Genomic DNA, 112349 nt, shown 5'->3' with positions numbered 1-112349 from the left:
CGCGGGTGCGTAGTTCGTTGGCCCAGGTGCGGGCGAAGGAGCGGATGGCGGCTTTGGAAGCGCCGTAGACGCCGAAGGCTTCGTTGCCGACGCTGGCGGCGGTGGAGCCGGTGAGGATGACGGAGGAGTGGTCGTTGAGGAGGGGCAGTGCCTTTTGGACGGTGAAGAGGACGCCCTTGACGTTGGTGTCGAAGGTGGTGTCGAAGTGTTCTTCGGTGACCTGTTCGAGGGTGGCGAATTCGCCGCCGCCGGCGTTGGCGAAGAGGACGTCGATGTGGTCTGTGTGGTCGGTGATGGTGGTGTAGAGGCGGTCGAGGTCGGTGAGGCTGGCGCTGTCGGCCTGGATGCCGATGACGTTGCCGCCGATTTCGGCGATGGCCTTGTCGAGGGTGTCCTTGCGGCGGCCGGTGATGTAGACGTGGGCGCCTTCTTCGCGGAAGCGGCGGGCTGTGGCCAGTCCGATGCCGCTGGTGCCGCCGGTGACGACCGCTGTCTTGCCGTCGAGCTGTCCCATGGTCTTCTCCTTGCTGGGGTGGTCTGGTGGGGCCACCGTTCCGTTCAATCTTCAATCACCGTAGACCCCGAAAGATGACGTGTCAACTAGTTGGATGACGGGTCATCTACCTGCGCGGCCGGGGTGGGGGGTGGTGGGGGTGTGGTGCGGCCGGACATGCCGAAGCGGTGGCAGGTGTGACCTCGTACCTGCCACCGCTCCGTTGCCGGACCGCGCCGCCGGCGCGGCTCGTGAACACGCGCTGTGTGTTCACCGCATGCGATGTGTCACTTCACGATCCGGGCGAAGTTCCTGACCTCCTGCGTGAAGAGCAGGGGTTGTTCGAAGGCCGCGAAGTGGCCGCCGTAGGGGATCCGGTCGTTGAAGTAGGCCAGGTCGCTGTAGGCGCGCTCGGCCCAGATCCTCGGGCTGCGGACCAGTTCGTGCGGGAAGACGCTGAGGCCGACCGGCAGGTCGAGCCTGGTCAGTTCGGATGCGCCGTAGTTCTGCCAGTAGAGGCGGGCGGAGGAGGCGGCGGTGTCGGTGAGCCAGTACAGCGTGATGTTGTCCAGCATGTCGTCCGGTGACAGGACGCCCTGCGGCCGGCCGGTGTTGTCGGTCCAGTCGAGGAACTTCTCGTAGATCCAGGCGGCCTGCCCCGAGGGGGAGTCGGCGAGGGCGTAGCCGAGGGTCTGGGGGCGCGTCGACTGTTCCTGGAAGTACCCGGAGTACTGGGTGGAGAAGGTCTGGATCTGGGCCAGCGCGGTCTTCTCCGCTGCCGTGGGATCGTCCGACACGGGCGGGCTGAAGGTGTACTCGGGGAAGTTCAGCTCCACCCCGATCAGTCCCTTGGGGCGCAGCTTGCCCAGCTGGGTCGTGATGCCGCCGCCCCAGTCGCCGCCCTGGGCGAGGTAGTGGTGGTAGCCCAGGCGTTCCATGAGCGTGGCCCAGGCCGCGGCGATGCGCGGGGTGGTCCAGCCGGTGCTGGTGGGCCGGTCGGAGAAGCCGAAGCCGGGTACCGAGGGGATGACGACGTGGAAGGCGTCCTGGGCGGTGCCGCCGTAGGCCGTGGGGTCCGTCAGCGGGCCGACCGCCTTGAGGAACTCCACGAACGAGCCGGGCCAGCCGTGGGTGAGGATGAGCGGGGTGGCGTCGGCGTGCCGGGAGCGGACGTGCAGGAAGTGGATGCCCAGGCCGTCGATCATCGTGCGGTACTGGCCCAGCGCGTTGATCCGCCGCTCCAGACGGCGCCAGTCGTACCGGGTGCGCCAGTACTCCAGCAGACCGGTGAGCTTGGCGAGCTGGACGCCCTGGGAGTTGTCGGCGACCGTCTCCCGCTCCGGCAGCCGGACGTGGGCCAGCCGCTGCCGCAGATCGCGCAGATGGGCCTCGGGCACATGGAGGTTCAGCCGGGTGATCTCCTCGGTGGCCGGGGGCAGAACGAGCGGACCGGGCACGCCTGGGTCGGCTGCCGCGAAGTCCGTGCCGAGCGCGACCGGAACCGCGGTGGCCAGTCCGGCGACGGTGGCGGTGCGCAGCATCGCGCGCCGGGAGAACTGGTGCGAGTCGGGCCCCGGAACGGGAGCCGGACGGTGGGACGAGCGCATGCAAATGCTCCACTTCGAAAGGTGCGCGCTACAGGAGTCGGCGGGCGCCACGCGGGCGGCCGTCGGGAGGGGCCGTTCTCGGCGTCAAGATCCGGGAACCGGCCGGGGCGGGACACTGACGTGAGCCGGGCCCCGCGGCGGGCGTGGGGAGGGGGGCCACGCCCGCCGGCGCAGGGTGAAGGCACCCCGGAGGGTGCCGGAAGTTTCTCCTCCGGGTGTTCGCACCCGGGAGGCTCTCCTCCAGGTGTTCGCACCCGGATGTTTCCCCTCCGGGTGTTCGCACGCTGGAGCGTGATCACCCGCAGACGTCACACGGCGTACAGGGCCGCCTTGAGGCTGGCGACCGCGAGCAGGACGGCGTGCTTGGCCGCCTCGGTGTCGTGCAGCGAGTTGACCATCACGAAGTCGTGGACGATGCCGCCGAACCGGGCGTTCGTGGCCGGCACGCCCGCCTGGCGCAGCTTCGCCGCGAACGCCTCGCCCTCGTCGCGCAGCACGTCCGCCTCCGCGGTGATGATCAGCGCCGGCGGAAGACCCGCCAGGTCCTCCAGGCTCGCCCGCAGCGGAGAGACGGTGATACGCCCGCGCTCCTCCTCACTGGTGGTGTACTGGTCCCAGAACCACTTCATCCCGTCCCGGGCCAGGAAGTAGCCCTCGGCGAACTCCTCGTACGAGGCCGTGTCGAAGGCGGCGTCGGTGACCGGGTAGAACTCCACCTGCTTCACGAACCGCACACCACCGCGCTGCTTGGCCAGCAGCGTCAGCGCGATCGCCATGTTGCCGCCCACGGAGTCGCCCGCCACCGCCATCCGCGCGGCGTCCAGACCCCTGCCCGAACCCTCGGCCGTCACCCACTGGGCCACCGCCCAGCTCTGCTCCAGCGCGACGGGGTACCCCGCCTCCGGCGCGTGGTCGTACTCGGGGAACACGACCGCGGCACCGACACCGACGGCCAGGTCACGCACCAGCCGGTCATGGGTGTGGGCGTTGCCGAAGACCCAGCCGGCACCGTGCACGTAGAGGATGACCGGCAACGTCGTCCCGGCCGAACCCGCGGGGCGGACGACACGCACTTTGACGGTGCCCGTCGGACCGCCCGCCACCTCCAGCCACTCCTCCTCGACCTCCGGCTTGAAGATCTCCGCGTCCTGCACCTGGTCCACCGCCTTGCGGCCCTCCTCCGGCGGGAGCTGGTACAGGAACGGCGGCTCGGACGTGGCATCAACGAAGGCCTGCGCGGCGGGTTCCAGAGCGATGCGGCGGGGGTTGCCGGCCATGGTGGTTCTCCTTGTCGATTGCGGGACGCCACCAAGACTGGCGTGCCTTTCCGGCCGATACCCCTCGGATCAGGGCAGGAACACCACGGATCGGGACGGATGTGGGAGGTGGGGCATCCGTGCTGAGCCGGTCACACGGCTCCACGGCTGAGCCGCGCAGCGGCCCACCCCCTCGGCGTGGCCGGCCGCGCCGAGGGGGACGAACGGTGACGGTATGAGCGACATGTCACCGGGAGACGGCGGCCTCCAGGTTGTTCAGCACGCCCAGCTGGCGGCCCCGGTGCGTCCCGTTCAGGGACAGCTCCACCACCACGATGTCGCCCTGCGCATAGACGTCGTAGAGCTCGCGGTGCATGTCGGGGAACGCCGCGGCGTAGTTCACCACCGGCTCGCCGACGTCCGGGCCGCGGCAGGTGATACCGACGGACTGGTCGGTGAACGTGCCGTTCTCGGTGAAGCAGTCGATCCACCCGGCGATGTCCTGCGCTTCGGCCACCTGGTAGGCGTTCCGGATGGACTTCTCGTTGTCGGACGACATCGGATCTCCTTCGTACTGACTGTTGACCGCCGGCCTCGGTATGAGCGGGCCAAGTCTAGTCAATTTGAGTGACACATCAACTGAATCGCGAGCGGAGGAGGGGCGACCCCCGGCCATGAGAGGGCGCGACCGTGCTCGGCCTCTGGTGAGGGGGAGGTGTCGGTTCGCCGTCAGGGTGCCCGATGGGAGGGCGGGGAACGGCTGCATCCATCGGGGGGCGAGGGGCATTGCGGCCTCTGTGTCAACGGTTGTCGGGAACCCAGGATGGGTGCACTTTCGGTGTGGCGTTCGGTGAGTGGAGGGATAGGTGAGAGTTGACGTGTCACCCATTTTCTTCTTGAATCAGCGTATGGACCGGTCGAGTCTCGTCGCGGACGAACTTCCCAGGATCGCCCTGCTCGTGGTGGACGGGGTGTCGCTGCTCGACATCGCTTCCGCGATCGAACCGCTCGCGGAGCGCGGTTCCTACGACGTGGTCGTCTGCTCACCCGATGGCGAAGACGTCACCACCCGCAGCGGCCTGCCGTTCCACGTGTCGTCCAGCGCCCACGGCGCGGGCCGTGTGGACACGGCGGTCGTTCTCGGTGGCGGGCCCGCACTCGACGGCAACCCCACCGCCGCCCATGCGTCCGCTGTGCGGCACATGGCCGGACGGGCCCGTCGCCTGGCCGGTGTGGACTCGGGAACGATCGTTCTGAGCGCCGCGGGACTCCTCCGCGGGCGGAGAGTCACCGCACGTCAGGAGCATGTGTGTCTGTTGCGGAACCTCCAGCCGTCGACCGAGGTCCTGCTCGGGACACGGGTCGCCACCGATGGGAACCTCATCACGACCGCCGGTGAGGACGCTGCCAAGGTCCTGGCCGCGACGCTTGTCGCCCAGGACCAGGGCGAGGAGCATGCCCGCGCCCTGGGTGCGGTGGCCCAGGACGGCGAGCAGCACGACCCCCGGACGATGCACGCCGTAGTCAACCCGATGGTCAGGAGGCTCACGCAGCAGATCGTCGCCGACCCCACCGCCCCGTACTCGCTCGCCGACCTGGCCGCCGAGGTGGCGGTCAGCCCACGGCACCTGTCCCGTCTCTTCCGGGAGGCGCTGCACACCACCCCGGCGAAATTCGTCGAACAGGTGCGTTTCGACACGGCCCGATCGCTGCTCGACGGCGGGATGTCGGTCACGGACAGCGCCTTCATGTCGGGCTTCGGCAGCCTCGAAGCACAGCGCCGTGCCTTCGTCAGCCGGCTGGGTGTGTCACCGCGCGTCTACCAGCGCCGGGTCCGGTGCTCCCCGCCCGCGGAGGCGTCCCGCCTTCTTCCCCCGCCGTGCTCCTCGCGTGACTTGGCCGTTCCCGACATGGCCGTTCCCGGCTGACCGGGCGGAACTCGGACGCCGGCGAGGGGCGGGCGCGCGGGGCCGGCTCGCCTGCCGAGGGTGACCGGAACCCGAGGGTCGAGGAGCGCGGACGTGCGCGCCAGGACCCTGCCGGGTACGACGTGCGGGCTACGGCCCCCGCCGGGCGCACGGGACCACAGGTCCGGATACGTCCCGTCGGCCCCCGGACCCCGCCCAACTGCCCCACCGGATCCCCCGCGACCGAGCCCGGCTGACGCGCCGGCCCGCTCGGACCTACCGCACCAGCGGCCCACCGGCTCCGTGGGACCACCCCCCTCACCAGACCCACCGGCCCCGCCGGACCACCCCCCTCACCAGCCCCCGCGGACCCACCGGACCCCGCTCTCCCAGAGGGCGAACCGTGTTCCGATCACACCCCCCATGACCACTGCCGAGACGGCCGAGGAGCCGATCGCGGCGCGCTCGCGCCGTGGTTTCCTGCGGTCGGCCGCCGTCGTCGGGGCGGCTTCCGCCGTGTCGGTCGGGCTGCCCCACAACGGCGGGCCTACGCCCGTCTCGTCAGGTGACCGGCGTGCGCCGAGCACGGGGCCCCGGCCGAGGACTCGGCCGGGGCCCCGCCGGGCGGTACGGTCGCCCGCCCGGCGGGCATCACCGAGTGTCCGCCGGACGCCTGGCGGAGAACGCGGTGACCGCCTCGTCGAACGCCTCGCGGGTGTGCGGGAGCCTCAGTGGCGAACGACCTGGGGAGCGATGTCCTCGGTGAAGGCCTCACCGCCGGAGCGGGCGACCTTGCTGTTCTTGACCGGGTCGACGCCGCAGAACGCGGCCTCCAGAGTGCCGGCCAGCACGGTGTTGACGGTGCCGTTGTTTGACGTGTTCGCCATCGACGTCATGCTGCGGTTGCCGTCGGCCGTCGTGAAGGCGTACGTGTAGTAGCCCTGCACGGTGCCGGTGTGACCGTAGACCGTCACGCCGCAGGACAGTTTCCTGCCCCGGAGGCCGAGTCCGTAGGACTGGGTGCCGTCCGCGTTCACCGGGACCATGCTCATCATCTCCCGCAACTGCGGCTGCGGGACGAGCTTGCCGGAGACGAGCGCGGCGAAGAACCGGTTCAGGTCCGCCGAGTTCGAGATCACCGCGCCGGCGGACTGGGCCCATGAGACGGTCTGCTCGGTGGAGTCCACCAGCGGCAGGGTTGTGTCGTCGTCGCGGACGTAACCCCGTGCGTAGGAGCCGGTGATGGTCGTCTGCGGATGCACGTAGGAGGTGTTCTTCAGGCCGAGCGGCTGGAAGATCCGCTGCTCGTACTGCGTGGCCATCGGCACACCGGTGACGTGCTCGATCAGCTGGCCCAGTACCACGAAGTTGGTGTTCGAGTAGCTGTAGGCGGCGCCTGGCTGGTTGGTGGGCTGGTGCGCGGTCGAGAGGTCGATGAGTTCCTGGAACGTGAACACCTTGTTCCGGACCGCCTCGAAGCCCGGGACGGTGTGGTAGAACATGTCGTTCGTGTAGTCCCACAAGCCGCTGCGATGGCTCAGCAAGTGGCGCACGGTGATGCGATCGTCCGGCAGCGGCTTGGGGAGGTAGTCGTTCGCCGGCGCGTCCAGGTCGACGCGTCCCTCGGCGACGAGTTGCATCAGCACCACGGTGGTGAAGGTCTTGCTGACGCTGCCGACGCGGAACCTGCGATCGGCGTCCATCGCCGTGTCGGCCGCGGTGTCCGCCTTCCCCACGGCGATCCGGTAGCTGGAGGCCCCCGAGTCGATTCGGGTGAGCGCGCCAGGCGCCCCGTTGGCCATCGCCTGCTTCTGCACCGCGAGCACACCCGTGACCGACGGGCCGGGAAGGCTGGTGGTGGCGCCGGCGGGCGTCACGGCCACAGCAGCCATCACGACGGTACCTGCGAGCACGACGCCCGCGTTCTTGATGCGCATCCGATTCTTTCTGACGTGATCGGGTGAAGACGCTGAAAGCGATCCACGGGTCGTGGGACGGTCCCTGACAAGACACGTCACTGGTCCTCACTTTGGAGGACGGTCATGGGTTGGAGATCGCCGGCCAGAACCATAACGCACACGCTGGACACAGAGGTGAAGGCAACGGCCGGAGCAGCTCGCATGGTCCAGCGGTTCCGAGTGAACCACGCCCTGCCGACCAGGATCTGCCGGGCCGGGCCTGGCCTGCCGCGGCCGTTCCGCACATCTACCGTGTGTACAACTGGAGTTCGCATGTGCACGAGCCGGTGGCGACCGCCTGCGGCGACTCGCGTGAGATCATCCGTCCATGAGCAGCGACCTGGATGTGAGTGCTCTGGCGATCAATGTCACGATCCCGCAGCCGCTCCGCTGGACGGACACTCGACGCGGTGAAGAGTTCACGCTGACCACGCTCAACGTCCGGCTTCTCCCGGACGGTCACCTCGCCGTGAAGGCCTACGGCAGGCCAGTCGGTGGTGGCCGGGGCGCATACGTCTCGTTCCCTGTCCCCGACAGACCCGAACTGGCGGCCCTGATTTCCCAAGCCGCCAGCCGTGCCGGGGAGTTGTGGGCCACCCATCGTGGTCTCGGTTGAGCCCAGTCCGACTCGACGACGGACGGTGGCGGCCCCGGACGACTTCGCCCCTCGCGCCCCTCCACGGCCGGGACCTCGCGCCCCTCCACAGCCGGGCGGACACGGTTCCGGCCTCTCCTCCGCCGATCGGCAACCGTGGCGCTGCGTCAGCGAGTTCGCCGACGCAGCGCTGGGCCCATTGCCGGGTGGGTTGGTCCCGCCGTCCGCCCGGCGAGCATCTTCGCCGCCCGGATGACGAATTCCCACCCGTCGAGGCCGTGTGCGCGGACGCGCGCCGGTGCTCAGCGGGAGGCGGTCCGGCCACGTGCCGGGCGGGGCGCCGGGGGCTGTGGGCGGTGGCGCACCCGACTGGAACGCAGATGGGTGGCCATCGCCTCGGCCGCCTTCTCAGGGTTGCGCTGCACGAGAGCGTCCAGGATGTGCTCGTGCTCGGCGACGGTGGCGTCGACGGATCCGGGCGCGCTGTTCAGCCGCAGCATGTGCAGATGGGCGTGGAGGCGGTTCACCGCGTCCGCGAGCAGCGGCCGACCCGCGGTCCGGGCCAGCAGATCGTGGAACTCCTGGTCGAGCGAGGCGAACCGGCGGTAGTCCGAGTACCTCTCGCCCAGGTCGGGCTGGCGGCGCATCTCCTCGACGATGGAGCGCAGTCGGCGCAGTTCCTCGTCGCTCGCGTTCTCCGCGGCCAGTGAAGCGGCCCGGGGTTCGAGCAGCAGCCGCATCTCGAACAGGTCGAGCAGGGCCTCGGGGTCGAGCAGGTCGGTGGCGCGATAGCCGGCGTTGGCCCGCTTGACCACGAGTCGCTCCGATTCGAGCCGGGCGAGGGCCTCGCGTACCGGGGTCGCCGACACGTCGAGCTGACGGGCCAGTCCCTCGATGCTCAGGCGGGCGCCGGGGGCGATCTCGTGGTCCATGATCATCGCCTTGACGCTTTCGTACGCGCGATCGGTCAGCGCATCCTGTCGAGTCCCGTCCGTCATGGCATGAATCATAGAGAATCCCTGCTCATAGGGGTCCGCGCACGAGCCCGTTCTCGGTCGATGCTCACCCTGTCCGTCGATCTCCCGTGCCGCAGTCCCCTCAGCCATTGCCACAGCTAAATTCCTATAGCATCCTTCCCTCTGTCGCCGTTTCCTATAGGAAAGTGGGGCGGGAGAGGATGCTGAGCACCCCGGGGACCGACCCCGTCGCCGTGGTCGGTCCGGGAGCCGTCGGCCTTGCGCTCGCGGCCCGGCTGGCCGAGCGCGGGCACCCGGTGACGCTGTGCGGACGGCCCGGCACGGTGCCACTGTCCGCGGTGACGTCGAGCGATGAGCACGGGATGCGGACCGTCGACGTGGAGTGGCACAGCGAACCAGCCCGCGTGCACCCCTTCCGCTGGGTGCTGGTGGCGACCAAGCTGCATCAGCGGAACGCGGCACGCGCCTGGCTGGAGCGGCTGGTCGACAGCCACAGCCTGGTCATCGTGGCGCAGAACGGCATCGAGCACCGGGAGCTGGTGCCGCCCCACGTCACACCCCGCCACGTCGTGCCCGCCCTGGTCCACTTCAATGCCGAACGGCACGGCAGGGACCGCGTGGAGGTGCGACAGGACGGCCCGGGCCTGGTCATCGGTGACGACGCGCCGGGGCGCCGCGCCCGCCCGCTCCTCGACCGGACCGGGCTGGGCGTGTGCCAGGTCTCGGACTTCACCACCGCCGCCTGGCGCAAGCTCATGGTCAACGCCGTCGCCAACCCCCTCACGACGCTCACCTGCCGCCGGGTCGAGGTCTTCGGCGACCCGGCCGTCCGGGACCTGGCGGCCACGATGCTCGCGGAAGTCGCCGCGGTGGGCCGGGCGGAGGGCGCCCGGCTTCCGGCCGCGGCCGTCGACGACGTCCTCGCCTGGATCGACGCCCGGCCGGCCGGCGCCGGCTCGTCGATGCTCGCCGACCGCCTCGCCGGCCGCCGCCTTGAGTACGACGGGCTGCTCGGCGCGGTCGTCCGCAGGGCACACCGGCACGGGCTCGCCGTGCCGGTGTGCACGGCGGTGCTGGCGCTCATCGCCGCTCTCGACGCCGCGCCGGCAGCGACACACGACACCTTCGAGAACCAGGAGCAGCAGTGGCACGAGTGATCAAGGCGGAGGCCTACCTCGCGGACATCGAGGTGGAGACGGTGCGCACGGACGCCACACAGACGTTCCTCAAGCAGGAGACCCTCTTCGTCGAGGTCACGACGGACGACGGCCTGACCGGCACCGGATATTCGTACACGATCGGCACCGGTGGCCGGGCCGTCCTTGCGATGCTGCGCGACCACCTGCTGCCCTCGCTCGTCGGTCACGACTCCCGTGAGATCGAGAGCGCCTGGCGGACCATGTACGACAGCACCCGGGCCACGATGGTCGGCGCGATCACCGCGCTGGGCCTGGCCGCCGCTGACCTGGCGCTGTGGGATCTGCGCTGCCTGCGGGCGGGGGAGCCGCTGTGGCGTGTCGCCGGCGGACACCGTTCGGCCGTGCCGGTGTACGACACCGAGCACGGCTGGCTCCATCTCGGCGAGGACGAGTTGGTCGCGGGGGCGCTGGAGGCGCGTGAGAAGGGCTTCCGCGGAGTGAAGGTGAAGATCGGCAAGCCGTCCCCCGCGGAGGACGCGGCGCGCATCCGGGCCGTCCGGGAAGCGGTCGGCCCCGGCATGGACCTCATGGTCGACGCCAATCAGGCATTCACCCCCGCCGAGGCGGTACGGCGCGCTGCCCTCCTGGAACCCTACGACGTCGGCTGGTTCGAGGAGCCGCTGCCCGCCGACGACGTGGCGGGGCACGCACGGCTGGCCGCCGCGACGACCGTCCCCGTGGCGGTCGGGGAGTCCGTGTACTCCTTGGGGCACTTCCGCGAGTACCTCCAGCGCGGCGCCGCCGGCATCGTGCAGCCCGATGTCGCGCGGATCGGCGGCGTCACCCCCTGGCTGAAGGTCGCGCATCTCGCCGAGGCGTTCGGGGTCGAGGTCTGCCCGCACTTCCTGATGGAGATCCACGTCAGCCTCGCCGCCGCCGTGTCCAACGCCCGCTACGTCGAGTACATCCCCCAACTCCGCGCCGTGACCCGCGGTCAACTCCGCATCGTCGACGGTTTCGCGCACGCACCACAGGAGCCGGGGCTCGGCATCGCCTGGGACCGCGACGCCATCGACGACCGGCGCGTGGCCTGAGCCGCCGCCCGCCGCCCCTTCCCGCAACAGGAGGACGACGATGTCCACCCTCTCAACGGCGCAGCCCGCCGCCGCCACCGCGCACCGCCGCAGGGTCCTGCTGGCCTCCCTCGTCGGCTCGGCGCTCGAATGGTACGACTTCTACCTCTACGGCACGGCGGCGGCCCTTGTCTTCAACAAGATCATTTTTCCGTCGTCCGACCCCACGGCCTCGCTCCTCGTCTCCTTCGGGACCCTCGCCGTCGGCTACTTCGTCCGGCCGCTCGGCGGTCTCCTCTTCGGTCGCCTCGGCGACCTCTTCGGCCGCAAACGCGTCCTGGTCATCACCCTCGTGGTGATGGGCGCCTCCACCGTCGGCATGGCCCTGGTCCCGACGTACGGGCAGGTGGGCGTCCTCGCCCCCGTCCTGCTGGTCCTCCTGCGTGCCGTCCAGGGGCTCGGGGCCGGAGCCGAATACGGCGGGGCGGCCATCCTGGCGGCCGAATTCTCGCAGCCGCGACGACGCGGACTGTTCGGTGCGGCGCCCAGCGTCGGCGTCTACGTCGGCATCCTCCTCGCCTCCGGCGCCTTCGCACTGGTGACCCAGCTGCCGGAGGACCAGTTCCTGGCCTGGGGCTGGCGAGTCCCCTTCGCGGCCAGCGTGCTGGTCATCGCCGTGGCCCTGGTGATCCGACTGCGGCTGGCCGAGAGCCCGGCGTTCGAAGCAGCCCAGGAACGCTCGGAGACCGCCGGGGTGTCCCCCGTACGCGAGGTCGTGCGCACCGAATGGAAGGCCGGCCTGGTCGTCTTCGGCCTGCAAACCGCACAGAACGTCGTCGCCTACCTGAACCTGACGTTCCTGGCCGCCTACCTCACCGACACACTGGAACTCTCCAGTTCGACCGGCCCCGTCGCCGTCACCGTCGGCACCGCCGTGACAGCCCTCACCCTCCCCCTGTTCGCCCATCTCACCGACCGCGTCGGCCGCAGGCCGATCGCCCTGGCCGGCACCGTCTTCTCCGGCGCGTTCGTCTTCCCGTACTTCTGGATCATCGACCACGCGCACACCTCGCTCACCGTCACCCTTGCCGTCGTGGTGAGCATGGGCATCGGCGTGGGCTGCATGTTCGCCCCGCAGGCCGCCTACTACAGCGAGCTGTTCACCGCACGGTCCCGTTTCACCGGCCTCGCCCTGTACCGCGAGGTCGCCGGCGCCGTCACCGGCGGACTGACTCCGCTCATCGCCGTCGCCCTCGTCGCCGCGACGGGGGGCCGCTCCTGGAGCGTCGCGTTGTTCGTCGTCGCCTCCTGCGCCATCGGCGGTCTCGCGGTGGGCCTCGGCCCCGAGACCCGCGGCCGTGACCTCACCGCCACCACGGTCGACGCGCTCCGGGACTCGACCGGCACCTACCGCTGACCCCATGCCACCGAACGCACCCCGCGGCGCGGACAGCCCCCCGACGGAACAACCCCAGTATCCACGCAGCCAGTTCACGAACCCTGGAACCCGGTCGCAGCGAAGGACGGAACGATGCCCCGCACCACCGACCACCACCGCACCCCCCGCGCCGAGTACGAGGGTCTCGTCGCCGTAGTCACCGGCGGCGCCTCCGGCATCGGTCTGGCCACCGCCCGCGAACTGCACGCGCGAGGCGCGGAAGTCGCCGTACTCGACCTGGCCGCGACCGACGAGCCCTTCCTGCACGTCCACTGCGACGTCACCGACGACCAAGCCGTCCGTACGGCCGTCGACACGGTGACGAACGAACTCGGTGACATCCACGTACTCGTCAACAACGCGGGGATCGGAGCGCAGGGCACGGTCGAGGACAACACCCCCGACGAGTGGCACCGCGTGCTCGACGTCAACGTCATCGGCATCGCCCGCGTCACGACGGCCGCCCTGCCCGCGCTGCGCAAGGCCGCCGCAGGGGGCGCCGGGCATGCCGCGATCGTCAACATGTGCTCGATCGCAGCCACCGCCGGGCTGCCCCGGCGGGCCTTGTACTCGGCGAGCAAGGGCGCCGTTCTGGCCCTGACCCGTGCCATGGCGGCCGACCATCTGTGCGAGGGCATCCGGGTGTGCTGCGTGAACCCCGGCACGGTGGACACGCCCTGGGTGGGCCGGCTCCTCTCAGCCGCGGACGACGCCGACGCCGAGCGCGCCGCCCTCGCGGCCCGCCAGCCGAGCGGACGACTGGTCAGCGCCGAGGAAGTCGCCGCCGCCGTCGCCTACTTGGCCGGCCCCCGCTCGGGCGCCACCACGGGCACGGACCTCGCGGTCGACGGCGGGATGCAGGCACTGAGGCTGCCACCGCGGCCATGAGAGCAGCGACCGCCCGCGCCTCTGGTGGCAGGACGGGGAGGGCCGGGGCGCGTGCCGTGCGCCCCGTCGGGCCAGGCGCCGAAGGACGCCCCGGCGACCCGGTCGCGACCCGCGGTGGTGTCCTTCCCGTCACCTGTGTCGTGCGCGCGTGCTCCACTCGACCGGGCGTTCAGCGGGGGCGGCCCGAGGCGCGTCGCCCCCGCCCACGGCCGCGGTGTCCGGGACCCGAGCGGGATTCAGGACGTGTCACGTATGTCCTCCCACAGGGGTGTCAGCCGCATGAGCTGCTCGTCTCGCCAGCGAACCCGCTCCTGCCACCGGTCGAGCGGCAGGAGGCCGCGACGCTGGCGCACCGCGCTCGACACGAGGTCCGGCGTCCACGGGTCGTGCTGACCACGCTCGGCGCCCATGCGCGCATAGGCGGGTCCCATCGTCTCCGCGTGTGACGCGAGACCGCCGCGGGTGTTGAGGTCGACCGTCTCGAACGGCCCGATGAGGCTCCACCGGCGTCCGAGACCGCTGCGGACGACCTCGTCGATCTCGTCGACGGTCGCGACCCCGTCCCGGACCAGGCAGTAGGCCTCACGCAGCACGGCACCCTGAAGCCGGTTGAACACGAACCCCTCCGGTTCGTGACGGACCGTCACCGGGCGTAGCCCCGCGCCGGTGTAGAGGGTACGGGCGCGCTCCACGGCCCAGGCAGCGGTGCCGGGGGAGGGGACGACCTCGATCACCGGCAGGAGGTACGGCGGATTGCCGGGGTGGCCGACCAGGATGCGCTCCCGCAGCCCGTCGGGCAGGCCGGCAGCGAGGAGGCTGGGACGTATCGCCGAGCTGGAACTGGCGAACACCGCCCGGTCGGGCGCGCTGTGGGCCGCGCGCCGGATCACCTCCTGCTTGACGTCCAACCGCTCCGGTGCGCATTCCTGCACCAGCGCCACCCCCGCGACCGCCTCCGCCAGGTCGTGGGTGAACGCGACCCGCTCCCGCACGGCGACCGGGTCCTCGACGAGACCGTGCACGGACAACCGGCCGAGGCGGTCGGAGAGTTCCTCGTGGGCGCGTGCCAGAGCGTCCGGGAACGGATCCCACACCTGGACCGGGTGTCCGGCCCGTGCGAGGACGAGGGCGAAGGCGACTCCGATGGAGCCGGCGCCGGCGACGGCGAGCGGCTCCCTCGGGCCGGGTGCCGGGGGCACGGCTGGACCCGTCACACCGACCACCAACCACGGTCGTCGTCGTGACCCCGCCGCAGGATCTCGACGACGGCCTCGTGGGTGAGCTCGCGCGGGTTGTTCGCCGTCAGACGGGTCGCGAGCATCGCCTGGTCGGCCACGTAGGAGAAGTCCTCCGGGTCCAGCCCGAGCGTCTTCAGGTCGGTCGGGCAGCCGACGGTCTCCAGCAGTGCCTCGACGCGCAGGATGCCGGCCTTCGCCTGGTCCAAGGGGGCCGACTCCGGGTCCGCGACACCGAGCAGCGTCCCGATCTCCGCGAACTCCGCGACCCGGGACGGCAGGTTGAAGCGCATCACGTACGGCAGGAGCGCCCCGACGCCGAACCCGTGCGGGGTGTGGGTCAGCGCCCCGATCGGGGACTGGATGGCGTGCGCCGCGGCGGTACCGGCGGTGTTGATGGCCATGCCCGCGTTGTACGCGGCCAGCATGGTCGCGGAGCGTGCCGCGATGTCGGAGGGGTCGGCGACCACGTCCTCCAGGGACGAGTTCAGCAGGGTCAGGCCGCTGCGGCAGAAGATGTCGGTCAGCGGGTTCTTGCCCACGTAGAGGTGACGGGCCAGGAAGTCCGGCGTCACCTCCTTGACGCGGTCGGTGAACGTCTCGACCAGGTGGGTCAGCGCGTCGGCGGCCGTGGCCGCGGTGAGCGCCGGCGGGCAGGAGAGGGTGAGCTCGGGGTCGATGACGGCGGCGTACGCCTCCAGGTGGGGGCTGGCGACGCCGACCTTCATGCCCTTCTCCCGGTCGAAGACGACCGAGACGCAGGTGACCTCGGCGCCGGTACCGGCGGTGGTGGGCACGGTGATGACCGGCAGCCCGGGACCCGGGACGAGGAACTCGCCGTAGTAGTCCCGGACGTCGCCGCCGTGTGCGAGGACGACGGCGGACACCTTCGCCAGGTCGAGGCACGAGCCGCCCCCGACCGCCAGCAGGGCGTCCACGCCGGTGTCGCCGTACCGGCCGACGACGGTGACCACGTTCTCGCGTGGCAGGTCCGGTTCGGCCCCGGAGAACACCGAGACCGTGATCCCCTGTGCCTCGATGGCCGTCATCATGTCCGTGAACTCGGTCGCCTGTGCCATGCGGGCGTCCGTGACGACGAGGACGTGCCGTCCGATCTCGGCCAGGAGCCGGGGCAGGTGGCGCCGCTCACCGGGACCGAAGAGAACGGTCCTGGGCTGGCGCAGGACGCCGAGGGAGGCGATGCGGGACGTCACAGGCCCGCCTCCGTCTCGTTCACGGTGATGGCCAGGTACTTGGGCTCCAGGAACTCGTAGATCGCCTCGTGTCCGCCTTCGCGGCCGAGCCCGGAGGCCTTGATGCCGCCGAACGCCGCCGCGGGGTCGGCCATGATCCCGCGGTTGACGCCGACCATGCCGAAGTCGAGGCGCTCGCTCACGGCGACCGCGCGGTCCAGGTTGCGGGTGAACACGTACGCGGCGAGGCCGTAGGAGGTGTCGTTGGCGACCTGCACCGCCTCGGCGACCGAATCGACGGTGTAGATGGTCGCGATGGGGGCGAACAGCTCCCGGTGGCAGAGGTCGTCGTCGGCCTGTGTCACCGAGAAGACGGTCGGCTCGAAGAAGAATCCGTCGCCCGGCACCTCCTTGCCCCCGGTCAGCAGGGTCGCCCCGATGTCCAGGAAGCCGTTGACGAGTTCCTTGACGGTCTCGCGCTGCCGGGCCGAGATGATCGGGCCGACCTCCGCGGCCGGGTCGAACCCGTCGCCGACCTTCAGCTTCTCGGTCAACGCGACGAACTTGGCCGTGAACTCCTGTGCCACGCGGCTGTCGACGATGATCCGGTTGGCCGCCACGCAGGCCTGACCGGCATTGCGGAACTTGCACACGATCGCCTGCTCGGCCGCCAGGTCGAGGTCGGCGTCGTCGAGCACGATGAAGGGACCGTCGCCGCCGAGTTCCATCGAGGCGTTGGTGATGTGCGCAGCCGCCTGGCTCAGCAGGGTGCTGCCCACACCGGTCGAGCCGGTGAAGCTCACCTTGCGCAGGCGGCGGTCCGCCATGAGCGCTGCCGACACCTGGGACGAGGCCGTCGTGTGGACGAGGTTGACCACGCCCGCGGGGAAGCCGGCGTCGTGCAGTGCCTGCACGAACAAGGCGCAGGTCAGCGGAGTCTCCTTCGCGGACTTCACCACGACCGTGCATCCGGCGGCGAGTGCGGCACCGGCCTTGCGGGCGATCATCAGCAGCGGGAAGTTCCAGGGAGTGATCAAAAGACACGGGCCGACCGGCTGGTGGGTGGTGACGACGCGGTAGGCGCCCCGGGAGCCGTGCGCGTAGGTGCCGTGGAGGTGGGCGACCTGCTCGGCGTACCAGAGGAAGAAGTCGGCCGAGAGCTGGAACTCGCCCCGGGCCTCGCTCAACGGCTTGCCGCTCTCCAGCGTCATGGTCTCGACGATGTCGTCGGCACGCTCCAGGAGCAGTCGGTGCGCGCGGTGGAACAGGTCGGCGCGCTCGCGCGGCAGCACGTGACGCCAGGCGTCCTGAGCGGCGACGGCCGCGTCCAGCCCGGCGAGTGCCTGTGCGACGGTGCCGTCAGCGACCTCGGCGATCGTCCCGGAGGTCGCTGGGTTGAGGACCGGGAACGTCTCGGCGGCGTGTGTCCACGTGCCGTCGATGTACAGATCGACGGGGATCTGTCGTCCGCGGACCTGCGCTGTGACGGGCGCGATCGGTGTCGGCATGGAAGGCGTCCTCCTCTGTGGGCGGGAACGGATGCGGCCGGCCGGCTCGGGCGGAGCCGCCGCGGGTGCCGCACCGCGCGAACGCGCGGTGACGTATGACTGTCATCTCGTATTACGCTACGGTGCGCGGCGCCGGATCCGGCCCGGTGCATCGATTTGAGACAGTGGCCCCACGGACCCGGGAGCTGCCGGGCCCGGCGGGCGACCAGCGGAGGTTGAGAGATCCTCATGAGCACTACGAGGCTGATCCGGCATGCGGCACCGCTGCGGCAGCAGATCACACGTCTGCTCCGTGAGGACATCCTCAGCGGGGCCTTCCAGCCCGGCGACGCCCTGCGTGAAAGCAGCCTGTGCGAGGCCTACGGAGTCTCGCGCACCGTGGTCAGGGAAGCGCTGCGTCAACTGGAGACCGAGCGGCTGGTGACGGTGGTCGCCCACCACGGTCCTGTCGTGACCGTGCTGACGCCCCAGGACATCGAGAAGATCTACGAGGTGCGGCGCGCCCTTGAGGGACTGGTGGGCGAACTCTTCGCGTTGCACGCCTCGGAGCAGGTGAGAACCGGGCTGCGGGAGCTCCTGACCGAGATGGAGACGACCTATCTCAGGGGCACCGTCAAGACGCGCGAGGAGGCCAACGAGCGGTTCTACGGACTCCTGCTCGAAGGCGCCGGCAATCCGGTCCTCGCCGAGGAGGTCGCCCGTATCCACGCGCGGGTCCAGATCTTCCGTCGCTACGCCTTCGTGGACGACGAGCGGGCGCGGATCTCCTTCGGGGAGTTCCGGCGCATCGTCGAAGCCGCGGCCGTCGCCTGCGACGCCGCCGCGGCGCGAGCCGCCTGCGAGCACCATGTCAGCGGTGCGGCGGCGCTGGCCGTCGACGAGTACCGCCGCCGTCTGTCCTGAGGTGGCGAGCCGCCGGCGCGGTCGGGAACCGTCCCTTCAGCTGTCTGCTCGTATGACGAGATGACGCGGAGGGGTGGCATACCGGCCATATCGCCTTATGCTGCGGCTCTGCACGAGAAAGGGAAGGGCATGTCGACTGCGCCAGTCCACGCGTTCAAAGACGAATGGTTGACGGGGAGCACCGACGGCACAGGCGTCGCGCCCGAGCTGCTGAGGTCCTGGGAGCGTTCCCGGGAGGCGCTCGGTGCGCCGTCCAATGTCCGCGAGGTCCCGTACGTACCGGAAGACGATCTCGATCAGCATCTCCTGGATCTGTTCCAGGCGCCGATGTCGCGCTTCTCCGCGGACCTGTCGGGAACGGGTGTCGGCCTGCTGCTGGCGGACGCCCGCGGTCGTATTCTCGGGCGCTGGGCCGCGGACCGTGACGCGTCACGTCACTTCGAGACGGTGGGAACCGACCGCGGAGCCGTCCTGGACGAGTCGCTCGTGGGCACCAACGGCGTCGGCACGGTCCTGGCGACCGGGCAGAGCGTGCAGATCACGGGTGCGGAGCACTACGCGGACATATACAGCGACGCCCTTTGCACCGGAACGCCGATCAGGCACCCGCTGAGCCAGAAGATCGTCGCCGTGGTGACGTTGTCGAGTGGGCTCATCGAGGGCCGGTCGCTGCTGCGGCCCATGGTCAAGACGGTCGCCGACCAGTTGCAGCAGCACCTCCTCGATGCGGCCTCACCCAAGGCCCGAGCCGTCTTCCAGGCGTTCCTGGACGCCTCGAAGGCGAAGGACGGCGCGATGGTCGGGTTCGGTCCGCAGGGACTGATCATGCAGAACCAGGGCGCTGCCCGCCTGTCCAGCGCGGACGTCACGGCCCTCGGAGAGCTGGCGCAGCGGCGATCCGGAGGCCGGTTCGTCATCGAACTCTCCGGCGGCCTCACCGAGGTCCGGGTGGCACCGGTCGAGGCGGGCGCGGGAGCGATCGTCTCCCTCCACGGGGGCAGGACCCCGGCCACCACCGCGTCGGGCCCGGTCCGGACGCAGCTGGTCGGACGCTCGCCGGACTGGATGGCGGCCCGGCACGCGGTCGCACGGAGGCGGGAGGCGGCACGGCCGGTGGTGATCGCGGGCGAGGCCGGCGTCGGGAAGACCTCACTCGCGCTGGGTCTGCCGTTCCGGCCCGGGGAGCCCGGACCGGGCGCCCACATCGTGATCGACACGGTGGAGCGGAGCCTGATCGGCGGGAAGCGATGGCTTCGCGGCATCGCGGAACGGCTGCAAGGCGGAGCACCCGTGATCGTCAAGGGGATCGACGCCCTCGACCCCGCCGCGAGACTCGCGCTGGCCGGATTGCTGGAAAGGAGCGTTCCCAAGGGCCCGGTGCTGCTCACCGCCACGCTTCGCTCGGCCGCGGAGGCCGAGGAGACGGCGGTGGGCCTCGGGGCGACCCACGTGTGGGTCCCTCCGCTGCGGGAGCGTACCGCCGACCTGCTCGCGTTGTGGCGTCACTTCACGGACCGGGCCATGCCGGGCGTCGGTCTGGAGCCACGTTCGGAGACCCTGGACCTGCTCACCGGGTACGCGTGGCCCCGCAACCTCAAGGAGCTGCGGAACGTCGTGGAAGGGCTGGCACTCGCGGGGAAGCGCGGGTACGTCCTCCCCGGTGACCTGCCGGAGCGGATCCAGGGCGCCCGTACGCTGACCATGATCGAGCGTGCCGAACTCGACGCGATCTCACGGGCGTTGCGGGAAGCCGAGGGAAACCGCTCCCGCGCCGCGCAGATGCTGGGCCTCTCCCGAGCGACGATCTACCGCAAGATGAAGGCCTACAAGCTCACCGACTCGTGACGGGCGTCGCCGAAGCGCCCGCCGCGCGCAGCCGTCACGAGGGAACGGTGCCGGAGCGTGGTCCGGAAGCGGGGTCACCGAAGCACGCGCCTGCCCCGGCCCGGTCGTCAGCCGACCGTGAGCGACGCCCGTCCGCGTCGACACGGTGCCGGTCCGCGCGTACCGCGAGCATCGCGGTGGCATCGGGGCGCTGTTCCTGACGCGACCCGGCCGGCTCCCCCCGTTCGTCGGACTGGAACGACCCGTTTCGGCGGCGCGCAGCAGTCCGGTCCTTAGCGTGGTGGCCCCGGTCAGCACGTCGCGGACGAGGCCGGGGCGAGGGACCTCGCGGAAGGTGCGCGCCACGAAGAAGTCGCGCACGCCCAGCGGAGGGAAGACGCCTTCGCCGTGCACCCGCTACCCGCCGAAGGCGGTTCGACCCGGCGTCGGGACCATCCCGGCTGGGGCACGGACGAGTCCGTCCTGGCCATCGTCCCGCATCCCGGCCGGAGCGGACGGTCAGGGAGATGGCGTCGAAGCCGGGACCGCGGAGCCCGGTCACGACGAGTCGCTCGGCCGCGGCTGTTCGGCCTGGCTCGCCGCGGGACGGTACCGGGACGGGCCGGGCCGGTGCCCGGGGCGTTGGCGGGCCGCGGGCCCGTTACTGGGCGAGGTAGCCGCCGTCGATGACGAGTTCGGACCCGGTCACGAAGCTGGCCTCGTCGGAGACGAGGAAGACGACTCCGGCGGCGATCTCCTCGGGTCGTCCGGCGCGGCCCATCGGAGTCCGGGAGATGACGTACTCGTTCACCTCCGGGGCCTGTGCCTCTGTCAGCGGGGTCCGGATGAAACCCGGGTGGACCGAGTTCACGCGGACGCGTTCCCTGGCGTAGCTCACGGCGGCGCTCTTCGACATGTTGCGCACCGCACCCTTGGTCGCGTGGTAGGCGTGCGCACCGGCGACAGCGGCGCTGCCCCAGATCGAGGAGACGTTGACGATGCTGCCGCCGCCCTGGGCGATCATCTGTGGGATCACCTCGCGCATGCCGAGCCAGGTGCCTGTCTGGTTGACCGAGACGACCCGGTTCCACTCCTCGGTGGTGAGGTCGTGGACGGCTTCGTAGGCGATGACGCCGGCGTTGTTGACGAGGAAGTCGACGTGCCCGTGGCGGTCGACGACCTCGGCGACCACACGCCGCCAGTCGGCTTCGCCGGCCACGTCGAGGGCCGCGTAGGTGACCCCGGCGCCGAAGGAGTCGTCGGCGGCGGCGCGGCTGGTCGCGATGACGGTGGCGCCCTCGGCTGCCATGGCGACGACGATCGCACGGCCGATGCCTCGTGAGGCGCCGGTGACGATGCCGACCTTGCCCTGGAGTCGGTTCATGGATGCTCCCTTGATCTGGTCGGTGGTCGGACTGGAGGAGGGGATCGCGTCGGCCGGCGGCGAGGCGTCGTGCTTCGGCGTCAGAGTGATCGCCCGGATGAGGGGAACGGACCCCGCGATGGCCTCGGGAGAAGGCTGTCGCGCGGAGGACCGCGTGACGCGAGTCACCGTGAGACGGCGGTGCCTCATTTTGCGACAGCGTTCACCTTCGCCGCCCGGGGGTGGCGATGCTCGGCCTGCCGGGCCGGTGGTGTTCCGGCCCGAGGAACAGCCGATCGCATCAACAATGACGTTGAGGAGCACGCATGCCCCTTCCCCGTCCCTCAGATCCCCTCGGGGAGATCTACGCCGCGTGGAGCGTGGAGTTCGAGGCCAACCCGCAGATGTCGCTCCAACTGATGCGGTGGGTCTTCGAGGACTGGCAGCGAGCGACCACGGAGCCCGAAGGGGTCACCTATGCCACGACCACGATGGGTGGTGTACCGGGCGTTCTCGTGACCCCGCTCGACGCGGATCCCTCCCAGGTGATGGTGGTCATGCACGGCGGGGGGTTCGCCCTCGGATCCTCCGCCAGCCACCGCAAGCTCGCCGGGCACCTGGCCAAGGCCTGCGGAACGCATGCGTTCGTCCTCGACTTCCGGCCGGCACCCGAGTTCCCGTTCCCGGCGCAGATCGAGGACGGCCTCGCCGTCTACCAGGCCCTCCTGGACCGGGGCGTCGAGGCCGACGACGTGTGCTTCGTCGGCGACAGCGCCGGCGGGAACCTCGCGGTCGCGATGACGCTCACACTGCGCCGCGACGGACGCCCGCTGCCCGGACGTGTGCTGACGATGTCCCCGTGGCTGAACATGGAGAACAGCGGTGCCACGATCGAGACCAACAACGACACCGACTTCCTGATCACTCGCGAGGGCCTCGCCGGGAACATCGCCCGGTACCTCTCCGGGGGCGCTGACCCGACGGACCCGTACGTCAACCCGCTCTACGCCACCTACGAGGGGTTCCCGCGGCTCTACGTCTGCGCGGCCGACACCGAATCCCTCTTCGAGGACTCCGAGCGCCTGGTCGCCCTGGCCGAGAAGGCCGGCGTCGACGTGACGTTCTCCGTGGGCAAGGGCATGCAGCACGTCTTCCCCCTCCAGGCCGGGCGGCTGGCGCGCGCCGACGAGGAGATCGCCTCCATGGCCGCCTGGTACCGGTCGTGAACAAGGCCCGCCGGCGCTCCGGCGGGACGTCTGACGGCGCCCCGTCGCCTTCCCCGCGCCGCGCGCCCTTCGGGGCCCCATCCGTCATCACCCGGTGAAAGGACCGACACACACATGACCAGCAAGCCCGACTACGACGCCATCGTCATCGGCGCCGGTTTCTCCGGCCTGGCGATGCTCCACCACCTGCGCGAGATCGGTCTTTCGACCCTCGTGGTCGACGGCGAGGACGGCATCGGCGGCACCTGGTGGATCAACCGTTACCCTGGCGTCCGCACCGACAGCGAGTACAGCTACTACTCCTTCTCCTTCTCCAAGGAGGTCCGCGAGGAGTGGACCTGGACCGAGCGGTACCCGACCGGCGCGGAGGTCCTGGCGTACCTCAACTTCGTGGCCGACCGGCTCGACCTGCGCAAGGACATCCGCCTGTCCACCCGCGTGAACAAGGCCGTCTACGACGAGGACGCGAACACATGGACCGTCCACCTCGGTGACGGCGGCGTCCTGACCACCACCTACCTCGTCTCCGGCATGGGTGTCCTCTCGCAGGCGATCTTCCCCGCCATCGACGGCATCGACACGTTCAAGGGCGAGAAGTACCACTCCTCGACGTGGCCCCGCGACGGCGTGGACCTGACCGGCAAGCGTGTCGGCATCATCGGGCTGGGTGCCTCGGGCATCCAGATGGTGCCGGAGATCGCCAAGGTCGCCGGCGACTTCTACGTCTTCCAGCGCACGCCGAACTTCGTCGTCGAGACCACGAACGACCCGCTGACCGAGGAGGACATGGCCTACCTGCGCGACCACTACGACGAGATCTACGAGAAGGCGGCCAAACACCCCTTCGGCGTCGCGATGGAGCCGGCCGAGCACAGCGCCCTGGAGGTTTCCGCGGAGGAGCGCGACCGGATCTTCGAGAGCAAGTGGAACGAGGGCGGATTCCACTTCGCCAACGAGTGCTTCAACGACCTTGCCACCGACCACGAGGCCAGCGAGCTCGCCTCGGAGTTCATCCGCAGGAAGATCCACGAGATCGTCGAGGACCAGGCCGTCGCCGACCTCCTCTCGCCGACCACCTACTCGTTCAACGGCAAGCGTGTCCCGACCGGCCACCACTACTACGCCACGTTCAACAGGCCGAACGTGCACCTCGTCGACGTCGCCACGCAACCGATCAGCCGGATCTCCGAGCGCGGTGTGGTGGTGGGAGACACCGAGTACGAGCTCGACGTGCTGGTCTTCGCCACGGGCTTCGACGCCATGACCGGCACCCTCACCAACATCGACATCGTGGGTCGCGGCGGCCGCACACTGCGTGAGAAGTGGCTCGCCGACGGTCTGAAGTCGAACCTCGGCATCAGCGCCAACGGGTTCCCGAACTTCTTCATGTCCCTCGGCCCGCAGACGCCGTACTCGAACCTGCCGGTCCCCATCCAGCTCGGTGCCCAGTGGCTCCAGAGGGCCATCGCGTGGGCGCGTGAGCACGACGTTCCGTTCTTCGAGGCCACCCCCGAGTCGGAGACCTGGTGGATGCGGGAAACCGAGCGGGCCGGCAAAGCCACCGTCATGTACTCCGAGGGCAAGAAGGCCAAGGCGTGGTTCCTGGGCGACAACCTTCCCGGCAAGCCGGAGGAGTTCCAGGTCTACATGGGCGGCGGACACGTGTACCAGGAGTTCTGCCGTGCGGCTGAGGCGGACGGCTACCGCTCCTTCCTGGCCGACCAGCCGGGCGGGACCGCGGGCGGGGAATCCTGATGGGGCGTCTGGAGAACAAGGTCGCCCTGATCACCGGGGCCGCGATGGGCATGGGCCGGGCGACCGCCGAGCTGTTCGCGGCCGAGGGTGCCGAGGTCGCGGTCACGGACCTGGACGAGGTCAAGGGCCGGGAGGTCGTGGCGGGGATCCGCGCGGCGGGAGGGACCGCGGAGTTCTGGCGCCTGAACGTCGCGCAGGAGGCCGAGGCGAAGTCGGTGATCGACGCGGCGGCAGCGGCATTCGGCGGCCTCGACATCGTCGTCAACTGCGCCGGCATCATCGGCGTCGACAAGCCGACCCACGAGCTCACCGAGGCGGAGTGGGACGCCGTGTTCGCCGTCGACGTGAAGGGCGTCTTCTTCTGCACCAAGCATGCCGTGCCGCACATGATCGAGCGGGGTAAGGGCAGCATCGTCAACTACTCGTCCATCTACGGAATGATCGGGAACGACGAGTTCACGGCGTACCACGTGGCCAAGGGCGCGGTCACGATGCAGACCAGGCAGGACGCGGCCGGCTACGGCAAGTACGGCATCCGCGTGAACTCGGTGCACCCGAGCACGGTCCTGACCCCGCTGGTCGAGGGCATCGCGGCGGACTTCCCCGGTGGACTGCCGGCCTACGAGGCCCACATGACGGGAAACCAGTCGCTGCGCCGTCTGGGCCGCCCGATCGACGTCGCCTACGGGGTCCTGTACCTGGCCTCGGACGAAGCGGACTGGGTGACGGGCGTGAACCTGCCGATCGACGGCGGCTACACGGCGCGCTGATCATCCCGTCGGCGGGACCGGGGGCCTCCTGAAGTCGGGCGTGGTGGTCAGCCCACGCCCGACCCGGAAGGCCCTCACCTGTCGGGGGCGTGTTCGGGTGATCAGCCCAGTACCGCGTCCACCGTCGCGGTGAACTGGTCGGCGGCGCGTTCGATGTCGGACTCGGTGGCCTGGACGGTGACGCCGTAGCCCGCGCCGAGGTAACTGTCCGAGACGCCGATGGAGATGGCCACTGCCCTGGCGAGGATGTCATCCGTCTGGGGAAGGCTGCCCCGACGGTAGTCGTGCTTGGATTCCGTTCCCGGTGCGCGGAACGGGGCGGGCGAGGCCGTACCGTCGGTGAGGGCCGCGAGCTGCGGCATGTTCCCGTAGTAGTGGCGTCCCGAATTCAGCATGGTCTTCGTCCCGAGGGCGTCGGCGACCGATGTGGCGTCAGCCGGGTCGTCGAAGACGTGGATGAGCAGGGTTCCGCATTCGCCCTCGCGGTCGTGGAGCGTGCGTCGCCGTACTCCGTCGCGTGCCGGGATCCTCGCGGCGACAGCGTGCTTCACGGACCGCGTGGCTGCGAGTACCTCGTCGAGTTTGTCCAGTTGCGCGCAGGCGACGGCGCCCGAGAGTTCGGGCATGCGCAGGTTCAGACCGAACAGGATGTCACCGTCTCCGGTGTCGGTACGCAGGGGGAACCACCCCTGGTCCTGGAACGAGTATCCCCGCTGGTACAGATGCGCGTCCGAGGTCAGGACGAATCCTCCTTCCCCGCTGGTGATCACCTTGAACGGATTCAGCGAGAAGGCACCCACCGTGCCGTGCGTTCCCAGGCGCCGGCCGCGGTACGAGCCGCCGCACGCCTGCGCGACGTCCTCGACGATGGCCAGGTCGTGCCGCTGGGCGATCTCCCGCAGGGCGGCCAGGTCACAGGGCGCTCCCAGCATGTGCACCGCCATGATCGCCTTGGTGTGGGGGGTGATCTTGGCCTCGACGTCCCGGGGATCCAGGGTCAGGGACTCGTCGATCTCGGCCAGAACGGGTGTGGCACCGCTGTAGACGATGCTTCCGATCGAGGCGATGAAGGTGTACCCGGGCACGATGACCTCGTCGCCGGGGCCGACGCCGATCGCCGCGAGAGCGGTGATCAGGGCCGAGGTGCCGCTGTTCACCGCGACGGCGTGCGGAACGTCGAACAGTGACTGCACCGCCTGCTCGAAGCGGAGTACGAACGACGTGGTCTCAGGCTTGTCGTACGAGTACCGCGTCAACTGCCAGTCCTTGAGCACCGCTTCGACGTTCGCGGCTTCTTCGGTGCCGAGGAACGCGTATCCAGGTCCGGGCATGATGCTGTCCTCTCTCAGGCGTGGTGGAGGTGTCGGCGGATGTCGATCACGGTCATCGAGGCCCTCTCGGCGGCGGCGAACCCCGCTTCGCTGTCCTCCAGGACGAGACACCGGGCCGGTGGTACGTCGAGGGCCGCGGCAGCGGCCAGGAAGATGTCCGGCTCGGGCTTTCCCCGGCGGACGTCCTCACGGGAGACCACGACGTCGAAGAGCGCGTCGAGCGCCAGGTGTTTCATGGTCGCCACGATGCTCCGGCGGCGTCCTCCCGAGGCCACCGCCATCGGCATCCGGCCGTGTCCGGCGCGTGCGATGTCGGCCACCGCGGTGATCTCGCGGACCTTGTCGAGCTGCCCCAGGTAGGCCGCCTCGCACTGTTCGACCAGATCCGCCACGGGCAGCGTGAGTTCGACGTTCTGGTGACGGGAGAGCCACAGGACCGCCTCGTCCGTCGACATGCCCGTGGCGGTCGCGTACCAGTCCGCGTCCACGGTGAGGCCGTGGGGGGCCAGGACCGTGCTCATCGCCGTGTAGTGCGCGGTGAGTGTGTCGGCGAGTGTCCCGTCCCAGTCGAAGACGAGAGCGTCGAAGTCGTCGGCGGGCAGCTGATGGATACTCGGCATCTGGTGCCTTTCCTTGTCAGGCGGATACGGGCGGCACATCGGCGGGCACCGGCGTGGTGTCCCGGCCGGTGATCTTCGCGGCGGCTTTCTCGGCGATGGCGAAGACGGGCGCGGAGATGTTCCCCGTCGTCACCGCGGGGATGACCGAGGCGTCGACGACGCGCAGTCCGCTCAGTCCGTGCACCAGTAGTTCACTGTCCACCACGGCGTCGGTGTCCTTCCCGAGCCGGCAGCTCCCGACCGGGTGGAACTGTGTCTGGGCGTGGGTGCGGCAGAAGTCGGCGAGGTCGGCGGGCGGGGCCTGGTCCCGGCTCGCGTCGCGGAATCGCCGCAGGCTGCGGGTGTCGGCCAGACGATGGGCGAGCCGGACTCCCTCGACGAGCGTGTCGACGTCCTCCTGCCGCGAGAGGTAGTCGGGGTCGATGGCCGGGGGCTGCCACGGGTCGGCGGACCGCAGGCTCAGCCGGCCCCGGCTCACCGGGCGGGTGACGGCGGGGCCGATCGTGAAACCCTGACCGAAACCCGAGGCGTCGTTCAGGTCGATCATGGGGGCGAAGGACAGCTGGATGTCCGGAGCGGGCAGCCCGGGCCTGCTGCTGACGAACCCGCCCGCCTCGCCCAGGTTCGAGGACCCCAGGACCGGGAGGGTGCGGTTGGTGGGGTAGCTCACCGAGACCTGCACGTGGTCGTGCAGATTCGCTCCGACGCCGGGCACATCCGCGGCCACCGGGACGCCGTGGGACCTCAACTGGTCGGCGGGACCGATACCGGAGAGCAGCAGCAGGTGCGGAGTGGCGACGGCGCCGGCGCACAGGATCACTTCCCGCTCGGCGTGGAGGGTGACCGGTCGGCCCGCCCGCCACACCTGGACTCCGGTCGCGGTCGCCCTGTGCACCAGCAGCCGGCTGACCCGTGTGCCGGCGAGCACGGTGAGGTTGCTCCGGGAGAGGGCCGGTGCGAGATAGGCGTCGGCGGAACTGCACCGTCGTCCTGCCCGGCGCATCAGCCGGTACAGGCCGATCCCGTCCTGCCGGCCGCTGTTGAAGTCGGGGTTGGGGCGCAGTCCGAGTTCCTCCCCCGCGGCGACGAACGCCTCCGCCAGGGGGTGCGGCTCGGACGGGGGTTCCACGCAGAGCAGAGGCCGGTCGTCGGCGGTCCCCTCCACCCGGGCGAACCAGGGGAGGATTCCCCGGCTTCCCCATTCCGTTCCGCCGAAGGACGCCCAGGTGTCGAAGTCGCTCGCGTGGCCCCGGACGTACACCATGGCGTGCATCGAGCTCGATCCCCCGACGAGGCGTCCGCGAGGCCAGCGGATCTGCCGCCCCTTGAGGTGACGCTGGGGGACCGTGACGTAGGCCCAGTCGAGTTCGCTGCCCATGAGCTGGGGCCACCTGGACGGCTGGGTCACCCTCGGGTCCGCGCTCGCATCGGGGCCGGCCTCGATCAAGGCGACGGTGGTTCCCGGGTCGGCGGAGAGGCGGTGGGCGAGTACGCAGCCGGCCAGGCCCGCGCCCACGATGATGTAGTCGTACCGAAGTCGGTGCCGGTGGGACATGTCAGCCCTCGCAGACGATGGGTTCAAGAGGCCAGGAAGCCGCCGTCGATCCCCACGACCTGGCCGTTGACGTAGGAGGCGGCATCGGAGAGCAGGAACAGGACCACCGCGCCGACTTCCGAGGGCTCTCCCACCCTGCCCGCGGGTATCAGTCGGCTCCAGTTCGCGGCCCCTTCGTCCGCGGTGACCGAGTTCAGGTACATGTCGGTCGCTATGGGGCCCGGGGCGATGCCGTTGACGCGCACGCCGAACTCCGCGTATTCCAGCGCCGCGGATCTGGTCAGTGCCACTGCCGCGTTCTTGGACGCCGCGTAGGCGCCCACTCCAGGGAAGACGGTGCGGTACCCGTGGACCGAGATGTTGTTGACGATGGATCCGGTGCCGGCCTCGGTCATCGTGTGCAGCTCGTATTTCATGCACAGCCACAGGCCGCGGGCGTTGACCGCCATGGCGCCGTCGAAGACGTCCTCGGTGAGATCCGCCACCCGGCCGGTCGCTGACGCACCGGCGTTGTTGAACGCGCAGTCGAGCCGGCCGTAGGCGCGGACGGCGATGTCCACGGCCCGCTCCACCTGTTCCGCGCTGGTGACGTCGGCGGACACGTAGGTCGCCTCACCTCCGCGTTCCCTGATCTCGTCGACCACGGCCTGCCCCTCTTCGGCGCGGCGGGCGGCGATGACCACCTTCATCCCGCATTCGGCAGCCGCGAGGGCCGTGCTGCGACCGATTCCGGCGTTCCCGCCGGTGATCAGCACGACACGGTCCGCGAGGCGGGCGGGTATGTCGACGAGATCCCTGAGACGGGAACCGGCCTTCACCGGTTCGTCCCGTGGTGAGCGAGCTTCGGCTCCTGACGCTCGCCCAGGCGCCGCATGTGCTGTGCGGCGTCGGAGATCTCCTCGATGCTCACGTCGTTGAGGAAGGCGGCACGGCCGATCTCCCGCACGACGGGCAGGTTCTGGTTGCCGTTGCGGTGACGCATCGTGTCGGTCAGCGCCTGCATCAGGAGAGCGGTGTCGCCGAAAGCGGGATGCCAGGTGCGAAGTCCCAGTCCTGCGGCTGTCGCGGCGATCCTGTCGATCGTGTGGTGTCCGAGGTATCCGCGTCCGTGGGCGATGACCGCGGACAGCAGGCAGTCCAGGGCCACGGCCTCACCGTGCAGCAGTTCGTGGACGTGGCGCATCTCGACCAGAGGGCTGAAGGAGTGCCCGTAGTCCACCGCGCGCCGGAGTTCCTTCTCCCAGAGGTTGTTCTCCAGTTCGTCGATCATGCCGGCGATCGCCCGCCCGATCGCCTCGGCGGCCGTCGCGGACTGGAACTTCCCCGCGACCAGCGCTGGGCCGCCGCGCTCCAGGAGTTCGAAGAGGGCGGAGTCCTTGATGAGCCCCATCTTGAGGATCTCGCCCGCGCCGTTGCTGATGTGCCGTGCGGACACGGTACGCAGGAAGGTGGGGTCGATCAGGGTGAGCGGCGGCGGGTTGTACGAGCCGATGCGGTTGCGGTAGCCCTGGTAGTTCACCCCCGTTTTGGCAGCGACGCTGACATCGACCTGGGCGAGCAGAGTCGTGGGAATGCGCGTGTGCGGTATGCCGCGGCGGTACAGACTCGCCGCGAGGCCGACGACGTCCAGGACGACGCCGCCCCCGATGGCCACGGGAGCGTCGCTCACGCGCAGGGTGCCGACATCGTTGAGGGCGCTGATGATCCCCAGGACCTGGCCCATTGTCTTGCGGTTCTCGTCACCGGAGAGCTCAAGTAATCGGTGAGAGATGTTGTACTCCTTGAGGTATTGCTCGATGCGGGCGCCGTATAAGCGGGCGACCGCGTGGTCGACCAATACCAGCCTGAGACCGCCTCGTGAATCGCTGGTGAGGATGTCGGCCAGCGTGGGGTTGGCAGGGTCGAGGAGACCGGGTGTTTCGCGGATGTCGTAGCGGACGTCGAGTCGGGCACTGACCGTCCAGCGGCTGGGGGGCATGGGGTGGTTTCCTTCCGGTGCTTCCGGTACGGGCGGCCGGGCGTGACCGACCGGCACATGGCGGGAGTGGGGGACGGGAGGGCAGGGAGCGCGGAGGGGTCTTCTTCCGGCGGGCCGGTCGACTGGTCAGGTTCTGGAGCCCAGGAGCAGGCCGAGCGTCGCGCCGCAGAGGAGCACGGGGATCATCAGGAAGGCGAGGTGTATTCCCACCGAGTCGGCGAGGGAACTCAGGATGTACGGGCTTCCGGCGGCGGCGAGACCTTCGCCCACGCCGATGCGGGCCATCGCCCGGTCGGGCCGGCCGTGTGAAGCCGCGATCGCCCGGGAAGCGGTGAGCGGGAATTGCAGCGCTATTCCGAAGCCGCACAGCACGAGTCCGGACAGCGCCGTCCAGGAAGTGGTCGTCCACCAGAAGACCGCGAAGCCGAGCAGATTGACGCCGATGCTCCCTGCCAGCAGGAGCCCGCTCGACCAGCGGTTCGTCAGCCGGCTGCCCGCCAGGCGGACGGGGACCATGCCCAGGAGCATGGCCGTGACGCCCATGGTCGCGGCGCCGCTGCTCATCCCCGTACGGTCGCGCAGCTCCTGGGAAGCCCAGAACGTCATCGCCAATTCGACTCCGGCGCACAGGAGGAACACGCACCAGGAGACCCAGAAGGCGTACCCGAGTCCGCCTCCCGCAGGCGATCGGGCGCCCGGGGAGCCCGAAGCCCGCGGCGTGTCCGGCAGCCGTGTCCGCCGAGATGCCAACAGGACCACGGCGATGAACGGGATGACCGGAAGGAGTCCGGCCCGGCTGTCGAGGCCGATCGTGGCCGCGGTCCCCAGGGCGAGCGGAGCGAGCAGTCCCACGCCGAGGCTGACGCCGTTGGCTTGGCTGATCGCGGCGGGTGCGGCGCTGTCGTGGTGGTCCGACAGAGCGGCGGCGGTGGTGTTGACGACGACGTTGGCCGCGTAGCCGGCGATGAGCGCGCCGCACAGGGTGACCACGAACGTGCCGCCCACGTAGTAGACGGCCGTGCCGACGGCCAGCGTGCACAGGGCGGCCCGCTGTACGGCGTCGCGCCCCCGCCACGAGGCCAGCAGCGCGCTGCTGCTGCCGGCCGCGACGGCACCGATGCCCAGGGCCGCGCCGTGGAGGGCCGCCGCTTGCGGGGAGAACCCGAGTTCGTCGATGAGCAAGGGGATCGAGGGGCCGAAGCCGTACATGAAGTACCCGACGGCGGACAGTTCCGCGAACAGCACCCACGTCACGCGGTCCCGGTGAAAACGCCGCCCCACCCGCACAGAAGCGTCTAATCGTGGCGGCTTGGCCGCGGACTCCATCCGTACTCCCTCGCGCAGCATGTGGTAGGGGCGAGCGGCTTCGTTGCAGCGGAAGACTTTATTAAGTACCTTACCTTATATATGCACAGGGCAACGGAGTGTCAAGGGGGACCCGGTTGTGCCGGAGTTGAATAATCGCCAAAATCGAACACCGGCCGACCTTCGGCGCGCGAACGCCAAGGAGGTCCTCCGCGTCCTGCGGGACTCCGGCCCGCTGCGCATCAGTGACATATCGGACCGGACCGGGATCTCGCGCCCCACAGTCACTCAACTCGTCGCCTCCCTCGAAGCCGACGCCCTCGTGGAATACGTCGACGACCGCACCGCCGGGACGGAGGGTCCCCGCCTGGGCAGGCCGGCACGGTTGGTGCGTTTCCGCGCCGAGACGGGCTACGTGCTGGGGGCGGAGGTGGGCCCCAGTCGCCTGCTCCTCGTCGTGATGGACATGGCCGGCACCATCGTCACGGGCCGCGAAGCACGCCCTGCCTCGGCGCGGGGCATGGACGACCTGGTGACGGAACTCCAGTCAGAGATCGAGGCGTTGCTGGCGGCGGCCGAGATAGCGCACGGCATGGTCAGGAGGCTGGTGGTGGGCGTCCCCGGTCTCGTCGACCACCGGAACCGCACCCTGGCCCAGGGGTCGCGCCTGGTCCAGTGGAACAGCGACAGCCACCGCACCCGGCTGCGCGAACGGTTCGGCTTCCCGGTGTTCTTCGAGAACGACGTCAACCTCGCGGTGATCGGTGAATCGCGGCGCGGAGCCGCACGGGGACTCGGCACCGTGGCCTACGTCCACTGGGGAACCCGTGTCGGGGCGGGCATCCTGGTGTCCGGCCGCCTTCATGCGGGCGCCTCGTCGGCGGCAGGCGAGATAGGACACATGGTTCTCGATTCCCCGCACACCTCCCGCGCCCGCCACTCCTCCGACCAGGGCACCTTCGAGCAGGCGGTGGGCGCAGCGGCCATCGCGGCGCTCGGCAGAGCGGCGGCACGACGACCCGACGGCCAGGCGCTGCGCGCACTCGCCGGCGGAGACGCCGCATCCGTTCGGGCGACTACCGTCTTCGCCGCCGCACAGGCCGGGGACCCGGTGGCGCGGGCGATCGCCGACGACTTCATCACCCGCTTCGCCGTGGGACTGGCACCGCTGATTCTCGTCCTCGACCCGGACATCGTGGTGCTGGGGGGAGGCGTCGTCCAGGGCGGCACCTGGGTGCTCGACGTCCTGCGGCAGAAACTCGTCTCTCGCACCCTGCTGCCCCCGCCCCTCGCCCTGTCCTCCCTGCACAACCAGGCCGCTGCCGTCGGAGGCGCCTGTATGGCACTGGAAGCCATCGAATCGGACCTGCTGCCCGCTTCGTCCAGCCAGCCGGAACACCGCTGACCAACGCGGAGGAACTGTCGCTTGAGTGACGTGCGCCATATGCGTGCTCGGGAACTCACCGACAGCTCGGTACGACTCCTGAAGCGGTACGGCTCGATCAGGCCGGCACCGTACGGACGTGATCAGGAGACGCGGTTGATGCACGAGTCCCGGCAATCCTCTTCCGGCGCGGGCGCGGTGCTGCCGCGCAAGGTGACAGCCCCGCCCGCGCTCTGCGGGTTCCTCCTGCTGCTGGCGCTGGTGTTCACGGTGTCGTACACCGTCGGCGCCACTGCGGGGCCCGTCGCGCCCAGCACGCACGGCACCGGCACCAGCCGGAGCGGCGGCGGTGGCGATGACGGCGGGGCGGGAGGCGTGGACGACATGGGAGACATGCACGGGGGAGGCCGCTGATGGGCGCGGAACCCGAACGGGTCGAGAAGGAACTCGACGAACGGGACCGGCTCCTGATCACGGCCCTGCTCGCGCTGCCGGTGCTGGTGCTGTCGATGGCGCCGGGACTACAGTTCAGGAACTGGCAGTGGCTGTGCTTCGTACTGGCCGCGCCGGTCGCCGTGTGGAGCGCCTGGCCGTTCCACACCCGAGCCGTACGGGGCCTGCGGCACTCGGCGGCGACCATGGACACCCTGGTGTCACTGGGCGTACTGGCCTCCTTCTCCTGGTCCGCGTACGCGTTGTTCCTCGGAGGTGCCGGCCGGCCCGGGATGCGGATGCCGCTCACTCTCCTGCCGTCGGCCCCGAACGGGGTGGCGCACCTCTACCTCGGAGCGGTCGTCGGCGTACCGTTGTTCGTGCTGACGGGCCGGTTCCTGGAGACGCGGGCCCGCCGCGGGACCGGGGCGGCGCCGCGGTCGCTCGCCCAACTGGCCGGCAAGGAGGTGTCGGTACGCGACGGCCGCTCCGAACGGCTCGTTCCCGTCGCGCACTTGGCCCAGGGGGAGGTCGCGCAAGCGGGCAAGGCGCGGGCGCCGCGGCCGGCCGACTCGGTGGCCGGCGTCTTCGTACCCGTCGTGCTGGCTCTGGCCGTCACCGCGCTCGGATTCTGGCTCGGTGCCGGCGCGGATCCGCAGGCCGCCGTCACCGCGTGTGCGACGGTGCTGGTCGCGGCCTGCCCCTGCGCGCTGGGTCTTGCGACGCCGACCGCCCTGATGGCCGCGACCGGGCGGGGCGCCCAGCTCGGTGTGGTCGTCAGCGGGCCGCGGGCGCTGGAGGGCTCGCGGCACATCGACGTGGTGGTGCTGGACAAGACCGGCACGCTCACCTCGGGGCACATGACCGTCGCACGGGTCACGGCCGTACCCCAGGGCCTGGGGAAGGAGGCGGTGCTGCGGCTGGCGGGGGCGGTCGAGCGTGGATCGAAGGACCCGCTGGGGCGGGCCCTCACCGCGTACGCGCAACGAGCCGTACCGGACGAGCCGTTGCCGGAGGTGAGCGACCTCAGAGCCGTTCCCGGGCGGGGTGTGAGCGGCCGGGCCGACGGACGGCTGGTCGAAGTCCTCCCGCCGGACGGGGCGTTGCCCGCGGTGCTCGCGGACGCGGTGCGCGCGGCGGAAGCGGCCGGCCACACCTCCGTCTCGGTCCGTGTGGACGGCGTGGCCGAGGCCGTGATCGAGATGGGGGACGTCGTACGGCCCGGCAGCTACCGTGCCGTGGACCGGTTGCGGCGCCTCGGCGTCCACCCGGTGCTCGCCACGGGGGACCGGGAAGCGCCCGCGCGGGCTGTGGCCTCGGCCCTGGGCATCGACGAGGTGCACGCCCGCTGCACGCCCGAGGGCAAGGCGGATCTCGTACGGAGGCTCCAGGAACAGGGGCGCCGGGTCTCGGTCGTCGGCGACGGTGTGAACGACGCCGCCGCGCTCGCGGGCGCCGATCTCGGTATCGCCCTGGGCAGCGGCACCGACGTGGCCATCGCAGCGGCCGACGTGACGCTGGTGCGCGGCGACATCGAGGCCGTGGCCGATGCCGTCCGTCTCGCCCGGCGCACGCTGGGCACCATCCGCGCCAATCTCGTGTGGGCGTTCGGCTGCAACGTCGTCACCGTCCCGCTCGCCATGGTCGGCCTGCTCACCCCCGTGCTCGCCGCAGCCGCCGTGTCGGCCGGCTCGCTGCTGGTGGTCGGCAACAGCCTGCGGCTGCGCGCCTGGCAGCCCTCGCCCGCCCGGAGGCGTTCCGCGCGATGACCGAGCAGAACATCTGGCGGCCCTCGCGCCGGCGGCTGACGGACGCCTTGCTCACCGCGCTCGCACCCGTGGCCGCGTGCGTCTTCGCTCTCGGCGGCCTGAGCCTGTGGACCGCGTACGGCAGGGCGGGTACCCCGGCGCGGATCGCGGTCTCGTCCGGGCGGGTCCTCCTGCCCTATGGCGCCGGCACGGAGACCGCGGCGTTCTTCGACGTCTCCAACCTCGGCGGCGCGGACGACAGGCTGCTCAGGGTGACGTCCGGCGCGGCACGCGGCGAGATCACGCTCAGCGAGCACCACATGGCCGGCGGCGCAGCCGCCTACAAGACCGATGTGGACGCGGTCGTCGTCCCCGCGGGCGGCGAGCTGTCCATGTCCCCGGCCGGCGTGGACGTGACCCTGCGGGCCGGGACGGGGTGGCAGGCGGGCGACCTCGTGGCGTTCACGCTGCACTTCGAGCACAGCGCGCCGGTCAGGACGATCGCCGTGGTGGTCCGTCCGAGCGACAGCGCCCGGTCGGCGCCGCCCGCTTGAGCGGGCCGCTGTCACTCGTGGGGGGCGTGCGCGGGATCCGTCCGCAGACCCGTTCTCCTCGGGCCGGCACGGTGCCATGGGCGTCGGTCTCGGCAACGCGCCACCAGGCGGCGTCAGGAGTCGTAGGCGCTCATCAGGCGTGACCGCGAAGCCTCCAGGTGCGTGCGCATGGCGTGCGCCGCGGCCTGCGGGTCCTCGGCGCGGATGGCGTCGAGCACGGCCCGGTGCTCGTCGACGGCCTGTCCGGCGATGCTCTGCCGGAAGTAGAGGCGGTAACCGTGGGTGTGTGCGCGGAACCGGCGCAGCGTGTCGGCCATGAGCGGGCTGCGGCTCGCCTCGGCGATCGCGTTGTGGAAGGCGGCGTCGAGCTCCGCGAAGCCGCGATACGCCTCGTAGGTGTCACCGCGCAGCGGCGGTCTCATCCGTTCGAGCGTCCGGTGCATGTCGGTCAGTTCGGCCGCGATCGCGTACCGTGCCGCGCGTTCGGCGGCGGCCGGTTCGAGGAGCAGGCGGATGTCGTAGAGGTCGTTCAGTCCGGCCTGGTCGAGCAGGGGCGCGGCCAGGTAGCCGACGTTGGGCCGGCGCACGACGAGTCCCTCGGACTCGCACCGGGCGAGGGCTTCGCGAACCGGTGTCTGCGACACGCCGAGTTCGCGGGCGAGCCCGTCGATCGACAGCTTCGTACCGGGCTCCAGACCGTGGTCCATGAGCAGGGTCATCAGCGCTTGGAAGACCGACTCGCGCACGCTGGTCCTGACCGGTCCCCGGGAAGCCGAGCCGTTCGCCGTGGCGGCTCCCGTCAGCGGCACTGGGTCACCCATCACCCCTCCACATCGTCGATCACCGTAACGACGCACATCACGAGGGTCAACCGTGGCCGGGGCCTCGATCGTTTCGAGAATCCTCGTGACGACCTGTTGACGCGTGTTCGAGGTACCTGCATTCTCAAGCGGAATCGTATCGTATCCGATCTGGTCCAAGATCCACTCGATGCAGAGGGTGACCCTCGTGATCATTCCCGACTGGTTCAAGGAAGCGGCCTTCGGGCTGTTCATCCACTGGGACCATGCCAGTCAGCAGGGCGTCGAGATCGGCTGGCCGCTGGTCGGTCACTCGATCCTTCCCGGCCGTACCGAACCGGAAGCCGACATCACCGTCGCTCAGTACCAGTCGACCGCCGCGACCGTCCGGCACCACGCCGGCTACTCGATGTACCACACCGAACATTCGGACTTCTCCGTCGCGGCGTCCCCGTACGGACGCGACATCACCCGCGAGTTGTTCGACGCGCTGCGCGCCGAGGGACTGCGCGTGGGCGTCTACTACTCGCTGCTGGACTGGAACCATCCGGACTATCCGGCGTTCACCGACGCCGACCGTCCCTACCCGCACGACCACCACCGCCGGCCGACGCCGGAGCAGTGGGCGCGCTTCGTCGACTACGTCAAGGGACAGCTCACCGAGCTGCTCACCCGGTACGGCACGATCGACCTGCTCTGGTTCGACGGGGAGTGGGAACGCACCGCCGAGGAGCGGCACGCCGCCGAGCTGTGCGAGCTGATCAAGTCATGGCAGCCCGAGGTGATCATCAATGACCGGCTGCCGGGGCAGGGCGACTACGCCACCCCCGAACAGGGCATGCCGCGCCGGCCGCCGGGCGGGCCGTGGGAGCTGTGCCTCACCATGAGCGAGAGCTGGGCGTACCGGCCCGACGACCTGGACCACAAGAGCCCGCGCCCGCTCGCGGGGTACCTCAGCGAGGTCGTCTCGCGCGGCGGCAACCTCCTGCTCGACATCGGGCCGCGCGGCGACGGGTCGCTCGTGCCGACCGAGGTGGCCACCCTCAAGCAGCTCGGCTCCTGGCTCGCCGGCCACGGCGAGAGCCTCTTCGGCGCCGGGCCGGCGTCCGAACGCCTCGACTTCCACGGCCCCGCCACCCAGCGGGGCGACACCCTCTACCTGCACCTGCTGCTGCGACCGCAGGACCTCCTCGTCGTCCGCAACGTGCCCATCGGCTCGGTGACCGGGGTGCGCATGCTCGGCACCGAGCAGCCTCTGGAGTACGTCCTCAACGAGGAGGTGCACAAGGCCGACGGCGCCGACGACGAACCCCTCGGCGAGCTCTTCATCACCGTGCCGCCACCGACCGGCGCCCTCGTCGACGTCATCGCCGTCGATCTGTCCGCCCACCGAAAGGACGAGTCACGTGCGGGTCTTTGACACTTCCGGGGCGGCCAGGAGCGCCGCCGTCCTGCTCGCGGTCGCGAGCGTCCTCTCGGCGTGCGGCACCGGTCCGGGCTCTTCCTCCGGCGACGGCACGTCGCTGCGCGTACAGATTCCCGCCGGGCCGTTGGCCGACCGGATGCAACAGGTCGGCAAGGATTTCGAGAAGGCCAACCCCGGCACCGAGGTCACCTTCGAGAGCGTCGACTCCAACAGCTCCCGCGGCCCGAACGTGGCCCTGCTCAGCTCGACCGCCACCCCGGACATCGGCTACCTCCAGCGCAGCACCGGCGTCTGGTCGGCGCTGCTGAAGAACAAGCAGCTCACCCGGATCGACGACGTGTGGAAGGCCGCCCGTCTGGCGGACAAGTACTCCAAGAGCCAGACCGCCTACTACACGACCAACGGGCACCACTACGGCGTCCTCTACGAGGAACTGCTGATCGCCCCCGTCTACTACAACAAGGAGGCGTTCGCCAAGGCCGGCATACCCGACCCGGCCGATCACCAGATCTCCTCCGTCGCCGAGTTCGAGTCCATGGTGGCCAGGTTGAAGGCCGCGGGGTACCAGGGCCTCGGCGTCGGCGGTTCGAGCCCGTACGACCTGGGTCACACCCTCGACGCACTGCTGCCCACGGGCGTGTCGGAGAGCGACTACCAGGCACTGCTCACGAACTTCAAGCCGGGATCGCCGACGAACGTCAAGTACACCGACCCGGGCTTCGTGAACACGCTGAAGACCATCCAGGACTGGCAGAAGAAGGGCGTCTTCCAGCAGGGGATGCTCGGCATGGACACCACGCAGGCGCAGGCGCTGTTCACCAGCGGCAAGCTCGCGATGCTCCAGGGCGGCAACTACAGCTACGCGGACCTGAAGGCGGCCAAGCCGTCGTTCGGCATGGGATGGTTCCTGCTGCCGCCGCTCACGCAGGGCCGCACGACGCCGTTCGACGCCTTCAACGGAGACACCCTCGTCATCCCGGCCAAGGCGTCGAACCCCCAACTGGCCAAGAAGTTCCTTGAGTTCTTCATGACCGACAAGTACCAGGTCAGTGTGGTCGCCGCCAGTGGCTCCCTGCCCGTCTTCACCTCGATCCAGCCGTCGAGGCTGTCGAATCTGGGCGACCTGGTGCAGCAGCAGTTCGAGCTGTCGAGGTCCGTCGGGCTGGTCAACATCTGGGACTCGACCGTGCCGTCCACACTCGGACAGGGCTTCGCCGTACCGGTGTTGCAGAAACTCGTCGCCGGCAAGCTGACCCCGGCTCAGGCTGCCCAGCAGTTCCAGACCGGGCTGGAGAACCTGCGCTCCGGCAAGGTCTCGGGGGCGACGGACTGATGGCCGCCCGAGGAAGGGCTCCGGTCGCGGCCCAGGGGCCGCGCCGGAAGGCGCACACGTTCCCCGCCTTCATCGTCGTACCGGCGCTGGCGCTGATGGCCCTGCTCATCGCCTACCCGGTGGTGGAGTCCGTGCGCATCAGCCTCGGCTCATGGGACGGCATCGGACCGGTCGCCTACCGAGGAGTGGCCAACTACCGGCGGCTCATCGGCGACTCGCTGGTCCGGCAGTCCATCGTGACGAGCCTGGTGTTCTTCGTCGGCACCGTGCTCTTCACCGTGGTGATCGCGACCTTGCTCGCCAACGCGATCAACCGGAAGGTCCCCGGCGCCCGCTTCTTCAAGGCTGTCTGGTTCCTGCCGGTCATCGTCCCGGTCAGTGTCGCGGGTGTCTTCTGGTCCAACTCGTTCCAGCCCTCGACCGGCGTGGTGAACACGGTGCTGGGCTCCCTCGGACTCGGCGACGGACACGCATGGCTCGCGTCGCCCACGACCGCGCTGATCGTGACCGTCTTCGTCGCGGTGTGGACGCAGACCGGGTACGCGATGCTGATCCTGCTGGGCGCGATGGACACCATCTCCCCCGAGGTCCACGAGGCGGCCACGCTCGACGGCGTGTCCGAGGCCGGACGGCTGCTGCGGATCACACTGCCGAACATCGTGCCGATGCTCGGCACGGTCACGACCCTGATGTCGGTGTTCTCCTTCAACGCCTTCGGCATCATCTACGCGATGACGCGGGGCGGCCCCGGCAACGCCACGAGCATCCTGCCGGTACTCGTGTACAAACAGTCGTTCATCGACCAGGACTACGGCTACGGCTCGGCCACCGCCGTCGTGACGACGCTGATCGTCAGTGTGATCGGTGTCCTGGTCCTCCACCTGTTCCGTCAGCAGCGGCTGGAGGCGTGATGACGGCACCGACGATCACGCCTCGGCAGGCGCGGCTCCGGAAGGCCGACACGGCGGCACGCACACGCCGACACGGACGGCGCGGGCGACGCGGCCCGTTGTGGTGGCTCGGATACCTGTTGCTGCTCGTCTGGACGCTGGTCACCCTCGTCCCGTTCCTGTCGATGCTGTTGCTGTCGCTGCATCCGACGGCCGACGTCTACGCCCATCCGCTGGGACTCGACGGTCGCTGGACGCTGTCGAACTACGCCTCCGCCTGGCGCGGGACCGTCGGCGGGGCACCGCTGTCGACCTACCTCGTCAACAGCGTGCTGGTCACGGCGTTCAGCCTTGCCATCGGCGTGATCTGCGGCGGCCTCGCCGGCTACGGCATGGCCCGGGCGACGCGCAGGCTGTCGGGCGCGGTCAGCCGCGTCATGGTGCTCGCGTTGAGTATTCCGCTGGTCGTCACACTGATCCCGACGTTCGAACTCCTGGGCAGGTACCGCCTGCTCAACAGTGTGCTCGGCATCTCGCTGGTGTACGCGGCGTTCATCACACCGACCATCGCCCTGATCATGCGGTCGGTCTTCGCCGCCGTGCCGCGCGAACTGCTCGAAGCGGCCAGGATCGACGGGTGCGGGGAGTTCGCCGCGCTGATGCGCATCGTCCTGCCGGTCAGCAAGGGCGGCTTCATCTCGGTCGCGATGCTCGGACTGATCTTCGTCTGGAGTGAGGTGCAGTTCGGGGTGGTGCTGCTGACCCGCCCGCAGAGCCGCACACTGTCGGTCGGACTGCTCTCCTTCCAGGGACAGTTCGTCAGCGATCAGGGCCTTCTTCGCCGGCCTCGCCATGGCGACCTTCCCCGTCGTCATCCTCTTCCTCATCTTCCAGCGCTACGTCACGAGCGGCATCACGCTGGGCGCCCTCAAGTGAGCGCTCCCGCACCCCGACGCGGGAACCACGGCACAAGACCCGAATCGGAACCGGAATCGAACCGAGGAGCTTCGATGGAACGAGTGGCCTCCGTCATCCGGCTGCGGCCGGAGAGGGAACGAGAGTACCGGGAACTGCACGCGGCCGTGTGGCCGGACGTGCTGGCCGCGCTGCACCGCGCCCACATCGGCAACTACTCGATCTTCCTGCGGGACGGTCTGCTGTTCAGCTACTACGAGTACACCGGGAACGACCTGCGCGCCGACCTGACACGGCTCGCCGAGGACGAGGCGACGCGGCGGTGGTGGCGGCTGACCGATCCGTGCCAGCAGCCGGTCGCCTCCGCGGCGGACGGCGAGTGGTGGGCACCGATGAAGGAGGTCTTCCATGACGACGGACCCCGCTGAAGCCACCGACAGCGTGGTGAGGCCGCCCCGCGTCGACGCGCATCACCACGTCTGGGACCTGTCCGTCCGGGACCAACCCTGGACGCGTGAACTGCCCGGGCTGCGCCGTGACTTCACCTTGGCCGACCTCGAACCGGAGCTCGACGCGCACGGCATCGACGCCACCGTGGTCGTCGAGACGGTCGACTCCGCGGACGAGACCGTGGAACTGCTGCGGCTGTACGCACGCGCCGGCCGCGTCGCGGGTGTCGTCGGCTGGGCCGACCTCACGACTCCCGACCTCGCCGCCACCCTGGACCGGCTGCGCGCGGCCGAGGGCGGTACAGGACTGGTCGGCCTGCGGCACCAGGTCCAGCTCGAACCGCCCGGCGCGGCGGACGGCGACTGGCTGCTGCGCCGGGACGTCGCCGTCGGCCTGGACGTCCTGGGCGAGCGCGGCCTGGTGTTCGACCTGATCGTCACCGCCGCACAGCTCCCCTCGGCGATCGAGGCGGTGCGGCGCCACCCCGGCACGTCCTTCGTCCTCGACCATGCGGGCAAGCCACCCATCGCGGCGGGCGCGGTCGAGCCCTGGGCGGCCCGCATGCACGAGCTCGCGGCCCTGCCGAACGTCGCGGTGAAGTTCTCCGGCCTGCTCACCGAGGCCGGCGACGGGCAGCGGGACGTCGCACACCTGCTGCCGTACGCCGGGCCGCTGCTCGCGGAGTTCGGTGCCCGGCGGCTGATGTTCGGCTCGGACTGGCCGGTGTGCACCCTGGCCGCCGACTACGGGCACACCCTGTCGATCACGGCGGCGCTGCTTCGGACGCTCGACGACGCGGAACGGGCCGCCGTGTACGGAGGTACCGCGATCCACTGGTACGGGCTGGCCGTCGGGAGCGGGGCCGTGGAGTGAACCGCCGGCGGATCGGACGGACCGGCGTCCACGTGAGCGAACTCGGCTTCGGCAGCGCGCCGATCGGGAACCTGTTCACCGCCGTCGACGACGAGCGGGCACAGGCCACCGTCGACGCGGCCTGGCAGGCCGGCATCCGGTACTTCGACACGGCACCCCACTACGGGCTCGGCCTGGCCGAGCGCAGGCTCGGCCGGGCGCTGGCGTCCAGGCCCCGCGCCGAATACGTGATCTCCACGAAGGTCGGGCGACTCCTCGTCCCCAACGACGATCCGCGCGGCACGGATCTCGCATCGGGGTTCGCCGTGCCGGACACACTGCGGCGTGAGCTCGACTACTCACCCGCCGGGGTCAGACGCGGCATCGAGGACAGCTTGAACCGGCTGGGCGTCGACCACATCGACATCGCCCTCGTCCACGATCCCGACCTGCACGTCGAGCAGGTGATCGCCGAGACGGTGCCGGAACTGCTCCGGATGCGCGAGGAGGGCCTGGTCGCGGCGGTCGGAGTCGGCATGAACCATTGGCAGCCGCTCACGCGGATCGTGGACCGTTGCGACGTGGACGCCGTGATGCTCGCCGGACGCTGGACCCTGCTCGACCGCTCCGGCGAGCCGCTGCTGCGCCGCTGCGCCGAACGCGGCGTGTCGGTGCTGGCGGCGGCGCCGTTCAACTCCGGCATCCTCGCGCGCGGTGAGCCGGGCCCGGACGACACCTTCGACTACGCGCCGGTGACCGAGCCGGTACTGCACCGCGCCCGAGAACTCGCCGCACTCTGCCGGGCCGCGGGCACCGAGTTGGCGCACGCCGCGCTCCGCTTCCCACTGCGGCGGCCGGAGGTGGCGTCGGTGGTCGCCGGCATGGCCTCCGCCGATCAGGCGCGCCTGGCAGCGCGGCGGATCGACGAGCCCGTCCCCGACGCGCTGTGGCCGCGGCTGCACCCCGCGGCGCCGCTGTCCGACGGCGCGTTCAGCCGGCCGCCGTCGCCGTGAGCGCGGTCCGGGCCACCACTTTCCGACGACAGGAAAACCGCACCACCATGAACGACGACCGACCACAAGCACGCCTGGACCGGGCCGTGCGCGAGCGCATCGAGCCGTCCGCGCACCAGGACCGTGTGCCGCTCACCGTGGCGGCGCGGCCCGTGCCCGGCGAACCGGTCCCGTGGCCGGCTAACGCACGAGAACACCTCCTGGGACGAGGCGCGCTACGAGCTGTGCGCCCACCGGTGGGTCCACGCGGCCGAGCACGGCTTCTGCGTCGTCCTGGCCGACGCGACGACCGGGCCGGCCGGTCCCGCGCGGCGGCGTTGACCCTGTGATCGTCTCCTCATCTGTCACCGGCAGGCGGCACATCGGCGGGCTGCTGGGGGCCGGAGGTCCGCGGGAGCCCTGGCGTGGCCGGCGGGATCCGGCCGGTGACCTCCTGCCAGCGCAGGACGCGGTCGCACCAGCGGCGCAGGAGGGTGTGGTCGTGGCCCACGGCGAGCAGGCCGGCGCCGGTGGCGGCTCTGTAGTCTTCGACGGCCGCCACCAGTGCGGCGGTGGTGGAGGCGTCCAGCATGGCGGTCATCTCGTCGCAGACCAGCCAGCGGGGGCGCAGGACCAGGGCGCGGGCGAGGCAGGCGCGTTGCAGCTGACCGTCGCTGACTTCGTGGGGGCGGCGGTCCAGCAGGTCCCGGGTCAGGCCGACGGCCGGGGCCAGTTCCGCCACGCGCTGCGGTATTTCGTCGCGTCGACCGGTGGCGCGCAGGGGTTCGGCGATCAGGTCGGCGAGCCGCAGCCGGGGGTCGGCGGAGAGCCGGGGCTGCTGGAAGACCACGCCGACGGCGGTGCGCAGACCGCGCGGGGCGCGGTGCCGCCAGCGTCGTACCGGTTCGCCGTCGAGGAGGACGGTGCCCGACTCGGGGCGGTGCAGCAGGGCCGCGACGCGGGCGAGGGTGGACTTGCCGCAGCCACTGGGGCCGAGCAGGCCGATGGCCTCGCCGCGGGCGACGGTCAGGGAGGCGTCGCGGACGACGGGGGCTTCGCGGTCGTATCCGGCTGTGATGTCACGCAGTTCAAGCACGGAGGTCCTCCGGCACGTGCGGGTGGTGGCAGGAGATGCCGCCGGTCGACGGTGGGAGGGTGGCGCAGGCGTCGGTGGCCCGTGCGCAGCGCGGGGCGAAGGCGCAGCCGTCGGGAAGCGCGCCGAGTGCGGGCGGCATACCGGGGATCGGGGTGAAGGCGCGGTCGGGCAGGGCCTGGAGAAGGCCGCGGCCATAGGGGTGGCGGGGGCCTGCGACGCCGAAGAAGGTCTCCGCGTCGGCGAGTTCGACGATCCGGCCGGCGTACATCACGGCCACACGGTCGGCGATGCGCTCGGCGGCGGCCAGATCGTGCGTGATCATCAGCAGGGCCCGTTGGCCGTCGTCCACATGGCGTCGCAGTTCGTCCACCGTGTGGTCCACGAGGTCGCGGTCGAGTCCCGTGGTCGGTTCGTCGGCGAGCAGGAGAGGTGCCTCGCCGACGAGAGCGAGGGCCGTGGCGGCACGCTGGGCCAGGCCGCCGGAGAGCTGGTGCGGGTGGTGATCGAGGTGGTCGGCGGGGAACGCGGCGCGTTCGGCGGCCCTTTCGGCTGCGGCTCGCACGGCGGCGCGCCCTCGTGCACCGCTCACCGCACGGACGGTCTCCTCCAGGTGGGAGCGGATGGTGCGCACGGGGGTGAGATGGGCGGCCGGGCTCTGCGGGATGAGTCCGATCAGCCGGCCCCGTACCGTCCGGGCGAGGGTGCGTTCGTCGGCCGAGAGCAGGTCCAGGTCGCCGAGGCGCGCCTCGCCCGCGCCCTGGGCGTTGGCGGGCAGGAGACCCAGGAGGGCGGAGGCGAGGACCGACTTGCCACAGCCGCTCTCGCCGATCAGAGCCAGGCATTCGCCGGCGGCCACGTCGAAGTGGGCGTCGGTGACCGCGGCGATCCGGCGCCCCGCGGGCATGAGGAAGCGTACGGACAGCCCGCGTACCGAGAGGACCGGTGTTCGGTCGGTCACAGCATCAGCTCCGATCGGCGGCGGGGATCGATCCGCTCCCGCCAGGCACCGGCGAGGCCGGCGACGGCCAGTGTGGGGACGATGATGAACAGACCCGGGAAGAGGGTGGGCCACCACTGCCCGGCAAGGAGCGAGCTCCGCCCGCCCTGAACGAGGTTGCCGAGGCTGGCCATGTGGGTCGGCAGTCCCAGCCCGAGGAAGGACAGCGCCGACTCGTGCCACATGGCGTGCGGCACCATCAGCACGGCGGCCAGCGCCGCCCGGGGCAGCACGGCGGGCAGCAGGTGCCGTACCGCCACCCGCCACCGGGACGCGCCCCCGGAGACGGCGGCGTCGATGTACGGGCGCGAGCGCAGGGACAACACCTCGGCGCGCACGATCCGGGCGGTGGACAGCCAGTGGGTGAGCGCTACCGAGACCACCACCGGCCATACCCCGGGCCGGAACATGGCCACGATGAAGATGCCGAGCAGCAGGTGCGGCACGGACGCGATCGTGTCGACGACCCGCATGACACCCTGGTCGACCCAGCCGCCCAGCGCTCCGGCGGTCGCTCCGACGGCGGTGCCGATCACGGTGGCGACGAGGGCCGCGGCGACGCCGACGAGCAGGGAGATCCTGAGGCCGTAGACACAGCGCAGCAGCAGGTCCCGGCCCAGATCGTCGGTGCCGAAGGGGTGGGCCCAGCCCGGTGGCAGCAGCTTCGAGCCCAGGTCGACGGTCTGCTGGTCGAGCCGGACCAGTGGCGGCACGAGGAGGACGGCGAGAACGGTGACGGCGACCAGGGCCGCGGAGACGCGCAGTCGCACGGCAGTGGTCGAGCGGCGGCGGACACCGTACGACCGCCAGGCGGGCTCGGCCGCGGATTCACATGTCACGGAACTCCACCCTCGGATCGAAGAGGCCGTAGAGCAGGTCGGCGAGGAGGTTTCCGACGAGCACCGCGGCGGTGGCCAGGGTCGTCAGGGCGGCGAGCAGCGGGAAATCGACGGCTGCGGCGGCCTCGACGGTGGCCGCTGCGATACCCGGCCAGCTGAAGACGCTCTCCACCAGCAGGGCACCGGTGATGAGTTCGGGCACCCGGGAGCCGACCAGGGTGAGGACCGGCAGCAGTCCGGAACGCAGGGCATGACCGAGCAGGACGGTACGCTCGCTCACCCCCCTGGCCCGCGCGCCGCGTACGGGATCCTCGGCGAGCGCGTCACCGACCCCCTGGCGGACGTACAAGGTGAACCAGGGGAGCTGGGAGACCGCCAGCACCCCGGTCGGCAGCACGAGATGGCCGGCCACCTGCGAGAACGTGACCTGCTCGCTCGCGGTGTCGGTGAGCCCGCCGGCCGGGAGCACGCCCGATCGAAGGGCGAACAGCCAGACGGCCAGCAGGGCGAGCCAGAAGACGGGTGCCGCCTCCAGGGAGTACGTGAGGGAGGTGACGGCCCGGTCGAGCGCGGAACCGGGGCGGCGGGCCGCCAGCACCCCGAGCACCGTGCCCGTCAGTACCGCCACCACGAACGCGGCCCCGCACAGGAGGCTGGACCACACCAGGCGTTCGCCGATGACCTGGGCGACCGGCTGCCGCATGACGCTGGACTGGCCGAGGTCACCGCCGAGCGCGGCGGTCAGCCAGTGCCACCAGCGGGAGGTGAACGGCTGGTCCACGCCCAGGTTCTCCCGCAGCCGTTCCAGGGTCCGCGCGTCCGAGCCGAACGCCGCCGTGCCGGCGTACGCCTTGACCGGGTCGAAGGGGGAGGCGGCGGCGATCGCGAAGACGCCGAAGGTGACGATGAGCAGTACGGGGACGAAGAACAGCAGCCGGCGACCCGCCAGCCGGGCCATCGCCGCCCACGGGAGCCGGTTCACTTCTTCGGCTGCCAGGCCTCGACGTCCCACCACGGACCGCTGGCGAAGCCGTGCTCGTGCGGCTCGACCTGCGTGGTCAGCCCGTCCCACCGGTCGGCGAGAACGTAGAGGTGATCGATGTGGGTGAGGAAGGTGTAGCCGGGGTTCTTCACCAGTTCACGCTGGAGCCTGTCGTACGCGGCCTCGCGGGTCGCCGTGTCGGAGCTGTGGCGGCCGGTGTCGAGTGCCTTGTCCACGTCCCGGTCGTCGTAGCGGGCCATGTTGTTGAAGCCGTCGCCCGCGAGCGAGGAGTGCAGCAGGGTGTAGAGGCCGTAGTCGGGGTCGCCGCTGGTTCCGAAGCCGGCGAGGACCGCGTCGTTCTCCATGCGCGGTTCGATGACGTCCCAGGTGGCGCTCTCCACCTTCACCTCGATGCCGGCCCTTTCGGCGTCGGAGGCGTATGCCAGGGCATGGTCCTGACGGACCTTGTCGCCGGAGGGGTAGAGGAGGGTGAAGGAGGCCCGCTGCCCGCCCTTGGCGCGGATGCCGCCGTCACCGGTCTTCCAGCCCGCCTGGTCCAGGATGCGCTTGGCCTTGGCGAGGTCCTGCCTGCGCTCGGTTCCCTTGGCGAACCAGGGGTCGTCGACCGGCAGCGGCCCGTACGCCGGGCGACCGGCGCCGTCCAGGATCTTGTCGACCATGGCCCGGCGGTCGACGGCGGCGTCCAGGGCCTGACGGATCGCGCGGTCGCCGGTGACCTTGTTCCCGGTGGGGAGGGCGACCGCGCGGAAGTCGTAGGTCTTCGCCTCGTACGTCTTCTTCGCCTTCTCGTTGCGGAAGGTGGCGGCGAGGTTGGGCGGCAGGATCGCGCCGTCGAGGTCGCCGGAGCGCAGCCGGGTGGCACGCACGTCGTCGTCCTCGATGATCGCCATGGTCAGCTTCTTCACCTTCGGCGCACCGCCCCAGTAGCCGGGGTTGGCCCTGAACGTGAGCTTCTCGCCCTTGCGCCAGGACGCCAGGACGTACGGACCGGTACCGACCGGTTCGGTGTTGAAGGCCCCGGTGTCGGGGTCCTGTGCGCCGGCGATGTGCTCGGGGACGATGGGCAGCACCGTGCGCCCGACGAAGGCGGCGTACGGGTACTTGAGGGTGAAGACGACCCGGTCCTCGCCGTCGGCCCGCACCTTCTTGATGGCGTCCAGTTCGCTGCGGTGGGGGTTGTTGGTCTCCGCGTCGAGGATCGTCTCGTACGTGAACACCACGTCGGCGGAGGTCAGTGGCTTCCCGTCGCTGAACTTCACGCCGTCGCGCAGGGCGAAGGTGTAGGTCAGGCCGTTGTCACCGACCGTGGGGAGTGCTTTCGCCAGCGCGGGCTTCAGCTTCAGGTCGGCGTCCCGGGCGAGCAGGCCGTCGAAGATCTTCGAGGCACCGTCCTTGCCGTAGCCGAGCAGTGGGCTGAGCGTGTCCGGCTCGGAGGCCACCCCGATCACGACGGAGTCGGCCAGGTCGCCGCTGCCCGTGCCGTCGCCAGGCGCCGAGCAGGCGGCGACACCGATGAGCAGGGCCGCTGCGGCGGCTGTCCGTATCCGTCGGACCGTCATGGACCTCACACCCTTATTGCCTGTTAGTTGCTGTTGCATCTTAGTTGCAATAAGGGTTACCCGGGTCAGTCGGAAACCAGTCCATGCCCCAGGCTTTTTCACGCCCCGAGGCACATCCGCCGCCCCGGCGGGCAGCGGATGTGCCTCGGGGCGGCGGCCCGGACCGCTCCTGTGGCCCGCTTCGCCGCCGGCGCGCCGGTCCCTACACGAGCAGGACGAACATCACCGCCATGCCCAGTGCCATGGAGGCATGGCATCCGAACGCCAGAGCTCCGGCGACGCCTTCCCCGGGCGCCGCGGTTCTCGGGGCCCGCCCAGGTGCCGGGTCCCAGGCGCGCGCCAGGTCGAGAGCACGGGTCAGCCAGACCAGGCCGATGCCGGCCAGGACGGCGGCGAGCACCCCCGCCACCAGCCTCGGTCCCGTGCCCGACAGGCTCATGGAGGCGAGGCCGTCAGCGCCCGCCATGTGCATCTCGTGCATGCCGCCCCCGCCGGAGTGGCCCGCCATGGAGCCGGAGGCGTCCATCGCCGCGACCATCCAGGCCATGGCCGCTGTCATCACGACGTGCGGCCAGGCGGCGAGCACCGCCGCGATGCGCGAGCCGTCGGCGCGGAAGCGGAGAAGCGCCGCGACCGCGAACCACAGGGCTCCCGCCGAGAACAGTACGACCTGGGGCGCGGCCGACAGGTCCATGCCCCAGGGCCAGGCCATCGCCGTCATCAGCACGCCCATCGCCGCGTGCAGCGTGTGGTCCACCCGGTCAGCGGCCCGCGTCCCGGGCAGGACGGCTCGCCACACCGCGTGGACGACGGACACGGCGAACAGCAGGGTCAGGATCCAGCGCAGTCCGGCCGCCGCGATCATCCCCGCACCTCCGCCCGGCGCCGCCGCAGGGCTCCGACGGCCACGTCCACCAGGACGAACAGCAGCAGGGGCAGACCGAAGAACGGCACGTAGTAGCCGATGACGGCGGCCAGCAGCACGACCGGCGCGAGCACCCGGCCGGGCACCCTGCGCCAGGCCCCGCGCGCGGGTGCGCGCCCGACGGCGAACCCCTCCGCGCGGGTCGGCCGGCGCAGCCACCACATGCGATAGGCCCACAGGGTCATCGCGATCACGGCGATGGCGAGCAGGGCCAGGGCGATCTGGTTGGCGAGGCCGAACAGCAGCCCCATGTGCGCGTCGACGCCCCAGGACGTCAGCTTGGCGAGCAGCGGGAAGTCGTCGAACTTCAGCTTCTGCGTCACCTTGCCGGTGGCCGGGTCGACCGCGACGGAGTCCTGCCGTTCCGGCCAACTGCGGGTGTTCTCCGCCACGACATAGGCGGAGTGCTCGTCGTGGGGCGGAGTGACGACGAGTACACCGACCAGGCCGGCGTGACGGGCCGAGGCCACGGCCGCGTCGATCCCGATGTCCTTCTTGACGTCTTCCGTGCCTCCGCCGGTCCCCTCGCCGGGGGGCAGCGCCGTGGACACCGAGGGAGTGCTGCCGCCCAAGGCGTCCTGGATCCGCCCGATGTTCGCGCCGGCATGAGCGGACCAGGTCAGGCCGGTGGCGGACAGGGCGAGCAGGCCGACGGAGGCCCACAGACCGACGGCACCGTGCCAGGACAGGGTGCGTTTGCGGCTTCCGGCACCGCCGCGCGGCAGCAGCAGACGGCGCAGCCGTCGACGGTTGCGCGTGGTCCCAGCCCACAGGGCGAGGCCCCCGAGCACCTCCACCCAGAGCCAACTCGCCGCGATCTCGCTGTAGTTGCGGCCGAAGTGGCCCAGATGAAGGTTCCGGTGCAGGTCGTCGAGCCACGCCCGGGCCGGCAGCCACTGGCTGAACGTCCTCAGCTGTCCGAGCACCTTGCCGTTGTACGGGTCGACGAAGGCGGTGAGCGTATATCCCTCGGGCAAGCCGTCCTTCTCGAAGGTGACGCGGGTGGAGTCGGTGGGACCCGCGCCCTTCGTCACCGACAGCAGAGTGCCGTCGGGGACCGCCCGCCGTGCCGCGGCCACCTGATGGGCGAGCGGCTCGGCGGCTCCGCGCGGCGTCACCTTGAGTTCGTGCGCGTAGAGCGCCGACTCGATCTGCGGTGTGACGGTGTAGGCGAGTCCCGTCACAGCGGCGACGAGGATGAACGGGCCGACGAGGATTCCGGCGTAGAAGTGCAGGCGCAGCAGCAGGGGCCGCAGGTTGCTCCATGGCCCCGGCACCGCACGGGGGGCGCTGGTGGTCGGCTCGCCCGCCGGGCGCGGCGACGGTGGCACGTCCGCGCCCGGCTCCGGGCTCAGGGCCTGACTCACCGGTGCGGCCTGCGCGTCCGGCGGTATCCGGCGTTCGGGCATCTCGGACCCTCTTCTCCCTGTATCGGCGGCAACCTGGTCGGCGGTTGCAGCACAGGAGTCGGGGCGAGGGCGGGGGAAGTTCCCGGCGCATCATGTGACCTGGGTCACCGTGATGGTGGATGGTGCGGCCTTCGTGTACGGCGGGTCGTGCCCCTGGGGGAGCGCTCAACGCCGCGCGGAGGTGGCGGGACGGGGCGACATGGGGGCGCGCCGAGGTCCTTGCCGCTCTCACCGGCAGGCGGGCCGGGGACGCTCACCTGGGGCCGCCCGTCGGCGGTCCGCCGGGCGAGGAGCGGGTGGCTCGCCCGGAGAAGTGGCGTGTGCCGGGTACGAGGGCGGCGAGAGCCGGGGCGGCGAAACAGACCGCCGCGCAGGCGGCGAGGACCCGGCCGGTGCCGAAGGCGTCGATGGCGGGGGCGATCAGGGCCAGCCCGGCCGGGGCGAGACCGTAGGAGAGCAGGAAGTCCAGTGAGGAGACCCGGGCGAGTTTGTCGGGGGCGACCTCGCGTTGGGTGGCGGTGAACCAGGGCACGTTGAACCATTCGATACCGAGGCCGGCGACGGCGTAGGCGGTCATGACCGCGATCGGGTGCACATGGGTCATCAGGCTCAGCGGCGCGAACCCGTATGCGGCCAGACCCGCGAGTGCCGCCCAGCCCTGGGTGCGCGGGCGCCGGCGGGCGATGAGCAGGGCCCCGAGGAGGGCTCCGGCGGTGTACGCGGTGGTGGCGCCGGCGAGCACCGCCCCCGAGCCGTACTCGTCGCGGCTGACCAGCGGCAGAGCGACACCGGTGGCCGAGTACCCGGTGGCGATGACCGCCGTCAGGGCCGCCAGGCCGGCCAGGAACCACGGATGTCGCCGGGCTTCCCGCACCCCCTCGGCGAACTCCTTCAGCAGGCCCGTCCGCGTGGGCCGGCCAGAAGGCACGGTGCTTCCGCCGTCCGCACGTGCGCCGCCTCCCGGCAGGAGGGCGGCGGCGAGCCAGAGCAGTCCGACGCACAGCAGCAGCGCCCGGTCGCCGAGGGCCAGGGCGGCCAGCGTCGTCAGGGAGGGCCCGGCGAGGGTGGTGACACGCACCGCGAGGGTCAGTGCCGCGTTGGCGTGCTGGCGGTGGGCCTCGTCGACGACTTCGGCGGCCAGCGCCTGGAAGGCGGGCCGGCAGGCGCCTTGCCCCGCGCCGGCGACCGCGCAGGCGAGTGCGGTGAGCGGCGTGGACCGGTCGAGGGCGAGGGCCGTCACGGGCAGCGCGACCGCTCCGGCGAGACCGGACCACAGGACCACACCCCTGCGGGAGTGCCGGTCGGCGAGGACGCCGGCGACGGGCACCGCCGCGAGGAAGCCGGCGGTGCGGGCGGCGAGCAAGGCGCCCAGGTCGATGGCGGTGATCGTGCCGTGGAACACCGCCAGCCCTAGCACGAACGGCAGGGCCCACGTGGCGAGGCCGGAGGCGGTGGTACCGGACCAGAGCCTCAAGAAGCCCGGGTCCCTCAGCAGGGATCTCCGTTCCTGCCGGGAAGGACCTGCGTCGTCGGTGGTCGGTGCGGGCCGGGCAGGCACGGTGAGGCACTCCTACGGTCACTGATGTAAGGACTCTGCGCGACCTCAGGCTATTACGATCCGCTGTGGCTGTGACCCCTTCGGTGACTTCTTCTCCTGGGACGGAACGCCCGTGCCCTGGTGAAGGTTCATCAGCCGTGGGCGGCGTCGGGGGCGGGTGTCCCAGCGGTGGGTGGTCCACGCGATCGAGCAGGTCCGCGCGGAGAGCGCCCGCCCGCGACTGCCCACCCCCGCTCCTGTCAGCAGCCTGGCCGCCGCCCAGGCCCCGCTGGACGGATACTCGGTAGACGGTGACGGACACCCCGCACAGGCCGCGTGCGTCCACCGCGGCCTGCCGCCACATCCGCAGCGGACCGTCGGACCGTCCAGGACGCTCTCCTCTTCCCGGTACAGAGGGGGCTGGCCATACCATCGACCGACCCGTTGGCCGGATGGTGCGGCAGGTTCCGGGCAGCGAGGCTGAACGTGTTCGGATCCACCCAGCAAAAGGGAACCCTCTGTGTTCAGCTTCAAGCCGCCGCGCCGCCGTACCGCCCGCACCGTTGCCGTCGGCGCTCTCGTCGCCGCGTCCTGCGTCACTGTCCTGGCCGGCAGCGCCGGAGCCATTGTCAACGGGGCGGACTCCACCGAGAGTTACCCCTTCATGGCGGTCATTCCGGCGTCGGCCCCGGACCAGGGTCTGCGCGACGGGAACTGTGGGGCGTCGCTGATCGACCAGCAGTGGGTGCTGACGGCGGCTCACTGCGTGAAGGTCGAGGGGCTCAAGCTGGACGGCATCGTGCGCGTCGGCAGCGACCACCGCAAGTCCGGCGGCACCGTCCGGAAGATCGACCGGACCTTCGTCCATCCCGGTTATGCGAACGGCGACGACAAGGCCGCCAACAAGAACGACATCGCGCTGATACGCCTGGACCGCCCGGTCGCCCAGCAGCCCATCAAGATCGCCGAGCAGGCAGGGCCGCCCGGCACCCCGACCCGGCTCCTGGGCTTCGGCACCACCGTCGACACCGGGTTCAAGTTCCCGGCCCGACTGCGGGAGCTGAACACCCGCAGGGGCGCCGAGTCCGAGTGCGCGCCCGGCTACGCGGACCGGACCCGGCTGTGCACGATCTCCACCGTGCCCAAGGCCATGGCGTGCTTCGGGGACTCCGGCGGACCGCAGATCCAAAGGGGCCGGAACGGCCGCTGGGAGCTGATCGGCGTCACCTCGGGGCCCGGCGCCCCGAACGTGCCGTGCTCGCAGGGCCCCGGCCTCTACACCAACGTGCCCGTCTACGCGGGCTGGATCGACAAGACCATGAAGACCAACAGCGTCGCGCCGACTGCGGCCAAGGGCTCCGACCTCGCCGAGACCGGCACGAACGACAACACCCCGGCCGTCGTCGGCGTGGCCGCCGCGCTGATCGCCGCCGGTGGCGGCACCGCCCTCGCAGTACGCCGCCGCAAGACCCGCAACGCGCGCTGAGCGAAACCCCGGCGCAGAGCAGCGTTTCGACAGCGGCTCGGGAGGCAGCACCCCCGTCGCCCATCCACCGACCAGTGCCATGGGCGCAGCGAGGACGCCGTGCGGGGTGTCGCGGACGCGGAGGAGTCGACAGAAGGTGCAGCACACGGGCTGAGCCTGCCACAGGCAGAAGTCGAGCCAGAGCGTGCGGCGGCGGTAGCAGGTCCGCCGCCCCGGCCCGAACCGGGCAGGGAGATGCCGCCAGGGCTCGTCCCGTCAGGGCCGGGGTGTGTCATGCACGGTGATGAGCAGTCACTTCTGCCAGCCGACGGTCTCCGGCAGGGGGGTGCCGAAGATCGTCGCGCCCACGTTGGCCAGCCCCTTCTTGACACCGTAGACGGAGGGACCGCTGTACAGCGGCAGGAAGGCGTACTGCGCGAGTTCCTTGCGCTCGATCGCGTTGGCCTGGGCCGTCTGCTTCGCGGGGTCGGATATCCGGGACGCCGCGTGGATCTCCCTGTCCAGTTCGGGGGTTCCGGTGCCGGTCAGGTTGGAGTCACTGCCGGTGCCGTAGAACTGGTACAGGTAGCGAGCGCCGAAGGGGTCCGTGGAGCGGTTGCCGGAGAGGAAGAGGTCGAAGTCGCGATCGCTGAGGATCTTGGAGAAGTCGGCCTCGTCCGCCTTCTTGATGTCCACCTGGATGCCGACCGGCTTGAGCATGGCGGCGAACGCGTTGGCCGTCGCCTTCTCCAGCGGGTCGTCGCCGAGCAGGGTGTAGCCCACCCTGAGCTTGGTGCCGTTCTTCTCCCGGACGCCGTTGCCGTCGGCCTTCCAGCCGGCCGCGTCGAGCGTCTTCTTGGCGTCGTCGGGCGCGTACTTGATCACCGATGAGACGTTGTCCGAGTAGCCCTTCTGGAAGCTGTAGAGCAGCGCCGAGCCGGGAAGGGGCTCGGAGTAGTCCAGGCCCTGGAACTGGATCCTGGCGATCTGTGTCCTGTCGATGCTCTCCAGCAGTGCCTTGCGCACGTCGACGTCCTTGAGCACCGCGGACTTCGAGTTGACGTAGAGCGAGTACTCGAAGGGGCTGCCGCCGCGACGGATCTCGGTTCCCTCGACGCCGCTGATCTGCTTCAAGCCCTCGGCGCTGCCGGTGGACGCGTAGTCGACCTGCCCGTTCTTGAAGGCGTTGACGGCGGCCTCGGAGTCCAGGTTGACGTAGACCCGCTTGTCGAGCTTGCCTCTCTTGCCCCACCACTTCGGGTTACGGACGAAGGTGAGGTTGCCGCTCTTGGTGTCGAAGGTGCCGACGGTGTAGGGACCCGCGCCCCATTCGGGATGCGCCTTCTTCACGTAGGCGTCGTTGAAGTTGGCGACTGTGGCGGCCTTGGGATGCAGGAACGTCGTGAACAGGCTCGACCACCACGGGTCGACTCCCTTGAAGTCGATGACGGCCTGCCGGTCGTCGGTGCCGCGGGTGACCGAGACGATGTTCCGGTAGCCCTCGGTGTTGGTCGCGTTGTAGTCCTTGTTCGAGCCGTTGTTGGCCTGCCAGGTAGCCTTCACGGCCCGCCAGTCGATCGGGGTGCCGTCGTTGTAGACGGCCTTGGGGTTGAGTGTGAGGATCACCCGCTGGTTGCCGCCGGTCACCGTGACCTTGACGTCACTGAGGTAGTCCGGGTTGTACCGCACGTCACCTGTGGGGGAGTAGGTGATGACATCCGGGTTGTACCAGAACCACACACGGCTCGCGGTGAGCGTGGCGTTGGCGTTGAACGGGTTGCCCTGGTCGTCGAAGGTTCCGGGCGTGGTGTACGTACCCCCGTCCTTGATGTTGTCGTACGGCTGGGGGTTGTAGTCGACCTTCGCCGAGGCGACTGCGGGCGTCGAGCCGCTTCCCGTCTTCCCTGCGTCCGGAGCGCCGGCCCCGGAGGAACTGCAGGCGGTGGCCGTGAGGGCGAGGGCGAGGGCGACGGTGAGCGCGGAGGCCGGGGCGATACTCGATCGCATGGGGAGTTGATCCGTTTCTCTGTGGGGTGGGGCGGTGCCACGCGTCGCGGCACCGCTGCGGAAGGGAAGGGAACCGGTCAGCGGGCGTGGCAGGCGTGGCGGTGGTCGGTTCCGGATGCCGCCGGGCGCAGGAGGGGCCGTTCGGTGCGGCAGCGCTGTTGTGTCCCGCCGTCGAGCAGCGGGTACAGCGGACAGCGGTCGGCGAAGACGCAGCCTCGCGGGAGGCGCGACGCACTGGGCTGCTCGCCCTTGAGCACGATGTGCTCGCGAGAGCGTTCCACCTGTGGATCGGGCACCGGGATCGCCGACAGAAGGGCTTCGGTGTACGGGTGCCGGGCATGTGTGAAGAGGTCCTCGGTGTCACCGCTCTCGACGATGTGTCCCAGGTACATGACCGCGATGCGGTCGGACACCTGGCGCATCACCGCGAGGTCGTGAGCGACGATCAGGTACGCCAGGTCCAGTTCACGCTGGAGCTTCGTGAGCAGGTTGATGACGTCGGCCTGGATGGACACGTCCAGGGCGGACACGGGTTCGTCCAGGACCACGATCCGCGGTTCGGTCGCCAGGGCACGGGCGATGGCGACGCGCTGGCGCTGGCCGCCCGAGAGGGCCGCTGGAAAGCGGTCCGCCAGCGACGCGTCCAGCCCGACGAGGGAAAGCAGCTCGCTTACGCGGATCCGGACGGCGTCCCGGTCCGTGCCGACGGCCTGCAGCGGTTCCGCGAGCAGCCGGAAGACGGGGAGCCGCGGATCGAGTGATCCCATGGGGTCTTGCATGACGATCTGCACCGTGCGGCGCAGTCGCTGTGTCTGTTCGGTGGAGCGTGGGGCGGCGACGTCGGTGCCCGCGATCTCGATCAGGCCGTGCTCGGGCGGCCTCAGACGCATGATCTCCAGCAGGGTGGTGGTCTTGCCGCTGCCGGACTCGCCCACGAGCCCGAGGGTTTCACCGGCCCGCAGTGCGAAGCTGACGTCGCTGACCGCGTGCAGCGTGCCGACGCGGCGTTTGAGGAGCGCTCCCTTGGTGATCGGGAACGTCCTGGCCAGTTCGGCGACCCTCAGCACGGTCTCACCGGGGACTTGCCGGTCGGGGCGGTGCTCTTCGACGGCCGCTTCGGGCGGGGAGAACAGCGAACTCGCCGCCGGATTCCCGCCGGCTATGTCAGGGGCGCGCCAGCAGGCCACCTGGCCGTGTCCGGGTACCGCGGTCAGTGGTGGTTCCTGGCTGTGGCAGCGGTCCACGGCGGCGGGACAGCGGTCCGCGAAGGAACATCCCGCCGAGAGCCCCACCAGCGACGGCGGTTCGCCCCCGATCGGCACCAGCTGCCCGCTCGCCCGTGCCTCGGGCCGAGGCACCGCGCCGAGGAGTCCGATCGTGTAAGGCATCGTCGGCCGCCCGAACAGCTCGTTCGCGCCCGCCTGCTCCACGATCCGGCCCGCGTACATCACGGCCACGTCGTCGGCGTACCCGGCCACCACCCCCAGGTCATGAGTGATCAGCACGAGACCCGCGCCCGTCTCGGTCTGGGCGGTCCGCAGCACGTCCAGGATCTGCGCCTGCACCGTCACGTCGAGAGCGGTGGTCGGCTCGTCGGCGACGATGACCGACGGCGAGTTCGCCATCGCCAGAGCGATCACGACGCGCTGACGCATGCCGCCGGAGAACTCGTGGGGAAACGCACGCGCGTTGCGGTGCGGCTCGGCGATGCCGACCAGGTCCAGCAGCTCGACGGCGCGGTTCCACGCGGCCTGCCGTGTCAGGTCCTGGTGCACGCGCAGCGCGTCGGACAGCTGTCTGCCGATGGAGAAGATCGGGGTCAAGGCGGACAGCGGATCCTGGAAGACCATGCCGATGTCGTTGCCGCGCACCGCGGACAGTTCACGGTCGCCGAGCCCGACCAGGTCACGGCCGCCCAGCAGCACTCTGCCCGACACCTGGGCGGTCTCCGGCAGCAGCCCCATGACGCCCATCACCGTCGCGGATTTGCCCGACCCCGACTCACCGACGATGCCGAGCGTCCGTCCGGGCAGGACGTCGAAGCTCACTTCCCGCACGGCCTGTACCGGACCGGCCTCTGAGGGGAAGGCCACGCTGAGGCCGCGAACGGACAGTACCGGTGCTGTCGCGGCGGATTCGGCCGGCGGGTGCGTCCCCGGGGTCGCCACGGTCATCGCCGGCCTCCGCGCGCACCGGTGGTCGAGTGGGGGTCGAACGCGTCGCGCAGGCCGTCCCCGACGAGCGTCATGGACAGGGTCAGCAGCACCACCAGCGCTGCCGGGTAGCCGAACAGCCACGGTGCGGTGGTGATCGTGCCGGATCCGTCGGCGAGCATCGTGCCCAGTGACACGTCGGGTGTCTGCACTCCGAACCCCAGGAACGACAGGGCGGTTTCACTGAGCACGGTGGCGACGACTCCCAGGGTGAGGTTGACGATGAGCAGGGAACCGAGGTTGGGAATGATGTGCCGCAGGATGATCCGCCACGGCCGCACTCCCATGAACTCGGCGGCCAGCACGTAGTCCCTCTCGCGCAGTGAGGTGGAGACGGACCAGATGACCCGCGCCGTCGACATCCAGCCGAAGACGGTCAGCACCAGGATGAGCACCCGCCAGTCCCCGGCGAGGTGATGCGAGACCAGGGCCAGGATCAGGAACGACGGGACGACGAGCAGGAAGTGGATGACGGTCAGCGTCAGCCTTTCGACGTGGCCGCCGAAGTACGCGGCACCCGCGCCGATCACCGCGGCGAGCACGATCGTCAGTGCCGAGACGCTGACGGCGATCACGAGGGAGCGCTGAAGACCGTGGACGGCCTCGGCGTAGACGTCGTTGCCACCCTGGTTGGTGCCGAAGTAGTGCGTGCCACCGGGAGGCTGGGTCAGTGCGGTGAAGTCCACGTCGGTGTAGGAGAAGTGCGTGAGATAGCCGCCGCACACGCTGAAGAGGACCAGCAGCACGAGAAGCGCGACTCCGAACAGCGCCGACCGGTTGCGGGCGAAACGCCGCAGATACAGTCGTCCGCCGCCCGCACGGGCCGTGGGACCGGGGTTCGTCGTGCCTGGATCGAGCGGCTCGGGCAGGGAGGTCACCGTGGTCGCCACGTCACCTCACCCGCACTCGGGGGTCGAGGACGACGACGGCGATGTCGGCCAGGATCGCACCGATCGCCGTCATGCCGGCCCCGAAAGCCGCGACGGCGACGGCACCGTGCACGTCGTTCTTGGCGATGGTCTGGACGAAGTACTGGCCCATGCCGTTCCAGCCGAAGACGGTCTCGGTGATCACCGCACCAGTGAAGATCGCCGGAATGCTGAACGCCACGGATGTCGCGGTCGGGATCAGTGAGGCGCGTAGGGCGTGTCGACGGATCGCCTGGGCACGTGTCAGGCCGGTGGCGCGGGCGGTGCGTACGAAGTCCGAGTTGATGTTGTCCAACAGGAGCGAGCGCTGGGTCAGGTGGTAACCGACATAGCCGAGCAGGGTCAGGCTCAGCGTCGGCAGGACGAGGTGCTGGAATCGGTCGGCGACCGTCGGCCACAGTCCGCTGACGTCCGGGGACTTCTCACCGGCGACGTACAGGAGGCGCCAACCGAGGTGCTGGTTCAGCCAGATCCCGGCGAAGACGACGGCCAGCGCCGCGACAGCCGCCGGGACGTTGAAGAGGAACACGGAGACAAGCTGGGTCATCCGGTCCCACCACCCGTACTGCCGGGAGGCGGTGAACACGCTCAGCGCCACACCCGCCACCACGGACAGCAGTGTCGCGGCGGTGACCAACTGGCCGCTGACCACGACCCGGAAACCGATCTCCGAGTTGACCGACGCCCCGACAGGGGACTTCCCCCAGTCGAAGTGCAGGAGCACGTCGCTGAACCAGTGCCACCACCGGTCCGCCAGGGGAGCCCGCGGATCCAGGTTGTAGGGCGCCAGCGCGTGGTCGATCTGCTCCTCGGTGCGGACCGGCCGCAGCCCCCGATAGTTGGACCTCGGGTCGAGGAACCAGGCGGCCAGCAGATACGTCACGTTGGTGGCGACGACGATCATGACGAGCCATCCTGCGGCCTTGCGTGTCACGTGTCGGATCACGAGCCCGCCGTCCTGGGCGAGCGGATCTCGACGGTTGTGGCGGCGCGGGGAGCCGGCGAGAGTGTGCCGGGATATGGCATGGGCCTGACACTTTCTGAGGGCGGAGGATACGCCGCCCTGGTGGAGCGGTGAGGGGTTTGCGAGCGGCAGTCGGGCTCTGTGCATCGGGCGAGACGCCGACCGGCATTGATTGTCCGGCTGTGATCACGTTCCGCGCCAGCCCTCCCGGGAGGGCGCCATGTGATCGCAATGCCGGTGTCACAAAGGCCGGAGGCGCGAACAAGCGGAACGCGGCGACACCGACGTGCTGCGCGGAGACGGCGAGGCAGTGATCTTGGCGGGAGCTGAGCCCGGTGCCGTGGAGTGCGTCGTGCGGCTGACGGGCGCCGCCGCTCGTGCTCATCTCGCCCGTCGAGGTCGCCGTCAGGCACACGCCCGGCTGGGGCCCGTACTGGCCGGACGGACTGCTCGCCGCCGGGGCAGCGACCGGCCTGCTGCTGACGCCGTTCTCCCGGCACACCCGCCGGGGCCACCGCCCCGCCCTCGCTGTCCCGCCCCGCCCCGGCTCCCGCGCCGCAGCCGCGGCGTTTCCCCACCGGCGGCCCGCGCGGCTCCTGCCCGGCGGAAGAGCACGCCGCTGCCCAACGGGCCCAAGGCGGCAATGCGCAGAGCGCTCCGCCCCGGAAGGGCGGGGTGCGGCGGTCCGGGGCGAAGGCGACCCATTCGGCCCCGGGCTCGACAGCGGACGTACCCGGGAAGAACTCGCCGCGATCCGCACCTGGGCCCGCGCCAACGGCCACCAGATCACCGACGCGGGCACGATCCGCAAGTCCCTGAGCGAGGCCTGCGACGCCGCCCACCGGAACCCGTCCGCGAAGGGTGCCGCAAGCGGCACCTGGTCGTGGACACCAAATGATGACTGACCCAGACCGGCGGTGGGCCTTCCTGACCAACCACACCAGGGTGCTGCGGGCCATCGCGCAGGACCCGCAAGCGCGGTTGCGCCGACAGCGGGACGGACGGCGCAACCAGGACGTCCCACATGCCCCATGCCTCCGAATTTGCGTTAGCGCGCACTCCAACTCCTAGATTCCGAAGCATGCGATACACCAAACTCGGAACGACCGGACTGGAAGTCTCCGCCATCACCCTCGGCTGCATGAGCTTCGGCGAGCCGAACCGGGGCGGTGAGCCCTGGTCGCTGGGCGCGGACGCCAGCCGGGACATCATCAAGCAGGCCCTTGAGGCCGGCGTCAACTTCCTCGACACGGCCAATGGGTACAGCGCCGGAAGCAGCGAGGAGATCGTCGGTCAGGCGGTCAAGGACTTCACCCGGCGCGAGGAGGTCGTTCTCTCCACCAAGGTCTGGATGCGGATGCGCCCCGGCCCGAACGGCGCCGGGCTGTCCCGCAAGGCGATCTTCGCCGAGCTCGACGCCTCCCTGAAGCGACTGGGGACCGACTACATCGACCTCTACCAGATCCACCGCTGGGACTACGACACTCCGATCGAGGAAACCCTCGAGGCGCTGCACGACGCGGTCAAGTCCGGGAAGGTCCGCTACATCGGCGCCTCTTCCATGTACGCCTGGCAGTTCGCCAAGGCCCTGTACCTGGCTGACCTGAACGGTTGGACCCGGTTCGTGTCGATGCAGGACCACTACAACCTCATCCACCGAGAAGCAGAGCGGGAGATGCTCCCGCTCTGCGCCGACCAGGGCATCGGCGTGATCCCGTGGAGCCCGCTGGCGCGGGGCAGGCTGACGCGGGTCCGGGACACTGCCACGGCGCGTGCCGCAACAGACCCGGGCGGCAAGATCCTCTACCGCGACGGGGACCAGGCAGTGGCCGAGCGCGTCCACGAGATCGCGGGCAAGCGGGGTCTGTCCCCGGCCCAGGTCGCCCTGGCCTGGGTCATGCGCAACCCGGCGGTGACCTCGCCCATCGTCGGGGTCACCAAGCCGGTCCAACTGGCCGACGCGGTCGCCGCGGTTGACGTCGAACTCGACGAAGACGAGGCCGTCTACCTGGAGGAGCACTACCAGCCGCACGAGGCCGCCTACCTGGAGGAGTCCTTCTACAAGCGGCAGCCTGTGGCGGGCTCCCGGTAGTCCGGGCTACCGCCGGGCATTCGACGAGTCCTTGGCCCCGGCCTTCACAGTCCTGTGGTCGGCCCAGCGGTGCTTGCGGGCGGTCGCGCGCAACTGCATGAACTGAGCGCTGCCCGCCAGCGCGGTGAGCACGGCGGAACACCGGGTCGGTCACGCAATCCATCTCGCCGCTGACCCTCGCCACCAGACAGCGGCCGGAGGTCATCGCCTGAACCGACGGCCAGCCACGATGCTCTCCCAACCAGCCCCGGCACACCGCGCGGAGTCACGGCGGTCCCTGTCCCGCCCAGGACGTTCTACTCGGCCCGCCACCCCATGGGAGACACGCTCGCGTCCACGATCGGGTGGTGGGCGCCCGGGCCGCTCGTGCTCCTGTGACGCGTAGGGCGCTGATCCTACCGACGCCTGCCGACCTGTCCGGCGGTCGTCGGCGTCGCCGCAACCCCGGACACCCCTCCCCTCCATCCCGGAGATTCATTGACGAGCCGCGACCGCCTCAGGATGCGCCTGCTGTCAGGTCGTCGAGCGCAGACGGTCCAGCTCGTGCCCGATCGCCTTGCGCAGCGGATCGTGCTGCGGACCGAGTGCGTACTGCTCGTCGGTCCACCTGTCGCGGGGGTAGAGCCATACCGGCATGCGCGCCAAGTCGGTCGGCTCCCACTCGAACCGGGGCCATACGTGCGCATGCAGGAACCCGTCGGTGTTGCCCAGGATCTCCAGATTGACCCGCCGGAAGGCCGCATCCATGCGACGGGATGCTCGCTCGACTGCTTCTCCGAGTCGGTCCATGTCGGACAGGAAGGCCAGTCGCTTGTCCCTGGGCAGGTCCGACAGTCTTTCCACCTTGGGATCGTCCACCAGGAGCACCGAGTAGCCCGGGAGGAACTGCGCGTCGCCGATCGCTGCGAACCCCGCGTTCAAGCGCCGCACAACTGCGGGGTTCTCGCCTCGCAGGGCACTCCCGATCCGATCCGTCCGCCAGTCGTCAACCATGTCCGGAACCTACCCGGTCGCGATCACCACCCCGGACGAAGGGGGACTGGCGACCTGGGCGGCTTGCGCCCTCGCGCCGCTACATCCGTATGGCCGGCGCCCCCGCAGGGGGCACCGGCCATACGCAAGCCGCACCTGATCACCGACACTTCGGCCCGGTCCTGGCCGTCCGCTGCTGAGCGGCAAGCACACGTGCCCGGATCTCCGCCGGGTAGGCCTGGGCGAACGAACTCTGTACCTGTCGTCCGGCTCCGGCCGGTGCCTGCAAGGCGTCGTGCACCACTACGGGGCCCCGGCCTCGTTGGCGCTCCTCCGGCGTGTAGCACGCCACGAGGGGAAGGATCGGTCCCGTCCATTCCTCGCGGCGCAGTGTCGGATGGACTCTGGTGCCGAGTGCCCACATCAGGTCGGCGTCGTCGGTGGGGTCGATGTCGTCGTCCAGGACGAAGACATGCGACGCGAGACGTCCGGAGGGTACCTCGCTCAGTACCTCTCCGATGCGGTGGCAGAGGGCGGCGGTGTCCAGGCCGGGCAGCCGCTCGCGCCAGTCGTCCGCGACGGTGACGACGAGCCAGTGCGCGGCGGTCGACGGCGGCATCCATGCCAGGGTCACCGGCAGGTGTGCCCGGCGCAGTGCTCTGAGCACGACGGCTGCGTGTCCGACGGCCGACACGGTGTGTGTTTCGTCCACCGGCCGTCCCTCCGCCACCAGCGGCCAGATGGGGTCGTCGCGGTGGGTGATCGCCTCCACGGAGAAGACGGGTTCTTGAGAGGTCGCGGTCGGCATGTAGCCGGCGTACTCCCCAAAGGGCCCTTCCGTGGCATCGCGGGTGACGGAGACGTGTCCTTCGACGACCACCTCGGAGGTGGCCGGCACCAGCAGATCCACGCTTTCGCAGGCGACGAGCTCGACGGGGCGGCCGTGCAGTGCGCCGACGAAGTCCACCTCGTCGACCTCGTGGGGAATGGGCAGGCCCCCGGCATAACACACGGCGGGAGGTCCGCCCTGCACGAGGGCGTAGGGCATGGGTTCGCCCAGGTCGACCCACTCCTGCCAGATCTTCCCCAGGTGTGCCGTCGGCCGGACCAGTCCGGTCATCCGCTTTCCATCGAGGTACATGACACGCGTGATGGCCCAGTTCGTCCACCGTTTGTCGGGGGTGGACGTGACGACGATGCCCCAGGTGTTCGCATACCGTTCGCCGTCCTCCTCGTGGACGCGGGGTATGGGAAAACGGTCGAGCGTCGCGTCGTCGCCGAGCAGGACGTTCTGCTTGCACGCCGCCCGGTCGCGGCTCACCACGACCGGAGGTACGGCAGGCGCGTCCATCACGTGGCAGAGACGGTCGACGATGTCGGCCGCGCTTGTGTCGACGGGCATTCCCAGGGTTGCCGCCACCCTGGCCATGGGCTTGTCGGGGTGCGAACTCAGTGCCGCCACACCGCCGAGCAGCCGGAACCCCGGGGCCACCCCGGCGATGTTCTCGAACAAGGGGGCCGGGAGCCTGCGTTCGACGCTGAGCCGGGTTTCGGCGGCGGCTTCGAGGTGGGCGGAGACCTCGCGTGTCACTCGGTTGAGGTCCCCCCTCCTTTCCAGGGCGTCCAGGTAGCCACGCAGGTCGTCGTGGAAGTGGGGTGCGTCCATGGCGGAGGGTAGTCCAGTCATCCGTGATGTGGTGGAATCGGACTCTCTGTCGTGTGTGGTCATGTGTTCCGCACCCCGGCCGGCGAGTCGTATTCCATCGAGAGGGTGGGCCAGCTCCGCACCACGGGGCCGGGCATCTGCCGGGGTTCGCAGCCCTTCACGGTCCGCAGCCCGGGCAGTCGTCGGTACAGCGTGCTGATCGCCACCTGGAGTTCGAGGAGTGCGAGGTTCATACCGACGCAGTAGTGGATGCCGTGGCCGAAGGACAGGTGCGGCGGCAGCGCCGACCAGTCACGGTCGATGACGAACTCGTCCGGACGGTCGTATGCCTCAGGATCGTGGTTCGCCGCGGCGACCACGGGAAACACCTTGTCGAGTACGTTGATCCGGGTGCCCTGCACGGTGGTCGGTTTCAGGCACCTGCGCCACAGGCCGAGGACCGGGCCGTCGAAGCGCAGCCCCTCGTTGACGAGGCTCGTCGTCAGACCGTTGATGTCCGCCAGGTACGCGGTCCGCTGCTGGGGATGCGTGTCCAGCAGGTAGACGAGGTTGACGATGGCCTGCTGCGTCGTGCTGATGCCCGCTCCGGCCAGCAGTTGGATGAGGGCGGCGATCTCCTTCTCGTCGAACCGGTCGCCCTCCACCTCGGCCAGACACAGCTGGGTGATCAGGTCGTCGCCCGTGTCCTCGCCGGCGCGCCGTGAACGCACGAGCTCCGTCAGGTGCGTGATCCAGTCGTTGAGTTCAGCGCTGAATCCGTGGTTGGCGCGGTCTTCGATACTCGCCTCGAACAGCTGCGCCATCCGGGCGAAGGCGTCGCGTTCTCCGCTGGGTATGCCCAGCAGTTCCGCCACATGTCCCTCGCTCATCCGACGTGCGTAGGCGGTGACGAGGTCGAACACGGGCCCGGTCGCGATGATCTCGTCGACGAGGTCGTCGGCGAGTCTCTCGCTGAACGGACGCATGTGTTGGATGCGCGAGGCCGACAACGCCTTGACCAGCAGCCGGCGCTGCCGGGTGTGGCGCGGCGGGTCCGAGGCGCCGAGCACCTGCTTGTGCTCGGGCAGGGGCTCGTCCAGCGGCCACAGGTCGCTGTAGGTGCTCGACAGCGCGTCATGCCGGAGCAGGGCTTCCTTGACTCCCGAGTAGGAGGTGACCTGGACGGCGTCCAGCTCGGCGGAGTACGCGACGGGACAGGTCGCGCGATCGGCGGCCAGGTCCTGCCACGGCCAGGCGGCCTTGGCCGTGTAGGGCTTGAAGCGGAGGTTGTCGTCGGGGGCGTGCGGGGTGGGGGGTGTGTCGGACACGGCTGGTCACTCCAGTCCTGGGGTAGCTGGCGAGGATTCCTCGGCCGGGGCCGGGGGACGAGGCTGATAGGTGATGGCGAACCAGGGACAGCCGGCTTCGACCTCGTGGAGGTGTTGCGTGTCCACGGTGCTCAGGGCTGCTGCGTCTGCCAGCCAGGCCCGGCCATGTTCGATGGTGAACAACTGCGGGAGTCTGTCCACACAGTGTCCGGTGCCACTGCACAACGTGTGGTCGACGGACAGCACACCTGACTCTCCCGAGATCTGACGCTTACTCATACAGTGGCTCCCTCAAGCGCCTCGCGGTCGTACTCCATCTCCAGGCTGAGCCAGTTACGGACCACCGGCCCCGGGGCCTGGGGCGCGACGAAGCCCGGGCGCAGCCGCAGACCCGGCAGCCTCTTGTAGAGCGTCGACAGGGCGACCTCACATTCGAGCAGCGCCAGGTTCATACCGATGCAGTGGTGGATCCCGTAACCGAAGGCCAGGTGGGAGGGAAGCCGTGACCAGTCGCGGTCGATGACGAACTCCTCCGACTGCTCGAACACGGCCGGGTCGTGATTGGCGGCGGTGTGCACGGTGAAGACTCGCTCGCCGGCCCGGACGGGACGGTCCTGGATGGTGGTGTCCCGTTTGCACCTGCGCCACAGGCCGAGGACCGGACCGTCGTAGCGCAACCCCTCGTGCACCAGGGGCAGCGTGAGCCGGTCGATGTCGGAAAGGTAGCGGGCCTTCTGCTGTGGGTGTGCCTCCAGAGCGTGCACGGTGTTGACGATCGCCGCCGCCGTCGAGGTGTTGCCGGCCCGGATCATGGCGCGGATGAGTGATGCCACCTCGCCCTCCGCCAGCCGGTCCCCCTCGTGCTCGGCGAAACACAGCTGGGTGATCAGGTCATCGCTGTCCGGGCCGGCCTGGCGCCGCTCGCGCACCATGCGGGCGAGGGTGTCCTGCCACTCCCGCATCTCGGCTTGGTACGAATGGCTTGCGGGGTCCGCCGTGCTGAGCTCGAAGAGGCCGGACAGATAGAGGAAACGCTCGCGTTCGCTTTCGGGCAGCCCGAGGAGTTCGGCGATGTGGCCCTCGGTTATGCGGCGCGCGTACGCGGAAGCCAGGTCGAAACACTCGCCTGCGCCGATGATGTCGTCGACGAGGCGGTTCGCCAGTTCCTCACTGAACGTGCGAAGAGTACCGATACGCGAGGCCGACATCGCCTTGATGAACAGCTTGCGCTGCCGGGTGTGCCGGGGCGGATCGGCCGAGGAGAAGACCTGGTTGTCGACCGCCAGGGGTTGTTCCAGCGGCCACAGGGTGCTGTAGGTACCGGTGAACTCCTCGTGTTTCAGCAGCAGTTCTTTCACCCCGCTGTAGGAGGTGATCTGCACGGCATTCAAATGCCGCGAGTGGGCGACGGGACAGCGGGCACGGTCCACGGCCAGTTCCTGCCAGGGACTGTCCGCCTTGGCGGTGTAGGGCTGGAACACCGGCTCGAACTCTTCGTCGAGTCCGGCCCGGCCTGTCGTGGCGTCGGTCATATCGAGTCCTTCTAGTTGACGTGCCGGCTCCGGCCGGCCCAGAACGGTGCGCGCAGGGTGCGCCGGAGCACTTTGCCGATGGCACTCCGGGGGAGGTCCTCCACCACTCGGAAGGCCGTGGGGACCTTGTAGTCAGCGATCCGCTCCCTCAAGAAGGTCCTCAGCTCCCGAGGTGAGGGCGCCGCGCCCGCGCCCGGCACGACGAACGCGAGCACCGCCTCGCCCCAGCGCTCGTCGGGTATGCCGACGACGGCGCAGTCGGCGACGGCGGGATGGGCGGCCAGCGCACCCTCGATCTCCGCCGGGAATATGTTCTCGCCCGCCCTGATGATCATGTCCTTGAAGCGGTCCGAGATGTAGAGGTAGCCGTCCCCGTCGAGATACCCGGCATCGCCCGTACGGACCCAGCCGTCGACCACCGTCTCGTCGGTCGCGTCCGGCGCGCGCCAGTACTCGACCATCTGCGCGGGTGACCGCACGCAGACCTCGCCGACCTCACCCGCGGGGAGTTCCGCGCCGTCGTCGTCCACGATCCTCAGACCGACCCCCGGGTAGGGCCGCCCCGCGGCCTGGAGCAGGGCGGTGTCCCGCAGGTGATCGGCGGGCGGGAGGCACACGGCCGTGTTGCCGGTCTCGGTCAGCCCGTAGATCTGCACGAACTCGCAGTCCATCGTCTCCATGCAGCGGCGCAGCAGAACCTCGGGAATGGGGGAGCCGCCGTAGACGACCTTGCGCAGACGGCGGAAGGTGGCGTCCGACCGTTCGGGCTCCCGCAGCAGCATGGTGAGCATGGCCGGGGCGAGGCACATCGTGGTGACGCCGTACCCCTCCATGAGTTCCACGGCCTCTCGGCTGCCGAACACGCGCATCGCCAGGCTGGTGACGCCGGCGTTGACCCCCTGCACGGTCCACCACAGGCCACCGATGTGCGAAGCGGGCGCGCACACGAGACTGACGTCGTCCGGCCGCCAGTCGATCCAGTCCAGACCGGACCGGTCGAGCGCCTCCCGGACGGCGAAGAAGGAACGGTGGGCCAGTACCACCCCTTTGGGAAATCCGGTCGTGCCGCTGGTGTACATCTGCACCACGGGTGTGTCCGCGTCGGAACGGTGCGCGCGGGTACCGCCTGTCGTGTCGGGCGCGTCGCGCAGCCAGTGCCCGAGAAGGACCGCGTCCTTCGGCCGGGCACTGTCGTCGTCCTGCGGCGTGCTGGTCAGGATCACCATGGGCAGCGGCCGGTCCGCGACAGGTGTCCTGCTCTCGGCGTCGATGAACTCGTCCTCGATGAACAGCAGTTCAGCTTCCGAGTGGTTCAGCAGATAGGCCCGCTCGGCTGGTGCCAGCCGCCAGTTGACGGGGACGAGGACGATGCCTGCCTTCGCGCAGGCGTACAGCAGCACGACGAAGTCGACGGAGTCCTTGCCGAGATAGGCGACACGCGCGCCGACGCCCACACCGTACGTGTGCAGAGCCCGCGCCCACGTGTCGCTCGCCGTACGCAGTTCACCGAAGGTGACACGGCGCCCGTCACAGACGTAGGCGATCTGGTCCGGACGGCTCACAGCGTGCCGGGCCAGCACCCGGTCCAGACTGTCCATCATTTCTCCGTCGTCTCGGGATGTGAACGGGCCGGCCGGTGTGAGGCCGCTTCCACCGGTCGTCATCACTGGTCTCCCGTCCCGCGCCGCTCGGGCCAGTGGCGCCGCCGGCGGAAGACCGGATCGGGCTGCCCACCGGCGCGGGCGGCGACCTCGGGAGCCGGCTGTTCGAGGATCACGTGGGCGTTCGTACCGCTGATGCCGAACGACGACACACCCGCCCGGCGCGGGCCGTCCCGCTCGGGCCACTCGGTGGCCGCGTCGACCAGCCGGACGTTCGCCGCCTGCCAGTCGACCAGTTCGGAGGGCTTGTCCGCGTGCAGCGACCTGGGCACCACACCGTGCCGCATCGCGAGCGCCGTCTTCATGATGCCCGCGATCCCTCCCGGTGCCTGCGTGTGCCCGATGTTGGACTTGACCGAACCGAGGAGGAGCGGCCTGTCGGCAGGGCGGCGGGCGCCGTACGCCGCACCCAGCGCCCGCACCTCGACGGCATCACCCAGCGGCGTACCGGTGCCATGCCCCTCCACCACGTCGACGTCGGCGGCACGGAGACCAGCGCGGCCCAGCGCCGCCTCGATGACCTGCCGCTGCGACGCCGTGGTGGGCTGCGTCAGGGCCGGACCCCGGCCTACCTGGTTGACCGCCGAACCACGCACGATCGCGAGCCCCGGCAGCTCCGTCCGTTCGTGGTCGGAGAGGCGTTGCAGCACCAGTACCGCCACGCCCTCGCCGAGCCCCCAGCCATCGGCGTCGGCCGCGAACGACCGGCACCGTCCGTCGCTCGAAAGCAAGCCCTGGGACCGTGAGAAGTCGAAGACGACCGGCGAGGACGCCACCGAAGCGGCGGTCACCAGTGCGAGGTCGCATTCGCCGTTGCGCAGAGCCGAAATCGCCTGGTGCAGCGCCACCAGCCCGGACGAGCACGCGGTGTCCACGGTGAGGGCAGGACCGTGGAACCCGTACGAGTACGCGAGGCGACCGGCGGCGAGACTGGTCGAGCTGCCGAGCATGAGGGTGCTTCGCTCGCTGTCCGGCACTCGGTCCCGCATGCTGTGGTAGTAGTCGCCGTACATCAGGCCGGTGAACACCCCGGTGCGGCTGCGGCGCAGCGCGGGCGGGTCGAAACCCGACCTGGTGAGTGCCTCCCAGGAGGTCTCCAGCAGCAGCCGGTGCTGGGGGTCGAGCAGCGCCGCCTCCCGCTCCGTCAGGCCGAAGAACTCCGCGTCGAAGGCGGTGACGTCGGAGAGGAACGCTCCGGTCGGCTCCGCCTCGCCGCGGTCCCAGCCCCGGTCGGCGGGCGGCGTCGAGACGGCGTCACGCTCGTCGGTCACCATCGTCCACAGCGACTCGACGCTCGTGACATCTCCGGGTAACCGGCAACTGCCGCCGACGATGACGACGGGCTCGGTCCTGGCCCGGATCATCTCCCGCGCCTCATGCAGTTCGGCCACGGCCCGCCGCAGATAGTCGCGGAGCTCGTTCTCACCTGCCATCCGCTGCCTCCCGCGGCTCGCGGTCGAGGAACGCGAACAGCTCCTCGTCCGTCGAGAACTCCGGGACGGACGCGCGGACGGGTTCCGGTGCCGGCGGCACCTCGGCGAGCCCCAGCGCCTCCAGTAGTCCCTCCGCCAGCTCCGCCGGGCTCGGATGGTCGAAGACGATGGTGACGGGCAGACGCGCACCGGTCGCGGCGTTCAGCTGGTTGCGCAGCTGGATACCGGTCAGGGAGTCGACGCCCAGCTCGCGCAGGCCCCGTTCGACCGGCACCTCCTCGACGCTCTCATAACCGAGCACCTGGGCGATCGTGGTCCGGACCAGCTCAAGAGCGACGGACTGACGTCGTTCCGGTGCCACGCCGGCCAGCTCCACACGCGGTGTGGCCGGGGCGGCACCGGGCCCGGCCGTCGACCGGCGGACCAGGCCTTCGAACATCACGGGCATCGTCTGTTCCAGCACACCCGCCAGGTCCAGGCGCGCCGTGACGAGCGCGCCGCAGTCCGCGCCCAGGGCCGCGTCGAACAGGGCGAGACCGTACGGAGTGGACATCGGGACCACTCCGAGCCTGCGCATCCTCCGCACGTGACTCTCGTCGAGGTGGCCGGTCATGCCGCTCGCCTCCTCCCAGAAACCCCAGGCGAGACAGTGGGCGCTGAGGCCCTCGGCCCGGCGTCGCGCCGCCAGGGCGTCCAGGAACGTGTTGGCCGCGGCGTAGTTGGCCTGGCCGGGCGAGCCGAGCACACCCGAGGCGGACGAGAACAACACGAACAAGGGGACGTCGCCCGCGATTTCGTGCAGGTTCCAGGCACCTCGTGCCTTGGCTGCCATGACCCGTCCGAGACGCTCCTCGTCCTGGTCGCGCAGCAGCGCGTCGTCCAGTACGCCGGCGGCGTGCACGACCCCCACGAGCGGAGGGGTGACATCGGCGAGGACGGCGGCGAGGGCGTCGCGGTCGGAGACGTCGCAAGCCGCGACGGTCACCTCGGCGCCGAGCCGGGTCAGCTCCCCGACGACCGCCTGGCCGCCGTCACCGACACGCCGGCCGAGGAGCAGCAGATGACGGACGCCGTAGGTACGGACGAGGTGGGCGCCCACCAGCGAGCCCAGGGTGCCGAGCCCCCCGCTGATCACGACGGTGCCGTCCGTCAGGTCCGGGACCTCTTCTCCCGCGCCCGCGCGGGCCAGCCGTGGTGCCAGCAGGACGCCTTGGCGTGCGACCAGTTGGGGGTGGTCGGCGGTGGCGGCCGTGCCGAGCACGTCGCCGGGCGGCGTCTCGTCGTCCAGGTCGAGCAGCACCAGACCCCGGTCCGGATATTCGGCCTGGGCGCTGCGGACCAGGCCCCAGACGGGTGCCTGCGACAGCCCGGTGAGCGGATCGCCGTCCACCGCGGCGACGGCATCACGCGTCACCAACACCAGCCTTGAGCCGATGAGTTCGTCCCGCTCCAGCCACTCCTGGAGGCATGCCAGGACACTGGCGGTGACGTGTTCGCCCGCCTCGGCGGGCGGTCCGTCGGCGGCGGGACACATGACCACCACGGCTTCGGGCGCCGGGGCGCCTTCCGCGAGTGACGCGCGCAGCTCGTCCAGCCCCGTCGTGCCCAGGTCGAGGACCCGGGGCTCGCTGCGGGACGGCCGTACGGCCACCGGTTTCCAGGACACCTGGAACAGCCCCTCGCGGGCGGCATCGGTGTCCCGCATCAGCTGGTCCACGGTGACCGGCCGGACCAGCAGCCGTTCGACCGACAGCACTGTGTTCCCCTGCGGGTCGGTCGCGGTGAGCGTCACCTCGTCGTCGGCCACCCGTCGCAGCCGTACGTGGAGCTGGGCGGCACCCGGCCGGTGCACCCTGACTCCGTGCCAGAGGAAGGGAAGGCTCGGGCCCGCCGTCCCGTCGAGCGCCACGGCCATCGGGTGCAGACACGCGTCGAGGAGGGCCGGATGCAGGATGTGGTGCGCCGCCTCGTGCGCCTGGGCCGGGTCGAGCGTCACATCGGCGTAGACGCCGTCCCCGGTGCGCCAGGCGGCGGAAATCCGTCGGAAGGCCGGCCCGTACCGGTACTGCCGCCGCTCGGCGTCGGCGTAGAGGGCCGGCAGGTCCAAGGGCTCCGCCCCGGCCGGCGGCCGGCTGACCGCGGGCGCCGTGACGACGCCGGGAGTGTCCGCCAGTGTCCCGGAGGCGTGGCGGGTCCACGGCTGGTCCCACCCGGCACCGGCCGGGCGCGAGTAGATGTTCACCGCATCCGCCCGGCCCGTCCCGACGACCACTTGGAGGTCGCGGCGCACGGTGTCGGAGAGGATCAACGGCGCCTCGATGGTGAACTCGTCCACGCCACAGGCCCCTGCCGCCCGCGCCCCCTGGAGCGCCAGATCGACGAAGCCCGTACCCGGGAACAGCACCAGGTCCCCCACCGCGTGGTCGGCCAGCCAGGGGTGGCTGTCCAGGCCGACACTGCCGCTCAGCAGCGTCTCGCCCGACCCCGCGTGCGTCAGCGGAGGGCCCAGCAAGGTCCTGGGTGCGGAGGCGGCCGGCCAGTACTCCCGCCGGTCGAAGGGGTAGGTCGGCAGGTCCGTGTGCACGGACCCACCCGGCGGCAGGAGCGTTTCCCAGTCGACCTGGACGCCGCCGGCATAGGCCGCGCCCACCTGCACCAGGAAGTCGGCCAGCGACGGCCGCTCGCGGTGCAGCGAGTGCAGCACCAGCGCCTCTTCGTCGATCTGATGCAGCGCGTTGGTCAGGACGGGATGGGGGCTCATCTCGATGAACGTGCGGTGCCCCCGGGTCCGCAGGGCGCGTACCGCCGCCTCGAACCGTACGGTCTGCCGCAGGTTCCGGTACCAGTAGTCGGCGTCGAGTCCGGCCGCGTCCACGACATCACCCGACACGGTGGAGCAGAAGGGCACATCGGTGCTACGAGGGCGTATCGGCGCGAGCGCTTCGCGGACCGCCGTTTCGACGGTGTCGACGGACGCCGAGTGCGACGCGTAGTCCACCGGTACGCGGCGGGCCCAGACACCGTCGCTGTCGGCTTCCGCGAGGAAGGTGTCCAGTGCGGACGCGTCGCCGGAGACCACCATGGCGGCCGGACCGTTCACGGCGGCCAGCGACAGTGTGTCGCCGTAGGGACGCAGCCGCTCCTCGGTCTCCGTGCGGCTCGACATCACCGCCGCCATGCCGCCCCGGCCGGCGAGCGTGCTGATGGCCTTCGCGCGCAGGGTCACCGCCCGTGCCGCGTCGTCGAGAGACAGCGCACCGGCCACGTACGCCGCCGCGATCTCGCCCTGCGAGTGCCCGACCACGGCACCCGGCCGCACCCCGTGGTGCTGCCAGAGCCGGGCCAGCCCGACCAGTACGGCGAACAACGCCGGCTGCACGACGTCCACCCGGTCCAGACCGGTGCCGTCACGCAGCGCCTCGGTCAACGACCAGTCCGCGTACGGGCGGAACGCCGCCTCACACCTCTCGATCCACTCGGCGAACACGGAGGACTCCGTCAGCAGCGTCCGGCCCATCCCCGCCCACTGCGATCCCTGCCCCGGGAAGACGAACACCGGGTCCGCACCGTGCCGTGCCGTACCCACCACGGCCCGGCCCGCCGGGGCCCCGGCCGCCACCGCGGCGAGGCCCCGCACCAACTCGGCGCGGTCGGCCCCGAATACGACGGCGCGTTCCCCGAACGCGGTACGGCTTGCCCGCAGCGCCCGTCCGACCGCCGCGAGGTCGGGTGAGTCGTCCGCCAGCTCACGCAGGCGTTCGGCGTAGGCGCGCAGGGCCGACGAGGTCTTGGCGGCGAACGTCCAGACAGCCGGTCCGTCGGCGCCCGGCGAGGCCGAAGGCGCCGTACCGCGGGCGGGGGCCTGCTCCAGGATGACGTGGGCGTTGGTGCCGCTCACCCCGAAGGCCGACACGCCCACCCGGCGCGGGTGCCCGCGATCGGGCCAGGGCTGCGCCTCGTCGACCAGGTGCACGGCACCGGCCGACCAGTCGATCGCGCTGGAGGGCTGCGCGGCGTGCAGTGTCCTGGGCACCACACCGTGCCGCATCGACAGGACGGCCTTGATGACACCTGCGACACCGGCCGCCGCTTGGGTGTGGCCGATGTTGGACTTGGCGGAACCGAGCAGTACGGGCTGGTCGGCGGGCCGCTGCCCGTACGTGGCGAGCAGCGCGTGCGCCTCGATCGGGTCGCCGAGCGGGGTGCCGGTGCCGTGCGCCTCGATGACATCGACATCGGTGACGGTCAGGCCGGCGTCCTTGAGCGCCTTGCGGATCAGTCGCCGCTGGGCCGTGCCGTTGGGAGCGGACAGCCCGTTGGAGGCGCCGTCCTGGTTGACGGCCGAACCACGTATCACGGCGAGTATCCGGCGCGCCGAGCGCTTCGCGTCCGACATGCGTTGCAGGACCAGTACGCCGACGCCCTCGGACGGACCGAACCCGTCGGCGTCCTGCCCGAACGAGCGGCAGCGGCCGTCGGGGGACAACGCCTGTTCACGACAGAACTCGATGTGCGGGGTGAGTTCGGCCATGATCGTCACGCCGCCGGCCAGCGCCACGTCGCACTCACCGTTCAGCAGGGCCCGGCGGGCCAGGTGCAGGGAGACCAGCGACGACGAACAGGCCGTGTCGACGGACATCGTGGGCCCTTGCAGTCCCAGGGAGTAGGCCGTGCGGCCGGCCGCGACCCCGATGAGCGTGCCCGTGCTGTGGTGGCCCTCGACCTGGTCGAAGACAGGCGCCAGGAGAGTGGAGTACTGGGAGTCGTAGGTGCCGATGAACACGCCGGTCTCGGTGCCCGAGAGCGTGTCCGGCGCGATGCCGGCCCGTTCCACGGCTTCCCACGACGTCTCCAGCAGCAGTCGCTGCTGCGGGTCCATCGCCAGCGCTTCACGGGGTGAGATGCCGAAGAACGCGGCGTCGAACGCCTTGGCGCGGTCGAGGAACCCCCCACCGCGCACGTACATGGTGCCTGGTACCGCGGGGTCGGGGTCGTACACCCCGTCGATGTCCCAGCCACGGTCGGCGGGAAGCGGTCCGATCCCTTCCCGGCCGTCCGCGAGCATCCTCCAGTAGTCCTCGGGAGACGCGATCCCGCCAGGGAGCCGGCACGCCATACCGACGATGACCACGGGGTCGTCGTCGATGGCCGTCCGCCCCCCGTCCACCGACTGCTCCTCACCCGCCTCCGGATCCAGCAGGCGCTCCAGGTAGAGAGCCGCCGCCTGCGGAGTGGGTGCGTCGAAGACGACCGTGGAAGGCAGGGTGACACCGATCGCGTCGGAGAGGCGCTCACGCACCTCCACCCCCAGAAGCGAGCCGACGCCCTGGTCCTGGAACGGCACGTCCGGGTCGACGTCCTCCGAGGAGGCGTACCCCAGCACGTCAGCCACCGTGGACCGAACCAGCTCCAGCAGTTCGACCGACCTGGTGCTACTCCGCACGGACGCCCTCCCCTGCCGCTTCCGTCCGGCCCTCCGACCGGATCAGCCTGGTGAAGGCGAGGGTCACCTCACCCTCCGCGTATCCGCTGCCGACGTCACGGAAAGTGCATTCCGTTTCCATCCGCATGATCGCGGGCCGCCCCGGGCGCTCGGAAACGACCGGCTTGTGGAAGACGACCTCACCTTCGAACGAGCGGGGATCGATCATTCGCTTGAACCGGCTGCTCATCTGCTGGATCAGCACATCCGACAACTGGCGCTCCCAGAAATCGGCGAGCGACCATGCCGAGAACTCCGGGAAGATGCCGTCGGCTACGCACTTCGCGATCAGGTAGTAGCCGAGCTGGTTGTAGCAGATGTTGAACTCGACCGCGTTGAAGTGTCCGGTGTCGTCGATGTAACACGACTCGGGAATCTCGAACCGTCCCACCGCGACGGCCATGTCCGGCTTCTCGGCCACATGCGCCTCGATCAGGTACCGGCTGTTCGGGCGGTACGGCTTCAGTACGCGTGCCAGCAGTTCCTGGTCGGTCTGGGCCCCGTGAGTCACGTGCCGGCTCCGAAGAAGGGGTGCTGGTCGTGCACCGTGACCCGGTACGACTGGGCCGGTTCGGGCTTGGGGCTGTGCAGGGCGCGGTGCACGAGAGCGCGGTTGTCCCAGACCAGCAGGTCGCCTTCGGTGAAGGTCTGGAGGTGGATGTTCGGGTGGGTGAAGGTCTGGTCGAGCTGCCCGGTCCGTTCCAGCACCTCGTGCAGGATCTCCGGTGCCAGCCGCCGCCCGTCCTCGTCGACGAAGCCGAAAGAGGCCGCCTCGCTGACGTAGAGGACCTCCTCCCCCGTCACGGGATGCCGGAAGACGGTCGGGTGGAACACCGCCGGCGTGATCTCTTCGATCTCCGCCTGGAGCTCGTGCATGGGCCGGTACACATCAGATGGGCGGATCTTGAAATATCGCCGGGGACTATGCTCGACCCTGGTGCCGCGGAGCAGCTCCTTGAGTTTCTCCGGCAGCGCCGCGAACGCTTTCGCCATGTCGATGTAGTAGGTCCCGCGATTTCCCTTCGGAACGATCTGCGGAGAGGTCATCGTTATACCGAAGGGATTGGCCATGAAGGAGTAGTCCGCGTGCCAGAACTTGCCGGTCTGCGGTACCCCTTCGAAACTCTCACCCGGTTTTGTGCCGGACACGAATATCTCGGGGTGTTCTGGATGGTGGTACATCGGCTCGTAATACACCTCTATGGTGCCCAGAGCCCTGCCCAGTTCCACTAACTCCTTGGGGGCCAGATGCTGGTCCTTTATCAGCAAGATGCGGTTGCTGTACACCGCCTCCCTGAGCTCTGCCACCTCCGCCTCCGAGGCGCTGCCCAGGTGTAACTCCGTGACCGTCGCACCCATCAGGCGGTCGGTCCCAGCGTCGATCCTCACAAGACATCCCTTCGTCAGGCGGGTGCGTACCAGCGAGTCACCCTCGTCTCTCACTACTGACGGACCGCCAGAAGAGGTTCACGCCCTGACATGTGATCTGGGGCACAGCGTGATGTCTGCGTGAACGGCACCGTTGACAACTCACTTCGTTTGGTGTGACTTGCGGCGTTCTGGTCACGTGTCGAGCGAGTCGGCCGAGCGGATGGTGCCGCCGGCCGTCACGTCGGGCTGTCCGTGGAACCAACGTGCCAGGCATCCCACCGATCCGCTCACGCCGCGGGCCGCGACGCCCATCGCTGGGTCGTCGAACGCGCCAGCGCCTGGCTCGGCTCGCGGGATGCCGGTGCCCACGCCGTCACCACGAGCCCAAGCCCGACCATGTCCTGGCCTTCACCGCACTTGCAGCCACCTCATCTGCTACCGCGGCCCCCCCAAATGAAATGGCCTGAAATGGTCTTCTGGTAGTCGGTGAAGCAGGCGGGCACCGTCAGCACCCAGCGGACGCCATCACTTGCGGTCAGAGAAGACCCTCACGCGAATCGGCGCCGGTTCTGGAGAGGCGCGACCTGAAGAACTCGAAGGAACGACTCACGCATCGCGGCCTCGGTGCCGAATCCGGTCTCGCGCGCGATCAGCTCGGCGCTCGGGACCGGGATCACCGCCCCCCTGCGTCTCGACGGCTGCGCCCACGGCTTCCTCACCCCGGACGCCGCGGTCGCCGACACCAGTGAGTCCTTCGCGGTACGAGCCTGGGCGCGCCCCGCGGTGAGCAGCCGGGCCATGACCGTCGCCAGCCAGGACGTGGACGCGCGGCCCGGCTTCACCCTCGGGCTGCGCACCCCGGACAGCGGGCCCGCCTGCTCGTTCACGATCGGGGACGCGACGGTGTCCGGCGGCGCACCCGAGACCGGAGAGTGGGCCCATCTGCTCGGGCTGTACGACGCCGAGACGGGCCGCGCGCACCTGTACGTCAACGGTCGTGAGGTCGGCAGCCCGGCTGAGGCGACTCCCGCCGGGACGCCCGGCGCGTTCCAGATCGGACGGGCGCAGGGTGCCACCGGGGCCGGCCTGGCGGGTGGCCCGCACCGCCGCCGGGTCAGGCGGTGCGGGTGCCGTTCGCGTCGAGTGCGGCGAGTGCCTCGGCGGCCTCGACCTGCCGCGGGTTGCGCAGCGCGACCAGGGCGTCGCGGGCGGCGAGGAGCGTGGTGCGGGCCTCGGGATGCCCGGTGGCGCCGAGTACCCGCCCCAGATCGAGCCGGGCCTGCTCCGACCAGGCCGGCATCTGTGCGGCGTCGAAGGCGGCGAGGGCCTGCCGCAACGGCGCCTCGGCCTCGTGCCAGCGTCCCAGGGCCGCCAGGTCGTTGCCGATCTGCTGCCGGGCGACCGCGTGATACAGCCCGACCACCTCGATGGTGCGGCCCGGTATCCCCGCCCGGCAGATCCGCTCGCTGCGGCGGTGGATCTCCAGAGCCTCGGCCGCCCGGCCGGCCTGGCGCAGCAGGGTGCCGAGGCTGTTCAGGGTCGTCAGCTCGGCCAGCCGGCCCTGCGGGGATTCCTGGGAGGCGAGGCAGCGGGCACTGTCCCGCAAGCGCTCCTGGGCTTCCTCCGTCCGGCCCAGCCGGTGCAGGGCGCCCGCGCCGTAACCGAGTGCCCAGCCCTGCTGGAGCCCGTCCCCGCACTCGCGGGCTGCCGCCAGCGCACTGTCGGCGGCCGTCAGTCCGGCTCGCGGGTCGTGCACACAGAGGTTGTAGGCCCAGGCGAGGTAGTTGAGGTGGACGGCCTCCTCCTGCCTGCTGCCCAGCGCCCGGGCGGAGTCGGCGGACTGCCGGAAGACCTCCACCCACTGCTCCCAGTGCTGGTTGAGATCGGAGAACCAGTGCATCGCCTGCGCCGCGTCCAGGACCTGCCGGTGCCGGCCGGTGTCGTGGGCCCGGCGCAGTGCGGCGAGCCACTCGGCCCGCTCGGCCTCCAGCCAGGCCCGTGCCTCTTCCCGGCCGATGGGCGCTGTGTCCGGGTCCGGGTCGCTTCGCGACGCGGTCTGCTCGTGGTCGACGTCGAAGTGCAGCGCGGCGGCGGTGGCCCGGCGCAGCATCCAGTGCGCGGTCCGGTCCAGGGCGGCATCCCGGACCTCGGGGCCGTCCTCGGCATCGATCTGCTCGGCGGCGTAGAGCCTGAGCAGATCGTGGAAGCGGTACCGCTCCCCGGCGGGATCGCTCTGGAGCAGCCCCGCGTCGGTCAGTTCCTCCGCGTACACGGCCGCCTCGTCGCAGGTCAGGCCGGCCAGGAGGGCGCCGGTCTCGGGACTGAAGTCCGTTCCGGCGGCCAGCGCGGCGCGGCGCAGCAAGGTCTGCGAGCGGGGCGGCAGTTGCCGGTAGGACAACGCGAAGGCCGCACGCACCCGCAGGCTGCCGGCCTGGAGGCCGTCCAGCCTGCGGGCCTCGGTGGCGAGCCGGGCGACGAGCTTGCCGAGGCGTTCGTGCGGCCGGCTCAGCAGCCGTTGGCCGGCGATCCGCACGGCCAACGGCAGGTGCCCGCACAGGTCGGCGAGATCACGTGCGGCCTGTGCTTCGGCGCCGACCCGGTCCGGGCCGATGATGCGGCTCAGCAGTTCCACCGTCTCCTCGCGCCGCAGCAGCGCCAGGTCGGTACGGTGGACGGATCCCAGACCCGCCAGCGCCTGACGGCTGGTGACGATCGTCAAGGACGCACCGGTACCCGGCAGCAGCGGCTCGACCTGGAACTCGCCGGCCGCGTTGTCCAGCAGCAGGAGCAGACGCCGCTCGCCGGCCAGGGACCGCCACAGGCCGGCCCGGTCGTCGGTGCCCGAGGGGATCGCCGCGTCGGCGACCCCGACCGCGCCGAGCAGCCGGGCCAGCGCGTCCCGCGGGCTGGTCGGCTCGGCATCCATGCCGTGCAGGTCCAGGGCGAACTGCCCGTCCGGGAAGTGCGGGGCCAGGCGGTGCGCGGCGTGCACCGCGAACGCGGTCTTGCCCAGGCCGGGTTGCCCGGCGACCACGGTGACCGCCGGAAGGCCCGCGCCGGCGTCGGGTACCAGCTCCGCCAGCCGGGCCAGGGCGTCACCGCGCGCGGTGAAGTCCTGGATGTCGCGTGGCAGGGCCAGGGTGCCGGAGCCCGCCGGACCGGTGGCCGCGCGGGGACGCGGACGGCCGGCGGCGGCGGACCGCTCCAGGCGCGCCGCCCCGGCCTCGTCCACTCCCAGTGCCTGGGCCAGCGCCTGCACGGTACGGCGCTGGGGACCCCGGGTACGCCCGCGTTCCATGTCGGCCAGCGCCCTGACACTCACCCCGGCCGCATCCGACAGAGCCTCCTGGCTCATCCCCGAGCGAACCCGGAGATCCCGCAACTGCTGCCCGAATTCCCCCGCGCAAGGCGTGCCGTCCCGCACCGTCGAAGTCCCCGATCATCCGGCCCGTCCGGATGCGAGCCCCCCGGCAGAAGTATGGACGACATCACTTCTGCCGGGAGAACCGCCTGGGCGGGAGTGACCGCAAATGATCAACTGAAGGCAGACGCGGAACGCGCCGGCGGCACCGGCCAACCGCAGCGTGTACCGACCGCCCTGCGGCCACCCGCCGGGCACGGGCGACCGACCACCCGAAAAGTCCAAGCAAGCAGTCCGATACCGGCCGACGGCACCGAGCCTCGGCCCCGCACCACACGGGGGATCCCTCCATGACCACCTTCCGCCGCTCCTCCTTGCTGCTCGCCGTCGCGGGCACGGCTCTCACGCTGTCCCTCACCGCCTGCCAGAGCGACTCGGGCACCACGTCCTCGTCCGCGACGGCCCCCGCGGCCACGGCGGCGACGTCCCCGGCGGCCACCGGCACCTCCGACGTGAAGGGATCGGCCGGCTCGGCGGGATCGGCCGACTCGGCGGGGTCGAAGGAATCGGCCGGTTCCACCGATGCCTCCACAGGTTCGACCGGCGCGTCCGGCCGACAGGTGACCGCCTCGACACCGGTGTGCACCGCGGGGGACGTACGCGTCACCGCCGCCAGGCAGGACGGGCCGCCCTACACCCACATCGTCCTGACCGCGAAGAACACCTCCGGGCGCTCCTGCCGGCTGACGGGCTTCCCGCACATCCAGTTCCTGGAGAGCCACAAGCAGGACGTCCCGGCCGTGGCCAAGAGCAAGCCGGCCACCCCCGTGGTGCTGGCGGCCGGTGCCCCGGCCTACGCCCTGGTGAAGCTGTCGGACGGCGGGGTCGACGAGGCGAACGAACCCGTGTCCGCGTTCTCCGTCATGCTGGAGGGCGACTCCACGGTCATCGCCGTCACCGCGCCCGGCAGCGGCGGCATCGCCGTCGACCCGGCGAAGGCCCTCACCGGCTACTGGACCCCGGAACTCCGCAACGGCGCGGACGACTTCTGAGCCCCGACCGGCGCGGACGCGCCACCGCCTCAACGCCGGGTGGACCGGCACCCCGGGCGGGAGGCGGCCCAGAGGTTTCTCACTCGGATCGTCCGGTGAAGAAGTCCGCCAGGGAAGACGCGAGCGCCTGTGGAGCCTCTTCGGCTACGTGATGCCCGGAGTCGATGCCGTGGCCGCGTACGTCCGGTGCCCACTGACGCCAGATCCGCACCGGGTTCCCGTACAGGGCCTCAAGGTCGTCCCGGAGCGACCAGAGGATCAGCGCCGGGCACTGGATCCGTGTCCCGGCGGCGCGGTCGTCCTCCTCGTGCCGCCGGTCGATGGTGAGACCGGCCCGGTAGTCCTCCAGCATCGCCCGCACCACGTCGGGGTTCCTCGTGGCCGCGCGCCACTCGTCATGGTTCTCCTGTCCCATGCTCCGGGGGTCCCCGCGGTACCAGCTGTCCGGATCGGCGTTGATGACCCGCTCGGGGATGTCCGGCTGGGCGAAGAAGAACCAGTGCCACCACTGCGTGGCGAACTCGGCCGTGATGCGGGACAGGTGCTCGGTGAGGGGCAGACAGTCGATCAGCGCCACCCGCGAGACCGCGTCGGGATGATCGAGTGCGAGACGCAGCGCGACACCGCCTCCGCGGTCGTGCCCGGCGAGCGCGAACCGGGCGTGGCCGAGGGAGCGCATCATCTCGACCACGTCACCAGCGACGGCCCGCTTGGAGTAGCCCGCGTGGTCCGTGGTAGGCGCCGGGCCGGTGGACCGGCCGTACCCCCGGAGATCGGGACAGACCACGGTGAAACCGCGCCGGACGAGGAGCGGGGCGACGCGATGCCAGGTCGCGGATGTCCGGGGGTGGCCGTGCAGCAGCACCACTGGCGGTCCTTCCCCGCCGTAGCGAACGAGAACCGATGCTTCATCGAGCTGGACCCGCCTGGTCTCAAAGCCTTCGAACAAGGCCCGTACCTCCCACCCACGTCGACACACCGCCACGGCATGCGTCGGCCCAGGACAACCCGGGACGAGAGCTGAACCGACACAGCCTTCCTGATGCCCCCGCACATCCCGTGGAACCGCGGACCGGGCCTGTGCGGCTCATCGCCGCGACCTCTGGCGGGACCCGCTGCTCGCGCGCGGCACACCCTCGTCCTCCTCGGTGGTGATCTGCTTCAGGGCAGGGGGACGCCGCGTGCGGCGACCCACAGCGCGTACCACTCTTCGTGGGTGAGGTCCGGTTGGCGGCGTACCGCGTCCGCGCAGGCGCTGATGCGCTCGGGGCGCGTGGTGCCGACGACCGGGGCGATGCCCGCCGGATGGCGTTGCAGCCACCAGAGCAGGATGCTCTCCGGCGTGGTGCCCTTGCGCCGGGCGAGTTCGCCGACGAGCCGGTACACCCGCGTGTCCTTGTCGGACATCAGGCGCCCCCCGGCCAGGGGGCTCCACGCCTGGAGCCGGACGCCGTTGGCCGCGCACCACTCCAGCGTGCCGGGCGCGAAGCCGTTGCGCGCCGCGTCCGCCGTGTTGAACAGGACGCCCGACTCCACCCAGTCGCGCCGGTCCAGACTCATCTCCAGCTGGTTGACGACCAGCGGGACGTCCAAGTGGGCCCGCAGGGAGGCGATCTGCGGGCCGTTCATGTTGGAGACACCGAACTGCCGGACCAGTCCCTGGGCGTGCAGGGAACTCAGTGCGGCGCCGACCTCCCGCGGATCGGCGAGAGGGTCGGGCCGGTGCAGGAGGAGGACGTCCAGGAAGTCCGTGCGCAGCCGCACGAGGCTCTCCTCCACTCGCCGTACGATGCTGTCCCCCCGCAGGTCGTAGTGTCCGGGCCGGTCACCGTCGGGCAACCGGATACCGCACTTGGTCTGTACGACGATGCGCTGCCGCAGCCCGGGGCTGCGGGCGAGTACCTCGCCGAACACGGCCTCCGACTTGCCGTACCGGTAGATGTCGGCATGGTCGAAGGCCGTGATGCCGGCGGCCAGCGCGGCCTCGACCGCGGCCTCGGCCCGGTGGATGTCCTCGGGTGTGCAGGGGCTGGTGTCCCAGCCGCCGCCGAGTCCCATACAGCCGTACACCAGCTTGTGCGCGCGTATGTCCGTCTCTGCCGCCATGGTCGTCTCCGTGGTGAGTGCGGTCGGTGGAAGGCCGGTCAGGAGCGAAGGACGTCGGCGAGCATCTCGGCGGCGGCCAGGACCGGCAGTTGTGTGTTGGCGGCGGGCACGGTCGGCAGGACGGAGGCGTCGGCGACACGCAGCCCCGCCACGCCGTGCACGGCACCCTGCCCGTCGACCACCGACAGCGGATCGTCCGCCGGCCCCATGGCGCAGGTCCCCACCGGGTGCCAGTAGGTGCCCACCCGTGCCCGCAGGTCGGCGTCGGGGAGTGCGTGGACCGGTGTGCCGTCCGCAGGGTGGGCCAGCGGCTGCATGGCCGCGGCCAGTTCCCCGGCCTTCTCCAGCCCCGCCCGGACCACGGCGACGTCCCGGCCGGCCGGATCGGTCAGGAAGGCGGGGTCGATCTCGGGGGGCTCCAGAGGATCCGCCGAGCGGAGCCGGACGTGTCCGCGCGAGACCGGCTTCATCAGGAACGCGGAGATGCCCGCCTCGTACTGCCCGGGCGGAAGCTTGCCGAACAGCGGGGGTCCGGCCGTGGGCAGCAGGTGCAGGTCCCACGCCCCGTCCGGGCAGTACCGGCTGGCCGCCCGGACCAGCACGCGGCTGACGTACAGTTCCCCGGCCGACTCCTTGGCCGCCAGCTCCCGGTTCAGGCGGTCCGTGGGCACCAGGGGCACGAAGACACCGGGCTGGTCGGACAGGTTGGCGCCGACACCCGGCAGATCCACCTCGCAGCGGATGCCGTTCTCCTTCAGGTGCGCGGCGGGACCGATGCCGCTGCGCAGCAGCACCGCGGGGGAGCCGAAGGTACCGGACGCCAGTACGTACGTGTCGGCTTCCAGGATCACCGGTGCCCCGCCCAGGACGATGTGCACGCCGGTCACCCGGCCTGCCAGGACCGAGAGCCGGTCCACCAGGGCGTTGTCGAGGACCGTCAGGTTCGGCCGCGACCGGGTCGGCGGGTCCAGGTAGGCGAAGGCGGCGTTCCGGCGCGTCCCCTCGACGGCGTTGAGCAGCGGCCTGCCGTACCCGGGCGACCCGGGAGCTCCCATGTCCACTTCCCGGTACCCGAGTTCGCGCGCCGCCGCCAGGGCGGCCGAGGCCCAGACGGAGAGTTCGGCGTCGGGGACGGCGTGCAGCCCCATGCGCTCCACGGCCCGCAGCCGGTACGGTTCCAGTGCGTCCGCCGACCACCGCTCACCCCCGGCGTGTGCCCATTCCGCGTGGTCCGCGTGCGACCCCCACGTGTTCCAGGCGCCGTTGATGCAGGACGAGCCGCCCAGGATCCGGGCCCGGATGCGGTAGAACGCGGTGTGCCGCTCCCATACGTCGTCGCGGGGCAGGGCCCGGGCGTTCAGGACCTTCTCGGGCCAGTTCCGCTGCTCGGGGCCGTAGTCGGGGCCCGCCTCGACGAGGCACACGGACCGGCCGGGGTCCTCGCTGAGGCGGGCCGCCAGTACGCAACCGGCCACCCCGCCACCGAGGATGACCACGTCGTAGCCGGACGGAAGGGACGAAGTCGTCATGGTCGCTCCGTTGGGAGGTGGCCGCCGGGAATGCGGCGGGGACGGGCCGGTCGTGGGGGACGGGGCGAGTGACGGCGTCGGGGGCTCACAGGACACCGGCCCCGAGTTCGGCGAGGAGCAGGCGCCGCTCGATGTCCGCGGCCGTCACCGGATCGGCCGCCGCCTTCCAGCGCCGCAGCGCCGTGCGGAGGGCGTCGGTGTCCGCGTCGCGCAGCGCGGCGACGAACCGATCGAGTCCTCGGCCGGCGCGCGCGTCCTCCGGGGCCGCCACCGGACCCGCGGCCGGTGCCGCTGCGGGCAGCGGCTCACCGGTGAGGGCGGGGACGAACTCCGCCGAGAACAGGGACGCCAGTTCCGCGCGGCGGGCCTGGCTCGTCAGGGAGCGCAGCAGCTTGACGGTCAACGGCTCCTCCGCGTGTCCGCGCGGCGAGCCCCATGAGGCGATGTCCGCGGCGGGCAGCGTGCTGAACGAGGCCAGCAGGGCCAGCGCCGCCGCCGCGCTCCGGCCGCGGAGCACCGCTCCGGCCCGGGCGCACCAGTGCGCCAGCCGCTGTCGTGCCCCGGTCTCCGGAGTGCCGCCCCCCGATAGCAGCGCGAGCAGGACACGCCAGCAGTCCAGGTGGACGTCCAGCACGTCCGCGGTGAGCGCGGCCGTGTCCGGTCCCTGGGCGGCGAGTGCGGGCAGGATCTCGGCGTAGAGGAGCCGGACGATCCGGTGCGGGGTCCGCTGGACCCGCCAGCAGTCGTCATGGGCGTGGTCGGCCAGCAGCTCCTCCAGCGCGATCGGCTCCTGCGCGAGCCCGGTGCGTACGAGCCCGTCCACCGCCTCGAAGTGGTACAGCTCGTCGAGATGTTCCCCGGGCCGTAGCGGCGCGGACGCCCGGTCCACCTCCGCGAGCAGCTCGTCGCTCCGTTGAAGCAGCCGCGTCCGGTGCTCGGGCGTCAGGGCCGCCGCGTACGGTTTGAGCCGGTCCAGTTCCCGGGAGAATGCCTGGAGCAGGAACGGGGTGGTGAGCCGGTGGCTCATGGGCAGCCCCAGGTAGGGGAAGACCGCGCAGCCGCGGCAGCCCGGGCGCTGTCCCACCTCCTCGTCCCGCACGCGGACCAGCCCGGGGTCGCGCACCAGTTCCCGGTACGGCCGTTCCCAGGCGAGCGAGGCGTCCCACTCGTGGTAGCAGGGCAGCATGACCCGGCCGTCCGGACCGATGGTGAGGATCCGCGAGTTGGCCCCGCAGGCGGTCACGGTCGCCGGGTCGAGCGTCCGCAGATGGTGCAGGAAGGCCAGGTCCACCACCGTGTACGGCGCGTACCGCTGCTCCGCGACCCGGTGCGGCAGTGGCGACGACGGAACCCGGGCCGGCACCTCGGCCACGGCGGCCGTACCGCTGCGCCCGTTGACGGCTGCCAGCTTGAGCGTCCGGACCGCGCCGGGCGGGCGCACATCGCTCTGCGCGGCGAAGTAGCTGAACATGGGGGCCAGGTAGACCGGGACCCGGTGCCGCTGGGCGTAGGCGACGAGGCCGTCCAACTCCGCCACGTTCTGGTCGGTCACCACGCAGATCAGCTTGAGGTTGTCCGCCCCGTCGGCCCGGAGCCCCTCCACCAGGGCGAGGGTGCGGTCGAGCGTGTCCGTACCCCGGATGCGGTGGTAGCGCTCGGCGCTGAGCGTGTCCAGCGAGATGTTGAGCGTGTCCACGAGCGGTGCGACCTCGGCCGCCCGCGGGGCGAACCGGATGGCGTTCGTCGTGAGTTCCACGGTCATGCCCAGATCGCGGGCGTGCCGTACCGCCGTGACCAGTTCGCGGTGCAGGGACGGCTCGCCACCGGTGATGTCGAGGTAGGTGACGCCCAGTTCCGCGAGTTCGTCCAGGCAGCGGCGCAGCCCGTCGGACGTCAGTTCCTGGTGCCCGTCGAAGACGGGGTCCTGCCATACGTTGCAGTATCCGCAGCGGGAGTTGCAGCGGAAGGTGAGGTACATCCGGGCGTGCCGGAAACGGGTGGGCGCTGTGGCCACGGGCTCCTCGCAGACGGAATCAGACGGCCGGTGGGCCGGCGAACGCGGACGCCAGCAGGCGCGCTCCCTCGCGCACCCCCCGGACCGCGATGTCCTCGGTGGCGGGCAGGGTCGCCAGCACCTCACTGGTGAGGCAGGCGTTCACCGGGCGGGACGCGTACCGGGTGCGGGCCCGCGGTACCGGAGTCACCAGGTCCGCCGGCGCGCCCAGCGCCCGCGCGATGACGCCGGCCCATTCGGCGCGCGTGACGCGGTCGGGGCCGCCCAGGTGGAGCACCGGGGGCAGCGGGTGCCCGGCGTGCAGGAGCGCCGCCGTCACCTCCGCGGCGTCGTCCAGGAGCACCGGCGTCGTCCAGTGGTCGTCGGGGGCCTCGATCCGCTCGCCCCGCAGCAGGCGGTGGGCGCAGGCGGCGAAGAAGTTCAGCCACTTGCCCGCGTCGGCCGGCTCGTGGCCGTAGACCAGGCTGACCCGCAGGGCCACGGCCCGGGGAGCCTTGGCGAGCAGCGCTTCCTCGGCCGCCAGCTTCGCCCGGCCGTAGGCGTTCGCCGGTGACACGGCCGTGCTCTCGGTATTGTGCCCGCAGTCGCCGCGGAAGACGTTGTCGGTGGAGACCAGGACGATGCGCGCGTCCGGCGCCAGGGCGGCGAAGGCGTCCGCCACGGCGACGTGCGCGGCCCGTGCCTCGTCCGGGTGGTCCTCGCACCAGGTGACGTCGGACGGCCCGTGCACCAGGACGATCCGGCCGGGCCGCAGGTCGTCGAGCAGCCGTCGGCAGGCCCCGGCGTCGGTGGCGTCCAGGGCGCGCCAGCGGGCTCCATACGCCTCGGCGGGCACGGCGGCCGGGTGGCGCGACACGAGCGTCACCTGCTCGCCGGCCGCCGCCAGCCGCCGGGCGGTCGCGGTGCCGATCAGGCCGCTGCCCACGACGAGGGTGCCGTCGCCGGTCATGACGCCCCCCGGGCGAAGGAGACCGGTGTGCGGTCCGCCAGCAGCCGGCCGACGCCGATCAGTCCGTGGTCGTCGTCGGCGACCCCGAGTGACACCATCGCGTCGACCTGTGCGGGGCCCAGACCGAAGCAGCCCAGCCGCCGCAACTCGGCCACCAGCAGGCGCCGGTAGGGCTCGCCGACCGCCAGCGCGAAGCCGCCCATGAGGATGTAGCGGCACACCCCGATCGAGGCGAACACCCCGCTGACCGCCTGGGCCAGTGGCGTCACCGTGCCGCGCAGCACCTCCGTGGCGAAGGGATCACCCGCGCGGACCGCCTCGGCGATGGCCCGGTTGTCGATCCGCTCCGCACGGCCCTCGCACAGGGTGCCGAGCCGGGAGCCGCGGAAGGCGGCCCCGTCCGCCCGGGCGGCCCGGCGCGTGGCGGCGAGGACGCCGCGCCCGGAGGCGATGGCGCCCAGGTGCCCGCGTCCGCCGCAGTCGCACAGCGGCGCGTCGGGGGAGACGTCGCACACCCAGTGGCCCAGCTCGCCGCCGTGACCATCGGCGTCCACCAGGACCTCGCCACCGCGGAACACCTTGTTCCCGATGCCGGAGCTGACGGTGAGCAGACAGAAGTCCCCGGGTTCGCCGGCGGCGTACCGCCAGGCCGCCGCCGTCAGGTCGTTCACCACGACGGCCGGTGCGCCGGTCCGCTCCGTCAGCAGTTCGCCCAGCGGCAGGGGGTCTCCACGCCGCCCCCAGACGGTGGGGGCGGCCAGCACGAGCCCGGCGGCCGTGATGGGTCCGGCGAAGGCCACGCCCAGTGCCCGCGGCGGTCGCCCGCCCGTGTGCGCGCCCACCTCGCGCACGATCTGCTCCACCACCCGCCGTTGCAGCACCGGCACCGGTGCGCCGGGGTCGCGGTGCATGCCGTCGACCGGGATCCGGCGCACCCGGGACAGGGCGCCCGTCGCGGGGTCGTAGGTGCCCACCCGGAGTGTGGTGCCGCCCACGTCGAGCACGGTGAAGCCGTCGTCAGCCGGCATGCCGCTCACCCCGTTCCTCCTCGAAGACGAGCAGCCTCAGGTCCCGCTCACCGTCGTTGAGCAGACCGTGCTCCCCGTGCGGGTCGTTGACGACGACGTCGCCGGGGCCCACCCGGAACTCCTCGCCGTCCCGGTACATCAGGCCGCCGCCGTCGAGCACGATGTAGGTCTCGCGATCGGCACCGTGCCGGTGCCGGCCGATCGAGGTGCCCGGCGGCAGGACGGCCAGGTCGATGAAGTCGGCGCCCGGTCCGCCGGGCCGGCGGGCGAAGACGCGGTGGGCGAGGATCGTGCCGAGACCGCCGTGGTCCCGCTCCTTCCCGGCCAGCAGGTCCCGCAGGTTGACCACGGCCTCAGGCATCGTGCCGCTCCCCTTCCGCGGCGAGGTCCCGCAGCGCGGCCGTCAGGACGTCCTCGGGCACGTCCTCCAGTTCCTCCACGAAGGCCGCCTTGCCGATGTCCGTCGGCACGACGAGGTGCAGCTTGCGGCCCCGGCGCTGCCAGGAGGCACGCAGCGCCTGGGTCATCAGCTCCGGGGTGCAGGTGGCGGGGTCGAACACCGGCAGCCCGATGCGCCGCAGCAGCCGGACGATCCGGTCGCAGGTCTCCCGGTCCGCGAGGCCGAGCAGCCGGGCCAGGTGCGCGGAGAGCGCCATGTCGACGGCGACCGCCTCACCGTGCTCCAAGAGGTGTCCGCCGGCCGTCTCGACGACCGGGCTGAAGGTGTGGCCGAAGTCGACGAGCCGGGCCAGCTCGTGTTCCTGGAGGTTGGGGCACAGCTCCTCCATCATCAGACGCATCGACGTGCGCAGGATGTAGGTCTCCAGATCACCGTGGGAAGGGCCCGGCCCGTCGCCGTCCCCGGGGCGCCGGAACGCGTTCGGGTGCTGTTCCAGTGTCCGGAACAGGTCCGTGTCCAGGATCACGGCCATCTTCACGATCTCGGCGAGACCGCAGCGGATCTCCCGGTGCGGGAGGGTCGCGAGGAAGGCGGGGTCGTTCAGGGAGGCGTGCGCCGGGTGGTAGGCGCCGAACATGTTCTTCGTCTCCAGGGCGTTGACGCCTGTCTTGACGCCCACGCCGACGTCGACCTGGCCCACCAGCGTGGTGTTGACCTTGACGTAGCGGACACCCCGGGCGTAGATCGACGCGGCGAAGCCCACCACGTCGGCGACGATGCCGCCCCCGACGGCGAGCATCACACCGTGCCGGTCCAGCCCGTCCGCCTTGGCGAGGGCGCAGACGCGCTCCGCCGCGGCGAGCGTCTTGTGGTGCTCGCCCGTGGGGATGACGTGCAGGGTCCACCGGCCCCGCGCGCGGGCCTCCAGGTACGCGCGCAGCCGGTCACCGTGGAGCCGGTCGACGGTGGGGCTGACGAAGGCCGCCACCCGCCGGCCCCCCAGACGGTCGGCCAGCAGCGTGTTGTGCGGATGGAAAACCCCGGTGGTGAGATCGACCCGGTAGCGCGTGCCGTCCGGGGCTCTCAGGTCGAAACCGCCGGGATCCTCGCGGACACCGGTCGGCGGATGGTCGACCCGATCAAGAACCTGGCCTGACATCTTTCTCCTCAGTCTTTTCACGATGCCGTCGGAGGTCCGCGAACACCCGGGACAGCGCCGTCATCAGGGGCCGGCCGGGAAGGTCCTCCAGCGGTACGGGACGTCCCTGCTCGTCGCTCACGGGCAGCCGCCAGTTGGGGTGCACCGAGGACGTGCCGGGGATGTTCTGGGGTCTGCGGTCGCCGGTCGCGTCCGGCAGCCAGACGCCGAGCAGACGTGCCGGGGTGCGGCACAGGAAGCGGTGCAGCGCGACGACGTCGCCGTCGGGGTCGGGCAGCAGTCCGAGCCTGCCCAGTTCGGCCAGCCACCCGTCACGCTCGGCGGCGGCCTCGGCCTTCTCCTCCGCCGGCGAGCGGGTCAGCAATCCCAGCCTCGCCCTGAGTTCGACGTGCTCGCCGCTGAGCCAGGCGGCGGTCGTCGGCAGGTCGTGGGTGGTGAGCGTGGCGAGGCAGTCCCGCCGCCACTGCTCGGGCGGAAGCGGTCCGTGCCGGCCCTGCGAACCCCCGAGGTACTCGAAGCGCTGCACGGACGTGCCGAGGATCCCCCGCTCGTCGAGCGCGGTGCGTACGGTGGCCTCGACCGTACCGAGATCCTCGCCGATGACCGCCGCTCCGGCCCGGTGCGCTTCCAGCGTCAGCACGCCCAGCATCGCCTCGGCGTCGTAGCGGACGTACGTGCCCGCGGACGGCGGCCGACCCTCGGGCACCCACCAGAGACGGAACAGGCCCATCACATGGTCGATGCGCAGGGCGCCCGCGTGCCGCAGCCCGGCCCGCAGCAGCCCGGCGAGGGGCCGGTAACCGGACGCGGCGAGCCCGTCGGGACGCCACGGCGGCTGGCCCCAGTCCTGACCGTGCGGATTGAAGTCGTCCGGCGGCGCGCCGACGCTCATCCCCGCGGCCAGGCAGCCCTGGAGGGCCCAGGTGTCGGCACCCTCGGGCGCGACCCCGACGGCCAGGTCGTGGATCAGGCCGATGCCCATGCCCGCCTCGACGGCCGCCGACTGGGCGGAGGCGAGCTGCTCGTCGGTGACCCAGGCGAGCCAGCGGTGGAAGTCCACCTCGGCGGCCAGTTCCCGCCGGGCGCGGGCCACGGCCGGGGAGCGCGGGTCGCGCAGTTCGGCCGGCCAGGACCGCCAGGCCCCGCCGTGCACACCGGCCAGCGCGGACCAGGTGGCGAAGTCGGTCAGGTCCTCGCCCTCGCGCGCGACGAACCGTGCGAAGGCGGCGGCCCGTCCGGGCGGGAGCGGGACCCGGCGCACCGCGCGCAGCGCCTCGTGCTTGAGCGAGCGCACCGCCTCCCGGTCGATGAGCGCCCCGCCGCGCAGGACGCCCTCGTTGAGGGCCCGGGCCCGGGTGACGCACCGGTCGGCGGCATCCCGCGCCCCACCCGTGAGGTACGCGTACTCCGGTATCGCCTCGACCCTCAGGTGCAGGGGGTCCGGATACCGGCGCGAACTCGGCCGGTACGGCGACGGGTCCGGCAGCGGACCCGGCTCGACGGCGTGCAGCGGGCCGAGCTGCACGAAGTCCGCGCCCAGGGCACGCCCCGACCAGGACGCCAGTTCGGCCAGGTCGCCGAGGTCGCCCATGCCCCAGGAACGGTGCGACAGGACCGAGTACAGCTGGACGAGGAACCCCCAGTGCCGGCCGGAGGGCACGGGCAGCCGTGCCGGTACGACCAGCAGCGGGACGGACGCGTGACGCCCCGGCGCCCCGGCGTGCAGGACGTGGCGGCCGACCGGCAGCTCGCCGGACAGGACGGCCGTGCCGCCCCCCTCCAGCTCCACCTCGGTCGTGGCGCCCGCGGGGAGGGCGAGCCCCGGCACGGCGCCCCCGCGCACGACGACGCACTCGGGCAGCAGCCGGGCCGCCGCACGCTCGCGGTGGGCCGCGAGGGCGGCACGGGCCGCCGACTCGTCGGCCGCCTCCACACCGCAGGCGGCGAGCACGGCCACGAGGGTGTCCGGGGCCACCTCGACCCGGTGGCCCCGGTCGGTGGTGTAGGCGGTGGATATGCCGTGGGCGCGGGCGAGTTCGCGCAGGGTCGCGGTCACTGGGCCTGCCCCGCGGTGCCGAAGAGGCGTTCCAGGACGACGGCGACGCCGTCCTCCTCGTTGCCGGGCGCGATCTCGTCCGCCATCGCCCGCAGCGCCGGGTGGGCGTTGCCCACGGCCACCCCGTGCCCGGCCCAGGCCAGCAGCGGGATGTCGTTGGGCATGTCACCGAACGCGATGGTCCCGGCCGCCTCGCACCCGAGGAGCCGTGCCGCCCGCTCCACCCCGGCCGCCTTGGTGGTGCCGGCCGGCAGGACCTCCACCATTCCCCGCACCGAGTGCACGACGGTGACCTCGTCCCCGCACAACTCCCGTGCGGTGGCCTCCACCTCGTCCTCCGTCACGCTCGTGTGGTGCAGGACCAGCTTGTCGATGGGGTCCGTCCACAGCAGCCGGCGGTCGGTCGTGACGTCCCAGCCGTGCCGGACACGTTCACCGAACCGGGGGGTGACCTTGAACCGGCTCTCCGGCGGTGCCGTCACCACGCCCAGTTCGAGGGGACCCAGCGCGGCCTCGACGCGTGCGACCACCCGGCGCGCGAGGTCGATGTCGAGCGACGCCGAGGAGAGCAGCCGGTCGGCGCCGGCGTCGTAGAGCTGGGCACCCTGGCCGCACACGGCGAGACCGCGGTAGCCGAGGGCCGCCAGATACTGCTTGCAGGCGGCGGCGGGCCTGCCGGTGACCACCAGGTGGTGGGCTCCCGCCGCGGCCACCGCGGCGAGTGCGCGCAGGGTCCGCTCGGAGACGGTCTGGTCGCCCCGCAGCAGGGTCCCGTCGAGGTCGGTCGCCACGAGCCGGAACGCCGGGGCGCCGGCCGGCGCGCCGACCGGGACGGTGTCCCAGGCGACGCGCCCCGACGCCAGGGTCAGCATGAGGAGCAGTCGCTGCCCGACGGGCGGCCCCTCCACAACGCCCTGGAAGACGCCCTCGCCCGCCGGAGCCAGGGGCGCCAGGACGACACCGCTGCCCGTGGGCACGGCCTCGTCCGAGGCGACCGCTTCCGCGGGGGACTCCAGGTCCGTCGGGCGGCCACCGGCACCGGGCACCGCCACCTCCACGTGCCGCGCCAGCGGGTGCCGGTACTCGACGTGCAGGCGGCCCGCCGCGTCCTGATGTGTCCGGCACCGGTCGCGCACCCGCGCGGCCCAGTCCTCCCGCCCGGCCGCCCGCGCCGTCTCGGCGCACCGGACGAAGTCGGCCCGCGCGTAGGCGGCCTCGAAGAGACGCTCGTAGGCCGCGTCGTCCAGCGGTGCACAGCGACCGTAGGCCGCTGTGTCGCCCAGGGCCGCGGCGGACCGTGCGACGGCATCCCGGTGCCGGACCCAGGCGGCGGGGGGCAGGGCGTCGAACCAGCCGTACCGGATCGCGTCCTCGGCCGGGAAGGGCCGGGACCGTCCGCGCAGGACGTCCGTGAAGGCCGCGAGGCGCCGGTCCGCGCTCCGTGCCCAGGTGAATTCCCGGGCGGCGGCACGGGAGTTCGCCGACAGCCGGGCGTAGTCGTCGGGGGCCGCGCGCCGCAGGGCCGCGGCCTGGCGTATGCGCTCGGCGAGCGCGCGGGTGAGGTCGGGGTCGTCGTCGCGGAACGAGCCGGGCAGCGCGAACCCGGTGGCCCGCGGATCGTCCGCGGGAAGGGCGTGTCCGAAGTGTGCCGTGACGCTCTGCGCGGTGGCGATCGGCACCGCGCCGCACGCCATCGCCTCCGCCTGGGCTATGAGGAATCCGTCGAGTTCGAACTTGGACGGGAAGATACAGAAGTCGGCGCAGGCGGCCTGCTCGAACAGCGTGTCCTCGTCGGCCAGCCGCCAGTCGAGGTGGATCCGGCCGGGGTGGCGGTCGGCGACGCCCTGGAAGTAGGCGTTGCCGACGGGCGCGGCCTGCCCGCCGCCGCTGGTGGCGAAGCGCAGGACGAAGACCGCCTCCGTGCCGCTCGCCAGGACCTCGTCGATGGCGCGGACCAGCTCCACCTGCCCCTTGTGGTGCACCGCGTAGCGGGCGGCGTGGTAGAAGACCGGAAGGGCGGGGTCGAGGCCCAGGGAGCGCAGGACCGCCGCACGGTCGACGGTCCCCGGATCGCGGGCCAGCCAGCTGTCGGATATGCCGCAGCCGCCCATGAGCAGCTTGTGCGCCCGCTCGCGCAGCATCCGGGACACCGGCAGGGTGTGGAACAGGCTCTCGAACGGGGTGTCCCGGAAGGTGCTGTAGTAGTCCCGCTGCCCCGGCGAGACGAAGTCGACCAGGTCGGCGTGTGCCAGGACGAGCGGCAGGAACGCGATGTGGTCCGGGCCGTACTCGACGTGCATCCGGGTGCCGGCCAGGACCCGTGCCATGGTGGCCTCCGGGCTGTCCTCGGCGGGCAGTGGTTCCTCCGCGACGTCCAGGTCCGCCGACACGCCGAACATGCCGAGCAGCCGTTCCACCTGCGGGCGGTACACCTTCTGTGTGACGGGCGCGTTGGCCGCGACCGTGCTCACCGTCCGCAGGGACGGGTCACCGGCGAACAGCGGCGGCAGCAGGTAGTGGTAGTACGGCTCGAAGCCGTGCACCACCGCCTCCTCGCCCCGCAGGTACCGCTGGATGAAGTGGGCTCCCGCGACCTGGAACACCAGTGGCTTGAAGTACGCGAGGTCCCTGCCCTCGGTGCCGGGCGGCGGGTACAGCCGGTCGGGCAGCAGGTCGAGGTAGGCGTCGGAGAGGAAGTACACGTCCACGCCGTCCAGCCGCAACCGGTGGGCCCGGGTGGTCAGTTCGAGGGTGATCTCGGCCGGACGGCCCGGCCACGCCTTCGGGTCGAGCACGAGCGGAACCCGGTGTTCGTGGACGTAGGGCAGCTCCTCGACCGGGTGGTCGTGCCGCAGCGTGTCGAGGAGCCCGTGCGCGGGGGTGACCAGGGAGACGCGGTGACCGCGTGCGGCGTACTCGCGCGACAGGTTCCACACCAGCGGGGAGAGCCCGCCGCGCATCAGGCGGTTGTCGAACCCGCCGCACTCGAAGGCGAAGTGGATGATGTGCATGCCGCTCACCGGGCCGCCACGGCCCGCGCGGTGGCCGCGCGCAGTCCCGGCAGGTCGATGAACTCGGTGTGGGTGCCCACGCTGCCGCACACGAACGCCCCGGCCACCGAGCCGGCCACCACGCACTCCTGGAGCGTCCGCCCCTCGAACAGGGCGTGCAGGAACGCGGTGACGAACGCGTCACCGGCGCCGTTGCTGTCCACGACCGGCCGCTCGGGCCGTACCGCGGGGAAGTGGCGGATCCCGTCGTCACCGCGCTCCAGCAGGTGACAGCCGTCGGCGCCGTCGGTGGCGACCACGAAGCGGGCCCGGCCCTCGTCGACGATCGTCCGCATGACGGAGTGCAGCCGGTCGTGGATCGCCGCCGCGCTGAGGAAGACGTAGTCGGAGTTGAGGGCGTAGTGGCGGTGGTGGGGGTTGTGCCCGTCCCAGTCGTGCAGATCGGTGGAACTGGTCACGCCGAGGCGGTGGATGTCCTCGTACATGTCCTGGTTGTGGCCGATGATCGACAGGTGGACGTGGGCCGTCCGCTCCAGGAAGGGCAGGTAGAACGCGCGGGGCAGCCTCAGGTCGCCCGGGTGCCGGCCGTCGTAGAAGGAGAAGCGGCGGCCCTGGGGGTCGACCAGGTTCGCCGAGCGTGGCGTGCCGTGCGGCGAGACGAGGTGGCTGAAGTCGAGGCCGAGGCGGTCGTAGTGCTCCAGCACCATACGGCCCTGCGGGTCGTCGCCGAGGAAGTCGACGAACTTGGTCCGCAGGCCGAGGGCGTGCCAGCCGAGGGCCACGCCGTTGCCGGTGTGCCCGACGTAGTCCCGCAGCGGCTCCACGAAGACCGAGTCACCCGGCGGCACGCGCAGTTCGTCCACGCGCACGATGGTGTCCACGCCGACCCCGCCGACCACCAGGACGTCATGGTCGGTCGGGCGCCGGTCGTCACCTGGGAGGTGGTGTTCGGTCGGGGTCATGCGCTCACTCCTTCGGCAACGTGCTGAATGTGTCCGTCCTCCAGGACGACCGCCCCGTCGATGTCGGCGCCGGCCGGTATCACCGTGCCGGGCAGCACCACGCTGCGCCGCACCCGCGCGCCCGCGCCGACCCGGACGCCGGGGAAGAGCACGCTGTCCGCCACGAGCCCGGCGTTGACCAGGTCCGACGGGACCACCGACGCGCGTACTCCCGGTGCGTCGGCGACCCAGCGCCGCCCCACCGCCGGCCGCACGGTCCGGGGCATCCGCTCGACGGGCAGGGGCGGTCGCGGTCCCGAGGCGAGGGCCAGGTGCGCCCGGTGGTAGCGCTCGACGGTGCCGATGTCCTCCCAGTGACCGTGCACCTCGTGGCCCCGGATGTGCTCCCCGGCCGCGAGCATCGCGGGGATCACGTCACGGCTGATGTCGTGCTGCCAGTCGGTGCCGTCCAGCTCGTCCAGGTACCGGCGCAGCACGGCGGCGTCGAAGACGCAGAAGGCCGCGAACACCAGGTCGGAAGTGGGGTTCTCGGGCTTCTCCGTGAACTCGGTGAGCCGGCCGCCGCCGTCGAAGCGCACCATGCCGAACAGGTGCACCCAGCGCGGGTCGATGCGCTGGTAGGCGATCGTCAGCGCCGCCCCCGACGCCCGGTGCCCCTCGACCAGCGGACCGTAGTCGTACCGGTAGACGTGGTCGGCGTGCAGGACGAGGACCTGCTCGGTGTCCTCGGCGAAGACGTACTGCGCCTTGCGGATCAGGGCGTCGGCGGTGCCGCGCTCCAGCGGCCAGGTGCGCCGCGGCAGCCGTGCGGGCAGCTCCCGGCCGCGGTAGGCGGCGTCGTACGGCCCGAAGTGCACCCGGAAGCCCGGCTCGGTGTTCCACACCCGGTGCAGGTCGTCCATCAGCAGCCGCTCCTCGTACTGGGACAGGAGCAGCACCTCCGGCAGCCCCGAGGCGCGGGCGTTGGCCAGGCTGAAGTCGATCAGCCGGCAGGTGCCGCCGTAGGGGACCAGTGGTTTGAGCCGTCCCGTGCCGAGCGGACCCATGCGGCGTCCCTCACCGCCCGCGAGCAGCACCGCGCGTACGGCACGCAGATCAGCCATGACGCACCTCGTCCCAGGTCACCCGGCCGGAGGACAAGGTGAGCAGCAGCCGGTCGTCGGCGCCCGGAGCCTCACCCACGAAGACACCGGGCACCGTGCGTTCCAGGGTGCGTACCTCGGGCAGGGCTCTGGCCGATTCCCGCCGGGCCGACACGACTTCCACCCGTTCGGCGTGCGGCAGCCGGTACTCCAGCCGCCCGTCGGGCAGGACGCGTGAGCGTGCGCGCAGCAGGGCGGCCTCCTGTTCGGGCACCGCCCCGGGGAGGCGGTCAAGGACTCGCTCGCAGGCGGCGAAGTCGGCCCGCTGCCACGCGGCCCGGAACATCCGCACGGCGGCCCCGGAGTCGAACGGGGCACAGCGCTCGTAGGCCGCGATGTCCCCGTGCTCGATCGCGGCGGCCGGGGTGATCCGGTCGTCGGCGAGGAGGCCGAACCACCCGTGGCGCAGCGCCAGTTCGGTGGACAGGGTCGCGGGCCGGCCCTCCCACAGCCGAGTGAAGGCCGCCAGGTGCAGGTCGGCGCAGTGGTCCCAGGTGAAGACCCGGGCGACGGCGGCGGCGCGCTCCGACAGCTCCCGGTAGCGCCCGGGATCGTCCGACCACAGGGCCGCCGCCTGCCGGATGCGGTCGGCGAGCGCGGCGGTGAGCAGCTCGTCGTCCTCCGCGAAGGACCGGTTCACGGCGAACCCGGTGGTCGTCCCGGGGCCGTCGGCGTGCCGGAAGTGCTCCATGCCGCGCTGGTCCGTGGCGATCGGTACCGCGCCGACGGCCATGGCCTCGCCCTGGGCGATCAGGAAGGTGTCCATCTCGAACTTGGACGGGAACAGCGCGAAGTCCGAGGCAGCCGCGAAGGAGAAGACGCGCGCCTCCTCCACGCGCTCCCACTCGAAGTGCAGCCGGCCCGGGTGGCGGGCGGCGACCTCGTGGAAGTACGGGTCGTCGATGCCGTTGCCGGAGATGCAGCGGATCACGAAGTTGGCCTTCAGGCCCTCGCCCAGGACCCGGTCCACGGCCCGCATCAGCTCGACCTGGCCCTTGTGGTGGACGGCGTAGCGGGCGTTGTGGAAGAACGTCGGCAGCGCGGGGTCGAGACCGAGGCCGCCGAGCACCCGGGTCCGGTCCACCCCGGTGGGGTCCCAGGCCAGCCACCGGTCGGAGATGGCGCAGCCGCCGACGAACATCTTGTGGGCGTTGCGGCGCACCACGTCGGCGATCGGCAGCCGCCCGAAGAGCGTCTCGAAGGGGGTGTCGCGGAAGCCCGCGTAGAAGTCCAGCTGGCCGGGCGAGAGGAAGTCCACCAGGTCGGCGTGGTCGGCGGTCAGTTCGTAGATCGCCACGTGGTCCGGCGGATAGGTGTAGTGCAGGTGCGTGCGCTGCTGGTACTGCACGACGGCCGCCGGCACGTCCGGTTCCGGGGCGGGGCCGGGCAGCGCGACGTCCACGTCCAGGAGCTCGAACAGCCGCTCCACCTCGGGCGCGTACACCCTCTTGTCGATCGGCATGTTGCTCTGCACGTTGCTGACGACCAGTTTCGTCGGGTCGTCGCGCAGGGCCGCCGGCAGCAGGTAGTGGTAGTACGGCTCGTGGGCGTGGACGACGGCCCTCTCGTCGCCGAACCAGCCGCGCAGGAACCGCACACTGTCCACCTGGAACACCAGCGGCTTGAAGAACACCAGGTCCCGGCCCTTGGCGGAGTACGGCGGGTAGAAGGTGTCCGGCAGCCGGTCCAGGTACTCGTTGGAAAGGAAGTACAGGTCCACGCCCTCCAGACGGATGCGGTGGGCCGTGGTGCGCAGCGCCAGGTCCACCTGCTCCGGGAAGCCGTCCCAGACCCGGGGGTCGAGGACCACCGGCAGTGTGTAGGCGTCCTCGTAGGGGAGGTCCTCCACCTCGTAGCGCCGGCGCAGGTCGTCGAGCCTGCCGTGCGCGGGAGTGACGATGGAGACGGTGTGGCCGCGGGCGGCGAAGGTCCGGGACAGGTTCCACAGGTACACGGACGTGCCGCCCTGCAGGAAGGTGTGGTCGAAGCCGCAGCACTCGAAGTACGTCTCGATGATGTGCATCCGGGGCGCGTTCACGACGGTCATGTCCTCGCGGGGGTCGTCGGGGCGGGGGAGGCCAGCGCGAGCGCGTGGCGTAGGTCGATCGCGGCGTGGTAGGGGCGGGCGTGGTCGTGGTTGTAGGCCAGCTCGTGCAGGAGGCGGCGGAGGTACAGCAGCCGCCGCAGCGGGCTGTCCGGTGCCCGTCCGAGCAGCAGGCGCGCCACGTGCGCGCGCCACGCGTCGGCGGTGCGGAAGACCTGCTCCAGCACGGCCCGTCCCGTGGGCGGCAGGCCGGGTGCGCCGTCGAGGGAGCCGTTCATGGTCTCGGTCGAGTCGATACCGAGGCGGCGGGCGCTCTCGAAGGCGGCCTCGTCGGCCGCGAAGTATTCCAGTGCCCGCTGCACGGCGACGAGGTCCTGCAACGGCGACTGCGCGGCGTAGCCGGGGCCGTCCGCCGGCAGGGCGGGCGTGGACAGGTCGATGACGCTCATCCGCCAGCCGCCGTCGGTGTCCTCGGCGCACAGCAGGTGTGACAGGTGCAGGTCGCCGTGGCAGGGACCGCCCCCCGGAGCCGTGCGCCGGTCACCGAACTCCGCCCGTAGCGAGCGGAGTTCGTCCTCCAGCGCGTCGAAGGCCGCGCGCCTGGCGGTGGGCGGGAGAGAAATCCCCGCGCCGGCCAGCGCGTCCAGTCGCGCCGAGGCACCGGCCAGGGCGTCGGACACGGGGTAGCCGGTGGCGGGGGCGCCGAGGCGCGCCGCCAGGTCCCGGTGGAAGGCACCGAGGAAGCCTCCCGCGGCCCGCAGCCTCCCTTCGAGCGGACGCAGATGATCGCGTACGAGCCGGTCCGGCACGACACGTCCCGTGAGCCTCGGCCACAGCGAGCGCAGGTTCTCCCGCAGGGGCGTGTCGATGCCGTGCCCCGGTGCGTGGCGGTACAGGACGCCCAACGGGTGCCGGGTCCCGTGGACGGGGTCCGTGTACGTGCAGTCCCCCGCCCACTCGGGAGTGTGCCCGCTCCCGCTCATGAGGCGCAGCACCTCGGGCTCGTGGACCGCTTCGTCCAGCCGCCGGTAGGTCTTGAGGATGTACGGCGAGCCGCCGATCCCCACCAGGGACAACGAGTTGGACGACCAGCCCTGCTCGAAGGGCAGCCACCGCAACTCGCCATCCGGTGAGGAGGGCGCCCGGCGGAAGTCCAGGTACCCGCCGCCCCACGTACGCAGCCGTGCGCCGGCCAGCGCACGGCGCACGGCCGCGAGTCCGAAGGTGCCGTCGCCGCCGGCCTCGGTGACCGCGCCCGACGGTTCCCTGCGCGCGGGGACGAAGACCCGCTCGCCCGAGGCGGGGCCACCGACGGCCGCCACGACCAGCAGCAGGTCGTGAGGGCCCAGCTCGGCGTGGTCGACCGCTTCGTAGCGCTCGGCGGCGCGCAGGTCGCGCGGCAGCCACGACGCGGCGCGCAGCAGGGGTCGGAGATGTTCGTCTCGGATCACGGGGTTGTTCAACTCCCGGTCATTTCGTAGGCGTTGACGCCCCGCCGCCACACGGTCAGGGCCAGGACGAAGGCACCGGCCGTCACCAGCGGCAGCCAGACCACCAGCCCTGTGGCGCCGGTCAGCAGGTAGACACACGGCACGTAGGAGGTGAAGGCGAAGGGCAGCACCCAGGTCAGCAGGAAGCGCAGGGACGGGTGGTAGATGTCCAGCGGATAGGCGGCGAACTCGGACACCTGGCTCGCCGCGTACATGGACGGCAGGCTGGTCACGGTCCAGAAGGACAGCGAGGCGAACAGCAGCTTCACCGAGGTGTGGATCAGGGCGCCGCACAGCACCAGCAACGGGACGACGGCCCACTGCAACGGGGTGGGACGCAGGCCGAGTTCGTTGCCCGACCAGCCGACCAGCACCGCCCCGACGGCCAGTTCGCCGAGCCCGTCCGGGTGGAAGAAGCGCTCCGACAGCAGCGAGAACAGCGGGTTCACGGGGCGGACCAGATAACGGTAGAACTCGCCGCGCTGGACCAGCTTGCGGCCCAGCTCCCACAGCTGGTCGGTGAACAGGTGGTCCAGACCGCGCGGCAGCAGGGAGAAGCCGAGCAGGAACAGCACCTCGTGGTAGGTCCAGCCGCCCACGGCCGGAACCTGGCGGAAGACCAGCCCCACGACCGCGGTCTGCAATCCCACGCGCACCAGGAACGCCCCCGCCCCCAGGACGAAGTCCACGCGGTACGCGCTCAGCCGGTGCAGCCCGACCCCGCCGAGGAAGAAGGCCAGCCGCACATGGCGCCACACCGTGCGGGTCATCCGCCGAGCACCTCCAGACGGCTCAGCGAGGCCCGCCACAGGACGGCACCCAGCAGGGTGAGACCGGCCGCCCAGCCGATCTGCCGGGCGAGCACGTCGGCCGCGCCGGCCACCCCGTCGTAGCGGCCGAGCAGCAGGGTGAGCGGACCGTCGACCATGCCCCGGAAGGGCAGCGCGGAAGCGACGGCCGCGAGCGGGCCGGGCATCAGGGCGAGGGGCACCAGCTGACCGGCGAAGAACGCGACCACGCTCTGCTTCACCATCCGCACCCCCCAGGTGTTGGTGGTGACGAAACCCGTCATCCCGGTCAGCAGGTTCACCAGGAAGGCGAGCAGGACGGAGAGCGCGGTGGACACCAGGAACAGCGCGACGTCGACGGGCCGGGGCACCGTGAGCGGCACGATCAGCGCGAAGAGCGCCAGCACGGGCACGCCGACCAGGACGGCGTTGGCCGCCACCACCGGCAGGCAGGCGAAGAACCGCACCACCGGGTAGCTGACGGGCCGGACCAGCATGACGGCGACGTCGCCGCGGTAGACCTCCGCCGCGACCTCGTCGTCCACCCGGTTGGCGTGCAGGACCTGCAACACCTGCGCCATGAGCAGGTAGGTGGTGATGCCCTCGGGGGTGAAGCCGCCCGGACCGCCGCCGGGCGGGGAACCCGCGTACACGGCACGCCACAGGAAGACGGTGACCGCCGCGCCGGCCGCGGCGGTGACCCCGGTCGTCACGAACGTCGAACGGTACCGCAGCAGGGACTGGAGGCCGCCGGTCGCGAAGGGCAGGTAGTGCCGGACGCGCGCGGCCGGCGATGGACGCGGGGTCCCCTCCCGCTCGGGCACGTCGACGCCGCTCATGCCGCGCCCCCCTGGCCCGGACCCGCGACCCCGGCCGCGAGGGGACTCCTGCTCCCGCCGGCGTAGATCCGCCGCAGGACGTCCTCCAGATCGGGTTCGGGCGCGTAGCAGTCCGCCAGGTCGAAGCGTTCGAGCAGGAAGGCGAGCACCTGCCGCGAGGTGAACCGGTCGACCGGGTAGTCGACCTTGATCCGGCCGTCCTCGGCGGGGGAGGCGCTCACCCCGGGCAGTTCCTGTTCGATCCGGGCACAGGCGTGCCCGGGGTCCGGACCGCCCCGGTGGTCGAACACGACGGACCGCCGCTCGGCGGTGCGCAGCAGGTCCCGGATGCTCCCCTGGTGCACCACCCGGCCCCGGTCCACCACCAGGGCGCTGTCGCAGATCGCGGCGATGTCCGCGATGTCGTGGCTGGTGAGGACGACGGTCGTGCCCAGTTCCCGGTGGACGTGGTTGACCAGGTGCCGTACCGCGTCCTTGAGCACCATGTCGAGACCGATGGTCGGCTCGTCCCAGAAGACGACCGCCGGATCGTGCAGCAGGCTGGCCGCGATCTCGGCCCGCATCCGCTGCCCCAGGCTGAGCTGGCGCACGGGCGTGGTGCCGAGGGCGTCGATGTCCAGCAGGTCCCGGTACAGGGCGAGGTTGCGCCGGTACACCGGGTCGGGGACGTCGTAGATCCTCCGCAGGATGCGGAAGGAGTCCGGCACCGACAGGTCCCACCACAGCTGACTGCGCTGGCCGAAGACGACCCCGATGCTCCGGGCGTTGGCCTGCCGGTGCCGGTAGGGCTCGATGCCGCGGACCAGGCAGCGTCCGCCGGTGGGCGTCATGATGCCGGTGAGCATCTTGATGGTGGTCGACTTGCCCGCCCCGTTGGCACCGATGTACGCCGTCTTCGAGCCGGCCGGGATCGTGAAGGACACGCCGTCGACCGCCCGTACGATCCGGTGCTCGCGGGTGAACAGGGTGGACAGACTGCCGACCAGGCCGGGCTTGCGCTCGGTGAGCCGGAACTCCTTGACGAGGTTCTCCGCGACGATCACGTCAGCACTCGCTCCAGGGCCTGTTCCAGGAGGCCGACACCCTCGTCGAGCAGGGGCTCGTCGATGGTGAACGGCGGTGCCAGGCGCAGGATGTGGCCGCCCAGCGCCACGCGGAGACCCAGGTCGAGGGCGGTGGCGTACACGGCCCGCGCGATGTGCGGCGCCGGCGTGCGGCTCTGGCGGTCCGACACGAACTCCAGTCCGTACAGCAGCCCCAGGCCGCGTACGTCACCGAGGTTGTCGAAGCGGGCCGGGAGCGCGGACAGCCGGTCGTGGAGCAGTTCGCCGAGCACCCGGACGCGTTCGAGGAGACGGTCGCGCTCGATGACCTCCAGCGTGGCCCGCGCGGCAGCGATCCCGAGCGGATTGCCCGCGTACGTCGACGCGTAGGCACCGGAGCTCGAGGCCGCCGGGTGGCGCAGCAGGTCCGCCCGCCCGGCCAGGACGGCGAAGGGGAACCCGCTGGCCAGGCCCTTCGACAGGGTGACCAGGTCGGGTTCGATGCCGAACTGCTCGCTCGCCAGGAAGGTACCCGTGCGGCCTCCGCCGGTCAGCACCTCGTCGGCGACGAGGAGCACACCGTTGGTGTGGCAGGCGTCGGCGATCTGCTCCCAGTAGCCCGGGGGCGGCACGATGACGCCGGCGGCGCCGAGCACCGGCTCGAAGACGAGTGCCGATGTGTTCGGCTTGTCGGTGATGTGTCTGCGCACCAGGGAGGCGCAGCGCAGCCCGCACGACGGGCGGGTCAGCTCCAGCGGACAGCGGTAGCAGTACGCCGAGTACCCGAGTACGGAGTTGCCGGCGAAGGACTGGTGACCGAGGTCCCAGTGCACGAGCATCCGGGCCCCCATGGTCTTGCCGTGGAAGCCCCCGCGCAGGGCGCCGATCCGGTTGCGGCCCGGCTCGGCGGTCGCCTGCACCACGCGCAGCGCGGCCTCGACGACCTCCGCCCCGGTGGAGAACAGGGCGTACGTGTCGAGGTGTTCGGGCAGCAGCCGGGCCAGCAGCTCCAGCAGCGCGGCCCGGTCGGGCGTGGCCGAGTCGTGCACGTTCCACAGCCGCCGGGCCTGGGCGGTCAGTGCCTCGACCACCTCGGGGTGCCCGTGCCCCAGGGACTGGGTCAGGGTGCCCGCGGCGAAGTCCAGGTACTGGTTCCCGTCGAGATCGGTGAGGACCGGGCCTCGGCCCTCGGCGAAGACCCGGCGCCCCACGGCCGCTTCCTCCGAAGCACCGGGTGCCAGATGTCCGGCCTCGCGCTCCAGCCGTTCCAGCTGGTGCCGACCTGTCACTGCTGCTCCCCACGCTTGGTGTGAACTGCCGGGACGAGTCCCGCCGGTTGAGCGGGACGGAAGTGAGTCAAACATCAACCGGACGCACTCTGCAAGGAGTTGCTGAAAGTTTCAGTCTGGCCTTGCGGTTCCGGCATCCCCTCTGCTTGAGTCGAAAACAGCTCAACCGGTGTCACCGCGACTTCCGTTCGAGGAGAGATCCGTGAGACCTCAGCCCCCCTTCCCTCCGCGACGCCGGTGGCCGGCGTGAAAGCCCTGGTCCTCGCGGGCGGTACCGGCAGCAGACTGCGGCCGTTCACCCACACCCGCGCCAAACAGCTCCTGCCCATCGCCAACAGGCCGGTGGTGCACTACGCCCTCCAGGCGATAGCCGACGCCGGCATCGAGGAGGTGGGCGTGGTGGTCGGCTCGCACGCCGACGAGATCCGCCGGGCGGTGGGAGACGGGTCCGCCTTCGGGCTGTGCCTCACCTACCTCCACCAGGCGGAGCCCCTGGGCCTGGCGCACGCGGTGCTGATCGCCCGCGACTTCCTGGCCGACGACGACTTCCTGCTGTACCTCGGGGACAACTACCTGGAGGACGGCGTGGCCGGATTCGTCCGGCGCGCCGAGGCGGGCCGGGACGCCGCGCGGCTGCTGCTCACCCCGGTGCCCGACCCCACCGCCTTCGGGGTCGCGGAGGTCGACGGCGACGGACTGGTGCGGCGGCTGGAGGAGAAACCGGACCGGCCCCGCAGCGACCTCGCCCTGATCGGCGTCTACGCCTTCACCCCCGCCGTGCACGAAGCGGTGCGCGCCATCCGCCCCTCCGGGCGAGGCGAACTGGAGATCACCCACGCGGTGCAGTGGATGGTCGACCACGGCCTCGCCGTCCGCGCGGAGACCACCACCCGGCCCTGGCGCGACACCGGCAGCGTGGACGACCTGCTGGAGGCCAACCGGCACGTCCTGGACCGGATGGAGGGCCGCGTCGACGGCAAGGTCGATCCGGACAGTGTCCTGGTCGGCCGGGTCCGGATCGAGGAGGGCGCCGTGGTCAGGGGATCGCGGATCGTCGGCCCCGTCGTCGTCGGAGCGGGCGCCGTCATCAGCAACTCCAGCGTCGGCCCCTACACCGCCATCGGCGAGGACTGCCGGATCGACGACAGCACGATCGGATCCTCGGTGCTCCTGCGGGGTGCGTGCGTCGACGGTGCCTCCCGTATCGAGGAGTCGCTCATCGGCCGCGAAGCGGTCGTCGCCACGGCCCCCCGTCCTGCCCACGTCCACCGTCTCGTCCTCGGCGACCACAGCAAGGTGCAGCTCATCCCATGACTTCCCGCATCCTCGTCACCGGCGGAGCCGGCTTCATCGGCTCCGCCTACGTCCGCGCGCTCCTCGGCCCGTCAGGGCCGCCCGGAGTGACGGTCACCGTTCTGGACAAGCTCACCTACGCGGGCAGCCTCACCCGTCTCGACCAGGTGCGCGGCCACCCCCGTCTGACCTTCGTGCGCGGTGACGTCTGCGACGCCGTGACGGTGCGGCGGCTGGCCGCCGGACACGATGAGATCGTCCACTTCGCGGCGGAGTCGCACGTGGACCGCTCCATCCAGGACGGCTCGGCGTTCGCCCGCACCAACGTGCTCGGCACCCAGCTCCTGCTGGACGCGGCGCTGCGGCACGGGGTGCGCACGTTCGTCCACATCTCCACCGACGAGGTCTACGGCTCGCTGCCCGAGGGTGCCGCGCGCGAGGAGGACCAGCTCAGGCCCAGCTCGCCGTACGCCGCTTCCAAGGCCGCGGCCGATCTCATCGCCCTCGCCCATCACCGCACCCATGGCCTGGACGTCAGGGTGACCCGCTGCTCCAACAACTTCGGCCCCTTCCAGCATCCGGAGAAGGTCATCCCGCGCTTCCTGGGCGCTCTGCTGAGCGGAACCGATCTGCCGGTGTACGGCGACGGAGGGCAGGTGCGCGACTGGCTGCACGTGGACGACCACGTCAGGGCCGTCGAGCTGGTGCGGACGGCGGGGCGGCCGGGGGAGACCTACAACATCGGCGGGGGCACCTCGCTGACCAACCTCGACCTCGCGCACCGCCTGATCGGTCTGTGCGGCGCCGACCCCGCCCGCATCACGCACGTCACGGACCGCAAGGGACACGACCGGCGTTACGCGGTGGACCACGGCAAGATCAGCGCCGAACTCGGGTACAGGCCAGGCGTCGACTTCCAGCAGGCGCTGGCCGCCACGGTGGACTGGTACCGGCACCACCGGTCCTGGTGGCAGCCGTTGCTGACTGCGGTGTGACGGGAGGCGGGACGTGACGGGGATGGCCCTGGCGTCCCGCGGAAGTGGAGCGGACACTCCGGCCCGGACGACCGGGCGCGTCGGGATACGGCATGCGAACCCCGCGGCCGTGGGCCGGAGTTCGTTGAAGGTAACACCGCTGAAACGCTTGCGAAAGAGATTTCGCAACTCCTCCCTCCAATTACTCGTCTCAACCAGTCTTACCGCGCGATGGGTTGACCTTCGGTAAGCGGCGCCGTACGGTCTCGACCGAAAATTCTTGCAGCAAGAATCAACGAACGGCTGTCTCTGGCACGGCGCGTTGTCAATGAGGCTGTTCTCCGGATCACCCCACTTCCGAACTGGAGACACCATGCCCAGAAAGACCGTGGCCGCTGCACTCGCCGCCCTGGCGGGAGCCGCTGTGGCCGTCACGGCACCGACGCCGGCGCAGGCGAGCGCGCCCGGCGGCAAGGACGTCACCGCGGTGATGTTCGAATGGAACTTCGCGTCCGTCGCGAAGGCCTGCACCGACGAGCTGGGCCCCGACGGGTACGGCTACGTCCAGGTCTCCCCGCCCAACGAACACATCCAGGGCTCCTCCTGGTGGACCGCCTACCAGCCCGTCGGCTACAAGATCGGCACCAAGCTGGGCGACCGCTCGGCCTTCAAGAACATGGTCGACACCTGCCACGCGGCGGGCGTCAAAGTGGTCGCCGACACCGTGATCAACCACATGGCGAACGCCTCCGGCACCGGTACCGCGGGCTCGGCCTTCAGCAAGTACGACTACCCCGGCACCTACTCCGCCGCCGACATGGACGACTGCACCAAGTCCATCACCGACTACACGGACCGCTGGCAGGTCCAGCACTGCGAGATGGGCGGTCTGCCCGACCTCGACACGGGAGAGGAGTACGTCCGCAAGACCATCGCGGGCTACATGAACGACCTGCTCTCCCTCGGCGTCGACGGCTTCCGCATCGACGCGGCCAAGCACATCCCCGAGGACGACCTCGCCAACATCAAGTCGCGCCTGTCCAACCCGGGCGTGTACTGGAAGCAGGAGACCATCGGAGCCTCCGGCGAGGCGGTCCAGCCGCCCGAGTACTACAACACGGGCGACGTCCAGGAGTTCCACTACGCCTACGACCTCAAGCGGGTCTTCAACAACGAGAAGCTCGCCGAGCTGAAGAACTTCGGCGAAGCCTGGGGATACGTCTCCGGCGACAAGGCGTCCGTCTTCGTCACCAACCACGACACCGAGCGCAACGGAGGCACCCTCACCTACAAGGACGGCGCCAACTACACCCTCGCGCACGTCTTCATGCTGGCCTGGCCCTACGGCTCGCCCGACGTGCACTCCGGCTACGAGTTCAGCAACAACGACGCCGGTGGCCCGAACAACGGTCAGGTGAATGCCTGTTACACCGACGGCTGGAAGTGCCAGCACGCCTGGCGCGAGATAGCGAGCATGGTCAAGTTCCGCAACACGGCCGCCGGCACCGCCGTGACCAACTGGTGGGACAACGGCGGCAACCAGATCGCGTTCGGCCGCGGCGACAAGGCGTACGTCGCGATCAACCACGAGGGCTCCTCGCTCACCCGCACCTTCCAGACCTCCCTGCCCGTCGGCGACTACTGCGACGTGCAGAGCGGCAAGGGCGTCACGGTCAACTCCTCCGGCCAGTTCACCGCCACCCTCGGCGCCAACACCGCCCTCGCCCTGCACGTGAACGCCAAGACCTGCGGCGGTGGCAACCCCACCGACCCGGGCAACCCCACCCAGGCCACCGGCGCGTCGTTCAACGTCAACGCGACCACCCAGTACGGGCAGAACATCTACGTCACCGGCAACAAATCCGCCCTGGGCAACTGGAACACCTCCAGCGCCCTGAAGCTGGACCCGGCGAGCTACCCCGTCTGGAAGCTCGACGTGTCGCTGCCCGCGGGCACCGCGTTCGAGTACAAGTACCTCCGCAAGGACGCCGGCGGCAACGTCACCTGGGAGAGCGGCGCCAACCGGACCGCCACCGTCCCGTCCAGCGGCGTGATCACGCTGAACGACACCTGGCGCGGCTGACCGCCGTACCCGGCGACGGACGACGATCGCCGTAGCACGAACGGCGATCACCGGCCACGACCGCCCGGCCCGCGCAATCGGTGCCGGGCGGTCCCGCGCCCCGTCCCAGGCGGGGTCCCGTCCTTGCCCGCAACCGAGACCCCGAGGAGATGCGTCACGTGGTCGGCAGACCCAGACACCACGCAAGCGTCCTGGCCGTCGCGCTGTGCACAGCCGTCCTGCCACCGCTGACGCCCCCGGCGACGGCCGCCGGGCCGCCCCCGCCGCCGACGGACGCGGCGCTCGCGCACCAGCCGGCCCGTCCGGCCGCGAGCCGGGAGCAGTTCTACCTGCTGCTGCCCGACCGCTTCGCCAACGGCGACACCGGCAACGACCGCGGCGGGCTGACCGGCGACCGTACCGCCACCGGTTACGATCCCACCGACGAGGACTTCTTCCAGGGTGGCGACCTCAGAGGCGTCATCGACCACCTCGACTACATCAAGGGCCTCGGCACCACCGCCGTCTGGCTCGCACCGGTGTTCAAGAACAAGCCCGTGACGGTCCGCGACGGCAAGCCCACCGCCAACTACCACGGCTACGCCATCACCGACTTCACCCGGGTCGACCCGCACTTCGGCACCGAAGCCGACCTGTCGGAACTGATCGACAAGGCCCACGCCAAGGGCATGAAGGTCTTCTTCGACGTCATCACCAACCACACCGCGGACACCATCGACTACGCGGAAAAACGGTACGGATACCGCAGCAAGGGCGCCTACCCCTATCTCGACACCGAGGGCCGCCCCTTCGACGACAGCACCGGCATGCGGCCGACGGACGCGGACGGTGCCCCCTACACCCCGCAGGTCTCCACCGACCCGCGCGACCGCAAGGTGCCCGACTGGCTGAACGACCCGTCCCTGTACCACAACCGCGGCAACTCCACCTTCGCCGGGGAAAGCGCCCTGGACGGCGACTTCATGGGCATGGACGACCTGTGGACCGAGCGGCCGGAGGTCGTCCGGGGGATGGAGCGGATCTACGAGAAGTGGGTCCGGGACTTCGGTGTCGACGGCTTCCGCGTCGACACGGCCAAGAACGTCGACATGGCCTTCTGGACCCAGTGGGCCACCGCGCTCGACCGCTACGCGGCGCGGCACGGACGCCGGAACTTCTTCCTCTTCGCCGAGGCCTTCTCGGCCGACGCGTCCATCACCGCCCCCTACGTCACCCAGGGCCGGCTCGACGCGACGCTCGACTTCCCCTTCCAGGCCGCCGCCCGCAACTTCGCCTCGCGCGGCGGCCCCGCGGACGACCTCGCCCACGTCTTCGCCCAGGACTACCGCTACACCACCGACAAGACCAACGCCTACAGCGAGGTGACCTTCCTCGGCAGCCACGACATGGGCCGCATCGGCGCCTTCGTCACCCAGGACCACCCCGGCGCGGACGACGCCGAGCTCCTGCGCCGGGACCGCCTGGCCCATGAGCTGATGTTCTTCTCGCGGGGCGACCCGGTGATCTACTCCGGGGACGAGCAGGGGTTCACCGGTGCCGGGGGTGACAAGGACGCGCGTCAGACGATGTTCGCGTCCAGGGTGCCGGACTACCTGGACGACGACG

At 71.0% G+C, this 112349-nt stretch carries 86 protein-coding genes and 3 pseudogenes; 32 read left to right on the top strand and 57 right to left on the bottom strand.

Translation table 11 applies throughout. From position 1 onward, the window contains the following. The 4 genes from IE273_RS34150 to IE273_RS34135 all read right to left on the bottom strand — a co-directional run. Positions 1–514 (bottom strand): SDR family NAD(P)-dependent oxidoreductase (locus tag IE273_RS34150; protein WP_189819002.1); only part of this gene is annotated, 514 nt, incomplete at its 3' end. A gap of 266 nt (positions 515–780) precedes the next feature. Next, positions 781–2100, bottom strand: a complete 1320-nt coding sequence (locus IE273_RS34145) for an epoxide hydrolase family protein (RefSeq protein ID WP_189819001.1) — start codon at positions 2098–2100, stop codon at positions 781–783. A gap of 308 nt (positions 2101–2408) precedes the next feature. After that, positions 2409–3377: an alpha/beta hydrolase gene (locus IE273_RS34140; RefSeq protein ID WP_189819000.1), complete on the bottom strand. Its 969-nt coding sequence runs from the start codon at positions 3375–3377 to the stop codon at positions 2409–2411. 226 nt (positions 3378–3603) lie between these two features. Beyond that, positions 3604–3915 (bottom strand): nuclear transport factor 2 family protein, encoded by a 312-nt coding sequence (locus IE273_RS34135; RefSeq protein WP_189818999.1) that lies wholly within the window; start codon positions 3913–3915, stop codon positions 3604–3606. Positions 3916–4264: 349 nt separating this feature from the next. Here IE273_RS34135 and IE273_RS34130 point away from each other — a divergent pair, with 349 nt between their 5' ends. Continuing rightward, entirely contained in the window at positions 4265–5284 is a 1020-nt protein-coding gene (locus tag IE273_RS34130) for a GlxA family transcriptional regulator (protein ID WP_189818998.1), read from the top strand. Positions 5285–5991: 707 nt separating this feature from the next. Here the strand turns inward: IE273_RS34130 and IE273_RS34125 are convergent. Next, on the bottom strand, positions 5992–7200 hold the full coding sequence (locus IE273_RS34125; protein WP_189818997.1) for a serine hydrolase domain-containing protein: 1209 nt from the start codon (positions 7198–7200) through the stop codon (positions 5992–5994). Between the two features lie 349 nt (positions 7201–7549). Here IE273_RS34125 and IE273_RS34120 point away from each other — a divergent pair, with 349 nt between their 5' ends. After that, complete coding sequence (locus IE273_RS34120; protein ID WP_189818996.1) at positions 7550–7837, top strand: hypothetical protein; 288 nt, start codon at positions 7550–7552, stop codon at positions 7835–7837. 281 nt (positions 7838–8118) lie between these two features. On the opposite strand, the gene IE273_RS34115 is transcribed toward IE273_RS34120, so the two are convergent. Then, positions 8119–8814 carry a GntR family transcriptional regulator gene (locus IE273_RS34115; protein ID WP_189818995.1) on the bottom strand — a complete coding sequence of 232 codons (696 nt, stop codon included), beginning with the start codon at positions 8812–8814 and terminating at the stop codon, positions 8119–8121. Between the two features lie 179 nt (positions 8815–8993). Here IE273_RS34115 and IE273_RS34110 point away from each other — a divergent pair, with 179 nt between their 5' ends. From IE273_RS34110 to IE273_RS34095, 4 genes are all read left to right on the top strand, one after another. After that, a complete protein-coding gene (locus IE273_RS34110; protein ID WP_189818994.1) occupies positions 8994–9950 on the top strand; it encodes a 2-dehydropantoate 2-reductase in 957 nt (318 codons plus the stop codon). Then, the gene (locus tag IE273_RS34105; protein WP_189818993.1) at positions 9938–11026 is read left to right on the top strand and encodes a mandelate racemase/muconate lactonizing enzyme family protein; all 1089 of its coding nucleotides are present in this window, start codon (positions 9938–9940) and stop codon (positions 11024–11026) included. The genes IE273_RS34110 and IE273_RS34105 overlap by 13 nt, the downstream gene beginning before the upstream one ends. Positions 11027–11066: 40 nt before the next feature. Further along, positions 11067–12422: an MFS transporter gene (locus IE273_RS34100; RefSeq protein WP_189818992.1), complete on the top strand. Its 1356-nt coding sequence runs from the start codon at positions 11067–11069 to the stop codon at positions 12420–12422. 114 nt (positions 12423–12536) lie between these two features. Continuing rightward, positions 12537–13331, top strand: a complete 795-nt coding sequence (locus IE273_RS34095; protein ID WP_189818991.1) for an SDR family NAD(P)-dependent oxidoreductase — start codon at positions 12537–12539, stop codon at positions 13329–13331. 236 nt (positions 13332–13567) lie between these two features. Here IE273_RS34095 and IE273_RS34090 read toward each other — a convergent pair whose 3' ends face one another. The 3 genes from IE273_RS34090 to IE273_RS34080 are packed head-to-tail and all read right to left on the bottom strand — an operon-like array spanning position 13568 to position 17267. Further along, complete coding sequence (locus IE273_RS34090; RefSeq protein ID WP_229887817.1) at positions 13568–14545, bottom strand: 3-hydroxyacyl-CoA dehydrogenase; 978 nt, start codon at positions 14543–14545, stop codon at positions 13568–13570. Continuing rightward, positions 14542–15780, bottom strand: coding sequence for an iron-containing alcohol dehydrogenase (locus IE273_RS34085; protein WP_189818990.1), 1239 nt, complete (start codon positions 15778–15780; stop codon positions 14542–14544). The genes IE273_RS34090 and IE273_RS34085 overlap by 4 nt, the downstream gene beginning before the upstream one ends. Continuing rightward, positions 15777–17267 (bottom strand): NAD-dependent succinate-semialdehyde dehydrogenase, encoded by a 1491-nt coding sequence (locus IE273_RS34080; protein ID WP_189818989.1) that lies wholly within the window; start codon positions 17265–17267, stop codon positions 15777–15779. Before IE273_RS34080 ends, IE273_RS34085 begins: the two co-directional genes overlap by 4 nt. 228 nt (positions 17268–17495) lie before the next feature. Here IE273_RS34080 and IE273_RS34075 point away from each other — a divergent pair, with 228 nt between their 5' ends. Both IE273_RS34075 and IE273_RS34070 read left to right on the top strand, forming a co-directional pair. Beyond that, the gene (locus IE273_RS34075) at positions 17496–18170 is read left to right on the top strand and encodes a GntR family transcriptional regulator (protein ID WP_189818988.1); all 675 of its coding nucleotides are present in this window, start codon (positions 17496–17498) and stop codon (positions 18168–18170) included. A gap of 129 nt (positions 18171–18299) precedes the next feature. Next, a complete protein-coding gene (locus IE273_RS34070) occupies positions 18300–20015 on the top strand; it encodes a sigma-54-dependent Fis family transcriptional regulator (protein WP_189818987.1) in 1716 nt (571 codons plus the stop codon). Between the two features lie 640 nt (positions 20016–20655). Here IE273_RS34070 and IE273_RS34065 read toward each other — a convergent pair. Continuing rightward, complete coding sequence (locus tag IE273_RS34065; protein WP_189818986.1) at positions 20656–21378, bottom strand: SDR family NAD(P)-dependent oxidoreductase; 723 nt, start codon at positions 21376–21378, stop codon at positions 20656–20658. Positions 21379–21683: 305 nt separating this feature from the next. On the opposite strand from IE273_RS34065, the gene IE273_RS34060 reads away from it, so the two are divergent. From IE273_RS34060 to IE273_RS34050, 3 genes are all read left to right on the top strand, one after another. Further along, the gene (locus IE273_RS34060; RefSeq protein WP_189818985.1) at positions 21684–22583 is read left to right on the top strand and encodes an alpha/beta hydrolase; all 900 of its coding nucleotides are present in this window, start codon (positions 21684–21686) and stop codon (positions 22581–22583) included. 114 nt (positions 22584–22697) lie between these two features. Further along, a complete protein-coding gene (locus tag IE273_RS34055) occupies positions 22698–24338 on the top strand; it encodes a flavin-containing monooxygenase (protein ID WP_189818984.1) in 1641 nt (546 codons plus the stop codon). After that, entirely contained in the window at positions 24338–25108 is a 771-nt protein-coding gene (locus IE273_RS34050) for an SDR family NAD(P)-dependent oxidoreductase (protein ID WP_189818983.1), read from the top strand. The genes IE273_RS34055 and IE273_RS34050 overlap by 1 nt, the downstream gene beginning before the upstream one ends. 101 nt (positions 25109–25209) lie before the next feature. Here IE273_RS34050 and IE273_RS34045 read toward each other — a convergent pair whose 3' ends face one another. From IE273_RS34045 to IE273_RS34020, 6 genes are all read right to left on the bottom strand, one after another. Beyond that, positions 25210–26439: a DegT/DnrJ/EryC1/StrS family aminotransferase gene (locus IE273_RS34045; protein ID WP_189818982.1), complete on the bottom strand. Its 1230-nt coding sequence runs from the start codon at positions 26437–26439 to the stop codon at positions 25210–25212. A 14-nt stretch (positions 26440–26453) separates the two neighbouring features. Continuing rightward, positions 26454–27059 (bottom strand): HAD family hydrolase, encoded by a 606-nt coding sequence (locus IE273_RS34040; RefSeq protein ID WP_189818981.1) that lies wholly within the window; start codon positions 27057–27059, stop codon positions 26454–26456. Positions 27060–27075: 16 nt separating this feature from the next. Next, the gene (locus IE273_RS34035) at positions 27076–28614 is read right to left on the bottom strand and encodes a GMC family oxidoreductase (protein ID WP_189818980.1); all 1539 of its coding nucleotides are present in this window, start codon (positions 28612–28614) and stop codon (positions 27076–27078) included. Between the two features lie 23 nt (positions 28615–28637). Further along, positions 28638–29432, bottom strand: coding sequence for an SDR family NAD(P)-dependent oxidoreductase (locus IE273_RS34030; RefSeq protein WP_189818979.1), 795 nt, complete (start codon positions 29430–29432; stop codon positions 28638–28640). Continuing rightward, a complete protein-coding gene (locus tag IE273_RS34025; protein ID WP_189818978.1) occupies positions 29429–30592 on the bottom strand; it encodes a sedoheptulose 7-phosphate cyclase in 1164 nt (387 codons plus the stop codon). Before IE273_RS34025 ends, IE273_RS34030 begins: the two co-directional genes overlap by 4 nt. A gap of 126 nt (positions 30593–30718) precedes the next feature. After that, positions 30719–31846 carry an MFS transporter gene (locus IE273_RS34020; protein ID WP_189818977.1) on the bottom strand — a complete coding sequence of 376 codons (1128 nt, stop codon included), beginning with the start codon at positions 31844–31846 and terminating at the stop codon, positions 30719–30721. A 190-nt stretch (positions 31847–32036) separates the two neighbouring features. Between IE273_RS34020 and IE273_RS34015 the strand changes: the two genes are divergently transcribed. From IE273_RS34015 to IE273_RS34000, 4 genes are read left to right on the top strand one after another with little or no spacing between them, the layout of a single operon-like run. Next, positions 32037–33302, top strand: a complete 1266-nt coding sequence (locus tag IE273_RS34015) for an ROK family transcriptional regulator (protein WP_189818976.1) — start codon at positions 32037–32039, stop codon at positions 33300–33302. A gap of 21 nt (positions 33303–33323) precedes the next feature. Next, positions 33324–33695, top strand: coding sequence for a hypothetical protein (locus IE273_RS34010; RefSeq protein ID WP_373309434.1), 372 nt, complete (start codon positions 33324–33326; stop codon positions 33693–33695). Further along, positions 33695–35482, top strand: a complete 1788-nt coding sequence (locus IE273_RS34005) for a heavy metal translocating P-type ATPase (protein ID WP_229887815.1) — start codon at positions 33695–33697, stop codon at positions 35480–35482. The genes IE273_RS34010 and IE273_RS34005 overlap by 1 nt, the downstream gene beginning before the upstream one ends. Continuing rightward, positions 35479–36015 (top strand): copper chaperone PCu(A)C, encoded by a 537-nt coding sequence (locus tag IE273_RS34000; RefSeq protein ID WP_189818975.1) that lies wholly within the window; start codon positions 35479–35481, stop codon positions 36013–36015. The genes IE273_RS34005 and IE273_RS34000 overlap by 4 nt, the downstream gene beginning before the upstream one ends. Positions 36016–36128: 113 nt before the next feature. Here the strand turns inward: IE273_RS34000 and IE273_RS33995 are convergent, their stop codons facing one another. Next, the gene (locus tag IE273_RS33995) at positions 36129–36836 is read right to left on the bottom strand and encodes a GntR family transcriptional regulator (protein ID WP_189818974.1); all 708 of its coding nucleotides are present in this window, start codon (positions 36834–36836) and stop codon (positions 36129–36131) included. 169 nt (positions 36837–37005) lie between these two features. Here IE273_RS33995 and IE273_RS33990 point away from each other — a divergent pair, with 169 nt between their 5' ends. From IE273_RS33990 to IE273_RS33965, 7 genes and pseudogenes are all read left to right on the top strand, one after another. After that, positions 37006–38235 (top strand): alpha-L-fucosidase, encoded by a 1230-nt coding sequence (locus tag IE273_RS33990; RefSeq protein ID WP_229887813.1) that lies wholly within the window; start codon positions 37006–37008, stop codon positions 38233–38235. Next, on the top strand, positions 38222–39574 hold the full coding sequence (locus IE273_RS33985; RefSeq protein WP_189818973.1) for an ABC transporter substrate-binding protein: 1353 nt from the start codon (positions 38222–38224) through the stop codon (positions 39572–39574). Before IE273_RS33990 ends, IE273_RS33985 begins: the two co-directional genes overlap by 14 nt. Continuing rightward, positions 39574–40485, top strand: a complete 912-nt coding sequence (locus IE273_RS33980; RefSeq protein ID WP_189818972.1) for a carbohydrate ABC transporter permease — start codon at positions 39574–39576, stop codon at positions 40483–40485. The genes IE273_RS33985 and IE273_RS33980 overlap by 1 nt, the downstream gene beginning before the upstream one ends. Beyond that, positions 40485–41174, top strand: a pseudogene (locus tag IE273_RS45005) (carbohydrate ABC transporter permease); the annotation flags it as partial. The gene IE273_RS33980 and the pseudogene IE273_RS45005, both read left to right, overlap by 1 nt. A gap of 300 nt (positions 41175–41474) precedes the next feature. Further along, positions 41475–41807 (top strand): L-rhamnose mutarotase, encoded by a 333-nt coding sequence (locus tag IE273_RS44040; RefSeq protein ID WP_229887826.1) that lies wholly within the window; start codon positions 41475–41477, stop codon positions 41805–41807. Beyond that, entirely contained in the window at positions 41788–42702 is a 915-nt protein-coding gene (locus IE273_RS33970; RefSeq protein ID WP_189818970.1) for an amidohydrolase family protein, read from the top strand. Before IE273_RS44040 ends, IE273_RS33970 begins: the two co-directional genes overlap by 20 nt. Beyond that, entirely contained in the window at positions 42699–43694 is a 996-nt protein-coding gene (locus tag IE273_RS33965; protein ID WP_189818969.1) for an aldo/keto reductase, read from the top strand. Before IE273_RS33970 ends, IE273_RS33965 begins: the two co-directional genes overlap by 4 nt. Before the next feature lie 337 nt (positions 43695–44031). Here the strand turns inward: IE273_RS33965 and IE273_RS33960 are convergent, their stop codons facing one another. The 8 genes from IE273_RS33960 to IE273_RS33925 form a co-directional block, all read right to left on the bottom strand. Then, on the bottom strand, positions 44032–44769 hold the full coding sequence (locus tag IE273_RS33960) for an ABC transporter ATP-binding protein (RefSeq protein ID WP_189818968.1): 738 nt from the start codon (positions 44767–44769) through the stop codon (positions 44032–44034). Continuing rightward, a complete protein-coding gene (locus IE273_RS33955) occupies positions 44762–45727 on the bottom strand; it encodes an ABC transporter ATP-binding protein (protein ID WP_229887811.1) in 966 nt (321 codons plus the stop codon). Before IE273_RS33955 ends, IE273_RS33960 begins: the two co-directional genes overlap by 8 nt. Further along, on the bottom strand, positions 45724–46605 hold the full coding sequence (locus tag IE273_RS33950; RefSeq protein ID WP_189818967.1) for an ABC transporter permease: 882 nt from the start codon (positions 46603–46605) through the stop codon (positions 45724–45726). The genes IE273_RS33955 and IE273_RS33950 overlap by 4 nt, the downstream gene beginning before the upstream one ends. Further along, the gene (locus tag IE273_RS33945; protein WP_189819010.1) at positions 46595–47563 is read right to left on the bottom strand and encodes an ABC transporter permease; all 969 of its coding nucleotides are present in this window, start codon (positions 47561–47563) and stop codon (positions 46595–46597) included. The genes IE273_RS33950 and IE273_RS33945 overlap by 11 nt, the downstream gene beginning before the upstream one ends. Positions 47564–47583: 20 nt before the next feature. Then, positions 47584–49167 carry an ABC transporter substrate-binding protein gene (locus tag IE273_RS33940; RefSeq protein WP_189818966.1) on the bottom strand — a complete coding sequence of 528 codons (1584 nt, stop codon included), beginning with the start codon at positions 49165–49167 and terminating at the stop codon, positions 47584–47586. Positions 49168–49369: 202 nt separating this feature from the next. After that, complete coding sequence (locus IE273_RS33935) at positions 49370–50032, bottom strand: DUF5134 domain-containing protein (protein WP_189818965.1); 663 nt, start codon at positions 50030–50032, stop codon at positions 49370–49372. Further along, positions 50029–51501, bottom strand: coding sequence for a PepSY-associated TM helix domain-containing protein (locus tag IE273_RS33930; protein ID WP_189818964.1), 1473 nt, complete (start codon positions 51499–51501; stop codon positions 50029–50031). Before IE273_RS33930 ends, IE273_RS33935 begins: the two co-directional genes overlap by 4 nt. A 253-nt stretch (positions 51502–51754) precedes the next feature. Beyond that, positions 51755–53059 (bottom strand): MFS transporter, encoded by a 1305-nt coding sequence (locus IE273_RS33925; RefSeq protein ID WP_268257528.1) that lies wholly within the window; start codon positions 53057–53059, stop codon positions 51755–51757. A gap of 499 nt (positions 53060–53558) precedes the next feature. On the opposite strand from IE273_RS33925, the gene IE273_RS33920 reads away from it, so the two are divergent. After that, complete coding sequence (locus tag IE273_RS33920) at positions 53559–54524, top strand: S1 family peptidase (protein WP_189818963.1); 966 nt, start codon at positions 53559–53561, stop codon at positions 54522–54524. 291 nt (positions 54525–54815) lie between these two features. Here the strand turns inward: IE273_RS33920 and IE273_RS33915 are convergent, their stop codons facing one another. From IE273_RS33915 to IE273_RS33900, 4 genes are all read right to left on the bottom strand, one after another. After that, positions 54816–56510, bottom strand: coding sequence for an ABC transporter family substrate-binding protein (locus tag IE273_RS33915; protein ID WP_189818962.1), 1695 nt, complete (start codon positions 56508–56510; stop codon positions 54816–54818). A gap of 77 nt (positions 56511–56587) precedes the next feature. Further along, a complete protein-coding gene (locus IE273_RS33910; RefSeq protein ID WP_189818961.1) occupies positions 56588–58684 on the bottom strand; it encodes a dipeptide ABC transporter ATP-binding protein in 2097 nt (698 codons plus the stop codon). Continuing rightward, a complete protein-coding gene (locus IE273_RS33905; protein ID WP_373309433.1) occupies positions 58681–59613 on the bottom strand; it encodes an ABC transporter permease in 933 nt (310 codons plus the stop codon). Before IE273_RS33905 ends, IE273_RS33910 begins: the two co-directional genes overlap by 4 nt. Position 59614: 1 nt before the next feature. Continuing rightward, positions 59615–60598: an ABC transporter permease gene (locus IE273_RS33900; RefSeq protein WP_189818960.1), complete on the bottom strand. Its 984-nt coding sequence runs from the start codon at positions 60596–60598 to the stop codon at positions 59615–59617. A 395-nt stretch (positions 60599–60993) separates the two neighbouring features. Between IE273_RS33900 and IE273_RS33895 the strand changes: the two genes are divergently transcribed. After that, a complete protein-coding gene (locus IE273_RS33895) occupies positions 60994–61521 on the top strand; it encodes an Lsr2 family DNA-binding protein (RefSeq protein WP_229887808.1) in 528 nt (175 codons plus the stop codon). A 176-nt stretch (positions 61522–61697) separates the two neighbouring features. Further along, a complete protein-coding gene (locus tag IE273_RS33890) occupies positions 61698–62708 on the top strand; it encodes an aldo/keto reductase (protein WP_189818959.1) in 1011 nt (336 codons plus the stop codon). Positions 62709–63221: 513 nt separating this feature from the next. On the opposite strand, the gene IE273_RS33885 is transcribed toward IE273_RS33890, so the two are convergent. The 9 genes from IE273_RS33885 to scoE all read right to left on the bottom strand — a co-directional run bounded on the left by IE273_RS33885 (position 63222) and on the right by scoE (position 78150). Then, positions 63222–63701, bottom strand: a complete 480-nt coding sequence (locus IE273_RS33885) for an HIT family protein (protein WP_189818958.1) — start codon at positions 63699–63701, stop codon at positions 63222–63224. Positions 63702–63840: 139 nt separating this feature from the next. Next, the gene (locus IE273_RS33880; protein WP_189818957.1) at positions 63841–65346 is read right to left on the bottom strand and encodes a UbiD family decarboxylase; all 1506 of its coding nucleotides are present in this window, start codon (positions 65344–65346) and stop codon (positions 63841–63843) included. A 59-nt stretch (positions 65347–65405) separates the two neighbouring features. Further along, complete coding sequence (locus IE273_RS33875; RefSeq protein WP_189818956.1) at positions 65406–66653, bottom strand: cytochrome P450; 1248 nt, start codon at positions 66651–66653, stop codon at positions 65406–65408. Positions 66654–66928: 275 nt separating this feature from the next. Then, entirely contained in the window at positions 66929–68185 is a 1257-nt protein-coding gene (locus tag IE273_RS33865; protein ID WP_189818954.1) for a cytochrome P450, read from the bottom strand. Between the two features lie 11 nt (positions 68186–68196). After that, on the bottom strand, positions 68197–69786 hold the full coding sequence (locus tag IE273_RS33860; RefSeq protein WP_189818953.1) for a long-chain-fatty-acid--CoA ligase: 1590 nt from the start codon (positions 69784–69786) through the stop codon (positions 68197–68199). Between the two features lie 62 nt (positions 69787–69848). Beyond that, on the bottom strand, positions 69849–71279 hold the full coding sequence (locus IE273_RS33855) for a beta-ketoacyl synthase N-terminal-like domain-containing protein (RefSeq protein ID WP_189818952.1): 1431 nt from the start codon (positions 71277–71279) through the stop codon (positions 69849–69851). Further along, positions 71269–76722 (bottom strand): type I polyketide synthase, encoded by a 5454-nt coding sequence (locus IE273_RS44775; RefSeq protein ID WP_189818951.1) that lies wholly within the window; start codon positions 76720–76722, stop codon positions 71269–71271. The genes IE273_RS33855 and IE273_RS44775 overlap by 11 nt, the downstream gene beginning before the upstream one ends. Next, on the bottom strand, positions 76712–77272 hold the full coding sequence (locus tag IE273_RS33845) for an FcoT family thioesterase (RefSeq protein WP_189818950.1): 561 nt from the start codon (positions 77270–77272) through the stop codon (positions 76712–76714). The genes IE273_RS44775 and IE273_RS33845 overlap by 11 nt, the downstream gene beginning before the upstream one ends. Beyond that, a complete protein-coding gene (gene scoE / locus IE273_RS33840) occupies positions 77269–78150 on the bottom strand; it encodes a (3R)-3-[(carboxymethyl)amino]fatty acid oxygenase/decarboxylase (RefSeq protein WP_308437077.1) in 882 nt (293 codons plus the stop codon). The genes IE273_RS33845 and scoE overlap by 4 nt, the downstream gene beginning before the upstream one ends. A 245-nt stretch (positions 78151–78395) precedes the next feature. On the opposite strand from scoE, the pseudogene IE273_RS44025 reads away from it, so the two are divergent. Then, positions 78396–78599 (top strand): annotated as a pseudogene (locus tag IE273_RS44025) (hypothetical protein); the annotation flags it as partial. Between the two features lie 157 nt (positions 78600–78756). Then, positions 78757–79146: pseudogene (locus tag IE273_RS33830) on the top strand (LamG-like jellyroll fold domain-containing protein); the annotation flags it as partial. A 100-nt stretch (positions 79147–79246) separates the two neighbouring features. On the opposite strand, the gene IE273_RS33825 reads toward IE273_RS33830, so the two are convergent. Then, complete coding sequence (locus IE273_RS33825) at positions 79247–81556, bottom strand: ATP-binding protein (RefSeq protein ID WP_189818948.1); 2310 nt, start codon at positions 81554–81556, stop codon at positions 79247–79249. A gap of 287 nt (positions 81557–81843) precedes the next feature. Here IE273_RS33825 and IE273_RS33820 point away from each other — a divergent pair, with 287 nt between their 5' ends. Next, positions 81844–82545 (top strand): DUF4232 domain-containing protein, encoded by a 702-nt coding sequence (locus IE273_RS33820; RefSeq protein ID WP_189818947.1) that lies wholly within the window; start codon positions 81844–81846, stop codon positions 82543–82545. A 79-nt stretch (positions 82546–82624) separates the two neighbouring features. Here IE273_RS33820 and IE273_RS33815 read toward each other — a convergent pair whose 3' ends face one another. The 18 genes from IE273_RS33815 to IE273_RS33730 form a co-directional block, all read right to left on the bottom strand. After that, positions 82625–83494 carry an alpha/beta fold hydrolase gene (locus IE273_RS33815; RefSeq protein WP_189818946.1) on the bottom strand — a complete coding sequence of 290 codons (870 nt, stop codon included), beginning with the start codon at positions 83492–83494 and terminating at the stop codon, positions 82625–82627. A 212-nt stretch (positions 83495–83706) separates the two neighbouring features. After that, complete coding sequence (locus IE273_RS33810) at positions 83707–84651, bottom strand: aldo/keto reductase (protein WP_189818945.1); 945 nt, start codon at positions 84649–84651, stop codon at positions 83707–83709. Between the two features lie 38 nt (positions 84652–84689). Then, positions 84690–86180, bottom strand: a complete 1491-nt coding sequence (locus IE273_RS33805; protein WP_189818944.1) for a GMC family oxidoreductase — start codon at positions 86178–86180, stop codon at positions 84690–84692. Positions 86181–86265: 85 nt separating this feature from the next. Beyond that, complete coding sequence (locus IE273_RS33800; protein ID WP_189818943.1) at positions 86266–88194, bottom strand: radical SAM protein; 1929 nt, start codon at positions 88192–88194, stop codon at positions 86266–86268. Positions 88195–88213: 19 nt separating this feature from the next. Then, on the bottom strand, positions 88214–89143 hold the full coding sequence (locus IE273_RS33795; protein WP_189818942.1) for a sugar nucleotide-binding protein: 930 nt from the start codon (positions 89141–89143) through the stop codon (positions 88214–88216). After that, on the bottom strand, positions 89140–90171 hold the full coding sequence (locus IE273_RS33790) for an ROK family protein (RefSeq protein ID WP_189818941.1): 1032 nt from the start codon (positions 90169–90171) through the stop codon (positions 89140–89142). The genes IE273_RS33795 and IE273_RS33790 overlap by 4 nt, the downstream gene beginning before the upstream one ends. Beyond that, positions 90161–90532 carry a cupin domain-containing protein gene (locus IE273_RS33785; RefSeq protein ID WP_189818940.1) on the bottom strand — a complete coding sequence of 124 codons (372 nt, stop codon included), beginning with the start codon at positions 90530–90532 and terminating at the stop codon, positions 90161–90163. The genes IE273_RS33790 and IE273_RS33785 overlap by 11 nt, the downstream gene beginning before the upstream one ends. Beyond that, positions 90525–91730 carry a sedoheptulose 7-phosphate cyclase gene (locus tag IE273_RS33780; RefSeq protein ID WP_189818939.1) on the bottom strand — a complete coding sequence of 402 codons (1206 nt, stop codon included), beginning with the start codon at positions 91728–91730 and terminating at the stop codon, positions 90525–90527. The genes IE273_RS33785 and IE273_RS33780 overlap by 8 nt, the downstream gene beginning before the upstream one ends. Further along, positions 91711–93786: a 4-alpha-glucanotransferase gene (gene malQ / locus IE273_RS33775; protein ID WP_189818938.1), complete on the bottom strand. Its 2076-nt coding sequence runs from the start codon at positions 93784–93786 to the stop codon at positions 91711–91713. Before malQ ends, IE273_RS33780 begins: the two co-directional genes overlap by 20 nt. After that, positions 93783–96797 carry a Cof-type HAD-IIB family hydrolase gene (locus tag IE273_RS45000; RefSeq protein WP_308437076.1) on the bottom strand — a complete coding sequence of 1005 codons (3015 nt, stop codon included), beginning with the start codon at positions 96795–96797 and terminating at the stop codon, positions 93783–93785. Before IE273_RS45000 ends, malQ begins: the two co-directional genes overlap by 4 nt. A gap of 5 nt (positions 96798–96802) precedes the next feature. Beyond that, positions 96803–97759, bottom strand: a complete 957-nt coding sequence (locus IE273_RS33765; RefSeq protein ID WP_189818937.1) for a carbohydrate kinase family protein — start codon at positions 97757–97759, stop codon at positions 96803–96805. After that, positions 97756–98862 carry a sugar phosphate nucleotidyltransferase gene (locus IE273_RS33760; protein ID WP_229887806.1) on the bottom strand — a complete coding sequence of 369 codons (1107 nt, stop codon included), beginning with the start codon at positions 98860–98862 and terminating at the stop codon, positions 97756–97758. Before IE273_RS33760 ends, IE273_RS33765 begins: the two co-directional genes overlap by 4 nt. Then, a complete protein-coding gene (locus IE273_RS33755) occupies positions 98855–100948 on the bottom strand; it encodes a glycosyltransferase (RefSeq protein ID WP_229887803.1) in 2094 nt (697 codons plus the stop codon). The genes IE273_RS33760 and IE273_RS33755 overlap by 8 nt, the downstream gene beginning before the upstream one ends. After that, entirely contained in the window at positions 100945–102396 is a 1452-nt protein-coding gene (locus IE273_RS33750; RefSeq protein WP_189818936.1) for an aminoglycoside phosphotransferase family protein, read from the bottom strand. Before IE273_RS33750 ends, IE273_RS33755 begins: the two co-directional genes overlap by 4 nt. An 8-nt stretch (positions 102397–102404) precedes the next feature. Continuing rightward, a complete protein-coding gene (locus tag IE273_RS33745) occupies positions 102405–103205 on the bottom strand; it encodes an ABC transporter permease (RefSeq protein WP_189818935.1) in 801 nt (266 codons plus the stop codon). Continuing rightward, complete coding sequence (locus IE273_RS33740) at positions 103202–104062, bottom strand: ABC transporter permease (RefSeq protein WP_189818934.1); 861 nt, start codon at positions 104060–104062, stop codon at positions 103202–103204. The genes IE273_RS33745 and IE273_RS33740 overlap by 4 nt, the downstream gene beginning before the upstream one ends. Next, the gene (locus IE273_RS33735) at positions 104059–105105 is read right to left on the bottom strand and encodes an ABC transporter ATP-binding protein (RefSeq protein WP_189818933.1); all 1047 of its coding nucleotides are present in this window, start codon (positions 105103–105105) and stop codon (positions 104059–104061) included. The genes IE273_RS33740 and IE273_RS33735 overlap by 4 nt, the downstream gene beginning before the upstream one ends. Then, a complete protein-coding gene (locus tag IE273_RS33730) occupies positions 105102–106394 on the bottom strand; it encodes an aspartate aminotransferase family protein (protein ID WP_229887801.1) in 1293 nt (430 codons plus the stop codon). Before IE273_RS33730 ends, IE273_RS33735 begins: the two co-directional genes overlap by 4 nt. Positions 106395–106640: 246 nt before the next feature. On the opposite strand from IE273_RS33730, the gene IE273_RS33725 reads away from it, so the two are divergent. The 4 genes from IE273_RS33725 to IE273_RS33710 all read left to right on the top strand — a co-directional run. Continuing rightward, a complete protein-coding gene (locus IE273_RS33725) occupies positions 106641–107708 on the top strand; it encodes a glucose-1-phosphate thymidylyltransferase (RefSeq protein WP_189818931.1) in 1068 nt (355 codons plus the stop codon). Beyond that, a complete protein-coding gene (gene rfbB / locus IE273_RS33720) occupies positions 107705–108682 on the top strand; it encodes a dTDP-glucose 4,6-dehydratase (RefSeq protein WP_189818930.1) in 978 nt (325 codons plus the stop codon). Before IE273_RS33725 ends, rfbB begins: the two co-directional genes overlap by 4 nt. Positions 108683–109034: 352 nt before the next feature. Then, positions 109035–110744 carry a carbohydrate-binding module family 20 domain-containing protein gene (locus IE273_RS33715; protein WP_189818929.1) on the top strand — a complete coding sequence of 570 codons (1710 nt, stop codon included), beginning with the start codon at positions 109035–109037 and terminating at the stop codon, positions 110742–110744. Between the two features lie 149 nt (positions 110745–110893). Then, a partial coding sequence (locus IE273_RS33710) for an alpha-amylase family glycosyl hydrolase (protein ID WP_268257527.1) occupies positions 110894–112349 on the top strand: 1456 nt, incomplete at its 3' end.

Source organism: Streptomyces olivaceoviridis, from assembly GCF_014650115.1.
GTDB classification, from domain to species: Bacteria; Actinomycetota; Actinomycetes; order Streptomycetales; family Streptomycetaceae; genus Streptomyces; species Streptomyces olivaceoviridis.
This window is presented reverse-complemented; position numbering and strand designations above follow the sequence as displayed.

Coding starts and splice junctions, on each gene's coding strand:
- IE273_RS34145 (WP_189819001.1), bottom strand. CDS start 2,100: ATGCGCTCGTCCCACCGTCCGGCTCCCGTTCCGGGGCCCGACTCGCAC.
- IE273_RS34140 (WP_189819000.1), bottom strand. CDS start 3,377: ATGGCCGGCAACCCCCGCCGCATCGCTCTGGAACCCGCCGCGCAGGCC.
- IE273_RS34135 (WP_189818999.1), bottom strand. CDS start 3,915: ATGTCGTCCGACAACGAGAAGTCCATCCGGAACGCCTACCAGGTGGCC.
- IE273_RS34130 (WP_189818998.1), top strand. CDS start 4,265: ATGGACCGGTCGAGTCTCGTCGCGGACGAACTTCCCAGGATCGCCCTG.
- IE273_RS34125 (WP_189818997.1), bottom strand. CDS start 7,200: ATGCGCATCAAGAACGCGGGCGTCGTGCTCGCAGGTACCGTCGTGATG.
- IE273_RS34120 (WP_189818996.1), top strand. CDS start 7,550: ATGAGCAGCGACCTGGATGTGAGTGCTCTGGCGATCAATGTCACGATC.
- IE273_RS34115 (WP_189818995.1), bottom strand. CDS start 8,814: ATGACGGACGGGACTCGACAGGATGCGCTGACCGATCGCGCGTACGAA.
- IE273_RS34110 (WP_189818994.1), top strand. CDS start 8,994: ATGCTGAGCACCCCGGGGACCGACCCCGTCGCCGTGGTCGGTCCGGGA.
- IE273_RS34100 (WP_189818992.1), top strand. CDS start 11,067: ATGTCCACCCTCTCAACGGCGCAGCCCGCCGCCGCCACCGCGCACCGC.
- IE273_RS34095 (WP_189818991.1), top strand. CDS start 12,537: ATGCCCCGCACCACCGACCACCACCGCACCCCCCGCGCCGAGTACGAG.
- IE273_RS34080 (WP_189818989.1), bottom strand. CDS start 17,267: ATGCCGACACCGATCGCGCCCGTCACAGCGCAGGTCCGCGGACGACAG.
- IE273_RS34075 (WP_189818988.1), top strand. CDS start 17,496: ATGAGCACTACGAGGCTGATCCGGCATGCGGCACCGCTGCGGCAGCAG.
- IE273_RS34070 (WP_189818987.1), top strand. CDS start 18,300: ATGTCGACTGCGCCAGTCCACGCGTTCAAAGACGAATGGTTGACGGGG.
- IE273_RS34065 (WP_189818986.1), bottom strand. CDS start 21,378: ATGAACCGACTCCAGGGCAAGGTCGGCATCGTCACCGGCGCCTCACGA.
- IE273_RS34060 (WP_189818985.1), top strand. CDS start 21,684: ATGCCCCTTCCCCGTCCCTCAGATCCCCTCGGGGAGATCTACGCCGCG.
- IE273_RS34055 (WP_189818984.1), top strand. CDS start 22,698: ATGACCAGCAAGCCCGACTACGACGCCATCGTCATCGGCGCCGGTTTC.
- IE273_RS34050 (WP_189818983.1), top strand. CDS start 24,338: ATGGGGCGTCTGGAGAACAAGGTCGCCCTGATCACCGGGGCCGCGATG.
- IE273_RS34045 (WP_189818982.1), bottom strand. CDS start 26,439: ATGCCCGGACCTGGATACGCGTTCCTCGGCACCGAAGAAGCCGCGAAC.
- IE273_RS34040 (WP_189818981.1), bottom strand. CDS start 27,059: ATGCCGAGTATCCATCAGCTGCCCGCCGACGACTTCGACGCTCTCGTC.
- IE273_RS34035 (WP_189818980.1), bottom strand. CDS start 28,614: ATGTCCCACCGGCACCGACTTCGGTACGACTACATCATCGTGGGCGCG.
- IE273_RS34025 (WP_189818978.1), bottom strand. CDS start 30,592: ATGCCCCCCAGCCGCTGGACGGTCAGTGCCCGACTCGACGTCCGCTAC.
- IE273_RS34005 (WP_229887815.1), top strand. CDS start 33,695: ATGGGCGCGGAACCCGAACGGGTCGAGAAGGAACTCGACGAACGGGAC.
- IE273_RS34000 (WP_189818975.1), top strand. CDS start 35,479: ATGACCGAGCAGAACATCTGGCGGCCCTCGCGCCGGCGGCTGACGGAC.
- IE273_RS33995 (WP_189818974.1), bottom strand. CDS start 36,836: ATGGGTGACCCAGTGCCGCTGACGGGAGCCGCCACGGCGAACGGCTCG.
- IE273_RS33990 (WP_229887813.1), top strand. CDS start 37,006: ATGCAGAGGGTGACCCTCGTGATCATTCCCGACTGGTTCAAGGAAGCG.
- IE273_RS33980 (WP_189818972.1), top strand. CDS start 39,574: ATGGCCGCCCGAGGAAGGGCTCCGGTCGCGGCCCAGGGGCCGCGCCGG.
- IE273_RS44040 (WP_229887826.1), top strand. CDS start 41,475: ATGGAACGAGTGGCCTCCGTCATCCGGCTGCGGCCGGAGAGGGAACGA.
- IE273_RS33970 (WP_189818970.1), top strand. CDS start 41,788: ATGACGACGGACCCCGCTGAAGCCACCGACAGCGTGGTGAGGCCGCCC.
- IE273_RS33945 (WP_189819010.1), bottom strand. CDS start 47,563: ATGGCCCGGCTGGCGGGTCGCCGGCTGCTGTTCTTCGTCCCCGTACTG.
- IE273_RS33940 (WP_189818966.1), bottom strand. CDS start 49,167: ATGACGGTCCGACGGATACGGACAGCCGCCGCAGCGGCCCTGCTCATC.
- IE273_RS33935 (WP_189818965.1), bottom strand. CDS start 50,032: ATGATCGCGGCGGCCGGACTGCGCTGGATCCTGACCCTGCTGTTCGCC.
- IE273_RS33930 (WP_189818964.1), bottom strand. CDS start 51,501: ATGCCCGAACGCCGGATACCGCCGGACGCGCAGGCCGCACCGGTGAGT.
- IE273_RS33915 (WP_189818962.1), bottom strand. CDS start 56,510: ATGCGATCGAGTATCGCCCCGGCCTCCGCGCTCACCGTCGCCCTCGCC.
- IE273_RS33910 (WP_189818961.1), bottom strand. CDS start 58,684: ATGACCGTGGCGACCCCGGGGACGCACCCGCCGGCCGAATCCGCCGCG.
- IE273_RS33890 (WP_189818959.1), top strand. CDS start 61,698: ATGCGATACACCAAACTCGGAACGACCGGACTGGAAGTCTCCGCCATC.
- IE273_RS33885 (WP_189818958.1), bottom strand. CDS start 63,701: ATGGTTGACGACTGGCGGACGGATCGGATCGGGAGTGCCCTGCGAGGC.
- IE273_RS33880 (WP_189818957.1), bottom strand. CDS start 65,346: ATGGACGCACCCCACTTCCACGACGACCTGCGTGGCTACCTGGACGCC.
- IE273_RS33865 (WP_189818954.1), bottom strand. CDS start 68,185: ATGACCGACGCCACGACAGGCCGGGCCGGACTCGACGAAGAGTTCGAG.
- IE273_RS33860 (WP_189818953.1), bottom strand. CDS start 69,786: ATGATGGACAGTCTGGACCGGGTGCTGGCCCGGCACGCTGTGAGCCGT.
- IE273_RS33855 (WP_189818952.1), bottom strand. CDS start 71,279: ATGGCAGGTGAGAACGAGCTCCGCGACTATCTGCGGCGGGCCGTGGCC.
- IE273_RS33820 (WP_189818947.1), top strand. CDS start 81,844: ATGACCACCTTCCGCCGCTCCTCCTTGCTGCTCGCCGTCGCGGGCACG.
- IE273_RS33810 (WP_189818945.1), bottom strand. CDS start 84,651: ATGGCGGCAGAGACGGACATACGCGCGCACAAGCTGGTGTACGGCTGT.
- IE273_RS33805 (WP_189818944.1), bottom strand. CDS start 86,180: ATGACGACTTCGTCCCTTCCGTCCGGCTACGACGTGGTCATCCTCGGT.
- IE273_RS33795 (WP_189818942.1), bottom strand. CDS start 89,143: ATGACCGGCGACGGCACCCTCGTCGTGGGCAGCGGCCTGATCGGCACC.
- IE273_RS33790 (WP_189818941.1), bottom strand. CDS start 90,171: ATGCCGGCTGACGACGGCTTCACCGTGCTCGACGTGGGCGGCACCACA.
- IE273_RS33785 (WP_189818940.1), bottom strand. CDS start 90,532: ATGCCTGAGGCCGTGGTCAACCTGCGGGACCTGCTGGCCGGGAAGGAG.
- IE273_RS33780 (WP_189818939.1), bottom strand. CDS start 91,730: ATGTCAGGCCAGGTTCTTGATCGGGTCGACCATCCGCCGACCGGTGTC.
- IE273_RS45000 (WP_308437076.1), bottom strand. CDS start 96,797: ATGCACATCATCCACTTCGCCTTCGAGTGCGGCGGGTTCGACAACCGC.
- IE273_RS33765 (WP_189818937.1), bottom strand. CDS start 97,759: ATGACCCCGACCGAACACCACCTCCCAGGTGACGACCGGCGCCCGACC.
- IE273_RS33760 (WP_229887806.1), bottom strand. CDS start 98,862: ATGGCTGATCTGCGTGCCGTACGCGCGGTGCTGCTCGCGGGCGGTGAG.
- IE273_RS33755 (WP_229887803.1), bottom strand. CDS start 100,948: ATGACCGTCGTGAACGCGCCCCGGATGCACATCATCGAGACGTACTTC.
- IE273_RS33745 (WP_189818935.1), bottom strand. CDS start 103,205: ATGACCCGCACGGTGTGGCGCCATGTGCGGCTGGCCTTCTTCCTCGGC.
- IE273_RS33740 (WP_189818934.1), bottom strand. CDS start 104,062: ATGAGCGGCGTCGACGTGCCCGAGCGGGAGGGGACCCCGCGTCCATCG.
- rfbB (WP_189818930.1), top strand. CDS start 107,705: ATGACTTCCCGCATCCTCGTCACCGGCGGAGCCGGCTTCATCGGCTCC.
- IE273_RS33715 (WP_189818929.1), top strand. CDS start 109,035: ATGCCCAGAAAGACCGTGGCCGCTGCACTCGCCGCCCTGGCGGGAGCC.